This window comes from Sphingomonas sp. GW821-FHT10F09 (assembly GCF_058809195.1).
In genome coordinates this window covers 166,755-281,400 of the sequence record NZ_JBXASI010000002.1, presented here as the reverse complement: position 1 = coordinate 281,400, position 114,646 = coordinate 166,755, and the positions used below count along the sequence as shown (strand labels likewise).

At 70.1% G+C, this 114,646-nt stretch carries 103 protein-coding genes (2 of these 103 only partly in view); 40 read left to right on the top strand and 63 right to left on the bottom strand.

The annotated features are described in order from the left end of the window. The 6 genes from AC1RTO_RS09375 to AC1RTO_RS09350 form a co-directional block, all read right to left on the bottom strand. Positions 1–210: the 5' end (the start) of an alginate export family protein gene (locus tag AC1RTO_RS09375; RefSeq protein WP_493160833.1), read on the bottom strand. Its footprint begins 1,278 nt before the window's first position; the window shows 210 of its 1,488 coding nt (coding positions 1–210); it begins with the start codon at positions 208–210; the stop codon falls past the left edge of the window. A gap of 94 nt (positions 211–304) precedes the next feature. Then, complete coding sequence (locus tag AC1RTO_RS09370; protein WP_493160604.1) at positions 305–1,642, bottom strand: dicarboxylate/amino acid:cation symporter; 1,338 nt, start codon at positions 1,640–1,642, stop codon at positions 305–307. 206 nt (positions 1,643–1,848) lie between these two features. Further along, the gene (locus AC1RTO_RS09365) at positions 1,849–2,349 is read right to left on the bottom strand and encodes a methylated-DNA--[protein]-cysteine S-methyltransferase (protein ID WP_493160603.1); all 501 of its coding nucleotides are present in this window, start codon (positions 2,347–2,349) and stop codon (positions 1,849–1,851) included. 16 nt (positions 2,350–2,365) lie between these two features. After that, positions 2,366–3,334: an alpha/beta hydrolase gene (locus AC1RTO_RS09360; protein WP_493160602.1), complete on the bottom strand. Its 969-nt coding sequence runs from the start codon at positions 3,332–3,334 to the stop codon at positions 2,366–2,368. Positions 3,335–3,393: 59 nt separating this feature from the next. Further along, the gene (locus AC1RTO_RS09355) at positions 3,394–5,742 is read right to left on the bottom strand and encodes a putative bifunctional diguanylate cyclase/phosphodiesterase (protein WP_493160601.1); all 2,349 of its coding nucleotides are present in this window, start codon (positions 5,740–5,742) and stop codon (positions 3,394–3,396) included. Next, the gene (locus AC1RTO_RS09350) at positions 5,742–6,338 is read right to left on the bottom strand and encodes a methylamine utilization protein (RefSeq protein WP_493160600.1); all 597 of its coding nucleotides are present in this window, start codon (positions 6,336–6,338) and stop codon (positions 5,742–5,744) included. Before AC1RTO_RS09350 ends, AC1RTO_RS09355 begins: the two co-directional genes overlap by 1 nt. A 116-nt stretch (positions 6,339–6,454) precedes the next feature. Between AC1RTO_RS09350 and AC1RTO_RS09345 the strand changes: the two genes are divergently transcribed. After that, the gene (locus AC1RTO_RS09345; protein WP_493160599.1) at positions 6,455–7,309 is read left to right on the top strand and encodes a DUF3034 family protein; all 855 of its coding nucleotides are present in this window, start codon (positions 6,455–6,457) and stop codon (positions 7,307–7,309) included. A gap of 46 nt (positions 7,310–7,355) precedes the next feature. Continuing rightward, positions 7,356–7,844, top strand: coding sequence for a group I truncated hemoglobin (locus tag AC1RTO_RS09340; protein ID WP_493160598.1), 489 nt, complete (start codon positions 7,356–7,358; stop codon positions 7,842–7,844). Between the two features lie 13 nt (positions 7,845–7,857). On the opposite strand, the gene AC1RTO_RS09335 is transcribed toward AC1RTO_RS09340, so the two are convergent. The 9 genes from AC1RTO_RS09335 to AC1RTO_RS09295 form a co-directional block, all read right to left on the bottom strand. Then, positions 7,858–9,579 (bottom strand): carboxypeptidase regulatory-like domain-containing protein, encoded by a 1,722-nt coding sequence (locus AC1RTO_RS09335; protein WP_493160597.1) that lies wholly within the window; start codon positions 9,577–9,579, stop codon positions 7,858–7,860. Further along, entirely contained in the window at positions 9,576–11,675 is a 2,100-nt protein-coding gene (locus AC1RTO_RS09330) for a DUF4175 domain-containing protein (RefSeq protein ID WP_493160596.1), read from the bottom strand. Before AC1RTO_RS09330 ends, AC1RTO_RS09335 begins: the two co-directional genes overlap by 4 nt. Continuing rightward, positions 11,672–12,763 carry a BatA domain-containing protein gene (locus AC1RTO_RS09325; RefSeq protein ID WP_493160595.1) on the bottom strand — a complete coding sequence of 364 codons (1,092 nt, stop codon included), beginning with the start codon at positions 12,761–12,763 and terminating at the stop codon, positions 11,672–11,674. Before AC1RTO_RS09325 ends, AC1RTO_RS09330 begins: the two co-directional genes overlap by 4 nt. Before the next feature lie 2 nt (positions 12,764–12,765). Continuing rightward, complete coding sequence (locus AC1RTO_RS09320) at positions 12,766–13,641, bottom strand: DUF58 domain-containing protein (RefSeq protein WP_493160594.1); 876 nt, start codon at positions 13,639–13,641, stop codon at positions 12,766–12,768. Beyond that, the gene (locus AC1RTO_RS09315; protein ID WP_493160593.1) at positions 13,634–14,620 is read right to left on the bottom strand and encodes an AAA family ATPase; all 987 of its coding nucleotides are present in this window, start codon (positions 14,618–14,620) and stop codon (positions 13,634–13,636) included. Before AC1RTO_RS09315 ends, AC1RTO_RS09320 begins: the two co-directional genes overlap by 8 nt. 7 nt (positions 14,621–14,627) lie before the next feature. Next, complete coding sequence (locus AC1RTO_RS09310) at positions 14,628–15,323, bottom strand: DUF4159 domain-containing protein (RefSeq protein WP_493160592.1); 696 nt, start codon at positions 15,321–15,323, stop codon at positions 14,628–14,630. Positions 15,324–15,423: 100 nt separating this feature from the next. After that, a complete protein-coding gene (locus tag AC1RTO_RS09305) occupies positions 15,424–16,758 on the bottom strand; it encodes a TldD/PmbA family protein (RefSeq protein ID WP_493160591.1) in 1,335 nt (444 codons plus the stop codon). Positions 16,759–16,772: 14 nt separating this feature from the next. After that, a complete protein-coding gene (locus tag AC1RTO_RS09300) occupies positions 16,773–18,407 on the bottom strand; it encodes a TldD/PmbA family protein (RefSeq protein ID WP_493160590.1) in 1,635 nt (544 codons plus the stop codon). A gap of 190 nt (positions 18,408–18,597) precedes the next feature. Next, complete coding sequence (locus AC1RTO_RS09295; RefSeq protein ID WP_493160589.1) at positions 18,598–19,008, bottom strand: DUF3597 family protein; 411 nt, start codon at positions 19,006–19,008, stop codon at positions 18,598–18,600. A gap of 123 nt (positions 19,009–19,131) precedes the next feature. Between AC1RTO_RS09295 and AC1RTO_RS09290 the strand changes: the two genes are divergently transcribed. Next, positions 19,132–19,728 (top strand): DUF4142 domain-containing protein, encoded by a 597-nt coding sequence (locus tag AC1RTO_RS09290; protein ID WP_493160588.1) that lies wholly within the window; start codon positions 19,132–19,134, stop codon positions 19,726–19,728. A gap of 77 nt (positions 19,729–19,805) precedes the next feature. On the opposite strand, the gene AC1RTO_RS09285 is transcribed toward AC1RTO_RS09290, so the two are convergent. The 3 genes from AC1RTO_RS09285 to AC1RTO_RS09275 form a co-directional block, all read right to left on the bottom strand. After that, a complete protein-coding gene (locus tag AC1RTO_RS09285) occupies positions 19,806–20,096 on the bottom strand; it encodes a CsbD family protein (RefSeq protein WP_493160587.1) in 291 nt (96 codons plus the stop codon). A 73-nt stretch (positions 20,097–20,169) separates the two neighbouring features. After that, positions 20,170–20,553 (bottom strand): reverse transcriptase-like protein, encoded by a 384-nt coding sequence (locus AC1RTO_RS09280; protein ID WP_493160586.1) that lies wholly within the window; start codon positions 20,551–20,553, stop codon positions 20,170–20,172. Then, positions 20,550–21,455 (bottom strand): type 1 glutamine amidotransferase, encoded by a 906-nt coding sequence (locus AC1RTO_RS09275; protein WP_493160585.1) that lies wholly within the window; start codon positions 21,453–21,455, stop codon positions 20,550–20,552. Before AC1RTO_RS09275 ends, AC1RTO_RS09280 begins: the two co-directional genes overlap by 4 nt. 46 nt (positions 21,456–21,501) lie before the next feature. On the opposite strand from AC1RTO_RS09275, the gene AC1RTO_RS09270 reads away from it, so the two are divergent. Further along, entirely contained in the window at positions 21,502–21,819 is a 318-nt protein-coding gene (locus AC1RTO_RS09270) for a hypothetical protein (RefSeq protein ID WP_493160584.1), read from the top strand. After that, the gene (locus AC1RTO_RS09265) at positions 21,816–22,880 is read left to right on the top strand and encodes a spore photoproduct lyase family protein (RefSeq protein WP_493160583.1); all 1,065 of its coding nucleotides are present in this window, start codon (positions 21,816–21,818) and stop codon (positions 22,878–22,880) included. The genes AC1RTO_RS09270 and AC1RTO_RS09265 overlap by 4 nt, the downstream gene beginning before the upstream one ends. Positions 22,881–22,890: 10 nt before the next feature. Here the strand turns inward: AC1RTO_RS09265 and AC1RTO_RS09260 are convergent, their stop codons facing one another. Together AC1RTO_RS09260 and AC1RTO_RS09255 are read right to left on the bottom strand one after the other, a co-directional pair. Further along, entirely contained in the window at positions 22,891–25,389 is a 2,499-nt protein-coding gene (locus tag AC1RTO_RS09260; protein ID WP_493160582.1) for an ABC transporter permease, read from the bottom strand. Continuing rightward, on the bottom strand, positions 25,386–26,048 hold the full coding sequence (locus AC1RTO_RS09255; protein WP_493160581.1) for an ABC transporter ATP-binding protein: 663 nt from the start codon (positions 26,046–26,048) through the stop codon (positions 25,386–25,388). The genes AC1RTO_RS09260 and AC1RTO_RS09255 overlap by 4 nt, the downstream gene beginning before the upstream one ends. Between AC1RTO_RS09255 and AC1RTO_RS09250 the strand changes: the two genes are divergently transcribed. Then, positions 26,047–26,769, top strand: a complete 723-nt coding sequence (locus AC1RTO_RS09250) for an arylesterase (protein WP_493160580.1) — start codon at positions 26,047–26,049, stop codon at positions 26,767–26,769. The two genes, AC1RTO_RS09255 and AC1RTO_RS09250, sit on opposite strands and share 2 nt — an antisense overlap. A 57-nt stretch (positions 26,770–26,826) precedes the next feature. Further along, positions 26,827–27,081, top strand: a complete 255-nt coding sequence (locus tag AC1RTO_RS09245) for a glutaredoxin domain-containing protein (RefSeq protein ID WP_493160579.1) — start codon at positions 26,827–26,829, stop codon at positions 27,079–27,081. A 21-nt stretch (positions 27,082–27,102) separates the two neighbouring features. Here AC1RTO_RS09245 and AC1RTO_RS09240 read toward each other — a convergent pair whose 3' ends face one another. Both AC1RTO_RS09240 and AC1RTO_RS09235 read right to left on the bottom strand, forming a co-directional pair. Further along, positions 27,103–29,811, bottom strand: a complete 2,709-nt coding sequence (locus AC1RTO_RS09240) for an exo-rhamnogalacturonan lyase family protein (protein ID WP_493160578.1) — start codon at positions 29,809–29,811, stop codon at positions 27,103–27,105. An 11-nt stretch (positions 29,812–29,822) separates the two neighbouring features. After that, a complete protein-coding gene (locus AC1RTO_RS09235; protein WP_493160577.1) occupies positions 29,823–30,473 on the bottom strand; it encodes a DUF6250 domain-containing protein in 651 nt (216 codons plus the stop codon). 173 nt (positions 30,474–30,646) lie between these two features. On the opposite strand from AC1RTO_RS09235, the gene AC1RTO_RS09230 reads away from it, so the two are divergent. The 9 genes from AC1RTO_RS09230 (at position 30,647) to treY (ending at position 42,939) form a co-directional block, all read left to right on the top strand. Beyond that, the gene (locus AC1RTO_RS09230) at positions 30,647–31,432 is read left to right on the top strand and encodes a rhamnogalacturonan acetylesterase (RefSeq protein ID WP_493160576.1); all 786 of its coding nucleotides are present in this window, start codon (positions 30,647–30,649) and stop codon (positions 31,430–31,432) included. Then, positions 31,432–32,676: a rhamnogalacturonan acetylesterase gene (locus tag AC1RTO_RS09225; RefSeq protein WP_493160575.1), complete on the top strand. Its 1,245-nt coding sequence runs from the start codon at positions 31,432–31,434 to the stop codon at positions 32,674–32,676. Before AC1RTO_RS09230 ends, AC1RTO_RS09225 begins: the two co-directional genes overlap by 1 nt. 1 nt (position 32,677) lies before the next feature. Beyond that, the gene (locus AC1RTO_RS09220; RefSeq protein WP_493160574.1) at positions 32,678–33,631 is read left to right on the top strand and encodes an alpha/beta hydrolase; all 954 of its coding nucleotides are present in this window, start codon (positions 32,678–32,680) and stop codon (positions 33,629–33,631) included. Between the two features lie 39 nt (positions 33,632–33,670). Beyond that, the gene (locus AC1RTO_RS09215) at positions 33,671–34,219 is read left to right on the top strand and encodes a DNA-3-methyladenine glycosylase (protein WP_493160573.1); all 549 of its coding nucleotides are present in this window, start codon (positions 33,671–33,673) and stop codon (positions 34,217–34,219) included. Between the two features lie 147 nt (positions 34,220–34,366). Next, the gene (locus tag AC1RTO_RS09210; RefSeq protein WP_493160572.1) at positions 34,367–34,585 is read left to right on the top strand and encodes a hypothetical protein; all 219 of its coding nucleotides are present in this window, start codon (positions 34,367–34,369) and stop codon (positions 34,583–34,585) included. Between the two features lie 126 nt (positions 34,586–34,711). Next, a complete protein-coding gene (gene glgX, locus AC1RTO_RS09205; protein ID WP_493160571.1) occupies positions 34,712–36,823 on the top strand; it encodes a glycogen debranching protein GlgX in 2,112 nt (703 codons plus the stop codon). Beyond that, entirely contained in the window at positions 36,820–38,514 is a 1,695-nt protein-coding gene (treZ, locus tag AC1RTO_RS09200) for a malto-oligosyltrehalose trehalohydrolase (RefSeq protein WP_493160570.1), read from the top strand. The genes glgX and treZ overlap by 4 nt, the downstream gene beginning before the upstream one ends. 223 nt (positions 38,515–38,737) lie before the next feature. Further along, the gene (gene malQ, locus AC1RTO_RS09195) at positions 38,738–40,633 is read left to right on the top strand and encodes a 4-alpha-glucanotransferase (RefSeq protein ID WP_493160569.1); all 1,896 of its coding nucleotides are present in this window, start codon (positions 38,738–38,740) and stop codon (positions 40,631–40,633) included. Beyond that, positions 40,630–42,939: a malto-oligosyltrehalose synthase gene (treY, locus tag AC1RTO_RS09190; RefSeq protein ID WP_493160568.1), complete on the top strand. Its 2,310-nt coding sequence runs from the start codon at positions 40,630–40,632 to the stop codon at positions 42,937–42,939. The genes malQ and treY overlap by 4 nt, the downstream gene beginning before the upstream one ends. A gap of 4 nt (positions 42,940–42,943) precedes the next feature. On the opposite strand, the gene AC1RTO_RS09185 is transcribed toward treY, so the two are convergent. Both AC1RTO_RS09185 and AC1RTO_RS09180 read right to left on the bottom strand, forming a co-directional pair. Next, on the bottom strand, positions 42,944–44,017 hold the full coding sequence (locus AC1RTO_RS09185; protein ID WP_493160567.1) for a copper resistance protein B: 1,074 nt from the start codon (positions 44,015–44,017) through the stop codon (positions 42,944–42,946). After that, entirely contained in the window at positions 44,014–45,846 is a 1,833-nt protein-coding gene (locus tag AC1RTO_RS09180) for a copper resistance system multicopper oxidase (RefSeq protein WP_493160566.1), read from the bottom strand. Before AC1RTO_RS09180 ends, AC1RTO_RS09185 begins: the two co-directional genes overlap by 4 nt. Positions 45,847–46,078: 232 nt before the next feature. Between AC1RTO_RS09180 and AC1RTO_RS09175 the strand changes: the two genes are divergently transcribed. After that, positions 46,079–46,480, top strand: coding sequence for a hypothetical protein (locus AC1RTO_RS09175; protein WP_493160565.1), 402 nt, complete (start codon positions 46,079–46,081; stop codon positions 46,478–46,480). Here AC1RTO_RS09175 and AC1RTO_RS09170 read toward each other — a convergent pair. Next, the gene (locus AC1RTO_RS09170) at positions 46,437–46,634 is read right to left on the bottom strand and encodes a hypothetical protein (RefSeq protein ID WP_493160564.1); all 198 of its coding nucleotides are present in this window, start codon (positions 46,632–46,634) and stop codon (positions 46,437–46,439) included. The two genes, AC1RTO_RS09175 and AC1RTO_RS09170, sit on opposite strands and share 44 nt — an antisense overlap. 102 nt (positions 46,635–46,736) lie before the next feature. Further along, positions 46,737–47,003, bottom strand: a complete 267-nt coding sequence (locus AC1RTO_RS09165) for a hypothetical protein (protein ID WP_493160563.1) — start codon at positions 47,001–47,003, stop codon at positions 46,737–46,739. A 164-nt stretch (positions 47,004–47,167) separates the two neighbouring features. Between AC1RTO_RS09165 and AC1RTO_RS09160 the strand changes: the two genes are divergently transcribed. The 5 genes from AC1RTO_RS09160 to AC1RTO_RS09140 all read left to right on the top strand — a co-directional run bounded on the left by AC1RTO_RS09160 (position 47,168) and on the right by AC1RTO_RS09140 (position 61,568). Next, entirely contained in the window at positions 47,168–56,338 is a 9,171-nt protein-coding gene (locus AC1RTO_RS09160; protein ID WP_493160562.1) for a BapA/Bap/LapF family large adhesin, read from the top strand. A 190-nt stretch (positions 56,339–56,528) separates the two neighbouring features. Further along, positions 56,529–57,764: a TolC family protein gene (locus AC1RTO_RS09155; RefSeq protein WP_493160561.1), complete on the top strand. Its 1,236-nt coding sequence runs from the start codon at positions 56,529–56,531 to the stop codon at positions 57,762–57,764. After that, the gene (locus AC1RTO_RS09150; RefSeq protein WP_493160560.1) at positions 57,761–59,905 is read left to right on the top strand and encodes a type I secretion system permease/ATPase; all 2,145 of its coding nucleotides are present in this window, start codon (positions 57,761–57,763) and stop codon (positions 59,903–59,905) included. Before AC1RTO_RS09155 ends, AC1RTO_RS09150 begins: the two co-directional genes overlap by 4 nt. Beyond that, a complete protein-coding gene (locus AC1RTO_RS09145) occupies positions 59,902–61,089 on the top strand; it encodes an HlyD family type I secretion periplasmic adaptor subunit (RefSeq protein WP_493160559.1) in 1,188 nt (395 codons plus the stop codon). Before AC1RTO_RS09150 ends, AC1RTO_RS09145 begins: the two co-directional genes overlap by 4 nt. After that, positions 61,086–61,568 carry a MarR family winged helix-turn-helix transcriptional regulator gene (locus tag AC1RTO_RS09140; RefSeq protein ID WP_493160558.1) on the top strand — a complete coding sequence of 161 codons (483 nt, stop codon included), beginning with the start codon at positions 61,086–61,088 and terminating at the stop codon, positions 61,566–61,568. The genes AC1RTO_RS09145 and AC1RTO_RS09140 overlap by 4 nt, the downstream gene beginning before the upstream one ends. A gap of 1 nt (position 61,569) precedes the next feature. On the opposite strand, the gene AC1RTO_RS09135 is transcribed toward AC1RTO_RS09140, so the two are convergent. From AC1RTO_RS09135 to AC1RTO_RS09055, 17 genes are all read right to left on the bottom strand, one after another. Beyond that, positions 61,570–62,667, bottom strand: coding sequence for a glycosyltransferase family 2 protein (locus tag AC1RTO_RS09135; RefSeq protein ID WP_493160557.1), 1,098 nt, complete (start codon positions 62,665–62,667; stop codon positions 61,570–61,572). Next, complete coding sequence (gene leuB / locus AC1RTO_RS09130) at positions 62,664–63,707, bottom strand: 3-isopropylmalate dehydrogenase (protein WP_493160556.1); 1,044 nt, start codon at positions 63,705–63,707, stop codon at positions 62,664–62,666. Before leuB ends, AC1RTO_RS09135 begins: the two co-directional genes overlap by 4 nt. 45 nt (positions 63,708–63,752) lie before the next feature. Continuing rightward, positions 63,753–64,481: a DNA repair protein RecO gene (gene recO / locus AC1RTO_RS09125; protein ID WP_493160555.1), complete on the bottom strand. Its 729-nt coding sequence runs from the start codon at positions 64,479–64,481 to the stop codon at positions 63,753–63,755. A gap of 75 nt (positions 64,482–64,556) precedes the next feature. Next, the gene (locus AC1RTO_RS09120) at positions 64,557–65,438 is read right to left on the bottom strand and encodes a GNAT family N-acetyltransferase (RefSeq protein ID WP_493160554.1); all 882 of its coding nucleotides are present in this window, start codon (positions 65,436–65,438) and stop codon (positions 64,557–64,559) included. Beyond that, complete coding sequence (locus AC1RTO_RS09115) at positions 65,435–66,385, bottom strand: polysaccharide deacetylase family protein (RefSeq protein WP_493160553.1); 951 nt, start codon at positions 66,383–66,385, stop codon at positions 65,435–65,437. The genes AC1RTO_RS09120 and AC1RTO_RS09115 overlap by 4 nt, the downstream gene beginning before the upstream one ends. Before the next feature lie 70 nt (positions 66,386–66,455). Further along, complete coding sequence (locus tag AC1RTO_RS09110; protein WP_493160552.1) at positions 66,456–69,254, bottom strand: DUF3857 domain-containing protein; 2,799 nt, start codon at positions 69,252–69,254, stop codon at positions 66,456–66,458. Positions 69,255–69,337: 83 nt separating this feature from the next. Further along, complete coding sequence (uvrC, locus tag AC1RTO_RS09105; RefSeq protein WP_493160551.1) at positions 69,338–71,260, bottom strand: excinuclease ABC subunit UvrC; 1,923 nt, start codon at positions 71,258–71,260, stop codon at positions 69,338–69,340. 67 nt (positions 71,261–71,327) lie between these two features. Beyond that, complete coding sequence (locus AC1RTO_RS09100) at positions 71,328–71,816, bottom strand: hypothetical protein (RefSeq protein ID WP_493160550.1); 489 nt, start codon at positions 71,814–71,816, stop codon at positions 71,328–71,330. 74 nt (positions 71,817–71,890) lie between these two features. Then, positions 71,891–72,211, bottom strand: a complete 321-nt coding sequence (locus tag AC1RTO_RS09095; RefSeq protein WP_493160549.1) for a DMT family transporter — start codon at positions 72,209–72,211, stop codon at positions 71,891–71,893. Between the two features lie 212 nt (positions 72,212–72,423). Next, positions 72,424–73,056, bottom strand: coding sequence for a F0F1 ATP synthase subunit B family protein (locus AC1RTO_RS09090; protein WP_493160548.1), 633 nt, complete (start codon positions 73,054–73,056; stop codon positions 72,424–72,426). Continuing rightward, the gene (locus AC1RTO_RS09085) at positions 73,049–73,543 is read right to left on the bottom strand and encodes a F0F1 ATP synthase subunit B family protein (RefSeq protein WP_293874673.1); all 495 of its coding nucleotides are present in this window, start codon (positions 73,541–73,543) and stop codon (positions 73,049–73,051) included. Before AC1RTO_RS09085 ends, AC1RTO_RS09090 begins: the two co-directional genes overlap by 8 nt. Positions 73,544–73,618: 75 nt before the next feature. Continuing rightward, the gene (locus AC1RTO_RS09080; protein WP_038662560.1) at positions 73,619–73,846 is read right to left on the bottom strand and encodes a F0F1 ATP synthase subunit C; all 228 of its coding nucleotides are present in this window, start codon (positions 73,844–73,846) and stop codon (positions 73,619–73,621) included. Positions 73,847–73,892: 46 nt separating this feature from the next. Continuing rightward, positions 73,893–74,684: a F0F1 ATP synthase subunit A gene (locus AC1RTO_RS09075; protein ID WP_262827498.1), complete on the bottom strand. Its 792-nt coding sequence runs from the start codon at positions 74,682–74,684 to the stop codon at positions 73,893–73,895. A gap of 35 nt (positions 74,685–74,719) precedes the next feature. Further along, entirely contained in the window at positions 74,720–75,040 is a 321-nt protein-coding gene (locus AC1RTO_RS09070) for an AtpZ/AtpI family protein (RefSeq protein ID WP_293874676.1), read from the bottom strand. Positions 75,041–75,180: 140 nt separating this feature from the next. Beyond that, positions 75,181–75,552: a YdbL family probable chaperone protein gene (locus tag AC1RTO_RS09065; RefSeq protein WP_493160547.1), complete on the bottom strand. Its 372-nt coding sequence runs from the start codon at positions 75,550–75,552 to the stop codon at positions 75,181–75,183. Position 75,553: 1 nt separating this feature from the next. Further along, positions 75,554–75,727 (bottom strand): YnbE family lipoprotein, encoded by a 174-nt coding sequence (locus AC1RTO_RS09060; protein ID WP_493160832.1) that lies wholly within the window; start codon positions 75,725–75,727, stop codon positions 75,554–75,556. Between the two features lie 47 nt (positions 75,728–75,774). Beyond that, on the bottom strand, positions 75,775–78,918 hold the full coding sequence (locus tag AC1RTO_RS09055) for an intermembrane phospholipid transport YdbH family protein (protein WP_493160546.1): 3,144 nt from the start codon (positions 78,916–78,918) through the stop codon (positions 75,775–75,777). A 74-nt stretch (positions 78,919–78,992) separates the two neighbouring features. Here AC1RTO_RS09055 and radC point away from each other — a divergent pair, with 74 nt between their 5' ends. After that, positions 78,993–79,709, top strand: a complete 717-nt coding sequence (gene radC, locus AC1RTO_RS09050) for a RadC family protein (protein WP_493160545.1) — start codon at positions 78,993–78,995, stop codon at positions 79,707–79,709. A gap of 72 nt (positions 79,710–79,781) precedes the next feature. On the opposite strand, the gene AC1RTO_RS09045 is transcribed toward radC, so the two are convergent. Then, positions 79,782–80,261, bottom strand: a complete 480-nt coding sequence (locus AC1RTO_RS09045; RefSeq protein WP_493160544.1) for an EF-hand domain-containing protein — start codon at positions 80,259–80,261, stop codon at positions 79,782–79,784. A gap of 214 nt (positions 80,262–80,475) precedes the next feature. Here AC1RTO_RS09045 and purB point away from each other — a divergent pair, with 214 nt between their 5' ends. Beyond that, positions 80,476–81,789: an adenylosuccinate lyase gene (gene purB / locus AC1RTO_RS09040; RefSeq protein ID WP_493160543.1), complete on the top strand. Its 1,314-nt coding sequence runs from the start codon at positions 80,476–80,478 to the stop codon at positions 81,787–81,789. A 78-nt stretch (positions 81,790–81,867) separates the two neighbouring features. Here the strand turns inward: purB and AC1RTO_RS09035 are convergent, their stop codons facing one another. From AC1RTO_RS09035 to dnaK, 4 genes are all read right to left on the bottom strand, one after another. Then, positions 81,868–82,386, bottom strand: a complete 519-nt coding sequence (locus AC1RTO_RS09035) for a thioredoxin family protein (protein WP_493160542.1) — start codon at positions 82,384–82,386, stop codon at positions 81,868–81,870. Between the two features lie 461 nt (positions 82,387–82,847). Next, entirely contained in the window at positions 82,848–83,285 is a 438-nt protein-coding gene (locus tag AC1RTO_RS09030) for a TM2 domain-containing protein (RefSeq protein ID WP_493160541.1), read from the bottom strand. Positions 83,286–83,430: 145 nt separating this feature from the next. Further along, positions 83,431–84,555: a molecular chaperone DnaJ gene (gene dnaJ / locus AC1RTO_RS09025; RefSeq protein WP_293874689.1), complete on the bottom strand. Its 1,125-nt coding sequence runs from the start codon at positions 84,553–84,555 to the stop codon at positions 83,431–83,433. A 133-nt stretch (positions 84,556–84,688) separates the two neighbouring features. After that, positions 84,689–86,590 carry a molecular chaperone DnaK gene (dnaK, locus tag AC1RTO_RS09020; RefSeq protein ID WP_493160540.1) on the bottom strand — a complete coding sequence of 634 codons (1,902 nt, stop codon included), beginning with the start codon at positions 86,588–86,590 and terminating at the stop codon, positions 84,689–84,691. Between the two features lie 188 nt (positions 86,591–86,778). Here dnaK and AC1RTO_RS09015 point away from each other — a divergent pair, with 188 nt between their 5' ends. From AC1RTO_RS09015 to AC1RTO_RS09005, 3 genes are all read left to right on the top strand, one after another. Beyond that, on the top strand, positions 86,779–87,231 hold the full coding sequence (locus AC1RTO_RS09015) for a copper chaperone PCu(A)C (RefSeq protein ID WP_493160539.1): 453 nt from the start codon (positions 86,779–86,781) through the stop codon (positions 87,229–87,231). Positions 87,232–87,250: 19 nt separating this feature from the next. Further along, positions 87,251–87,709 (top strand): vgr related protein, encoded by a 459-nt coding sequence (locus AC1RTO_RS09010; protein WP_493160538.1) that lies wholly within the window; start codon positions 87,251–87,253, stop codon positions 87,707–87,709. Positions 87,710–87,859: 150 nt separating this feature from the next. Continuing rightward, a complete protein-coding gene (locus AC1RTO_RS09005) occupies positions 87,860–88,564 on the top strand; it encodes a methyl-accepting chemotaxis protein (RefSeq protein WP_493160537.1) in 705 nt (234 codons plus the stop codon). Between the two features lie 79 nt (positions 88,565–88,643). Here AC1RTO_RS09005 and AC1RTO_RS09000 read toward each other — a convergent pair whose 3' ends face one another. Next, positions 88,644–89,870 carry a threonine synthase gene (locus AC1RTO_RS09000; RefSeq protein ID WP_493160536.1) on the bottom strand — a complete coding sequence of 409 codons (1,227 nt, stop codon included), beginning with the start codon at positions 89,868–89,870 and terminating at the stop codon, positions 88,644–88,646. 129 nt (positions 89,871–89,999) lie between these two features. Here AC1RTO_RS09000 and AC1RTO_RS08995 point away from each other — a divergent pair, with 129 nt between their 5' ends. After that, entirely contained in the window at positions 90,000–90,227 is a 228-nt protein-coding gene (locus AC1RTO_RS08995; RefSeq protein WP_493160535.1) for a BrnA antitoxin family protein, read from the top strand. Between the two features lie 132 nt (positions 90,228–90,359). Here the strand turns inward: AC1RTO_RS08995 and grpE are convergent, their stop codons facing one another. Genes grpE through AC1RTO_RS08980 form a run of 3 tightly spaced genes read right to left on the bottom strand, consistent with a single transcriptional unit; the run spans position 90,360 to position 92,492 of the window. Beyond that, positions 90,360–90,902: a nucleotide exchange factor GrpE gene (gene grpE / locus AC1RTO_RS08990; protein ID WP_493160534.1), complete on the bottom strand. Its 543-nt coding sequence runs from the start codon at positions 90,900–90,902 to the stop codon at positions 90,360–90,362. Positions 90,903–90,917: 15 nt separating this feature from the next. Beyond that, positions 90,918–91,958, bottom strand: coding sequence for a heat-inducible transcriptional repressor HrcA (gene hrcA, locus AC1RTO_RS08985; RefSeq protein WP_493160533.1), 1,041 nt, complete (start codon positions 91,956–91,958; stop codon positions 90,918–90,920). Positions 91,959–91,964: 6 nt separating this feature from the next. Next, on the bottom strand, positions 91,965–92,492 hold the full coding sequence (locus AC1RTO_RS08980; RefSeq protein WP_493160532.1) for a DUF6438 domain-containing protein: 528 nt from the start codon (positions 92,490–92,492) through the stop codon (positions 91,965–91,967). 81 nt (positions 92,493–92,573) lie between these two features. Between AC1RTO_RS08980 and rph the strand changes: the two genes are divergently transcribed. Both rph and rdgB read left to right on the top strand, forming a co-directional pair. Continuing rightward, the gene (gene rph / locus AC1RTO_RS08975; RefSeq protein WP_493160531.1) at positions 92,574–93,287 is read left to right on the top strand and encodes a ribonuclease PH; all 714 of its coding nucleotides are present in this window, start codon (positions 92,574–92,576) and stop codon (positions 93,285–93,287) included. After that, a complete protein-coding gene (gene rdgB / locus AC1RTO_RS08970; protein ID WP_493160530.1) occupies positions 93,284–93,910 on the top strand; it encodes an RdgB/HAM1 family non-canonical purine NTP pyrophosphatase in 627 nt (208 codons plus the stop codon). Before rph ends, rdgB begins: the two co-directional genes overlap by 4 nt. Here rdgB and AC1RTO_RS08965 read toward each other — a convergent pair. Together AC1RTO_RS08965 and AC1RTO_RS08960 are read right to left on the bottom strand one after the other, a co-directional pair. Further along, positions 93,861–94,445, bottom strand: coding sequence for a hypothetical protein (locus tag AC1RTO_RS08965; RefSeq protein WP_493160529.1), 585 nt, complete (start codon positions 94,443–94,445; stop codon positions 93,861–93,863). The genes rdgB and AC1RTO_RS08965 overlap by 50 nt on opposite strands. A gap of 100 nt (positions 94,446–94,545) precedes the next feature. Beyond that, complete coding sequence (locus tag AC1RTO_RS08960) at positions 94,546–95,109, bottom strand: CAP domain-containing protein (protein WP_493160528.1); 564 nt, start codon at positions 95,107–95,109, stop codon at positions 94,546–94,548. Positions 95,110–95,133: 24 nt separating this feature from the next. Between AC1RTO_RS08960 and hemW the strand changes: the two genes are divergently transcribed. Beyond that, positions 95,134–96,306 (top strand): radical SAM family heme chaperone HemW, encoded by a 1,173-nt coding sequence (gene hemW / locus AC1RTO_RS08955; RefSeq protein WP_493160527.1) that lies wholly within the window; start codon positions 95,134–95,136, stop codon positions 96,304–96,306. Positions 96,307–96,491: 185 nt separating this feature from the next. Here the strand turns inward: hemW and AC1RTO_RS08950 are convergent, their stop codons facing one another. Next, positions 96,492–97,691: a penicillin-binding protein activator gene (locus tag AC1RTO_RS08950; RefSeq protein ID WP_493160526.1), complete on the bottom strand. Its 1,200-nt coding sequence runs from the start codon at positions 97,689–97,691 to the stop codon at positions 96,492–96,494. On the opposite strand from AC1RTO_RS08950, the gene rsmI reads away from it, so the two are divergent. Then, positions 97,690–98,550: a 16S rRNA (cytidine(1402)-2'-O)-methyltransferase gene (gene rsmI, locus AC1RTO_RS08945; protein WP_493160525.1), complete on the top strand. Its 861-nt coding sequence runs from the start codon at positions 97,690–97,692 to the stop codon at positions 98,548–98,550. The genes AC1RTO_RS08950 and rsmI overlap by 2 nt on opposite strands. Here rsmI and AC1RTO_RS08940 read toward each other — a convergent pair. Next, the gene (locus AC1RTO_RS08940) at positions 98,547–99,176 is read right to left on the bottom strand and encodes a LysE family translocator (protein ID WP_493160831.1); all 630 of its coding nucleotides are present in this window, start codon (positions 99,174–99,176) and stop codon (positions 98,547–98,549) included. The genes rsmI and AC1RTO_RS08940 overlap by 4 nt on opposite strands. 56 nt (positions 99,177–99,232) lie before the next feature. Next, positions 99,233–99,556, bottom strand: coding sequence for a hypothetical protein (locus AC1RTO_RS08935; RefSeq protein WP_493160524.1), 324 nt, complete (start codon positions 99,554–99,556; stop codon positions 99,233–99,235). Between the two features lie 212 nt (positions 99,557–99,768). On the opposite strand from AC1RTO_RS08935, the gene AC1RTO_RS08930 reads away from it, so the two are divergent. The 3 genes from AC1RTO_RS08930 (at position 99,769) to AC1RTO_RS08920 (ending at position 102,091) form a co-directional block, all read left to right on the top strand. Further along, positions 99,769–100,152 carry a YraN family protein gene (locus AC1RTO_RS08930; RefSeq protein WP_493160523.1) on the top strand — a complete coding sequence of 128 codons (384 nt, stop codon included), beginning with the start codon at positions 99,769–99,771 and terminating at the stop codon, positions 100,150–100,152. A gap of 328 nt (positions 100,153–100,480) precedes the next feature. Next, positions 100,481–101,443 (top strand): glutathione synthase, encoded by a 963-nt coding sequence (gshB, locus tag AC1RTO_RS08925; RefSeq protein WP_493160522.1) that lies wholly within the window; start codon positions 100,481–100,483, stop codon positions 101,441–101,443. Between the two features lie 39 nt (positions 101,444–101,482). Continuing rightward, a complete protein-coding gene (locus AC1RTO_RS08920) occupies positions 101,483–102,091 on the top strand; it encodes a DedA family protein (RefSeq protein ID WP_493160521.1) in 609 nt (202 codons plus the stop codon). Between the two features lie 150 nt (positions 102,092–102,241). Here the strand turns inward: AC1RTO_RS08920 and AC1RTO_RS08915 are convergent, their stop codons facing one another. Then, a complete protein-coding gene (locus AC1RTO_RS08915) occupies positions 102,242–103,123 on the bottom strand; it encodes a tyrosine recombinase XerC (protein ID WP_493160830.1) in 882 nt (293 codons plus the stop codon). Positions 103,124–103,223: 100 nt separating this feature from the next. Between AC1RTO_RS08915 and AC1RTO_RS08910 the strand changes: the two genes are divergently transcribed. The 3 genes from AC1RTO_RS08910 to AC1RTO_RS08900 are packed head-to-tail and all read left to right on the top strand — an operon-like array spanning position 103,224 to position 107,935. Next, positions 103,224–104,681, top strand: coding sequence for a diguanylate cyclase domain-containing protein (locus tag AC1RTO_RS08910; protein WP_493160520.1), 1,458 nt, complete (start codon positions 103,224–103,226; stop codon positions 104,679–104,681). A 51-nt stretch (positions 104,682–104,732) separates the two neighbouring features. Beyond that, on the top strand, positions 104,733–106,904 hold the full coding sequence (locus AC1RTO_RS08905; RefSeq protein WP_493160519.1) for a primosomal protein N': 2,172 nt from the start codon (positions 104,733–104,735) through the stop codon (positions 106,902–106,904). A gap of 32 nt (positions 106,905–106,936) precedes the next feature. Next, a complete protein-coding gene (locus AC1RTO_RS08900; RefSeq protein WP_493160518.1) occupies positions 106,937–107,935 on the top strand; it encodes a glycosylasparaginase in 999 nt (332 codons plus the stop codon). A gap of 208 nt (positions 107,936–108,143) precedes the next feature. Here the strand turns inward: AC1RTO_RS08900 and AC1RTO_RS08895 are convergent, their stop codons facing one another. From AC1RTO_RS08895 to AC1RTO_RS08875, 5 genes are all read right to left on the bottom strand, one after another. Next, positions 108,144–108,395: an ATP synthase F1 subunit epsilon gene (locus tag AC1RTO_RS08895; protein ID WP_493160517.1), complete on the bottom strand. Its 252-nt coding sequence runs from the start codon at positions 108,393–108,395 to the stop codon at positions 108,144–108,146. 129 nt (positions 108,396–108,524) lie between these two features. Beyond that, complete coding sequence (gene atpD, locus AC1RTO_RS08890; protein ID WP_294138551.1) at positions 108,525–110,006, bottom strand: F0F1 ATP synthase subunit beta; 1,482 nt, start codon at positions 110,004–110,006, stop codon at positions 108,525–108,527. Positions 110,007–110,031: 25 nt separating this feature from the next. After that, complete coding sequence (locus AC1RTO_RS08885; RefSeq protein ID WP_294138552.1) at positions 110,032–110,913, bottom strand: F0F1 ATP synthase subunit gamma; 882 nt, start codon at positions 110,911–110,913, stop codon at positions 110,032–110,034. Positions 110,914–110,967: 54 nt separating this feature from the next. Then, positions 110,968–112,497 (bottom strand): F0F1 ATP synthase subunit alpha, encoded by a 1,530-nt coding sequence (gene atpA / locus AC1RTO_RS08880; RefSeq protein WP_493160516.1) that lies wholly within the window; start codon positions 112,495–112,497, stop codon positions 110,968–110,970. A 6-nt stretch (positions 112,498–112,503) separates the two neighbouring features. After that, positions 112,504–113,058, bottom strand: a complete 555-nt coding sequence (locus AC1RTO_RS08875; RefSeq protein WP_493160515.1) for a F0F1 ATP synthase subunit delta — start codon at positions 113,056–113,058, stop codon at positions 112,504–112,506. 196 nt (positions 113,059–113,254) lie between these two features. Here AC1RTO_RS08875 and AC1RTO_RS08870 point away from each other — a divergent pair, with 196 nt between their 5' ends. After that, a complete protein-coding gene (locus AC1RTO_RS08870) occupies positions 113,255–114,190 on the top strand; it encodes a hypothetical protein (RefSeq protein WP_493160514.1) in 936 nt (311 codons plus the stop codon). 49 nt (positions 114,191–114,239) lie between these two features. Continuing rightward, positions 114,240–114,646 carry the beginning of a methylated-DNA--[protein]-cysteine S-methyltransferase gene (locus tag AC1RTO_RS08865; RefSeq protein ID WP_493160513.1) on the top strand. It continues 619 nt past the right edge of the window, so only the first 407 of its 1,026 coding nucleotides appear in the window; it begins with the start codon at positions 114,240–114,242; its stop codon lies beyond the right edge, outside the window.

Here is a 114,646-nt window from a genome sequence, read left to right as displayed (position 1 = left end):
CATCACCCGCCAATCCTCCGCCCAGCGCGACAGGTTGAACCCGTTGGTCGTCGCGCCGTCGCCCGCCGCGGCGGAGGGGTAGGAGGTGACGGTCGGCATCGCGGGATTGCGGGTCTGGCCGCTTTCGGTCGGGGCGACGCTGGTCTGCGCCTGGACGGCGGTGGCGAGCAGCATGGTGGCCCCGAGCGGAGCACAGCAACGGTAGAACATCATCTGGTCCTCATGTCGCCGACGCCCGGGCGGTCGCTGTGCGACCTCGCCCCCCGCCCGGCGGGAGAGGGGCGACGGGCGGGGCTGGGCGCGGTTATTCGGCGGGAACGGCGTCGGCGGGCAATTGGTCGACGCGCAGGGCCTGACCACGCAGGGCCGCGTTCAGCTGCCCGGTATCCAGCGCGCCTTCCCAGCGGGAGACGACGATGGTCGCGACCGCATTGCCGATGAAATTCGTCAGGCTGCGGCATTCGCTCATGAAGCGGTCGACGCCGAGGATCAGCGCCATGCCCGCGACCGGCACGCTCGGGACGATCGACAGCGTCGCGGCGAGCGTGATGAAGCCCGCGCCGGTGACGCCCGCCGCGCCCTTGGACGAGAGCATCGCCACCGACAGCAGCAGCAATTGCTGGCCCAGCGTCAGATCGACGTTGCACGCCTGCGCGATGAACAGCGCCGCCAGCGTCATGTAGATGTTGGTGCCGTCGAGGTTGAACGAATAGCCGGTCGGCACGACGAGGCCGACGATCGACTTGGGGCAGCCGGCGCGTTCCATCTTTTCGATCAGCGCGGGCAGCGCGCTTTCCGACGACGAGGTACCGAGGACGAGCAGCAGCTCAGCCTTCAGGTAGGCGATCAGCCGCAGGATCGAGAAGCCGCACAGCCAGCTGACGGTGCCGAGCACCACCAGCACGAACAGCAGCGAGGTGAAGTAGAAGGTGCCGACCAGCATCGCGAGATTGGCGAGCGTGCCGACGCCATATTTGCCGATGGTGAAGGCCATCGCGCCGAACGCGCCGATCGGCGCCGCCTTCATGACGATGCTGACCACCTTGAAGAAGGCGAGCGACACGTCCTCCAGCACGCTCAGCACCTTGGTGCCGCGATCGCCGATCAGCGCCAGCGCGATGCCGAACAGGATCGAGACGAACAGCACCTGCAGGATGTTGCCTTGCGTCAGCGACGACAGGAACGTGTCGGGGATGATCCCGGTCAGGAAGCCGGTGATCGTGCTATCATGCGCCTTTTCGGCGAATTCGGCGACCTTGCTGGTGTCGAGCGTGGCGGGATCGATGTTCAGCCCCGCCCCCGGCCGCACCACGTTGGCGACGATCAGGCCGACGATCAGCGCCAGCGTCGAGAAGAACAGGAAATAGACGAACGCCTTGCCGGCGACGCGCCCGACCGCGCCGAGATCGCGCATGCCGGCGATGCCGGTGACGATGGTGAGGAAGATGACCGGTGCGATCACCATCTTGACCAGCTTGATGAAGGCATCGCCGAGCGGCTTCAGCGCCTCGCCGGTGGCGGGCGCGAAATGGCCGAGCAGCACGCCCGCGACGATCGCGATCAGCACCTGAAAATAGAGCTGCGCATACCACGGCTTGGCAGCCGGCGGTGTAACGGGCGCTTGCGCGATGCTGATGGTCATGGGCAGCCTTTCATCCTCTATGGCGACGCGGGCGGGCTCTTGTCGGCCGTGAGCGTCACCGGACCATGCCGCGCGGACCCGAGCCCCGGCAACGGCCCGGGGAAGTTTTAATTATCCCTGTATTTCAATGGCCTACCGTGATGCCCCGGAACCGGCCAACCCGGCTCATGGTCGCACTCGTCGCGAAGTGTGCCGAAAATTGCACACTATTCGAACGGCAATTCGCCCGCGCGCCGCTCCAGCGCCAGCAACAGGGCCTTGGCCTCCAGCCCCCCGGCAAAGCCCGTCAGGTCGCCGCTCGTTCCCACCACGCGATGGCAGGGCGCGACGATCGACAAGGGGTTGCGCCCGTTCGCCGCGCCGACCGCACGGCTGGCGGTCGGCCGTCCGATCGCCCGCGCGATCGCGCCATAGCTGCGCGTCTCGCCATAAGGGATGGCGAGCAGCGCCGCCCACACGCTCTTCTGGAAATCGGTGCCGCGCATGTCGAGCGGCAGCTCGAACGCGGTCAGCCGCCCGGCGAAATAGGCGCGAAGCTGCCGCGTCGCCTCGACCAGCACCGGATGCGCAGCATCCTCGACCAGCGGCCCGAGCCGCACCCGTAGCGGATCGTCCCCCTCCCACAGCACAGCGACGAGCCCGACCGCGCTCGCCACCAGCGTCAGCGTGCCGACCGGCGAGTCGAGCGTGGTGGTGGCGAGCGTCATGGGAAGGGCCCTGGCGCTAGGCGCTCGGGAACACGCCCTTGCGCGCGGCATAAGCGGCGAACAGCGTCGGCCATGCCGCCGCCGGCACCGCCCTGGCGAGCCGCACGCCGAAACCGTGGCCGCCCTCGTCGAAGACGTGCAGTTCGGCCGGTCGCTTCGCCGCCAGCATCGCGGCGTACATGGCGAGGCTGTTGGCGACCGGGACCGTGCCGTCGTCGCTGGCGTGGACGAGAAACACCGGCGGCGTGTCCGCCGCGACCCGGCGCTCGACCGAGGTCGCCGCCAGCGCCGCCGCATCGGGCGTCGGCCCCAGCAGATTGTCGCGCGAGCCCTTGTGCGTGATCGTCGCATCCATGCCGATCACCGGGTAGATCAGCCCCGCCAGATCGGGCCGCGCCGACTGCCGGTCGGCGGCGTCGACCGGGGCATAGGTCGCCTCGCCATGGCGGGTCGCCAGCGATCCGGCGAGATGCCCGCCGGCCGAAAAGCCGAGCACGGCGATGCGGCGCGGATCGACGCCATAGGTCGCCGCACCGGCGCGGATCACCCGCATCGCGCGCTGCGCATCCTGCAACGGCACCAGATGCCGGTTGCCCCAGCCTTCGCCGGGCAGACGGTAGAGCAGGATGAAGCAGGTGACGCCCAGCGCGTTGAGCCAGCGCGCCTGTTCGATCCCCTCATTGTCGTAGGACAGGAAACCGTAGCCGCCGCCCGGCACCAGCAGCACCGCGGCGCCGTTCGGCGTCGCCGGCCGCTTCACCACCAGCGCGGGCGCGTCGATGCCGGTGATCCAGCGATCGTTGGACGCGGCGCTCTTCGCGCGTTCGTTGACCTTGCGCACGATCCGGGTTCCCTGATTGCCCGGGATCGCCTTCGGCCACAGCGGCACGACCTCGTCCGCCGTCCCGGCCTGCGCGAGGGCGCGTCCCGCCAAAGCCACCGCGGCAACGCCGCCGATCACGCCGCGTCGGGTCAGGTCGTCCATGCATCCCTCCTCAAGGTCGAGCGCGATGTCGCAAGCCCGCGGGGGCCGGTCAATGCCCGTCAGGCGGCTTTCGCGAGGCGGGCGGGCAGCAGGCGGGCGATCGCGTCATATTCGACCGGGCGGCTGAGCAGGAAGCCCTGGATGCTGTCGCAGCCCTGCCCGCGCAGGCAACCGAGCTGGTCGGCATCCTCGACCCCCTCCGCGGTAATCTCCATGTCCAGCGCCGCGGCGAGGTCGACGATCGCGCGCACGATCGCCGCGCTGCTCGCATCGGCGGCGACATGGGTGACGAACGATCGGTCGATCTTGATCTTGTCGAACGGGAAGCTGCGCAGATAGCTGAGCGAGGAATAGCCGGTGCCGAAATCGTCGAGCGCGACGCGGACGCCGATCGCGCGCAGCTGGTGCAGCAGCCCCAGCACATGGTCCTCGCCGTCGAGGAAGACCGATTCGGTGATCTCGATCTCCAGCCGGCGCGGCGGCAGGCCGGTGCGGGCCAGTGCCTGCATGACGATCGCGGCGAAACCCTGGCTGCGGAACTGGAGCGGCGAGACGTTGATCGCGACGCGGACGTGATCGGGCCAGTCGACCGCGTGGCGGCATGCCTCGTGCAGCACCCATTCGCCGATGCCGACGATCAGGCCGGTATCCTCGGCGACCGGGATGAACTCGACCGGCGACACCTCGCCGCGGGTCGGATGCTTCCAGCGCAGCAACGATTCGAAGCCGCCGATCCGGTCGGCCTTGAGGTCGTAGATCGGCTGGAAGTTGAGGCGGAACTGGCCGGTCATCAGCGCCTCGCGCAGGTCCAGCTCCATCTGGCGCCGCTTGCGCGCGGCGATGTCGAGCGCCTCTTCGAAGAAGCGGAAGACGCCATGGCCGTCCTTCTTGGCGCGGTAGAGCGCGAGGTCGGCGTTCTTGAGCAGCTGGTCGGGATCGGTGCCGTCGGCGGGCGACAATGCGATGCCGATGCTGAAGCCGGTGGCGATCTGGTGGCCCGCGGTCTCGACCGGGCGGGCGACCGCGTCGAGGATCGCCTGCGCCAGCCCGCGCGGGCGATCCGCCTCATGACGGCCCGCCAGGATGATCGCGAATTCGTCGCCGCCCAATCGGGAGACAAGGCCGTCGGGCGCCAGCCGGGTGAGCAGCGCGCCGAGCGCGCCGAGCAGCGCATCGCCGACCGGATGGCCGAGCGTGTCGTTGACGCCCTTGAACCCGTCGAGGTCGAGGCACAACACCGCGACCTGCTCGCCTGCCTGCCCCGAGCGGGCGGCGCGGGCGAGCGCCTGGTCGAGCGCCTGACGGAACGAGGTGCGGTTGGGCAGGCCGGTGAGCGTGTCGTGGAAGGCGAGATGCGAGATGCGGTTCTCGCGATCGACGATGCCCTGCGACATGCGGTTGAAGCTCTGCGCCAGCCGGCCGATCTCGTCCTCGCCGGTCACCGTCACCTCGGTCCGCGCGCCCTCCTCCAGCGTGCGGGCGGCGGCGTCGAGTTCGAACAGCGGCCGGGTGATCCGGCGCGCGAGCCGCAGGCTGCCGAGCACGACCAGCGCGATGCCGATCAGCCCGGCGAGCGCGAGGCCCGCCTGCAACGGCAGATAGGGCGCGAGCGCCGCCTGCAACGGATAGCGGATCAGCAGCGCGGCATCGGCGCGGCCGTTCGGGCCGGCGAGCGGCTTGGCGATGGCGAAGGCGCGGCCGCCCGGCAGGGCGAGCGTCACCAGCCGGCGCGCGGACTGCGAGGCCGCGACCAGCGCATCGACCGCGGGATCGGGCCCGATCGAGCCGTCCGTCGACTGCCAGCCCCCGGCGGCGTCGCGATACAGCATGGTCGCGGTCAGCGGGATCGCGGACAATCGCTCCAGCCCGCGCATCTCCGCAGCGTCGAGCGGCAGCGCGAGCACGACCGAGCCGATCTGCATCGGCGCCAGCACCGGTGAGACGATGACCCGATAGATACGGCCCTGCGACACCAGCACCGCGTCGTGGCGGCCGTCCCCCATCCGGTCGGGCAGGCCGGCGATGGCGGCGGCGAGCGGCCCCGCCGCGCCGACGACGCTGCCGTCCTGTTCGACCACCATCGCGCGCTGCACCCCGGCGCGGGCGCGCAGCGTCGCCAGTGCCGATTCGATCGTCGGCCGGTCGCCGGTCGCCACAGCGGTGCGGAAACCGAAATCGTGCGCGAGCACGTCGGCGGTGCCGGCGAGCGTCTTCGCCCGCAGCGCCCACAGGCCGTCGTAGACGCTGCCGCTCGCCGCCAGCTCCGCCGAGACGGAAGAGCGCGCATGCGTCCAGATCATCACCTGCGCGGTGACGCCGAGCACGGCGAGCGCGAGCGCGAACATGCCGGTGTACAGCACCGCGAGCCGTCCCCGGAGCGTCCGGAACCGCGGGCGAGGCAGGCGCATCAGCGGCGGATCGTCAGCGTCGTGGCATAGCCGGCGGCGGGCACCATCGCCGCCTGCGCCAGCACGTTACCCGATGCGCGGATCGACGGCGACCACAGCCGCAGCGTCACCGCACCGGCGGGAACGCCCGGAATGGTCACCCGGCCCTGCGCATCGGTGCGCGCGTAGAAGGGCGTCGCGGTAACGATGACGAAGCCGCTCATCGTATCGTGGATGTTGCAGCCGAGCGCGACGACGCCGGGCGTGCCGAAGACGATGCTGCGCTGGTCCTCGCGGCCGTACAGCTTGAGGTCGAACCGCTTCGCCTTCGAAAAGGAATAGACGTGGTGCCGCACCGAATCGCGGTTGGGAAAGGCGACCTGCGCGCCGACCGGGACGATCAGCACGTGCGGCTGAAAGGCGATCTGCTTCTGCTCCATCACATAGGGTCCGTGCGGCACCGGGCGCGGCGCGGCGGCACTGTCGACCAGCACGACGCCGTCGGTCAGCGGCGTGCCGTCGGCCTGACGGATGGTGATCGTCACCGTCGCGGAATGTGCGGCGGCCGGCGCGATCGCAGCGACGACGGCAAAGGCGGAAAGGAAACGGATACGCATCATCCGCCCGTATCGGGTCCGGCGTTGCGAATTGCTGAAGGCCACCCTCACAGAACATTTACCATATCGGTTGCAATGATTTCACCATGTTGAGTGTAACCGTATCGCGTATCGCCATGACCGCGACCCTGATCGTCGCATCGGCGCAGCCCGCGCTTGCCAACCAGCGTCGCGGCGGCGGCAAGCTGCTGCTGACCAACGGCGTCTCTTCGATCGAGGGCGCGGCGGGCGGCGGGCTGGCGACATGGGCGGTGATCGCGGGCAACGAGACCGAGGACGGGATCGGCGGCACCGCGCATGCGACCTATGTCGCGCTGCCCGATTTCGACCTGACCAGCGCGGGCGCCGCGATCGGCGTGTCGGACCGGATCGAACTCTCCTATGCCTATCAGCGGTTCGACACCCGTGCCGCCGGCGCGGCGCTGGGGCTGGGGCGCGGGTTCACCTTCGGCCAGCATATCGTCGGGGCCAAGGTGAAGCTGGTCGGCGATGCCGTCTGGGCGCAGGACACGCCGCTGCCGCAGATCGCGGCGGGCGTGCAGTACAGGATCGCCGAACGCGGCGCGGTGGTGAAGGCGGTGGGCGCGGCCGGGACGCGGAACGCGGACCTCTATGTCGCGGCGACCAAGCTGTGGCTGGCGCAGGGCATCGTCGTGGATGCGACCGTCCGCTTCACCAAGGCGAACCAGCTGGGACTGCTCGGCTTCGGCGGCCCCAAGGGCAACGACCGGACCGCGCAATTCGAGGGATCGCTCGCCAAGATGCTGAGCCGCAAGCTGGTGGTCGGCGCGGAATATCGCACCCGGCCGGACAATCTCGGCTTTGCGGAGGAGGACGACGGCTACGACCTGTTCGCCGCCTGGGCGGTGCACCGCAACGTGTCGCTGACCGCCGCCTATGTCGACCTGGGCGACATCGCGACGGTGCGCCGGCAGCGCGGGCTGTTCCTGTCCGTCCAGGGCGGATTCTGACCGGCGCCGTCATGCGCCGACCTTCACCTTCGATAGGGACTATCCGATGATCGCCATGCTCCTGTTCCTCGGCCTGCAGGCCGCGCCGCCCGCCGGCGAGCAGCCGGTCGCGCCCTATGTCCAGTCCGACGCCAATGCCGGGGCGACGCCGTTCGCGGGCGAGCGGATGTGGCGTGCGTTCCACGGCCAGGCGGGGGTCGACCGGATCGTCGAGGATATGGTGGCGCGCAACATCGCCGATCCGCGGATCAGCGACATCTTCAAGGGGCAGGACCTCGTCCGCCTGCGCCGCACGCTGAAGGAGCAATTCTGCTACATCCTCGGCGGCGGCTGCCGTTACAGCGGGCGGACGATGCGCGCGGCACATACCGACATGGGCGTGCAGCATGCCGACATGGCAGCGCTGGTCGAGAATCTGCAGGCGGCGATGCGCACCGAGCATGTCGGCTTCGCCGCGCAGAACCGCTTCCTCGCCAAGCTGGCGCCGATGCATCGCGACGTCGTCAAGATCCGCGGCACGCGTCCGGCGGAGTGACCGGGCACCGTCGCTAGCGGCGGCGCCGCTCCAGCCACCACAACAGGCCCGCGGCGGCGAGGAACGGCAGGAACCAGCGCCACGACGGTCCGTGCTCCACGGGAGATGCCGGGCCCGCCCGCACGGCGCGCGCGCCGACGAGGGCGAGCGTCGCGTCGCGGCGCGCGGCGGCGCGGACCTGCGGCAGGGCATCGGCGGGATGAACGTAGAGCGGGCGGCCGGCGACGCGGTGCCAGCCGGGCGCGAGCGGCCAATAGCCGGCACAGCCGCTCGGCGCGGGGTCGGCGATCAGGGCGGTCGTCGTGCCATCGGGCGCGATCGCGCGCGCATCGGCGCCGAGGCCGCAGATTGTCGTGCGCTCCCCCGCCCAGGCGAGCGGAGCGACATCGGGCATTGATGGCGTGCCGCGACCCACGGTGGTGGCGAGCATGCTCCACAAATCGGCATGCGCATCGCCGTTGCCGCTGGTGACCAGCGCGAAACTGTCCAGCAGCGTGAGCATTGCGACGCGGCCACGACCGACGTTGCGCCACGCGGCATAGGGCGTGCCGCGCGCGTCGCGGAGCAGCGGAATGCCGGCGATCGTCGTGGCGATGCGGCTCAACTCCGGCACCTCGCCGAGCGGCGCGGCGCTGTCGGCGGGAGCGTCGCGGCTGCCGGGGCCACGGCGGGCGGCGAGCGCAGCCTGGCTGGGCGCGGCGGGGGCGAGGCGCAGCGGCACCGTCGCCGCGCCGCCGCCCGCGGCAAGGCCGAACACCTGCCAGCCGCGCGGCACGGGCCCGGTCAGCCGCACGACCAGCCCCATGCCGCCACGCACCGCCTGCGCCAGCGCGGCACGCCCCCCACCGCCGAGTGCCGCCCAGCTGCGATCGTCGAGAATGGCAAGGTCGTAGCCGGCATAGCTTGCGGGTGGGTCGCCCAGCGTCAGCCCGCCGCCCGCCGCCAGCTGCGCCTGCGGCGTCAGGCCGGCATCGGCGGCCCAGCGGCGCAGGAACTTGACCTCCGGCCCCGGCGCGCCGGCGAGGATCAGCGCCTTGGCCGGCGTCGTGGCAATGGCGACGAGCGGCACGCGCGCGGTGTTGCCGCCGGCGAGCTGCAGCGTGAACAGCGCCTCACCCGGCACGCGCGCGGTGCCGTGCAGGACGAGCGTGCCGTCCGCAGCCGGGCGGGCGGTATCGACAATGCGGCCGGCAGGATCGCGTAACGTGGCGGCGGCGCCACCCTCGACCCGCGCGACCACGGCGAAGCGCGCGCCGGGCGCGACCGGCGCCGGGGGCGTGAGCGCGACGAGGCCCCGCGGGACCGGCGGCGGCGCATAACGGACCGCGACCTGCATCGCTGCCGGCCGGTCGCGCGCGACGAGCCCGCTGCCGACGACGCGGATCGCAACCGCGCCGGGATGATGGCGCAGCGCCGTGCCGAGGTCGGGTTCGCGCCGTGCCCCCGCGATCGCGCCTGCCTCCGGCAGCGCGATCAGGGTTTCGTCGGGCGCGGCGGCGATCAGTCGTGGCGCGCCGGCGGTGGCGATCACCAGCCGGTCGGCGGCGACGGACCGCGATGGCGCGAACAGGGTCATGTAGACGAGGCCGGCGACGATGGCCTGCAACGCCGCGAGCGTCGCGATCCGCCAGCGCGGGCTGCGGACGGTGGCGCGCCGCTGCCAGCGCCACAGCCGCAGCCATGCCGCGGCGACCGCGAGGCAGAGCAGCGCGGCGGCGATCCGCTCGGGCGTCATGGCAACGCATCCAGATAACGGCGCCCGACCGCATCGCCGGCCTCGCGGCGGGCGAAGCCGGGTGCGGGCCGCGGCAGTGCCTGCCACAGCTGGCCACGCAGCGCCTCGCGACAACGCGCGCAGTCCGGCTGCCGGCGCAGCGTATCGACCGCACCGGCCAGCGCCAGTGGATCGGGCACACGCGCGCCGCCGCGCAGCCAGCGCGACAGCGCATCGAGCGCCGCCTCCGGCCGCGGTCCGTCGAGCGCGCGCCAGATCGCCGCGGGGGTCGCATCGACCGGATCGGCGGCGGCGGGCGGCAGGGACCGCGCGCCCATCGCACCGCGCTCGCCGGTCAGCCGCCGCGCCATGTCGACCGCGGGCAGGTCTGTGCCGGTGCGCGCGAGGAAGATGCGCGTCGCCTGCTGCACCTGCTTGATGAAGCGCAGCGCTTTATAGGCGAAGGGCAGAGCCTTGCGCGGCTCGCCCTGCCGCAGCGCGACCTCGGATTGCCACATATTGTCGAGCGCCTGGCGCAGCGTCGCGCGAGTGCCGGGATCAAGCAGCGTCGCCGCCTCCGCCTCGTCATGGGTGTGGCCATAATCGGCGGTGACGTCCGTCCCCGTGCCGAAGGCCGGCGGGGAGTGACCGGGCGCGTCGTGATCGTGCGTATCGGCGTCGGGCTTCGCACCGTCCTCCTCATCATTGGTCGGCATCGCATTGGTGGCACCGCCGCCGACCTCCTCGCCCATGAACTGGCCGTAGCGCATGCGGAGCAGCCGCTGATCGGCGCCGATCGCATCGGAGCGGGACAGGAAGCGATCGGCGGGGGGGCGCGGCCGTTCGCCTAGCAGCGCCTCGGCATCGATGATGATCTGGCGCTGGCTGCGGAAATAGGCGGGCATGACCTGGCGGGTCATCGCCTCCAGCCCGCCGCCCTGCGCCGCGGCGGCCGGCGGGCGGCGAAGGATGACGCTGGGGCCGCGCACCGTCTGCGGCGCCGGGGCGCGGGTGTCGGCGACGATGATTTGCGCGACGATATCCCCCGCTTCGGTGAAGCCCAGTGCCGCGAAATCGAGGTGCGCGGCGAAGCGGCGCGCGCGCGGGTTGCCACTGCCGGCGAGGGTGAGCAGCCGTTCGGAGAAGCGGACGTTCTCCCCCTCCCCTTGCGCGACGACGATGCGCAGGCGGGCGGCGGCGCCGACGCCGTAATCGTCGGTGGCGACGAAGGCAATGGCGGCGCTGCGCTGGCCCGGTGGCAGCATGGTCAGCGGCGTGCGCGGCGTATCCAGCCGCACCTGCGGCGGGCGATCGGGGATCGTATCGATCCGGTGAAGCGGCGGCACGCCGGCCTGCTCGGCGCCCACCGGCGTGACGCGGTACAGCAGGGGCGCGTCGGCGCGGTGATCGACGCGCCAGTCGCTGCCGTCGCGGCGGAGCGGGATCGCCGTGCGTCCCACTGTCGCCAGCGTGGCGCCGCGCGGGTCGGGCGCGAAGCGGAGCGTCCACCGCAGCACGGACCCCGCCGGCACGCGCGCGTCGAGCGTCGCCGACGTCCGTGGCGGCAGGCCGGTATAGGCGGGCGGCACCACCGCCAGCGCCTGCGCGACGAGGCGCGGCACGCCGGGGGCCGCCGGCAGCCCTTCCTGCGCGGGGGCGAGCGTCGCCGCGGGGCGCTGCGGCCATGCCAGCACCAGCGCGGCGGCGATCAGCGCGACGGCGGCGATCGCGACGACCGCCCGCGGATCGCGCACGGGGACGGGCGGCGGCATCGCCTCGGCGCGGGCGGCGATGCGGGTGCGTTGAAGGCGCTGCAACGGCGACAGCGCGCCGGGGTCGGTGAACAGGAGGTCGCTGCTATCCTCCAGATCGCGGCGCGCGGCGTCGAGCGCTGCGATCAGCCAGCGGCGATCGAACCGGCGGCTTCGCCGCTGCGCGATGCCGGCGGCGATGGCGAGGGTCAGGGCGAGGAGCGCCAGCGCCACGACGATGCCGCCGGTGCGCCACCCGATCGCCGCGACCAATAGCGCGAGCGGCACGCCGATCGCTGCGGTGTCGCGCCACGCATGTCGCCGCGCCGGGCGCGTCCAGTGTGCGGTCAGCGCCTCGCCGCTCATGGCGCGGCCGCCCGTGTCGGACGGGTGGCGAGCCAGCGCTCGACGCCGAACAACGCCGCGACCGCGACGGCGAGCCACGGCCAGAGCGGATGGACGGGCGGCAGCGGTACGGGCGCACCGGTCTGCGGCGTATAGGCGTCGGCAGGCACGCGCGCCGGATCGGGCGTGGGAGCGAACAGCGCGGCGAGGCGGCGGGGGAAATCGGGTTCCAGCAGCGGCGGCATCGCTGCGGGGGTCAGTGCGCGGGTGAAGCGGAGGAGACGGCCGCGACCGAGCGGCTGCGCCTCGACCAGCGGGGCACCGGCGGCGTCGCGCCAGACGATCGTCGTGGCGGCGGCCGGAACGATGGTGTCGCGCCCGACGAGGACGGTGTGACCGGCCGAAACATGGTCGCTGGCCATCCGCGGCAGGGCGCCCGACCCCAGCCAGATCAGCGACCGGCCCCCGGCTACATCCGTCATCCCGCCGATATCGGTGCTGCCGAGCGCGCGGACGGCGGCGGCGATGTAGCGCGATCCGGGAACGGCGGGATCGTAGCGGAGCGCGATCTGCACCGCGGGCGTCGCGCGCGGCGGTGCCCTGCCCTCGCCGGCGATCCGCCACGTCACCGCGCGCGACAGCCGCGGCCGTTCCGCATCGGCGCCGTCGAGGAGGCGCGGGACGACGATCGTCAGCGGCGCGCTCGCCGGCAGGTCCGCGTCGAGTTGGCGGATCAGGCTCGCGATCGGCTGGCGGCCCATCGGCGCGGGCGTGTCGATCGCGGGGAAGCCGGGCGCGAGCCAGATGCGGCGGGCCGTGCCGGCCGCCGGCACCGCCGCGCCGGGCGCGACCGCGATCACCGCCTCCGCCTCCTCGTGGCCGGTCAGCACCGGTTGCGCGAGCACCGTTGCGATTCCCCCGAGCAGCAGCAGGCGCACCGCGAGCAGCAGCCATTCGTCGAAGCGCGGCCGATGCCGTGGCCGCGGCTTCTGGCGCAACCAGCGCAGCGCGGCGAAGTCGGTCGGCGTCTGTTCGGTCCGCCGCGCCAAATGCAGGACGAGCGGCAACAACAGGCTCGCCAGCGCGGCAAGACCGAGGGGAAAAAGCATACTCACCGCGACACGCGTCCGAACAGCGCGTGCAACGGCGTGTCGAGCGGCTGGTCGAGGACGAGTGTCGCGTGGCGGATGCCGGCGGCGGACAGCGCGGCGGCGAGATCGGCCTGCGCCGCGCCGAAGCGGGCGAGATAGTCGGCGCGCAGCGCGACGGCGTCGCCGAGTAGCTCCTCGCCCGTCTCGGGATCGCGGAAACGATAGCCGCCGTCGAGGTCGAAATCGCGTTCGGTGACGGTCAGGATCTGGATCGCGAGCACCTCGCGCCCCGCCGCCGCGAGCTTGCGCGCGAGCGCGAGGCAGGCGGGGTCGAACCAGTCGGACAGGATCGCAACCAGGTCGCGGCCGCCGATCCGGTCCCACAAGGGGGCGAGCGCGGCGTCGGCGGGAAAACCGCCGCCTGCCTCGAGCCCGTGAAGCGCCAGATGGAGGCGGTCGCGCTGGCGCGCACCGTTGGCGGTGGGGACGAGGGCGAGCCCGGTGTCGCGCAGCGTCGCCAGCGCGAACCGGTCGCCCTGCGCCAGCGCCAGTTCGGCGAGCGCGGCGGCAAGGCTCCTGGCGGCATCGAACCGGCAATACGGCGTCGCATCCGACTGGTTCATCGAGGCACTGGCGTCGAGCAATATCCAGAGCGCCACCGGGCTTTCCCGTTCGGCCTCGCGCACGAAGAACTTGTCCGAGCGGCCGTAGAGCTTCCAGTCGATCTGGCGCGGTTCGTCGCCCGGCTCGTAGGGGCGATACTGCGCGAACTCCAGCCCGCTGCCGCGCGACCGGCTGGCGTGGAGGCCGAGGCCACGATCGCCGACCGCACGGCGGGCAACGATCGCCAGCCCCTTCAGCCGATGGCGGACGTCGGCCGGTATCAGCTCAGGCACCGGGTCCTCGAACCGCGGCGAGCAGGCGGTCAATTACGGCATCGGGGCTGACCCCCTCCGCTTCGGCGGCGAAGGCGAGGATCAGTCGGTGGCGCAGCACCGGCGCGGCGAGCGCGGCGACATCCTCGCGCGTCGCCGCGAGCCGGCCGTGCAGCAGCGCGCGCGCTTTCGCGGCAAGGACCAGCGACTGGCCGGCACGCGGGCCGGCGCCCCAACGAACGTAGCTGCGCAGCGCATCGGGCATCGCCGCGCCGGGGCGGGTCGCGCGGACCAGCCGCGTGATCCAGTCGAGCAGGTCGGGGCCGAGATGGACGTCGCGGACCAGCGCCTGGATCGCGAGTACATCCTCGCCCGCCATCACCCGCGGCACCTGCGCAAGACCGCTGCCGGTGGTCGCGGCGAGGATATCACGCTCCTCCGCCTCCGTCGGATAATCGAGGCGGACGTGGAGCAGGAAGCGGTCGAGCTGCGCCTCGGGCAAGGGATAGGTGCCGGCTTGTTCGATCGGATTCTGCGTCGCGAGCACGAAGAACGGGCGGGGCAATGTATAGGTGGTGCCGCCGTAGCTGACGGTGCGCTCCTGCATCGCCTCCAGCAGCGCCGCCTGCGTCTTGGGCGGCGTACGGTTGAGTTCGTCCGCGAGCAGCAGATTGGTGAAGACCGGGCCCTGCTGGAAGCGGAAATGGCGTTTGCCGGTGCCGTGATCCTCCTCCAGCAATTCGGTGCCGAGGATGTCGCTCGGCATCAGGTCGGGCGTGAACTGGACGCGGCGGAAATCGAGGTGGAGCGCCTCGCCGAGCGAGCGGACCAGCAGGGTCTTGCCGAGGCCGGGCACGCCCTCCAGCAGGCAATGGCCACCGGCGATCAGGCCGATCAGCAATTGCTCGACCACCGCCGCCTGCCCGACGATCGCCTGCCCGATCGCGGCGCGCAGATCCGTGAGCGTCGACAAACGGGCTTCGATATCGGCTTCGGTCATGCGGCCCTCACGCGTTCAGCGCGTACATCACGATGTTGACGGCGAATTTCGTGTTGTCCTGCGCGAGGAAGCGTTTGTTGCGCCAGTCGTAGTCCCATTCGCACCCGTAATCCTTGTTGCTGTAGAGCAGGCCGAGCCGGCCATCGATGGTGATGCCCTTCAGATAATCGTGGACGAGGTCGTCGCCCCAGCCGTTCAGTTCGAACCCGGTGTTGGGCGGCCCGTCGAACTTGAAGAAGCTGGTATAGATCGGGTGTTTGCGCGGCAATTTCGCGAGCGCCTTCGGCCCGAAGAGGCTGCGCATCTGGCGTTCGAAGCTCTGCGCGAAGAGGCCGTCGATATCGTGGTTGCAGTCGTCGACCAGCACGAAGCCGCCGCTACGGACATAGCGTTCGAAGTTGCGGCGTTCGGCGGCGTTGAATTCCACCAGGCGGTGGCCGGCCATGTAGCAGAAGGGCGCGGTCAGCATCTTGGGATCGGCGAGCGCGACGACGCGCTCCTTCGGATCGATCCGCAGGTTGGTATAGTCGACCAGTGATGTCAGCAGGTTGCTCGGCATGCGCTGGTCGACGTCCCAGTCGCCGCTGTCGTAGCGCAGCCGGGTGAACCAGAAGTCGTAGGCGCCCGCCGCCGTGGCCGCGCGGGGGACCAGAGCAGAGGCGAGCGCGGCGATGCTGGCGCGCAGGAACTGCTGGCGGGTCACCCTCACCCTTCCCGCTGCCTTACGGCAGCAGGCCCCTTCCCTTTCCTGGTGGGCAAGGGAGGGAGCGGCGCAGCCGCGGAAGGGTGAGGGTGAGCGACATTCACACCGCGTCCGACAGCGAGGTGAAGGTGAAGTCGCGCAGCCGCATCGGCGGCAGCATCATGATCGTGTCGCCCTCGTCGCCCTTCACCCGCACCGGCTTGCCGAGTTCGTCGATGTTGTTGAGCATGATGACCGGGCTTTCGTTGAAGCGGAAGTTCTTCAACGGATATTTGATCTCGCCATTCTCGATATAGAAGGTGCCGTCGCGGGTCAGGCCGGTGAGCAACACGGTCTGCGGATCGACCATGCGGATGTACCACGTCCGGGTGACGAGGATGCCCTTCTGCGTACCGCGGACCAGATCGGCGGTCGATTTGGTGCCGCCCTCCATGATGATGTTGCCGGGCGAGGGCGTCGCCGGCTTGCCCTGCTTCTGCGCCCAGTAGCGCGAGTAGTCGAGGTTCGCGATCTTGCCGTTCTGGACGATCTGGAGCCGCGCACGCGGCAGGCCTTCGCTGTCCCAAGGCAGCGCCGGCACGTCGGGATGGCCCGGATCGGCGTAGATGTTGACGCGCGGATCGAACACCTGCTCGCCGAGTTTGTTGCCGCCGCCCTTCTTCGACAGGAAGCTGCGGCCCTCGTCGGCTTCGCGCGCGCCGAAGAAGTTGAACATGAACCCGATCAGCCCCGCCGCGGCGGCGGGTTCGAGGATGACGGTGTACTTGCCCGGCTCCAGCGCGCGGGCATCGACCGATCCCGCCGCCTTGCGCGCGGCGGTACGGATGTCGGTCGAGGGAACGAAGGTGCCGACGTCCTGCACGTTGCGGCCGACCCAGCCGGAACCGCGGCCGTCCTCGCTGCGGACGGTGCAGGTGTAATCGACGCCGCTCGCGCGCTGATAGCCGAAATTCCCCTTGGAATTGGCGAAGGCGACGAAGCTCTGGCCGTCCTGCAGGAAGCCCGCGGCGATCAGCTTCTGCGCCTTGCACGCCGCGATCGAATCGCCTGCCACCTTGGCGCGATATTCCGGCGTGATGTCGGCAGTGGTCTGGCTGAACGTCGGCGTCGCCTTGTACGCCTGCTTGTCGACCGCGGGCACGAATTCGGGGTTCTGGGGCGCGAGGCGGGCGAGTTCCTCGGCACGGCGCACGACGCGTTCCAGCGAGGCGTCGTCAAAGGCGTTGATCGTCGCGGTGCCGACGCGCTTGCCGAACGCGACCTGCACCGCGAGGTCGGCGTTCGACACGATGCCGCTGGTCGAGATGTTATTCAGGGCGAAGCGGATGTTGCCGTCGACCGAGCCGGTCAGCTCGGCCGTGCATTCGTCCGCCTTCGACAGCGCAACGCACTTGGTCAGGATGGCGCGCGCCTGTGCTTCGGTGAAGATTGCCATGATCCTATGTCTCCTCAGCCGAGCGAACGGGCGGTGTTGATGACGTTGATGCCGTTGAAGCGCGCGGTCGAGGACCCGTGGCTCACCGTCGACACCTGCGACGGCTGCCCCTTGCCGTCGAAGAAGCTTCCTCCCATCCGGTAGTCGCTGGCATCGCAGACGCCGACGCAGGCGTTCCAGAATTCCGGCGTGCGGATCTGATAGGCGACATCCTCGATCTGCTGCGTGATCTTGCCGTTCTTGATCTCGTAGAACAGCTGGCCGCCGAATTGCGCATTGTAGCGCTGCTGATCGATCGAGAAGCTGCCGTCGCCGACGATATAGATGCCGTTCTCGACCCCGCCGATCATGTCTGCGACGCTCTGTTTCTTCTTGCCGGGTTCGAGGCTGACGTTGGGCATGCGCTGGAACTGGACGCTCGACCAGCTGTCTGCATAGCAGCAGCCGTCCGACGCACTCTTGGCGAGCAGCTTCGCCTGATCGCGGATCGCTTCCAGATCGACGAGCTTGCCGTCGCGGATCAGGTCCCACTTCTTCGTCTTCACACCCTCGTCGTCGTAACCGACCGCACCGAGGCTGCCGGTTTGCAGCTTGTCGGCGACGATGTTGACGCTGGGGCTGCCGTACTGGAAGCGCTCCCTGACCTTGTCGAGCGTGACGAAGCTGGTGCCGGCGTAATTCGCCTCGTACCCAAGCACACGGTCGAGCTCGAGCGGATGGCCGACGCTCTCGTGGATCGTCAGCCAAGTGTGCGACGGGTCGAGGACGAGGTCGTACTTGCCCGGCTTGACCGACGGGGCCTTGAGCTTGGCGACCGCCTGTTTCGCCGCGGCGATCGCATCCTCCTTCATGTCGTAGGACAGCCCGTAGTTGACGACGCCGTTGGGCGAGGTGAACTTATCCTTCGCATTGCCATCGAGATATTCGAAGCCCATGCCCATCGGCGCCGACAGGCCCTCGCGGGTGCGGAACTTGCCGCTGGTCTTGTCGATCGCGGTCGCGGTCATCGGCGCCCAGATGCGATGCACGTCCTGATCGATATACGACCCGTCAGTGCTGGCGAAATACTTCTGTTCGTTGACCAGGAACAGCATCGAATTGACGAAGTTGGCGCCCGCGCCCTGTGCGGCGGCGTTGACACCGAGCAGCAGGTCGACCTTGTCCTTGATCGGCACCGTCATCGCGTTCTTGACGATCGGCGTCTTCCAGCTGACCTCGCCGACGCCCGGCGTGGGCGCGAGCTGGACCGGTGCGGTCTGCGTCTTCGCATTCGCCTTGGCGATGGCGACGGCGAGCTGCGCCGCCTTGGCGACCGCCTCCGGCGTCATCTCGTTGGTGGCGGAAAAGCCCCAGGCGCCATCGGCGATGACGCGAACCCCGGTGCCGAGCGATTCGGTGTTGACGACGTTCTGGACGTTCGCCTCACGCGTGATGACGAACTGGCGCATGTAGCGGCCGACGCGGACGTCGCAATAGGTCGCGCCGGCCGATTTGGCGGCGTTGAGCGCGGCATCGGCGAGCCGCTTCTTGACCGCGACGTCGATGGTCGATTGCAGCTCCTCCGCCGCGATCGCGCGGCCGAGGAAGGACGGCAGGACGCCGCCTCCGAGCGCCAGGCCGGTTGCGGCCAGGAAATCGCGTCTGTGCAAGGCTGTCGTCCCCCGGATCGGCGCGCTATCGGCAAATCCGCCCTGCGCGCATGATGTTGCGAGGCGGGCGACTTGCCCGCCTCATACACCGATCATTGCGTGGACCGCGGGGCGGGTCAATCGGGGGCGGTCGATTTTTGTCCCTCGTTACCGATGCCGGTCCCAGGTGACGAGGGACCGGCTCACCGGCTCAGTTGCGCAGGCTGTCCGGCACGATGCCGCCATTCTCGGCGAGCTTCGCCATCACCGCCTTGTGCAGCGCGATATTCTGTTCGGCGCTGCCGTCGTCGCCGGCATGGACGCCGAGTTCCTGACCCAGCTCCTTGCGCGCGGCGAGGCTGGAATCGAGGTCGAGCAACTTGAGCAGGTCGACGATCGAGCTTTGGTAATTGCCGCCGCCGTCCTTCATCGTCGCCATCTCGGACAGGACCGCGCCGACATCGACGGGCTCTGCCGGCGCGGCCGCGGCGGGTGCCGACGTCGGGGCGGCGGGTGCGGCCTGCGTGGTCTGCGGCGCCTGCTGCGGCGCGGCGGGGGTCGCTGCCGGGGCTGCCGGTTTATGGCCGAAGATCTTGCCCATGATGTTGCCGAAAATGCTCAACGTCGTTCTCCTGGATGACTCGGATGCAGCGCCAACGTCGGGCGAGGCGGAACGCTCCCGTTCCGGCGGCGGAACGGGTGGCCGTGCCGGCACGTTGAGGGCGCCGCAGCTAGGGAGACGGAAATGTTGAAGAAAACCATGATGATCCTGTCCGCATCGGCATTGGCGCTCGCCGCCTGCGGTCAGAAGACGGACACCGCCAATACCGCCGACGCAAGCATGGCGACCAACGACACCACGGCCTTCGACGCCGGCAATGCGGGCGTCGCCGACACCAACATGACCGCACCGGCAACCGGCGGGCAGGCCTTCGCCAACACCGCCGCCGCGAGCGACGCGTTCGAGATCGCGACGTCGAAGCTGGCGCTCGACAACAGCAGTTCGGCCGCGGTGAAGAAATACGCCAACCAGATGATCGCCGCGCATACCACGTCGACGGACAAGCTGAAGGCGACGACCGCCGCCCTGTCGCCGGCGATCACCCCGGACCCGACGCTGACCGCCGCGCAGCAGGCGACGGTCGATTCGCTCAAGACGCTGAAGGGCGCGGCATTCGACGCGGCCTATATCAGCGCACAGCAGTCCGGCCACCAGCAGACGCTCGACGCGCTGAAGGCTTATGGCGCGACCGGCGACGTGCCGGCGCTCAAGACCTTCGCGACCGGCCTCACCCCGACGGTGGCAGCGCATCTCAACATGGCGAAGGCGCTGAAGGCCTGATCGCCATCGCCCGATAGACAAAAAAGGGGGCGTCGGTCGAAACCGGCGCCCCCTTTCCGTTAAACGGGCCGCAAGGCTTACGCCTTCTTGCCCCGCAGCGTGTTGAGGATCGCGAGCCCGACGACACCCACGAGGGCCGCGGCGGTCCAGGGGCGATCGTTGGCGAACTTGCGTGCCTTGTCGGCAAGCGGCGCGGCGGCGGCGGCAACGGTTTCCTTGGTATCGCCGATCGTCTTCTGCACCTTGCCGCTCAACTGGTCGGCGACGCCCGCGTTCTGCGTCTGCGTGTCGCCGGTCACATTACCGAACGATTCCTTGACCTTGCCCGTGAGGTCGGTGGCCGTGCCCTCGATCTGATCCTGGTTCATGCCGTTTCTCCTGTGAAATGATTGCGCGCGTCAACGCGCGGGGAGGCCACGGTTTCCGCAGGTGCGAAATGAGCTAGCGCGGATAGCGTCGCGCCAGCGCCTGGCCGGCGAGATTCTTCGATCGGCCGACGTGTTTGACGTGGACGCGGGCGATCCCCGCCACCGTCTCGCGATAGGCGGCAAGGTGGGGCTGGAGATGCGGGCTGCGGCATTTCCAGTGGCCGAGCGCCTGTTCGACGATCGTACGGGCATCGCCGACGAACAGGACGTCCTGCGCGCCCGCATCGCGCGCAATCTCTGCGGCGAGGCGCAGTGCCAGCCATTCCGCGGTGCAATTGTCACCCTGCCCGACGTCGTCGCGGATGTGGCTCTGCCCGCCGGTGACGACGGCGATCTCCATCCGGCCCGGGTTGGGCCGCGCCCCGCCATCGAAATACAGCGTCATCCGGCCAGTCATGCCGCGCGCCGGTGCGGGGCGACCAGCGTCGCGATGAAATTGCCAATCTCGATACGGCGATGCGCTTCGTCGGCGAACTGGCGGTCGAGGCCCAGTTCCCACAGCAAGGCGCGGTCGTCGGGCGCGTCGTGGAGCGCGTCGAGCAGGGCGGCGCGACGCTCGACGCCGGCCGCGTCGTGCGCGAGGCCCGCCGCGATCAGTTCGTCCGCCTGCCGGCGCAGCGCCACCGCGATTTCGCCGGGACTGAGTTCGGGATGATATTGCACGCCCCAGAAGATGCCGCCGTCGTGGCGGATCTCGGCCGCCTGGATACGGGTGACGGCGTTGCCGGCGAGCAGGATGGCCCCTGCGGGCAATTCCTCCACCTCGTCGCCGTGGATCGCGGGGGCGTCCCATGCCGGCGCGCGGCCGGCGAGCAAGGGATGATCGCGGCCCGCGTCGGTGGCGGTGATGCGGCGGGCGACACCGGCCTCGATCCGTTCGGGCATCTTGCGCACCCGCCCGCCCGCCGCGGCAACCGCGAGTTGCAGGCCGGCGCAGGAGCCGAAGGCGGGCGTGCCGCTGGCGTAGACCGCGCGCATGAAGGCGAGCTGGCGCCGCACCTCCGGCGTGTCGTCATAGACGTGGAGCGGCGAACCGGTGACGAAGACCGCATCGTAGCGGGCGATTGCGTGCGGCGGCAGCACCTCCGCCTCGGCATCGGCGGGCGCGACGCGGGTGATCGCAACGCCGGGGTTCATCTGTTCGAGGGTGGCGGCATAGCTTTCGCCGGCGCTGCGACCCGCATGATGGCGGCGGGCGGCGCGTTCGTCGGGGGTTTCGCTCTCGGCGACGAGGAAATGGTACAAGACGGATCTTTCATTGGGGCGCAGGCTGAACGCGCCGGCGGCGATCGGGTGCATCCGGACATGGTTTGACGCGAAACCGGCAGTGGCGCGTTGGGCGGGGATGAGCGAGGCACCGACGACTCCCGATGGCCGTTACCTGATGGTGCGCGGCCGCCTGTGGCGCAAGGCGAACCCCGCCTTGCCGGAGGAGCGGCGCGCGGCGCTCGTTCACGACCTGATGGCGGCGCGGCGGGCGGTTGGCACAGCCCTGCGCGACGGGAACGCGGCCGCGGAGCGGGCGGCACGGGCGCAGGTCGATGCGGCGAAACACGCGCTGGGCGAGCGCGGCCCGGTGTGGTGGGACGACGGCGCACCCGACTTCAATCGGCATATGGCGGCGAACACGCCCTATGCGGCCTGGGCGGAGGCGCAGGCATGAGCGCGCGCGGGCCATGGCTGCCGCAACGCGTGCTGGTGACGCGATCGGCGATGACGCATGCGCATGGCCGTGCCATCGCCGAACGTGCGGCGGCGCTGGGCATCGCGGTGGAGACGCTCGCATCCGACCGGCTGGCGCTCGCCCTGCCCGACGATCCGCGCCGCGCCTACGCGGCGGCGAAGCGGACACTGGCAGTGACGGTGGCACCACCGTCGAAGTTGCGGCTGCAACCGATCGCCCCGTCCGCCGACTGGCGCGTCGATCTGGCCGAAGGGTGCCCGGCACATTGCAGCTATTGCTATCTGGCGGGGTCGCTGAAGGGGCCGCCGATCACCCGCGTCTATGCCAATCTGCCCGAGATCGTCGCGACGCTGCCCCGCTATCTGGGCGAGGGCACGATCACTTCGCGATCGGCGGCGCGCGCGGGCGAAGGCACGACGTACGAGGCGAGCTGCTACACCGACCCGCTCGCGATCGAGCATCTGACGGGGTCGCTCTCGACGCTGATCGCGGCGTTCGGGCAATGGCAGGCCCCGGTGCAGTTGCGCTTCACCACCAAATTCGACGCGGTCGCGCCTCTGCTCGGGCTCGACCATCAGGGGCGGACGCGGATGCGCGCCTCGATCAATCCGGCAGCCTTCGCGCGGTTCGAGGGCGGGACGAGTCCGGTCGCGGCACGGCTGGCGGCGCTCGCGGAGATGGCGCGGGCAGGCTATCCGGTCGGGCTGACGATCGCGCCGATCATCGCCGCCGAGGGATGGCAGGCGGCCTATGGCGACCTGATCGCGGAGGCGGGTGCGATGCTGGGCGCGGTGCCGGGGGTGGATTGCACGATCGAGCTCATCACCCACCGCTACACGCCGGGGTCGAAAACGGTGCTGGACGACTGGTATCCGGGATCGGGGCTCGACATGGGCGCGGCGCAGCGGACCGAGAAGCGGACCAAGTTCGGCTCGGTCAAATATGTCTACGACGCGCCGACGATGACGGCATTGCGCCACTTTTTCACCGCCGCGATCGCGCGCGACCTGCCGTTCGCGCGCGTACTGTACTGGACGTAACGGCGCGGCCTCACACCTGTCGCAGCGCGCGCGCCGGACGGATGCTGAGGATCGGCCACGCGCCCGCCAGTCCGATCGCCAGCGTGATCCCCAGCCCGGCGAGCAGCGTCACGCCGACCGCGACCGGATCGGGCGCCCAGGCGAAATCGAACATCCGCACCACCACATACCACGCGCCGCCGAGGCCAAGCGCGAGCGCGACCAGCGTCACCACTGCACCGAGCAGCAGATATTCCAGCGCCTGCACCGCCAGCAGCTGCCCGCGCGTCGCGCCCAGCGTACGCAGGATGACCGCGTCATAGGTGCGCGCCTCGCGCGCGGCGGCGATCGCGCCGACCAGCACCGCGATGCCGGCGGCGACCGCGACGCCCGCCGCGGCGGCGATCGCGGCGGCGACCTGCCCGACCAGATCGCGCACCTGCGCGAGCACCCCGCGCACCTCGATCACCGACACCGAGGGGAAGGGTGCGAGCAGCGCGCGCGTCACCCTGCCCTCCGCCCCCGGCGGCAGGTCGATCGTCGCGGCGAGGTTATGCGGCGCATCGGCGAGCGTGTTCGGCGAGAAGACCAGCACGAAGTTGAAGCCCAGCGTGTCCCACTGGATCGTCCGGAACGACGCGACGCGCGCGGTCCGCTCGACGCCGAGCAGGCTGACGGTCAGCGGATCGCCGAGCTTGAGGCCGAGCGCCTTCGCCAGCCGCTCGTCGACCGATACGAGCGGCGGCCCGGCATAGTCGCGCGGCCACCAGCGGCCCGCGGCGAGCGTGCTCCCCTCCGGCAACGTCTCGGCATAGGTAAGGCCGCGTTCGCCCCGCAGCGCCCAGGCGCCCTCGGGCAACGTCTTGAGATCGGCGACGCGGATGTCGCGATAGGCGGTGATCGTGCCGCGCAGGATCGGCACCGTCTTCACCACCGCGGCGGGTGCGGCGGCGGTGACGATTCGGCCGAACTCGCCGGCCCGCGGGCGCGGCACGTCGAGTGCGAACAGCGACGGCGCACGGGCGGGAACGGTGGTGGCGATATTGGCGTCGATGCTGGTGCGGATCGCCGCGAGCAATACGAACAGCGTCAGCCCGAGGCCGAGCGCGACGACCAGCGCCTCCGTCCGCGCGCCCGGGCGATGCAGCGCGGCGATGGCGAGGCGGAGCAGCGGCCGGCGCGGTGCCGGCAGGCGGCGGGCGGCGCTGCGCACCAGCCGCCCCAATCCGGCGAGCAGCAGCAGCGCCGCCGCCACCGCGGCGAGGAAGGTCGCCGCCATCGCCGGCTGCGCCGAGCTCGCGACGGCGAGCGCCACCGCCGCGCCGCCCGCGACGACAGCGACGATCCGCCCGGCCCAGGAGCTGGCCCGCATCGGCGCGAGCGCGCCGCGCAGCAGCCCGGCGGCCGGGGTCGCGCCGGCTGCGGCGAGCGGCGGCGCGGCAAAGGCGGCGGCGATCAGCAGGCCATAGGCCGCGGCGCGGAGCAGCGGCCCCGGTTCGGGCGTCAGGTCGGGAACGACGGGCAGCGCGCCCGCCAGTGCCTGGCCGAGCAGCGGCACCGCGGCGATACCGATCGCGAGTCCACCGGCGACCCCGGCGAGCGCCGCCGCACCGATCTCCAGCGCATAGACGCGCGCGACGTCCGCGGTGGTCGCGCCGAGCACCTTCAGCGTCGCGATGCCACCGCGGCGTGCGGCGAGGAACGAGGCGACGCCATTGCCGACGCCGATCCCGGCGATGGCGAGCGCGGCGAGGCCGACGAGGGTCAGGAATTCGCCCATCCGGTCGACGAAGCGTGACGCGCCCGGCGATGCCCGCTCACGCGTCTTCGCTTCCCAGCCGCCCGCCGGAAAGGCGTCGCGAAACCGTTCGGACACCGCCGCGGGGCTACGCCCGGCGGGCAGACGGAGGCGGTAGCGCGTGTCGTACAGGCTGCCGGGCTGGATCAATTGCGTCGCCGGCAGCGTCTGCATCGCGACGATCGCGACCGGGCCGAGCGTAAAGCCCTCGCCCAGGCGGTCGGGTTCGTCGGCGATGACGCCGGCGACGGTCAGCGTCGCCGCGCCGACCCGGAATCGCGCGCCACGCTTCAGACCGAGGCGTTCGGCCAGCGCCGGCACGATCCACGCCTGTCCCGGCGGCGGCCCCGCGACCCGACGGCCATCGGCCAGCGCGATCCGGCCATAGAGCGGATAGGCGCCGTCCACTGCCTTCAACTGGATCGGCGCGGCGGCGCCGCCGGCGACCGCATTGGCCTGCATCCGGATCGTCTCGGACACCGTGCCCGCCGCGGCCATCGCCGCGCGCTCGGCCGGCACCGCGCGACGCTGCGACACCGCGAACTCCACATCGCCGCCGAGGATCACGCCGCCGCGCGACGCCAGCTCGCGCCCGACCGCATCGGCGAGCCCGCCGATCGCCGCCAGCGCGCCGACGCCGAGCAACAGGCAGACGACGAGCAGCCGCAGGCCGCGGAAGCGCCAGTCGAGCTCGCGCCGCGCCAGCGTCCCGGCAAAGCCCCAGCGGCTCACACGATCCGCCCGTCGGCGAGCGTCACCACCCGGTCGCAGCGGGCGGCGAGGCCGCGGTCGTGGGTGATGACCACCAGCGTCGCACCGATCGCGGCGCGACGCGCGAACAGCAGGTCCATGATCCCCGCACCGGTGGCGGTGTCGAGGTTGCCGGTCGGTTCGTCCGCGAACACCAGCGGCGGCCGCGGCCCGAGCGCGCGGGCGATGGCGACGCGCTGCTGCTCGCCGCCCGACAGCTGGGACGGATAATGGTCGAGGCGATGGCCGAGGCCGACCGCGGCCAGTTCCTCCGCGGCGCGCGTCCAGGCGTCCGCGGCGCCGGCCAGCTCCATCGGCACCGCGACATTCTCGCGCGCGGTCATCGTGGGGAGCAGGTGGAAGGCCTGCAGCACGATGCCGATCCGGCCGCGGCGGGCGCGGGCCAGCGCATCCTCGTCGAGCGCACCGAAATCGAGCCCGTCGACGCGGACGCTGCCGCCGCTCGCCCGCTCCAGTCCGGCGAGCACCGCCATCAGCGACGATTTGCCCGATCCCGAAGCGCCGAGCAGCGCGACGCTCTCACCCGGCGCGACCGACAGGTCGATGCCGCGCAGGATGGCGGTGTCGCCCAGCGTCAGCGTGACATCGCGCGCGGCGATCACCATAGCGGATTGGGTCATGACGGAAGGAACAGCCTTGCAGGGAATGAAGCGCTATGCGGCAGCCGCCGCGCTTGTCCAAGCCCTCATGCTGGCGGGATGCCACCAGCCGGCCCCCGCCCCGTCGCCGACACCGACGTCCAGCGCGGCGGCGGCGGTCGCGCGCCCGGCCGGGCCGGAGCGACTGGTGCTGGCGTTCGGCGACAGCCTGTACGCGGGCTACGGCCTCGACCGCGGGCAGAGCCTGCCCGATGCGATCCAGGCGCGGCTGCGCACCCGCGGGATCAACGCGACGATCGTCAACGCCGGGGTTTCTGGCGACACCAGCGCGGCGGGGCGGCAGCGGCTGGGGTTCGTGCTCGACAATCTGCCGCGCAAGCCCGACCTCGTGCTGCTCGGGCTCGGCGGCAACGACGTACTGCGCCAGATCCCGGCGGGGGAGACGCGCGCCAACATGACCGCGATGCTCGACACGTTGCGCGAACGGGGCGTGCCGGTGGTGCTGACCGGCATGAAGGCGCCGCCCAACCTCGGTGCGGACTATGTGACCGCGTTCGACGGCATCTGGCCCGATCTCGCGCGGCGCGACCGGGCGGGGCTGTACCCGTTCGTCCTCGACGGCGTGATCGGCGACCCGGCATTAATGCAGGCGGATCGCGTGCACCCCAATGCCGCCGGCGTCGCCCGGATCGCCGACCGGGTGACGCCGCTGGTCGCGCAACGGCTGGCGCCGGCGGGTTGACGGAACGTCGCGGGTTCCGCTGCGCTATAGGCGCGACCCCTCGCTAAGGAATTGCCCATGGCCGATCGCCGCAAAGCCACCCTGCACCGCATGGTGCTGCCCGACCACATCTGCCCGTTCGGCGTGCGCGCCAAGCAGATCCTGCAGGCGGAGGGGTTCGAGGTCGACGACCAGATCCTCCGCTCGCGCGAGGAGGTCGACGCGTTCAAGGCCGAGCAGGGCGTGACGACCACCCCGCTGGTGTTCATCAACGGCGAAAAAATCGGCGGTAGCGACGATCTGGAACGCTATCTCGCAAGCGAAGGCGTCTGACGTCGCGGGATGACGGCCGCCTCAGTCGCGGCCGTTGTCCCTCGCCCGTTTCCGCCCCGGCGCGTCCGGCGCGACGATCGGCACGCGGTCCAGCGCCTCGGGCACCAGTGCCAGCGTCTGGATCGCGGCCAGCCCCCATTGTGACGCCGCATTGGTCGACACGCCGGGCCATTCGAGCACGCCGCCGGCGTCGCGGCGCGGATCGGCCGGCCAAGTCCCCAGCCCCGCATCGCCCGACAGGAACTCCTGCGCCGCCCGCGTCGCGAGCGCCGCATCCTTCTCTTCGAACGCCGCATAAGCGGTCAGCCGGGCATGCCCCTCGCGCAGGTTGCGCGGACCGAACGGCGCACCGAACTTGGCGAGATAGTCGGCCTGCGGCGCGTTGTACCAGCGGCAATATTCCAGCCACGCCGCCCGATAGCGCGGCACGTCGAACAGGCGGATCAGCTCGCTGTTGACTTCGACCGCACCGAACACCGCATTGAGATGCGACAGGCCGATCCTGCGGTTCTGGTCGACGAAACGGCCCGTCGCCATGTCGAACGGCGCGCTGCCGGTCATCCAGCCGTGCGGCAGGCGGCCGATCGTCTCCAGCCCGGCGAGGATGCGGTCGCGCCAGCGGGTATCGCCGGTTCGCTCCCATTCGGTCAGCCATGCCGCCGCGAGCGGGCACCAGGTGGTGCCGAACGTCATCTCGATCGTCCCCGCCGGCAGCACCGGGCGCTTCGCCCCCGGCACCTTGCGACCGATCTCGACCCGCGTCAGCGCCTGGTCGGAAGTGACGAGGTCGCGGAGCAGGTCGCCGGTGCGGTCGTCGGTGGTGAGATAGTAGAAGATGCGTCTATAGCTCGCGTTGCTGACCCGCGGCTGTTTCGAACTGTCGCTCCAGTGCTGGACGCCGTGCCGCGTCCCCAGTCCGCGGAAGCGGCCGGTGTGGTAGACGTCGACCTCCCCCGTGTGCCGGGTCATCGCCTCGGCGAGGCGGTACGCCTGCGCGTCACCGGTGCGCAGCACCTGCGTCCACAGCCACAGGTCGGGCGACAATTCGCTGTTCGCCCAGGCGAAGCCGCCGATGTCGTAGCGCCACTGGTGCCGGTCCGCGTCATAGGTGTGCATGACGTCGCCGTGGTTCCAGAATCCGTACCACGACCGCCGGTCGACCTCGCCCGCGTAGAAATCGATCAGGTCGACCAGCTGGTTCTCGATCGCGGTGCGATTGGGGGTCGATCGATCGGGCAGGTTCCAGTCGCCGAACACCTGCGCGGCGTGGAGGTGCGCCGGCGCGGTCATCAGCTGCGGCGGCTGCGCCTGCATCGCCGCCATCGCGGTCAGCGTGTCGGTCGGCGGCGTCGCGGGCAGCGCCCAGAGCATCAGCTCCGACGTGCGCGCGATCCCGGCGGCATCGTCCCAGCCGGGCTCGTAATCCTCGTAGGTGACCGACAGCCCCTCGTTCTGCGCGTCATAGTTCTCCATCCCCATAGCGCCATGATAGGGCCGCAGGTCCATCGCCGGGGCCTCCGGCGACCACAGCCATGCGGTCAGCCGCGCGGTATCGCCCGCCGCACCGTCGATGTGCAGCGCGGTCGGATGCCGCTGCCAGAAATAGCGGACGCCGATCGCCGCACCGCCCGCAGGCCCGCCGACGTAAGCGAGGCCGGGCGCACGCCGCCCCTCGGTGCTGTCGACCCAGCCCTGCCCCGGCCCGGTCCGCTTGGTGATGGCGAAGCCGTTGGCGTTGGGCTGTTCGAGGCGGAAGTCAGCCCAGGCGGGGATACGCTCCAGCACGTCGCGCACTGCGGGGGCCATCCGGTCGAGCGGCGGGACGGCGCGGCCGGTGACCTGCGCCTCGCGGAACGCCTTGCCGGGATCGCGGCGCAGGCCGGTGAGCGGGCGGACGCCCTCGGCGAGCATCTGGCGATCGGTGGCGATGCGGACGTGGCGGTCGTGCAGCGCGCCGGTCATCGGCACCGCCGCCTGCACGCCGAGCGCGGACAAGAAGTCCTTCGCCACGTCGCCGTCGAACACCACGCTGTGGACGATGCGCAGCGCCGCCGATCCGGCATAGGCATAGAGGCGGACGGTGAACGGCATCCAGCGGCGCCCGCCCGCGGCATGATGCCCCTCGACCTTGACGACGGCGCGCACCGGGCCGCGCTGTTCGACGGTGACGCGGTCGATGCTGCCACCGAACGGAACCGGCTCGCCATGCTCCGGATCGCTGCGCACCGCGCCGACGAGCGTGACCGGGCCGAGCACCGGCCGGCCGCTCTGGCTGGCGGAGCGGATCAGCGCCTCACCCGACCGCGCCACCTCCCAGCGCAGATCGCCGACCTGGATGATGATCGCATCGGCGGATTCGGTGACGCGCACCGGCTGTTGCGGCGCCGTCTCCCGCCCGCGCGTCACGGTCAGGTCGGCGGGCATGACATCGGCGGGAATCGCGTGCGCGCTCCATTTGATCGATCCGTCGGGCCAGGTCGCGGTCGTCCAGCTCTGCGCCGGCACCGCCTTGCCCGCCGCCTGCACCGCGAGGCGCGTGCCACGCTTCAGCACGCCGCGCGGCCAGGCCACGCCGAACGTCTGCCCTGCGTGCATCGCCGGCGCCGTGCCGTCGATCCAGCGCACCGGCGCCGGCGCGAACGTGGGGGCCGCACCGGCCCCCGTGGGCAGCCACAGCGCCGCGCCGCCGAGCAGCCCCGCCTTGATCGTATCGCGTCGGTTGAGGTGCATCATGCTCTCCATCACGACCGCGTCACCGCCACGCGGCGGATCCGCAAGTGACTCCAGGTGGTGCGCAGCCCCCAATGGCCGCGCGCATAGGGTTGCGGATCGGACAAGGTGAACACGCGCCGTCCGTCGCGCTCGACCGCGACGGTGCGGCCGTCGGCGATCAGACTGATGCGCGTCCAGACGTTGGGGCGCAGCATCTCCGCCGGCGCGCCGAGATCGTGTTCGGGCAGCAGCGGGCGGTTGCCGGGCTGGCCTATGTAGCGGCGGAAACGGGTGGTCGTGTTGCGGTTGCCGCCGATGCCGACATAATAGGTCCTGAGGTCGTCATAGGCGGCGAAGGCGCCGCTGCGCGGATGCGCCAGCACCGATCCGCCATCCGCATCGCTGGCCATCCAGAAGGCGTTGAGATCGCTGACCGCGTCGTTGACGCCCCCGGCCGCGACCGCCATCGCCTCGAAACGGATCGTGACCGGTGCGGCAATCGGGCGTCGCCACCACAGCGTCAGCCCCTTCGGCGTGTCGATGTCGATGACGCCATCGCGTGCGCTGACGCGGGCATCGGGCGATTCCGCCTCGATCCGCCAATCCGCCAGCGGTTGCGGCCGGGGCGCCGCCGCGGTCAGCGCCAGCATCATCACCGGGATCGCCATCCGTCTCCGCATCCAGTCCGCCTTCCGTCGTTGCGCTCTGTCGACGCCTGCGCCTGCTTAGGTCGGCCGGAACAGGCTGCCAAGCCTTTCCCGAATAATCACTTCGTATCTCACATATTGGCAGTTGCGCTCGACGACACGCCGCCGCATGATGCGGGACAACAAGATATCATGTGGAGAGTGGCATGAAGACCAGCATCCTGGCCGCGGCGATGATCGTCCTGCTGACCGGCGCGGCGGCGCCGACCCCGCCACGAATCTTCATCGCCAGCGATTCCACCGCGCAGGATTACAAGGCGGATCGCTATCCCCAGTCTGGCTGGGGCACGATGCTGCGCTGCGCGGTGCCGGGCGTGACGGTGGAGAATCGCGCGATCGGCGGACGCAGTACCAACAGCTTCATCCGCGAAGGGCGGCTCGACCGGATCGCCGCCGACCTGCGCAAGGGCGATACGCTGTTGATCCAGTTCGGCCACAACGACGCCAGCATCGACAAGCCCGAACGCTACACTACGATCGACCAGTATAAGGTCAATTTGCGCCGCATGCTTGACGTCGCCAAGGCGGCGGGGGCGAAGGCGGTGATCCTGACCCCGGTGGCGCGGCGCGATTTCAAGGATGGCGTCGAACAGCCGAGCTTCCCGACCTATGCCGATGCGGCACGCGAGGTCGCGAAGGCGACGCGGACGCCGCTGATCGACCTCGGCAAGGCGTCGCAGGCGATGGTCCAGGCGGCGGGGCCGGAGGCGGCCAAGGCCTATTATCTGCATTACGATGGCGTGGCGGGCGCGCCCGGCTATCCCAAGGGCGTCGCCGACGACACGCATTTCAGTGAGTTGGGCGCGCGCCGGGTCGCCGATCTGGTCGCGGTCGGGCTGAAGGCGACGCGCCTGCCGATCGCGAGGCAGGTGACACCGCATGTCCCGGCGCTGACCCGGACGACCCCCGCAGGCGGCCCGTCGTGCGACTGATGCTGACGGCTGCGCTGCTGCTCGCTTCCCCGGCAACGGCAGGCGCACAGGCGGGGGGAGGCGCACAGGCGGGGGCGACCCTGGCCAAGGCACAACGCTTCACCCTCGCCGGTACGGCAGCGAAGGGCAGCACCACCGTCCCCGCCGATCGTCGTTATGCGGACGGCTACGGTTACGAACTCGGCAGCCGCGCCCTGTTCTCGGTCGCGGCGGCGCCGGGCAATTACCGCGTCACCGTGACGCTCGGCCGCCGCGATGCCGCGACGACGAGCACGATCAAGGCCGAATCGCGCCGACTGATGCTCGACGCCGTCACCGTTCCGGCGGGCCGCAGCGTCACGCGCAGCTTCATCGTCAACGTCCGCGACGCCGCACTCGCGCCGCCGCCCGCCAACGCCCCCGGCGGCGACCACGTACTGCTCAAGCCGCGCGAGCGCGGCTCGCTCAACTGGGACGACCGGCTGACGCTGGAGCTGCTCGGCGATGCGCCTACGGCCATCGCGATCGAGCCGGTTTCGGTGCCGACGCTGTTCCTGCTCGGCGATTCGACCGTCACCGACCAGCCCGCCGAACCCGCGGCGAGTTGGGGGCAGATGCTGCCCGTCTTTCTCAAACCCGACATCGCCGTCGCCAATCACGCCGAATCGGGCGAGACGCTGAAATCCTTCATCGCCGAACTGCGCTTCGCCAAGGTGCTCGAATCGGTGAAGCCGGGCGATGTCGCGCTGATCCAGTTCGGCCACAACGACCAGAAGACCCAATGGCCGCAGACCTATGCCGACGCGGCGACCACCTATCGCGACTATCTGCGCACCTGGATCGCCGAATTCCGCCGCCGTGGGGTGACGCCGATCCTGGTCACCTCGCCCGAACGACGGACGTGGGAAGGCGACCGGATCAAGCCGACGCTCGCCGACTATGCCGCGGCGGTGAAGGCGGTCGGTGCATCCGAGACGGTGCCGGTGATCGACCTGAACGCCGCGAGCATCGCCTTCTACGAAGCGCTGGGGCCGGCACGCGCGCCGCTGGCGTTCAACGACGGCGGCAAGGACGCGACGCACCACGACAATTACGGCGCCTGGGTGCTGGCGCGCAGCATCGCGCAGGGCCTCGCCGCGCTGCCGGCCGGTGCGCATCTGCGGCCCGGCCTCTCGCCGTTCGACGCGCGGCGCCCGCCCGATCCGGCGACGTTCCGCCTCGCCCCCAGCGTCACCCGCGACGCGACCCGACCCGACGGGAATTGAGATGGCCGATCGCCGTACCCTGATCGCCGGCGGGCTCGCCGCGCTGCTGCCGCTCCCTGCCCATGCGCAGACCCCGGCCGTGCGCTTTCCGCTATGGCCGGGCGCGGCGCCGGGCGGCGAGGGACGTGCGATCGCCGACCAATGGGTGAAGCGGTCGCCCACCGGCGGCGCGGACGACATCGCCTGGCCGCATGTCGCGACGCCGATGCTCACCGTCGTGCGCCCCGCGAAGCCCAATGGCGCCGCGGTGCTGATCTGCCCGGGCGGCGGCTATGCCCGCGTCGCGGTCGGGCGGACCGGCGGCGGCATCGCCCGCGACTTCGCCGCGCGCGGGGTGACCGCGTTCGAGATGCTCTATCGCCTGCCGCACGACGGCTGGGCTGCGGGGCCCGACGTCGCCCTGCAGGATGCGCAGCGCGCGATGCGTGTGATCCGCGCCGGCGCGGGCAACAGATGGCCGATCGACCCGGCCCGTGTCGCCGTCGCCGGCTTTTCCGCCGGCGGTCATGTCGCCGCCCGCCTCGCCGCGCGGGCAGCGACCCGCGTCTACGATCCGGTCGACGCCGTCGACCGGCTGTCGGCGCGACCCGATGTCGCCGGCCTGTTCTTTCCGGTGGTGACGATGGGCGACGATGGCGTCCATGCGCAGTCGCGGCGCGAACTGCTCGGCGCGCATGCCGCCGATCCCGAATGGCAGCGGCGCTATTCGGCCGAGGTCGACCTGCCCCCCGCCATGCCGCCGACCTTCGTCGCGACCAATGCCGACGATCCGGTCGTGCCGCCGCGCAACGCGATCCTGATGTGGCAGGCGTTGCAGGCGGCAAAGGTGCCGAGCGAATTGATGATCTTCGAACGTGGCGGCCATGGCCCGCCCGCGGCGCATCGCGACGGTCGCCCGGTGCCGTGGATCGACCTGTTCGCCGCCTGGGCCGGCGATCACGGCTGGAACGGCTGAACCGCGGGAACCATCGCGGCGCGCGCCGGTAGACCTGTCATGCTGCCCGCCCGCTACTTCGATCGCGACGTCGTCGCCGTCGCCCGCGACTTGATCGGTGCGACGCTGCTGGTCGACGGCATCGGCGGCATCGTCGTCGAAACCGAGGCCTATGCGCCCGACGACCCCGCCTCGCACAGCGTTCGCGGTCCGACGCCGCGCAACGCCGCGATGTTCGGGCCGGCGGGCCACGCCTATGTCTATCGCAGCTACGGCATCCACTGGTGCTTCAACATCGTCTGCCGCCCGGGCAACGCGGTGCTGATCCGTGCGATCGAACCCACCCACGGGCTCGCCACGATGATCGCCAGACGCGGCCTCGCCGATCCGCGCCTGCTCTGCGCGGGACCAGGCCGGCTCTGCCAGGCGCTGGCCATCGACCGCACGCTCGACCACGCGCCGCTCGACCGCGCCCCGTTCGCGATTCATCCTGCGCCTGCCGCACCCCCGATCCACGCCGGCCCCCGCATCGGCATCACCCGTGCGATCGACACCCCCTGGCGATTCTGCGCGATGGGTTCGCGCTTCCCGAGCAAACCGGCGCGCTGATAATCGGCGGATCGCGCCAGATCATGGCGAAACCCCGACCCGATTCATGCTTCGATCAACGGGCTCACCCGGAAGAAGGTGTCTGGCATGCATAATGCAGTGATACACGTGCAACCGATTGAGGCTGCTCTGTCCGGGAGACACGTCATGCTCATCACCATTATTGCCGCCGCCGTCCTTGCCTCCGGTGTCCCTGCCGCTACTGAAACGGCGACGCCGCAACCCGCCCCCAAGGCAGCCGATGCGACCAGCAATCCCCGCGTATGCCTTGTCGATAACGTCACCGGCAGCCGCATCCCGGTTCGGACCTGCAAGCGGTTGGCGGAATGGCGCGCCGCTGGCCTCGACCCCTTTGCCAAGCGCTGACGATCGCACCGCCGGAGGTCAGGCCTCCGGCGCGTTGCGGTTCTTTGATACCGTCCGTTCCGCATCGGGACCTTCCATGCTGCACCTGCGTTCATGCGCGGCAAAACCAACTTGGGGGTCCCTGACGTGCACGCATTGCCCGACCGGCTCGAGCCGGGCTCGCCCTATCCGCTCGGCGCCACGTTCGACGGGATGGGCGTCAATTTCGCGGTCTTCTCGGCCAATGCCGACGCGATCGACCTGTGCCTGTTCGATCCATCCGGCAAGCGCGAGACGCAGCGCATCCGCCTGCCCGAATGCACCGACGAGGTGTGGCACGGCTACCTGCCCGACGCCGCCCCCGGCCTGCTCTACGGCTATCGTGCGCACGGCCGCTACGAGCCGGAGAACGGCCACCGCTTCAACCCCAACAAGTTGCTGCTCGACCCCTATGCCCGCAAGCTGCACGGCCAGATCAAATGGACCGACGCGCTGCACGGCTACAAGGTCGGCCATGCGCGCGAGGATCTGTCGTTCGACAAGCGCGATAGCGCGCCCGCCATGCCCAAGGCGGTCGTTGTGGACGACCATTGGGACTGGTCGCGCGACACGCGGCCCAACACCCGCTGGTCCGAAACGGTCGTCTACGAGGCGCACGTCAAGGGCCTGACCAAGCTGATGGAGCTGGTGCCGCCGCGCGAGCGCGGTACCTATGCCGGGCTCGGCCACCCGGCGGTGATCGCGCATCTGAAGCGGATCGGCGTCACCGCCCTCGAACTGCTGCCGATCCACAGCTTCACGCAGGACCGGTTCCTGCAGGAAAAGGGGCTGAAGAACTATTGGGGCTATAACACGCTCGGCTTCTTCGCACCCGAACAGGCCTATATGTCCACCGACAGCCAGGACGAACTGCGTCGCGCCGTCCACCGCCTGCACAAGGCGGGGATCGAGGTAATCCTCGACGTCGTCTACAACCACACCTGCGAAGGGTCGGAAAAGGGCCCGACGCTGTCATGGCGCGGGCTCGACAATGCGAGCTACTATCGCCTCGTCAAGGACCAGCCCCGCTATTCGATCAACGACACCGGCACCGGCAACACGCTCAACCTCAGCAACGCCCGCGTCGTCCAGATGGTCGCCGATTCGCTGCGCTACTGGGCGACGAGCTTCGGCATCGACGGCTTCCGCTTCGACCTCGGCCTGACACTCGGGCGCGAGGACGATGGCTTCGATCCCGGCGCGGCCTTCTTCGACGTGGTGCGGCAGGATCCGGTCCTCGGCCGGCTCAAGCTGATGGCGGAACCGTGGGACGTCGGGCCGGGCGGCTATCAGCTCGGCAATTTCCCGCCCGGTTTCGCCGAGTGGAACGACAAATATCGCGACACCGTCCGCCAGTTCTGGCGCGGTGAGCCGGGGCAGCGTGGCGATCTCGCGGCACGCCTGTCGGGCTCGGGCGACCTGTTCGATCGCCGCGCGCGGCGGCCGTGGGCGAGCGTCAACCTGATCTCCGCGCATGACGGCTTCACGCTTGCCGATACGGTGATGTACGAGGAGCGCCACAACGAGGCGAACGGCGAGGACAATCGCGACGGTCACGACAACAACCATTCGCGCAACTGGGGGGTCGAGGGACCGACCGACGATCCCGCGATCAACGACGCGCGCGGCCGCGTGCAACGTTCGATGCTGACCACCCTGCTCGCCTCGCTCGGCACGCCGATGCTGGTCGCGGGCGACGAATTCGGCCGGACGCAGCAGGGCAACAACAACGCCTATTGCCAGGACAATGAGATCAGCTGGCTCGACTGGACGGCGGCGGCGACGCCGGAGGGGCAGACCCAGATCGACTATGTCGCCCGCCTCGCCGACCTGCGGCGCCGCTATCCGGTGCTGCGCGCCGCCACCTTCCTCTACGGGCAGGATTCGCCTGGCCACGGCATCAACGACATCGAATGGTGGGACGAACGCGGCGAGCAATTGTCGCCGGAGGACTGGCAGAACCCCGAAGGCCGCGCGCTGATGATGCGGCGCGCGACGCGCACCGACGCGGGCGAGATCGAGGCGGTGTCGCTGCTCGTCAACGGGTCGGAGGATCCGGTCACCTTTTACCTGCCGCCGCCGCACAGCCAGCGGACGGTGCTGATCGACAGCGCCCGACCCGATCAGGGCGAGATCGCGATCGAGGACAGCTACGAGGTGTCGCCGCAGGGTGCGGTGCTGCTGACCTGGACCGCCGGCGTCGAGGAGCCGGCGGCGTGAGCCGGCGCTGGGGAGCCGAACCGCTCGACGACGGCCGCACCCGCTTTGCACTCTGGGCTCCCGATCGCGATGCGGTGACGCTGGAGGTCGACGGCGGCGACGCGGTCGCGATGGATATGGAGGCGGACGGCTGGTTCGTCGCCACCACCGCCGCCCTCGCCGGCACGCGCTATCGCTTCCGCTGCGGCGACCTCGCCGTGCCCGATCCGGCAAGCCGCGCGCAATCGGGCGGCGTCCATGGCTGGAGCCTCGTGATCGATCCTGCTTACCCCTGGACCACCGCCGACTGGCGCGGCCGGCCGTGGGAGGAAACGGTGCTGATCGAGCTGCACCCCGGCGTGCTCGGGGGGTTCCGCGGCGTGATGGACCAGATCCCGACGCTCGCCGCGCTGGGCTTCACCGCGATCGAACTGATGCCGGTCGGCGCGTTCGGGGGAACGCGCAACTGGGGCTATGACGGCGTCCTGCCCTATGCCCCGGCCGAAGCCTATGGCGCCCCCGCCGACCTTAGGGCGCTGGTCGACGAGGCGCATGCGTTCGGCGTGTCGGTGTTCCTCGACGTGGTCTACAATCATTTCGGTCCCGACGGAAATTACCTCGGCGCCTATGCGTCCGACTTCTTTGATGCGGGGGTCGATACGCCATGGGGCGGCGCAGTCGCGGTGGAACGCGAGGCGGTCCATCGCTTCTTCGTCGACAATGCGCTGATGTGGCTCGGCGACTATCGCATCGACGGGCTGCGCTTCGACGCGGTCCACGCGATCGCCAACCCCGGTTTCCTCGACGCGATGGCCACCGAGATCCGGGCGGCCTTTCCCGATCGCCACATCCACCTCGTCCTCGAGAACGAGGAGAATGACGCGGATCGTCTGCGGACGGGCGGCTATGACGCGCAGTGGAACGACGATTTCCACAACGTCCTCCATGTCCTGCTGACCGGCGAGACGAACGCTTATTATGCCGACTTCGCCGACCGGCCCGCGGATCGCCTCGCCCGCTGCCTGTCGGAGGGGTTCATCTATCAGGGCGAGGGCTCGCCCAACCATGACGGCAAACCGCGGGGACGTCCCAGCGCGCACCTGTCGCCGACGCGCTTCGTGTCGTTCCTCCAGAACCACGATCAGGTCGGCAACCGCGCCCTGGGCGAGCGGCTGACCCTGCTCACCGACACCGCCCGCCTGCGCGCGGCGACCGCGCTGCTGCTACTCGGCCCGCAGATCCCGCTGCTGTTCATGGGCGACGAACAGGGCAGCGAGACGCCGTTCCTGTTCTTCACCGATTTCCACGACGAACTGGCAGATGCGGTGCGCGAAGGCCGCCGCAAGGAATTCGCCAAGTTCGACACCTTCGCCGATCCGGCGGCCCGCGAACGCATCCCCGATCCCAATGCGGTGGAGACGTTCGATCGCTCCCGTCCGGAGCCGGGCCCGGATGCGACCGGCTGGCGCGACCTGATCCGCGATCTCATCGCGCTGCGCCAGTCCGCGATCGTCCCGCACCTGTCAGGCGCAACGTCGCTCGGTGCAGACGCCACTGGCGACGCCGCCGTCACCGCCCGCTGGCGGCTCGGCGACGGCAGCATCCTGACGATCGCGCTGGACCTGTCCTATGATCCCGCGCCCCTGCCGCAGGGTGAGGGCGAATTGCTCCACGCCGAAGGCGAACGCTTCGCGGCGTGGATCGCACGATGAGGCGCGACGGCGCTGCGACGGGGGCTGGCGGCAGCCCTTCCAGAAGGTTGATTCACGCGGAGACGCAGAGACGCGGAGGGGATACGCGGCCATCGAAGCCCTCCTCTTCTCTCCGCGTCTCCGCGTCTCCGCGTGAACAGACCTTCTTCGCTGCGCGGCGGACACGCACGGCACACGCCGCCGCCCGCGCCTCTGCGAAACCGCATAGCCAGGCGCAACGCCGATGACCGACCTCGCCAGCGACGCCGCCGCCGCCGGTCTCCAGATCGAGTGGGAGGACGCCGACGGCAACCGGCACACGGTCGCCGACGACACCCTCCGCGCGATCCTCGACACGCTCGACACGCGCACCGACGGTATCTCCTTCGTCACTGCCGATACCGGCAAACCGGTCGCCACCGCCGCGACGCCCGGCCATGCGACGCTGATCCTCGAAGACGGCATGCGCACCGCCGTCACCATTGCCGCAGACGGCACGATCCCCGCGATCGCCATCCCCGGCTACCACCGCCTCGAAACCGGCGACGCCGCGATCACCCTCGCCGTCGCGCCACCCCGGTGCGTCGCGCCGCCGCCCGGCCACAGCTGGGGACCTGCGGTGCAGATTCCCGCCCTTCGCGGCGGCACCGCCACCCCCTATGGCGACCTCGGCACGCTCGCCGAAGCCGCCCGCGCCTTTGCGCAGGCCGGCGCGGACGCGCTCGCGATCAGCCCGACCCACGCGCTGTTCCCGACCGACGCCGACCGCTTCAGCCCCTATGCCCCGTCGAGCCGCCTCTTCCACCACGCCCTGCTCACCGCCCCCTCCCTCGCCGGCGCGCCGCCCCCGGCACAGGACGGCGACGCCCTGATCGACTGGCAGCACGCCCTTCCGGCGCGGCTCGCGCATCTCCGCCACGCGTTCGACACCGCCCCCGCCGGCCTGCTCACCCGCTTTACCGCAGAGCGCGCCCGGCGGCAGGACTGGAACGAACACGCCCGCTACGATGCGCTCCACGCGCATTTCGGCACGCACGGCTGGCAGGACTGGCCGGATGCGTTCCACGACCCCGCCGGCCCGCAGGTCGACCGCTTCGTCGCCGACCATACGCGGGACGTCGATTTCTACGCTTTCCTCCAATGGCTTGCCGAGACCAGCCTCGCCCGTGCGCAGGCCGCCGCGCGCGACGCAGGCATGCGGATCGGCCTGATCGCCGACCTCGCCGTCGGCATGGACGCGGGCGGCAGCCATGCGTGGAGCCGTCGCGGCGACCTGCTCACCGGCCTGTCGATCGGCGCGCCGCCCGATCCGCTCGGGCCGCAGGGGCAGAATTGGGGGATCACCGCGCTGTCGCCGTTCGCGCTGCGCCGCACCGGGTTCGACGCGTTCATCCGCACTGTCCGCGCCGCGCTCTGCCATGCCGGGGGCTTGCGGATCGATCACGCGCTCGGCCTCAAGCGGCTGTGGGTAATCCCCGACGGCGGCAGGGCCAGCGACGGCGCCTATCTGGCGATGCCGTTCGACGACCTGCTCCGCATCCTCGCGCTCGAATCGCACCGGGCGAATGCGATCGTGATCGGCGAGGACCTCGGCACCGTGCCACCCGGCTTCCGCGACACGATGGCGGCAAAGGGCATGCTCGGCATGCGCGTCCTCCCCTTCGAGCGCGATGCCAGCGGCTTCACGCCGTCGTCCGGCTGGGACGCGCAGGCCGTCGCGATGACCGGCACGCACGACACCGCGACGCTGGCAGGCTGGTGGACCGGGCGCGACATCACCTGGAACCACAAACTGAAGCGGTCGGGGAACGACGAACCCGCCGACCGCCTGCGCCGCATCGGCGAGAAGAAGGCGCTGTGGACCGCGTGCGCGGCGGCCGGCGTCGCCACCGGTCCCGTCCCGCACGATACCGCCCCCGCGGTGGATGCGGCCATCGCCTTCACCGCGCAGGCACCCTGCCCGATCACCATCGTGCCGCTCGAGGATCTGGTCGGGATCGAGGAACAGCCCAACCTGCCCGGCACCACCGACGAACACCCCAACTGGCGCCGCCGCATGCCTGATACCACCGCCGGCCTGCTCGCCCGGCCCGAGGTCGCACGCCGCACCGCCCTTCTTTCAGCAAAGACCCCCGCATGACGATCCAGACCATCCCGCGCGCGACCTATCGTATGCAATTCCACAAGGGCTTCACCTTCGCCGATGCGGAGGCGCAGGTGCCGTATCTCGACCGGCTCGGCATCAGCCACCTCTACGCCTCGCCGATCACCGTCGCCGCGGCGGGATCGACGCACGGCTATGACGTGATCGACCCGACGCGGATCAACCCCGAACTCGGTGGCGAAGAGGGGTTTCGCAGCCTCGTCGCCGCGCTCCACGCCCGCGGCATGGGCGTCGTCATCGACATCGTCCCCAACCATATGGGCGTCGCCGGCGGCGGCAACGCCTGGTGGAACGACGTGCTGGCGAAGGGGCAGGACAGCGCCTACGCCTGCTTCTTCGACATCGACTGGTCGCGCCGCCTCGTCCTGCCGGTGCTCGGCGACACCCTTCCCGCCGCGCTCGCCAACGGCGACCTCGCGATCGAGGGCGACGAGGTCGTCGCCTATGGCGAGCATCGCTTCCCGCTCCGTGCCGACGGTCGCGACGGCGACCTCGCCACCGTGCTCGACCGGCAGCATTACCGCCTCGCCAGCTGGCGCGTCGCCAACGACGAACTCAACTGGCGCCGCTTCTTCACCGTCAACGACCTCGCCGGCATCCGCATCGAGGATCCGGCGGTGTTCGAGGCGACGCACGCGCTGTATGTCCGGCTGTACGAGGAAGGGCTGATCCAGGGCGTCCGCGTCGACCATGTCGACGGCCTGACCGACCCGATCGGCTATTGCCGCACCCTGCGCGAACGCCTCGGCCCCGATGCGTGGATCGTGATCGAGAAGATCCTCGGCGCGGGCGAAGGCCAGCCGGTCGGCTGGGGCGTCGACGGCACCAGCGGCTATGACTTCATGGAGCAGGCGGCGCTGCTGATCCACGACCCGCTCGGCGCGCTGCCGCTCGAGGAATTGTGGCAGGACGTCAGCGGCCGCTACCAAGGCTTCGAGGCGGAAGAGTTCGAGGCAAGGCAGGACCTGCTGGCGTGGCAGTTCGCCGGCCAGCTCGACGCCTGCGTCGCCGCGTTCGTCGCGCTCAACACCGACGAGGCCGTCACCGCGGCGATGCTCCGCCGCGCGATCGAACGGCTGCTGTGGGTCTTCCCGGTCTATCGCACCTATGGCACCGGCGACGCCGACGCGGCGCAGGATGCGCAGATTCGCGGGCTGGTGCGCGAGCGCGTGTCGTGGCTGATCCCGCCCGGCGAGGCGCATGTCGTCGATCGCATCCTCGGCTGGCTGGCGGGCGAGGGGCCGGACGGAACGCCGGGCGATGCCGCCGACGCCGTCCGCCGCTTCCAGCAGCTGTCCGCACCGATCGCCGCCAAGTCGGTCGAGGACACCGCTTTCTACCGCTCCGGCCGGCTGCTCTCGCGCAACGACGTCGGCTTCGACGCCAACGTTCTCGGTATCGGCATCGACGAATTCCATGCGCTGATGGCCGATCGTGTGCGCGACGTGCCGCGCGCGATGCTGACCACCGCCACCCACGACCACAAGCGCGGGGAGGACGTCCGCGCCCGGCTCGCGGTCCTCAGCACGATCCCCGACGCATGGCGCAACCGCGTCGAGGCGTGGGAGGCGATGTCCTTCGCGTGGAACCACGACGTCGACGGCGGCGACCGCTACATGCTGCTCCAGACCATCGTCGGCGCCTGGCCCGACGCCGGCCCGTCCGACGATTTCGCCGACCGCCTCAAGGCATGGCAGCAAAAGGCGTTGCGCGAAGGCAAGTTGCGCTCGTCATGGGAAGCGCCGGACGAAGCCTATGAAGCCGCCGCCGCGGCGCTGGTCGACAGCTATCTGTCCGACCCGCGGTTCGTCGCGGAGGTCACCGCCTTCGTCGCCGAGATTGCGCCTGCGGCGGAAGCGAACACATTGGTCCAGACGCTGCTCCGCTACACTGCCCCCGGCGTGCCCGACTTGTATCAGGGCACCGAACTCGCCGACCTCAGCCTCGTCGATCCCGACAACCGCCGTGCCGTCGATTACCCCGCACGCGCAGCCCTGTTCGACGACGACGACGCGCCCGCCAAGTTCCGCCTGATTGCCGACCTGCTCGCGCTGCGCCGGGCGCATCCTGCCGTGTTCGCGGACGGCGATTACCAGCCGGTCGCGGTCGACGGCAGCGACCGCATTCTCGCCTTCACCCGCAGCACCGGCGGCACGGTGCTGACGGTCGCGGCCCTCGTCCGCGGCACGGCAGTGCCGGAGGCGACGATCCGCTTCGCCGACGGCAGCATCGCCGCCGCCGACCTCTTCGCCAACCGCGCAATCTGGTATCGGATCGGTTGACCGGTCAGAACCAGGTCCGGATCCCCAGCACCAGCGCCGCCCCGCCCGGATCGCGGCCGCTCGCGCGGGCGATCCGGGCGGTGCCGCCGAGCGCACGTTCCCAGCTCAGCCCCACGTAGGGCGCGAACTCGCGCCGCACCTCGTAGCGCAGCCGCATGCCCAGATCGGCCGACGTGACGCCGCTGCCCAGCCCGATCCGCCGCGTATCGCCCGCCGACAGGTTGAATTCGGCACGCGGTTGCAGGATCAGCCGCTGCGTCAGCCGCTGGTCGTAATAGGCCTCGACCCGGCCCAGCAGCTCGCCCCGGGTCGAGACGAACGCCGCGGCCTCCACCTCGAACCAATAGGGCGCGAGGCCGGCGACCCCGATCGTCGCGAAGGTCCGCGCGGGCGTCGGCCGGATGTCCTGCCGCACACCGGCCTGCAGATTGAAATACGGCCCGATCGCATGGCTGTAGAGCGCGCGGACCTCCGCCGCCTCCAGCCCGCCGCCGACATCGCCCTCCCCTTCGCTCTTCAGCACGAGCCGGTCGATGTCGCCGCCGATCCACGCCTCGCCATCCCAACGATAGCCGTCGCGGCCGTTGCGGATGCCATATTCGGCGATGTTGACCATCACCTGCGCGAACCGCTGCCCGCCGCCGTCCGGCCCCATCATGATCGCCCGGCCCCGCGCCATCGCCGCCGGGTCCCAGATCCGGTCGGCATAATGCGGCAAGGGCGGTGGCGGTGCGGCTGCATCACCGGGCGGCAGGTCCGTCCCCAGCTTTTCCGCGGGCCCGGCCATCGCGCCGTGATCCATCGTCGCATGATCCATGGTCGAATGGTCCATTTGTGAATGGTCCATGGTCGAATGGTCCATCGCCGGCTCCGCCTGCGGCTGTGGCGGAGCGGCGCGCGCGGCCGGTTTCGCGGGTCGGCGCGCCGCTGGTCGGGGCGCGGGTTTCGGCACCGGTTTCGCCCTGGCGCGGACGGCGGGTTTCGCCGCCGGCATCGGCATCGTCATGCCCGGCATGCTGTGCATGCTGTGATCCTGCGCCCCGCCGGCGAGGAGCAGCGCACCCAGCAGCGCGCTCATGCCGCCTCTCCGCGCGGACGCACGCTCACCACACGCATCATCCCCGCCAGCATGTGGTAGAGCATGTGGCAGTGGAACGCCCAGTCGCCCACCGCATCCGCGGTCAGGTCGAAACTGACGATGCCGCCCGGCTGGACGATCACGGTATGCTTGCGCGGCGCATAGGCGCCATGGCCGGTGACCAGCTCGAAATAATGGCCGTGCAGGTGGATCGGGTGCGCCATCATCGTATCGTTGACGAGGCGCACCCGCACCCGCTCGCCCTCGGTGAAGGCGAAGGGGACGTGCGTGTCCGACATCTTGACCCCGTCGAACGACCACATGAACCGTTCCATGTTGCCGGTCAGATGCACGTCGAACTGCCGCCCCGGCGCCCGCACGTCTGGGTTGCGGCTCAGCGCGATCAGGTCGCGATAGGTCAGCACGCGATGGCCGACGTCTTCCAGCCCCTGCCCCGGATAACCGGTCCGGTCGACCGGCATGGGAGAGATGGTCTGCACCCCCGCTCCCTTTTTGACCTGCGGCGCCACCGCGAAATCACGCATCGCCATCGATCCGTGATCCATCGCGCTATGATCCGTAGCGCCATGATCCATGCCGGGCATCGCGCCATGGTCCAAGCTGGCCATCCCGCCATGGTCCATCCCAGCCATCCCGCCGTGATCCATGCCGGGCATCCCGGCCATTCCCCCGGCCATTCCCCCACCCATTCCCATGTCGGCCATCGTCGCCAGCGGCCGCGGACGCAGCGGCGGCACCGCGGCGGCCATGCCGCCTTGCGGCGCCAGCGTCGCACGCGCCATGCCGGACCGGTCGACGCTTTCGCCGACCAGCGTATAGGCGCGCGCTTCGGCAGGCGCGACGATCACGTCATAGGTTTCGGCCACGCCGATCTGGAATTCGTCGACCGCGACCGGCCGCACCGCCAGTCCGTCGGCGGCGACGACGGTCATCGCGAGCCCGGGGATCCGCACGTTGAACGTCGTCATCGCCGCGGCGTTGACGATGCGCAGCCGCACCCGCTCGCCGGGCCGGAACAGCGCCGTCCAATTGTCCGCCGGCCCGCGGCCGTTGACCAGATAGGTGTAGGTCGCACCGGTGCCGTCGGCGATGTCCGCCGGGTCCATCCGCATCCGGCCCCAGTCCAGCCGCTCGCCGGCGCGCTGGTCCTTGCCCGCGATCAGCCCGCCCAGCGTCTGCCGCTGGTAATTGTAATAGCCCGGTTGCAGCTTCATCCGGCGAAAGATCGCCGCCGGGCTCGCCGGGCTGTGATCGGACAGCATCACGATATGCTCGCGGTCGAACGGCACCGGGTCCGCCGCCGCGGGGTCGATCACGATCGGCCCGTACAGCCCCTCCTGCTCCTGTCCGCCCGAATGGCTGTGATACCAATAGGTGCCGCTCTGCCGCACCGTGAAGCGATAGGTGAACGCCTCGCCGGCACGGATGCCGGGGAAGGACACGCCCGGCACCCCGTCATACTGGAACGGCACGAGCAGGCCGTGCCAGTGCAGCGACGTGTCGGAATCGAGCGCGTTGACGACGCGGATCGCGACATCCTGACCCTCGCGCAGGCGGATCAGCGGCCCCGGCGCGCTGCCGTTGATGCCGATCGCGCGCGACGGCTTCCCGTCGATCCGCATCGTCTCGCGCGCGATCCGCAGCGTGATCGCCTCGCCCGACACCACCGGCAGCGCATCGGCGAGGCCCTGCGACGTCCCCTGCGACACGCCCTGCGCCCATGCGGGGGCGGGCAGCCCCATCGCCATGCCGCCCCCGGCCAGCGCCCCATCGCGCAGCAGGCCGCGCCGGTCGATCATCCTCGTCATCTCTATCCCATCATCGCCGCGCGCCATCGCGCCGGCACCAGCTGCACGCTGCCCTTTCGCAGATTTCGCCCGTCCGGACCATGAACGGGATCGCCGTATCGGCTTTCGGAACCGCGCGTCGCACCGCCATTGCGGCAGGGACAAGACCAACAAAATGAATTAGCTGAACATTTTTTGTTAAACCAAATTACCCAGACTGCGTTTGCAGGGCAGATCGGGTCGAGGAACAGCCGTGTCGGACGAGCGCTTGGTCGAATTCTGGGCGAAAACGATCGCGATGCGATCCCCCGTCATGCTGCAACAGCTGCACGGCGCCGCACTCGGCCTGATCGCTGCGCGCCGGGCGATGCAAAGGGCGATGCCGCCCGAATTCGTCCATTGCCCGTCGCTCGACATGCTGCTGGCGCTCTTCGTCGCCGATGGCCATGCGCTGTCGCTCGCCGACCTCGTCCAGGCGACGCCCGCCGCGCCCGCGGTCGCGCGACGCTGGACCGACGTCTTCGTTCAGCGCGATCTCGTGGCGGTGCGCGACGGGACGGCGACGCTGACCGAGACCGGTTTCCGCATGATGGCGGACACCTGCCGCGCCGTCATTGAATCGCAGATGGCCGCCCGGGTACCGAGCCTGAACTGAGGCGGGCCGCCTGCGCGGCACGATCGTGGATCGTGTGGAGCGCCTGCTCCAGTTCCGCCGCGGCGAGCGTCTCGTCCGCCGCCACGACCAGCCGGATCGCCCGCTCTACCAGGTCGCGCGCCTCGGCGAGGCGTGCCGCATTATCAGTCGCCATGTTCGAACTTTCGCTCCGCTTCGCGCGAACCCGAACGCTCCCTGCCATCGCGGCGACCATGACGTCAAACGGCAATCATCCGCCGGAAATCCGAAATCGGGATCAGGCCGGATCGACCCTGTCGGCCGAATGCGCGCCTGCGTCGTGCCGCGCCGCCTGCCCGCCGCTCCAGACGGTCCGGAGCAGCGCGACGAATGCCGCCCAGCGCGATGGGCGGCCGGGCGCATGCGGGTCGATCGCCGCCCTCCGGCTGGCATAGACGCTGGCGAGGTGGCGATGGACGCCCTTCGCCCGCGGGCAGCGCGCGCGGCGGGCCATGCGCAGTTCCCGCAATTCGCGCCGTCGCAGATATTCGGCCTCTTGATCCATGGGTGTCAGGCTAGGGGCGGACGCCGTCGCGGCAACGGGAATTGGTTCCGGAACCGGAATCCAGGCAGCCAGGCGGGGGCGGGGCGGTTCATGGTCGTGACGGACCCGCACCCTTCCCGAGTCGCGTAACGACACGGGTGCCGGTCCCCCAAAGGGAGACGGTGATGAACGTGGAAGTGATCTCGAAGGCGACCGGTGCGATCACCGAAGTGGCCGGCGCCGCGATCGATCTCGATGCCCCCAGCATCGTCCGCCTCGACATCACCCGTGCGCAGGTGGCGGGCTTCGAACAGCAGGGCGACGATCTCATCATCCGGCTGGTCGATGGCGAGACCATCCGCATCGTCGATTTCTATCCGCCCAATGCCACCATCCCCAACGATCTCGTCCTGCGCGAGAATGACGGCAGCCTGTGGCTGGCGAAGCCGGGCGCCGGCACGCCGCGCTTCTCGCTGATCCAGGACCTCGACGACCTGCTCGCGGCGCACGGCGGCAGCGGCGGATCGTCGCTCGCCATTCCCGCGCTGCTCGGCGGTCTCGCTGCCGCCGCCGGCATCGCCGCGATCGCGAGCGGCAGCGGCGGGGACGATGACGCCCGGCCGAGCGGCGGGCAGGAACCCGATCCCGGCACCCCCGCACCGGATCGCGATCCGCCCGCCGCGCCGACCGGCGCCGTCCGTGGCGACGGCGCCGCGGTCGTCGGCCGCGGCGAAGCGGGCGCGACCGTGTCGATCCGCAACGCCGCCGGCGCCGTGATCGGCACCGCGGTGGTCGCGGCAGACGGTAGCTATACGGCCACCGTCGCGCCGCCGCAGGTCAATGGCGAGCGGCTGACGATCACGCAGGCCGATCCCGCCGGCAACGTCTCGCCGGCAACGCCGGTCCAGGCGCCCGACATCACCGCCCCCGCCGCGCCCACCGCCGCGATCGATGCGACCGGCACGACGGTCACCGGCCGCGGCGAGGCAGGTGCGACCGTCACGATCCGCGACGTGTCCGGCGCCGTGATCGGCACCGGCCTCGTCGGCGCGGACGGCACCTATACGGTGACGCTGTCGACGCCGCAGGCCAATGGCGGCACCCTGTCGGTCGCCCAGACCGATGCTGCGGGCAACGTGTCTCCCGCCACCAGCACGGCGGCGCCCGACATCACCGCCCCCGCCGCGCCGGTCGCGACGATCAGCGGCGACGGCACGGTCGTCACCGGCACCGGCGAGCCCGGCAGCCGTGTTACCGTCACCGGCCCCGCCGGCACCCCGATCGGCACCGCCACCGTGCGGCCGGACGGCAGCTATACCGTCACCCTCTCACCCGCGCAGGCGAATGGCGGCGCCGTCTCCGTCACCCAGACCGACGCGGCCGGCAACGCCTCGCCCGCGACCAGTCTCACCGCCCCCGACATCACCGCCCCCGCCGCGCCACTGGCAACGATCAACGGCGACGGCACCGTCGTCACCGGCACCGGCGAGCCCGGCAGCCGTGTCACCGTCATCGGCCCCGCCGGCACTCCGATCGGCACCACCGTGGTCGCCGCCGACGGCAGCTACACCATCACGCTTTCGCCCGCGCAGGCGAATGGCGGCACCGTCTCCGTCACGCAGACAGACGCAGCTGGCAACGCCTCGCCCGCCACCAGCGTCACCGCGCCCGACATCACCGCCCCCGCTGCGCCCGTCGCAACGATCAACGGCGACGGCACGGTCGTTACCGGCACCGGCGAGCCCGGCGGCCGTGTCACCGTCACCGGCCCCGCCGGCACCCCGATCGGCACTGCCGTTGTCGCAGCCGACGGCAGCTACACCGTCGCGCTTTCGCCCGCACAGGCGAATGGCGGCACCGTCTCGATTGTCCAGACGGACGCGGCTGGCAACGCCTCGCCCGCAACGAGCCTCAACGCCCCCGACATCACTGCCCCCGCCGCGCCACTGGCGACGATCAACGGCGACGGCACCGTCGTCACCGGCACCGGCGAGCCCGGCAGCCGTGTCACCGTCACCGGAACCGCCGGCCCCCCGATCGGCACCGCCGTCGTCGCCTCCGACGGCAGCTACACTGTCGCGCTTTCGCCCGCGCAGGCGAATGGCGGCACCGTCTCCGTCACCCAGACCGACACGGCCGGCAATGCCTCGCCCGCGACGAGCCTCACCGCCCCCGACATCACCGCCCCCGCTGCGCCCGTCGCGACGATCAATGGCGACGGCACGGTCGTTACCGGCACCGGCGAGCCCGGCAGCCGTGTCACCGTCACCGTCACCGGCCCTGCGGGCACCCCGATCGGCACCGCCGTCGTCGCCGTCGACGGCAGCTATACCGTCACCCTCTCGCCGCCGCAGGCCGATGGCGAAGCGCTGACCGTGACGCAGGTCGATGCGGCGGGGAACGTCTCGCCGCCGACCGCCATCGCCGCGCCCGACATCACCGGCCCGGCCGCGCCAACGATCGCGATCGACGCGACCGGCACGCAGGTGAGCGGCAGCGGCCAGCCCGGCGCGCGCGTGACGATCACCGATCCCGCCGGCGCGACGATCGGCACCGCCGTCGTCGCCGCCAACGGCAGCTACAGCGCGACGCTGACCACGCCGCAGGTCAATGGCGAGCGGGTCGACGCGCGCCAGACCGATGGCGACGGCAACGCCTCCGGCATCGCGAGCACGATCGCGCCGGACCTCACCGCCCCCGCGCAGCCGACCGCGGCGATCAACGCGGACGGCACGGTCGTCGCCGGCGCGGGCGAACCCGGCGCGCGCATCACCGTCACCGACGCCGCCGGCACCGTGCTCGGCAGCGCGACCGTCGCCGCCGACGGCACCTTTAGCGCGCCGCTCACCCCCGCGCAGGCCGATGGCGAAGCGTTGCGCGTGATCCAGGTCGACGCCGCCGGCAATGCCGCGCCGCCGCTGCCGCTGACCGCGCCCGACATCACCGCGCCACCGGCGCCGCTCGCGACGCTCGATGCGACCGGGACGGTGGTCAGCGGCACCGGCGAGCCCGGCGCACGTGTCGCGGTGCGCGATGCCACCGGCGTCGAGATCGGCAGCGCGACGGTCAATGCGCAGGGCGGCTATGCCGTCGTCCTCGCGACCCCGCAGGTGAACAACCAGATCCTGACGGTGACGCAGAGCGATGCCGCCGGCAATGCCTCGCCCGGCGTGCCGCTGACCGCGCCGGACCTCACCGCACCGGTCGCACCGACCGCAACCGTGGCCGCGGATGGCTCCAGCATCGCCGGCATCGGCGAACCCGGCGCCACCGTCACCGTGCGCAGCCCGTTGGGGGCCGTCATCGCGACCGCCAACGTCGCCGCGGACGGCAGCTACAGCGCGACCCTCACGCCCGCACAGACCGATGGCGAGGTGCTGGCCGTGCGTCAGGCCGACGCCGCCGGCAACGTCTCACCCCCGGCGACCGCCACCGCGCCCGACCTCGTCGTCGACAGCGATCCGCCCGCCCCCACCGCCAGCGTTGCGGCCGATGGCGCCGCGGTGACCGGCGTCGCGATCGGCGGCGCGACGATCACGCTGTACGACGCCAACGGCAATGCGATCGGCACCGGCGCCGCCAATCCCGACGGCAGCTACAGCGTCGCGCTCACCCCGCCGCGGATCGACGGCGAGACGGTGCGGGTCACCCAGACCGAGGCGGATGGCGACGTGTCGCCGCCCGCGACCGCCATCGCCCCCGATCTCACGCCGCCCGCGGCCCCCGCCGCGACGCTCGACGGTACCGGCGGCATCGTCACCGGCACCGGCGAGGCGGGCGCGGTGGTGACCGTGCGCGCGGCCGACGGCACGATCCTCGGCACCGCCACCGTCGCTGCCGGCGGCGCCTATGCGGTGGTCCTCGCCACGGCGCAGGCCAATGGCGGCACCCTGTCCGTCACCCAGGCGGATGCGGCGGGCAACGTTTCGCCCGCGACCAGCCTCGCTGCGCCCGATATCACCGCCCCGGCCGCCCCCGCCGCCACGGTCGCCGCGGACGGCACCGCCGTCACCGGCACCGGCGAAGCCGGCACGATCGCGACCGTCCGCGACGCGACCGGCACCGTCATCGGCAGCGCCACCGTCGCCGCGGACGGCCGCTATACCGTCCCGCTCGCCCCCGTGCAGGCCAATGGCGAGACGGTATCGGTGACACTGGCCGATGCGGCCGGCAACGTCTCGTCCCCGACCAGCGCGGTCGCGCCCGACATCACCGCGCCCGCCGCACCGACGCTCAGCGTTGGCGACGACGGTACCTCGGTCGCAGGCACCGGCGAACCCGGCGCGACAGTCACCATCACCAGCCCCGCCGGCGCGACGATCGGCACCGCCGTCGTCGCCGCGGACGGCCGCTACACCGCCACGATCAGCCCGGCGCAGATCAACGGCGAGCGGCTCGGCGCGACGCAGGCGGATCCCGCCGGCAACGTCTCGGGCAGCACCGACGCGCTCGCCCCCGACCGCGTCGCCCCCGCCGCGCCGACCGCGACGATCAACGGCGACGGGACGATCGTGTCGGGCACCGGCGAACCCGGCGCGACCGTCACGATCACCGGCCCGGCCGGCGCCGCGATCGGCAGCGCCGCGGTGGCCGCCGACGGCAGCTATGCCGTTACCCTTACCCCCGCACAGGCAAACGGCGAAACCTTGTCGGTGACGCAGCGCGACCCCGCCGGCAACGCCTCCCCCGGTGTCGGCGTCACCGCGCCGGACATCACCGCACCCGCTGTACCGACCGCGATCATCAGCGGCGACGGCGCGACCGTCTCCGGTACCGGCGAGGCCGGTGCCACGATCACCGTGCGCAACGCCGCCGGCGCGGCGATTGGCAACGCGACCGTCGCCGCGAACGGCAGCTACACCGCGACGCTCACCCCGGCACAGGCGAATGGCGAGGCGCTCACCGTCGGTCAGGCCGATGCCGCGGGCAATCTCTCCCCCAATCTGCCGCTGACCGCGCCCGACATCACCGCGCCACCGGCACCCCCGGCCGCGCTCGATCCCACCGGCACTATCGTGTCCGGCACGGGCGAGGCGGGCGCGACCGTCACCGTGCGTGCGGCGGACGGTACGTCGCTGGGCACCGCCCTCGTCACCGCGCAGGGCACGTACAGCGTCGCCCTCGCCACGCCGCAGGTGGACCGCCAGGCGCTCCGCGTCACGCAGGCGGACGCCGCCGGCAACGTCTCGCCCGCCACCCCGCTGACCGCGCCGGACCTGACCGCCCCCGCGGCGCCCACCGCCAGCGTCGCGGCGGATGGCCTGACGCTCACCGGCACCGGAGAGGCCGGCGCGACCGTCACGGTGCGCAACCCGCTCGGCGTTGCGATCGGCACCGCTACGGTCGCCGCCGACGGCAGCTACACCGTCACCCTCGCGACGGCACAGACCGACGGCGAGACGCTGTCGGTGCGGCAGGCCGACGCGGCGGGCAACGTCTCGCCGGCCGTCAGCGCGACCGCACCCGATCTGGTCGTCGATACCGACCCCGCCGCACCCACGGCGACGGTCGGCACGGACGGCGCCACCGTCGCCGGCGCGGCCCTCGGCGGTGCGACGATCACCGTCTATAATGCGACCGGTACGGTGATCGCCACCGGCACCGCCAACCCCGACGGCAGCTACAGCGTCGCGCTGTCGCCCCCGCAGGTCAACGGCGAGACTGTCCGCGTCACCCAGACGGAGGCGGACGGTGACGTCTCGCCCCCCGCGACCGCCATCGCACCCGACCTGACCGCTCCGATGGCCCCCACCGCGACGCTGGACGCGACCGGCGGCGTGGTGACCGGCACCGGCGAGGCAGGCGCGACGGTCGTGATCCGCGGCCCCGGCGGTGCGACGCTCGGCACCGCCACCGTCGCCGCCAACGGCGCCTATGCCGCGACGCTGACCCCGGCGCAGACCAATGGCGAGACACTGACCGTCACCCAGGCGGATGCCGCCGGCAACGTCTCGCCCCCGGCCACCGCCCTCGCCCCGGATCTGGTCGCGCCGCTCGCGCCCACCGCGGCCGTGTCCACCGACGGCACGACGGTGACCGGCCGCGGCGAGGCCGGCGCCCGCATCGTGGTCCTCGATCCCGCCGGCACGCCGATCGGCGTCGCCACCGTCGCTGCGGACGGCAGCTATAGCGCGACGCTGTCGACGCCGCAGGTGGATGGCGAGCGGCTGACCGCCACGCAGACCGACGGCGGCGGCAACGCCTCGGCCCCGGTCGTCGCGGTCGCGCCCGACCTCACCGCCCCCGCTATCCCCACCCTCGCCATCGCCAGCGACGGTACGAGCGCCAGTGGCGTCGGCGAACCCGGTGCGACGGTCACGCTGACCGGTCCGGGTGGGACGATCGTCGGCACCGCCCCGGTCGCCGCGGACGGCAGCTACACGATCGCGCTCGCGCCGCCGCGGGTGAATGGCGAAGCCTTCACCGCGACCCAGGCGGACGCCGCCGGCAACGCCTCGCCCGCCGCCAATGCGGTCGCACCGGACCTGACGGCTCCCGCCGCACCGATTGCCGGGGTCGACGCGACCGGCACGACCGTCACCGGCACCGGAGAGGCGGGCGCCACCGTCCGCGTCACCGGTCCGGGCGGCGCGCTCGGCAGCGCGCTCGTCGCCGCCGATGGCAGCTATACGATCACGCTGACCACGCCGCAGGCAAACGGACAGGCGCTGCTGGTGACGCAGACCGATCCGGCCGGCAACGTCTCCCCCGCCACCGGCCTCGCCGCGCCCGACATCACCGCCCCCGCCGCACCGACCGCCACGGTCTCGACCGATGGCGCGAGCGTCACCGGCACGGGTGAGGCGGGTGCAACCGTGACCATCACCGCCCCCGGCGGGACGGTGATCGGCACCGGGCTCGTCGCCGCCAACGGCAGCTACACCGCGCTGCTGACCGTTCCGCAGACCAACGGCGAACTGCTCGGCGCCAGCCAGCGCGACCCCGCCGGCAATCCGTCGCCGGTCGCCCCGGCATTCGCCCCCGACAGCACCGCACCCGCCACCCCCACGGCCACGGTCGGCGGCCAGGGCGATGTGGTAACCGGCCTCGGCGAACCCGGGGCGACGGTGACGATCACCGGTCCGGGCAACACGATCCTCGGCACCGCCGTGGTCGGCGGCTCCGGCAGCTATCTGGTGACGCTCGCCACGCCGCAGCGCAACGGCGAGGTGCTGGTCGCAACGCAGCGCGATGCGGCGGGCAACGCCTCCACGCCCGTCAACGCGCCCGCGCCCGATCTCACCGCACCACCGCCCCCCGCCGGCCTGACGGTCAGCGGCGACGGTACCGCGCTGACCGGCACCGGCGAACCCGGCGCCCGGGTCGAGGTGCGCGCCGGCGGCGTGCTGCTCGGCACCGCGACGGTCGCCACCGACGGCAGCTTCTCCGTGCCGCTCTCGCCGGTTCAGGTCACCGGCGCCACCGTATCGGCGACCCAGGCCGATGTCGCCGGCAACGTGTCCGGCGCCGCCACCGCGGTCGCCCCGTTCGATATCCAGGCGTTCGGCAATACCGACACCGCCTCGATCGACATCGTGCCGGTGACGACGAACGTGAACGCCGGCTCGGCCAATTACGTGGCGCTGGTCGCACTCGGGCTGGTCAACCTGCAGGCGCAGGTGCTGGCCATCCCCAACGTCCAGTTCACCGTCGCCGCGGGCCACAGCCTCGATGCGACCTTCACTTATGACGGCCTGCTCACGCTCGGCCTGGGCGGCGGCTATTCGGTCGTCGTGCAGCGCTTCGACGGCACCAACTGGGTCGCGGTCAACGGCACGGCGGGCGGCACCTTGCTCGAACTCGGCCTGCTCAGCGACAATCTGGTCGCGACGGAGACGCTGGGGCCGGGCAGCTACCGTGCCTTCGTCACCTTCGACGGCGGCCTTGCCGGCATCGGAGTGCTCGGCGACCTGATCGTCAACGGCCGCGATTCGGACTTCACCGACATCCAGTCGGTCGTCCCCCAGGCGGGCAGCGGCAACGTCATCACCGATCCCGGCCCCGGCGGCGAGGTCGACGTGGTCAGCGCCGCGACGCGGGTCGACAGCGTCACCCACAACGGCATCGTCACCGCGGTCACCGCCAATGGCACGATCGTCGACGGCGACTGGGGAACGTTGGTCATCAACACCGACGGCAGCTACACCTACACGCCCGACGCCAATGCCGCGGCGATCGGCCGGACCGACGTCTTCACCTACACGCTGATCGATCCGAGCGACAACGAGCGCGAAAGCGCCAGCCTGTCGATCACGATCGGCAGCGGCGACATCGCCGGCGCGCCGCTGGCGGTGAACGATGCAGCGATCGCCGATGTCACCTATCGCAACGTGGAGGTCGTCGCCCCGCCGGTCACCGCGTTCAGCTACAACACCGGCGTGCTGGGCGGCAGCGGCAACAGCGGCTTCACGGTGCAGGCCAACACGACCGCTGACGTGACGATCGTCGCCCGCACCGACAATCTCGCGTTGCTGCCGACCTACAACCTGGTCGTGCGGGATGCCGGCAACGCCGTCATCCGCAACGTGTCGGTGCTGTCGGTGGTCACCCTCGGCAATGCCGTCCCCACGGCCACTTTCGTGCTCGATGACCTGCCCGCCGGCAGCTACAGCTATTCGGTCAGTAGCGGCACCGCCGTGCTCGGCTTCGGCAGCACCGTCTCGCTGGGCACGACGACCACGTTGCTCGACCGGTTCGAACTGGCGACGCGCGAGACGGTGCAGGGCGATCTGTTCGCCAACGATACGGCGAACACGCCGTTCGCGGCGCTGCACGTCGACCGCGGCACCGGCTTTGCCGAGGTCGGCGACACGCCGGTCGTCCTCACCGGACGGTACGGCACGCTCACCGTCAACGAAACCGGCGGCTACAGCTATCAGCCGAGCGCGACGCTGGCCTATTCCGCGGTCGATCTGGTCGACAGCTTCACCTATCATCTGGTGCAGCCGAACGGCGCGACGTCAGTCGCGACGCTGACCGTCACGATCGACGTGCCGGGGGACGGGCCCGCGACGGCCGCGCTCGCCGGTATCACGGCCTTCGGCAGCGTGGAATCGGACGTCATCGCCCTCGACGGCGTCATCGCCCCCGGAGCGGCGACGACGCATGCTCCCGAAGGCACGGCCATCAGCCTTGCCGCTTACGATCTGTTCGAGGGGCAGGGCGATCTCGAGAACGTGCTCACCCATTATCTCGCGACGCAGACCGACGATCAGCATGGCGCAATGCCGGCGACCGAACATCCGGTCTCGGTCATGAACGGCGCGATGCCCGCTATCGCCGATCCGCTCGATTACCTAGTCGTTTCCCCCGAAGATCACGACCGTTATGGAATTACAACCAATCATGTTGTTTGAACAAACCAGAACGCGTCTAAAGTATTGTTGCTGATATCCACAAAGGTCAGCATCCCTACACTGTTTATTAAAGGTCCCGGTCCTTTTCTGAATAACAGAAGAGGATCGGACCATCATGGACTATTGCCATAGTCATTTTGCGATACGGGCGACAATTGTTGCGCTGGCAATCGGGATCTGCGGCAGCGGCATGGCCGCCGATGCCGGAGCCCCGGTAACGCTGGAAAATGCCGCGCGCGAGGCAGTCGCCTGGCACCCGTCGATCATCGAGGCGGCGGGCGCGCTCAACGCCCGCGGCGAAGAGGTCGCCGCCGCCCGCGCCGGCTATCTGCCGACGGTCAGCGCCGGGGTCGGCAGTGGCTACGACAGCCGCGTTACCGGTACGTGGCGCCCCCGCCCGCAGGTCGGCGCGTCGCAGATGCTGTACGATTTCGGCAAGGTGTCGAGCGACGTCGCCGCGGCGCGCGCCGGCACCCGCGTCGGCCGGGCGGAGATGCTGCTGGCGGTCGACACGCTGATCCGCGACACGGCCTATGCGCTGATCGAACTGCAGCGTGCGACCGCGCTGCACGCGATCGCCGCAGATCAGGCGGACAGCATCGGCCAGATCGGCGAACTGGTCGGCAAGCGCACCACGATGGGCGCCGCGACCCGCTCGGACGCGTTGCAGGCGCAGGCGCGGGTCGAGGCGACGACCGCCAGCCTCGCCACGATCGAGGCGGAGCGCCGTCGCTGGGCGAGCAACCTCGCCTTCCTGCTCGGCCGTGCGGCACCGCCCGCGACCGTGTCGGCGAACGTCCCCGACTGGCTGATGCGCAGCTGCGCGCAGCCCGCGTCCGACTGGGACAGCGTGCCGGCGGTGATGGCCGCCGATGCGCAGACCGAGCGCGCATCGGCCTATCTGCGCCGCAGCCGCGCGGATCGCTATCCGACGCTGGCGCTGGGCGGCGACGCCTCGACCGACTTCGCCTCGCCGTTCGGCCAGCGCAGCATCTACAACGTCGGCCTGCGCGTCACGAGCAACATCTTCGCCGGCGGAATCACCAGGGCACGGGTCCGCGGCGCCTCCTACGAACTCGACGCGGCGGAGGCGCGCGCGAAGCGCGTCCGCAACGAAACCGGGCAGCGCCTCGCCGAGGCGCAGCAACAGATCGACAGCCTGTCGCGGCTGGGTGCGACGCTGACGGCGCGCGAGGACAACATGCGCGAGACCGGCCGGCTCTACCGCATCCAGTATCTCGAAATGGGGACGCGGACGCTCGTCGACCTGCTCAACGCCGAACAGGAATTGCAGCAGGTCCGCTACGAAGCGGTCAACACCGCGCACGACCTGCGCCGTTTGCAGGTGGATTGCCTGTTCCTCTCCGGCCGGATGCGCGACGCCTTCGGCCTCGCCGGCACCGCCGTCCGCGGGGTAACGCTGTGAGCGCCCTGCTGGCGGTCCCGCCTGCCACCGGCATCGACAGCTGGCTCGAGCTGCTCGGGCGCGTCGCCCGCCATTACCGCCTGCCCGTCTCCGAACAGCGCGCACGGCTGGCGGCGCAATGGGACCTCGGCGGCGACGACGACGCCCGCATCCGCACGCTCGCCCGCGCCACTGGCCTGACCGTCCGCTTCACCGCGCCGCGCGACGTCCGGCTGACCGGCTGGCGGCTGCCGGTGATCGCGCGCCTGTCCGACGGCGAGATCGCGCTGATCGAGGGGGTCGATGGCGATGGCTATGCCTGCCTGACCTTGCCCGGCGACCGCGGCGGCCAGACCCGCCTCCCCCTCGCCGACCTCGTCGCCGCGGCGACCGGCTTCGTCACCCCGCGCCCGTCGCGGTCCGCCCCGGACCAGCGCGTCGACACCTATATCCGCCCGTTCGAGGATCACTGGCTGCGCCAGATCCTGATGCGCGACGCCCCCTCCTACGGCCATGTCATGGTCGCCTCGGTCGTGACCAACGTGCTGGGGCTCGCCGGCGTGTTGTTCTCGATGCAGGTCTACGACCGGGTGGTGCCGGCGGGATCGATCCCGACGTTGACCATCCTGTTCGTCGGCGTGCTGATCGCGATCGGCTTCGACTTCGTGCTGCGCCGCCTGCGCACCAACATCGTCGACGTCCTCGGCAAGCGCGCCGACCTGCGCATCTCCGACCGCGTCTTCGGCCACGCGCTGCGTGTCCGCAACCGGGCGCGGCCCGCCTCGACCGGCACTTTCATCTCGCAGTTGCGCGACCTCGACCAGGTCCGCGACATGCTCACCTCCACCACCGTCGCGACGGTCGCGGACATGCCCTTCTTCCTGCTATTCCTCGCCGTACTCTGGTATATCGGCGGCGCGCTCGCGCTGGTGCCGCTCGGCGCGCTGGTGCTCCTGTTGCTGCCCGGCCTGCTCGCCCAGCGCAAGCTGCGCATCCTCGCCACCGAATCGATGCGCGAATCCTCGCTGCGCAATGCGATGCTGGTCGAGGCGATCCAGGGCATCGAGGACATCAAGGTCCTCCAGGCCGAGGATCGCTTCCACCATCAGTGGAACCACTACAATGCCGTCGCGGGCGAGGCGCAACTGCGCCTGCGCGGCCTCACCAACAGCCTGTCGGTCTGGACGCAGAGCGTGCAGAACGGCGTCTATGCCGCGATCATCTTCGTCGGCGCGCCGCTAGTCATCGCCGGCGACATCACCACCGGCGTGCTCGTCGCCACCTCGATCCTCGGATCGCGGATGATGGCGCCGATGGCGCAGGTGACGCAGCTGCTCGGCCGCTTCCAGCATGCGAAGGTGGCGATGGGCAGCCTCAACCAGATCATGGCGTTGCCCGTCGACAGCGCCGATGCCGATCACCGCATCCCGCTGCCCGCGGTCACCGGCGATTTCGCGCTCCGCGCGGCCGTGTTCACCTATGCCGATCCCAATGCCCCGCCCGCCCTCTCCGTCCCGCAGCTCGACATCGCGGCGGGCGAGCGGATCGCGCTCCTGGGCCGCAACGGCGCCGGCAAGTCGACGCTGCTGCAGGGATTGTCCGGCATGCTCCAGCCGGTGTCCGGCGAGGTGCTGCTCGACGGCCTCGCGCTGCATCAGGTCGATCCCGCCGACGTGCGCCGCGACGTCGGCCTGCTCACCCAGCACAGCCGGCTGTTCCACGGCACGTTGCGCGAGAATCTGACGCTCGGCGCACCGGCCGCTGCGGATGGCGAGATCATGGCGGTGCTGGCGACGGTAGGCGCGGAGGGCATGGTCCGCCGCCTGCGCGACGGCCTCGGCCATGTCGTGCAGGAGGGCGGGCTCGGGCTGTCCGGTGGGCAGGTGCAGGCGCTGCTGCTCGCCCGCCTGCTGCTCCGCCAGCCGATGGTCGCGCTGCTCGACGAACCGACCGCGGCGATGGACGAGGCGACCGAACGCCATTTCATCCAGCAGCTCGGGCTCTGGAGCCGCACCCGCACGCTTGTCGTCGCGACCCACCGCACGCGCATGCTCGACATCGTCGACCGCATCGTCGTCATCGACAATGGCGGCATCGTCCTCGACGGACCCAAGGACCATATCCTCGCGACGATGCGCGGAACCCGGAGTGCCGCGGCATGACCACGCTGGCCATCGAAGACGACCATCTGTTCGGCGGCGACGGCGAAACCCGCCTCGTCACCGCGCGGCGGCTGGTCTGGCTGCTCGCCGCCCTGTTCGCCGCGGCGCTCGGCTGGGCCTGGTTCGCCAGCCTCGACGAGGTCGCGACCGGCGAGGCGCGGGTGGTGCCGACCAGCCGCGAACAGGTGCTGCAATCGCTGGAGGGCGGCATCCTCGCGAAGTTGCTCGTGCGGCAGGACGATATCGTCACGCCGGGCCAGTTGCTCGCGCAGCTCGACCCGACGCAGGCGGGGTCGACCGTCGACGAAAGCGCCGCCAAATACCGCGCCGCGCTGGCCAGTGCCGCCCGCCTCCGCGCCGAGGCGAACGGCACGCCGCTGTCCTTCCCCGCCGAGCTCGATCGCTATCCCGACCTCAAGGCCGCCGAGACGCGCCTGTACGAGACGCGCCGCCGCAGCCTGCAATCCTCGCTCGGCCTGATCGACCAGGGTCTGACGCTGATCGGGCGCGAGGTGACGATCGGCCAGTCGCTGATCGCAGTCGGCGCGGCGAGCAACGTCGAGGTGCTGCGCCTGCAGCGCCAGCGCGCCGACATGGCGCTGAAAAAGGCGGACCTCCGCTCGCAATATATGGTCGAGGCGCGGCAGGACCTCGCCAAGGTCACCGAAGAGGTCGACAGCCTCGCGCCCGTCGTGCGCGGCCGCTCCGACACGCTGTCGCGCCTTACGTTGCGCTCGCCGGTGCGCGGCGTGGTCAAGAATATCGAGGTGTCGACGATCGGCGGCGTCGTGCCGCCCAACGGCCGCATCATGGAGATCGTGCCGCTCGACGAACGGCTGCTGATCGAGGCGCGCATCCAGCCACGCGACATCGCCTTCATCCGCCCGGGACAGGCGGCGAAGGTGAAGGTCACCGCCTATGACTATTCGGTCTATGGCGGACTTGACGGCACCGTCGCCAGCATCTCGCCCGACACGATCCGCGACGAGGTGAAGCCGGAGACGCTTTATTACCGCGTGTTCGTCCGCACCAACGCGGACTCGCTGGCCAACAAGGCGGGCAAGCGCTTCCCGATCACCCCCGGCATGGTCGCGACGGTGGATATCCACACCGGCAGCAAGACCGTCCTCCAATATCTGCTGAAGCCGCTGAATCGCGCGCAGGAAGCGTTGCGCGAACGATGACCCCGCCCCGTGGTGACGAAAGCTGCGGTGCCGCCGCCCGCTATGGCGACGCTCCGTCGCGCCGGCCGATGTCGGCGGCGCTGCTCGCCCGCGCCCGTCATGCCCGCCAGCTGCGCGCGACGATGAGCACCTTCCTGCCGCGCGATCTGCTGGTCGATCCCGCCTGGGACATGATGATCGACCTGTTCGTCGCCGCCGGCACCGGCGAACGCCTGTGCGTCAAGGATCTGCGGCTGATGTCGGGCGAGAGCGCGGCGGGGGCGATGCGGCGGATCGACCGCCTGCAGGAAAGCGGCCTGATCGCCCGCCATCCCGATCCCAACGACCATCGCCGCGTCCATGTCGGGCTGACCGAGCAGGGCCAGATGGCGATGGCCGCGATGCTGGAGCACCTGTTCGAAACCCCCGACGGCACCGGGCAGGATGCCGCCGCAACGCCCCGGTCGTTCCACCCCGGACCAGTCCGCGGCCAGGGGTGACTCAGTAGCGGCCCCAGACGAACTTGGACGACAGCGCGTAATTCCACACCGCGCCGACGAGGATGCCGATCAACGCCGAGGCGGCGGCGCCGCCGTCGCGGAAATCGTGGACGAACGCCGCGATCCCGACATTGGCGACCAGCCCGACCGAACAGACGACGCAGAACGACACCCAGCCGTCGAGCAGCTGGCGCAACCCCTTCAGGCGGCGGTCGCGATAGGTCAGCGCATTGTTGAGCAGGAAGTTGAACGTCATCGCCGCGACCGCGCCCATGATCTGCGCCGGCAGGAACGCCGCCCCCAGCAGCATGGCGAGTCCGAGCACCCCCATGTGCACGCCGACGCCGAGCACGCCGATGCCGGAGAACATCGCGAACCGCACCGGCACGAACCGCCCGAACATCCGGTCGTACAGCGCGATCAGATATTCCATCGCGACGACGTGATCGAGCTTCGACTCCCCCTCGGTCCGCACGCGGAACGTATAGGGCAGCTCGGCGAAGCGCAGCGCGACGGGGCTCGCGGTCATCAGGTCGAGCAGGATCTTGAAGCCGATCGCCGACAGTTCGGGCGCCAGCCGTCGCGCATGGTCGGTCCGGATCGCGAAGAAGCCGCTCATCGGATCGCTCAGGTCGCCTTTCAGCACCTTGCGCGACAGTCTGGTGGCAAAGGCCGATTTGGCGACGCGGTCGCGGTCCCAGTCGCCGGTGCCGCCGCCGACGACGAAGCGCGATCCGACGACGAGATCGAGTTCGGCGTCGCGCTGGAGCAGGTCGAGCATCGCGGGCAGCAGCGTCTCGTCATGCTGCAGGTCGCCGTCGATCACCGCGACGACGGGCGCGGCAGTCGCGCACATCCCCTCGATACACGCCGAGGACAGGCCGCGGCGACCGATGCGATGGATCACCCGCACCCGCGGATCGAGCCGCCCCAGTTCGCGCGCGGCGTCGGCGGTGCCGTCGGGGCTGTCGTCGTCGACGAAGATCGCTTCCCAGCGGCGCCCCGCCAGCGCCTGATCGAGCCTCGCGATCAGCGTCGGCACGTTCGCCTTCTCGTTGAAGGTCGGGATGACGACCGCGATCTCGAGCAACGCGCTCACAGAACGGCGAGCACCGCGTCCCCCATCCGGGCGGTCGTCATCGTGCCACCCAGATCGGCGGTGCGCGCGCCGTCGCTAATCGCGCGCGCCACCGCGGCCTCGATCCGGTCCGCCGCCGTGGGCTCCCCCAGCGAATGGCGCAGCATCATCGCCGCCGACAGGATCGCGGCGCACGGATTGGCCTTGCCCTGCCCGGCGATATCGGGGGCGGAACCGTGGATCGGCTCGTACAGCCCCTTGCCCGCGTCATCGAGGCTCGCCGACGGCAGCATGCCGATCGACCCGGCGCACATCGACGCCTGATCCGACAGGATGTCGCCGAACAGATTGCCGGTGACGATCACGTCGAACTGGCCCGGATTGCGCACCAGCTGCATCGCGGCATTGTCGACGTACATGTGGGTCAGCGTCACGTCGGGATAGTCCGCCGACACCTCGATCACCACGTCGCGCCACAATTGCGAGGTGTCGAGCACGTTCGCCTTGTCGACCGAGCACAGATTGCCCTTGCGGCGGCGCGCCGTCTCGAAGCCGACGCGCGCGATGCGGCGCACTTCGGATTCGTCATAGCTCATGATGTCATAGCCTTCGCGCAGGCCGTCGGCGGTGGTGCGACGACCCTTCTCACCGAAATAGACGTCGCCGTTCAGTTCGCGGACGATGACGAGATCGATCTGGCGTGCGATCTCCGGCTTCAGCGCCGAGGCATCCTCCAGCCCCGCGAACAGCGTCGCGGGCCGCAGGTTGGAAAACAGGCCGAGGTGCTTGCGCAGCCCGAGGATCGCCTGCTCCGGCCGCAGCGCGCGTTCCAGATTGTCGCAGGTCGGATCGCCGACCGCACCGAACAGCAACGCATCCGCGCGCCGCGCGACGTCCAGCGTCGTCTCCGGCAGCGGATGGCCGAGCGTGTGATAGGCGACGCCGCCGACCGGCGCCTCCTCGTAGCGCAGGTCGAGATCGAGCGCGTCGAGCACGCGTCGTGCCTGCTGGATAACCTCGGGGCCGATGCCGTCGCCCGGCAGAAGTGCGATCAATGCCATGGCGCCTGCCTTGCCGCGCCCCCGCGCGTCACGCAACCGCCCTTTTCACCCCGCCCGCTTGAGCATCGCCACCAGCCGCTCGCGCGCGACCAGCGGCTCCGCCCGGCGATCGGTCAGCAGGTCGCGGGCGAGGAAATGCCCGGTGATCGCCAGCCCCGCAAGGATATCGGGCCAGTCCGCCGCCCCGCCCCCGGCCAGAAACGCGGGCAGCGCGAACAGCCGCTCCTCATAGCCATGCGCCGCCCCCCGGCACACCGCCCCGCCGCTGCGCGGGCTGACGAAGGCGAGGTCCTCCCCGCCACCGGTGACCACGCAGGTGCCGAGGTCGAGGCCGAAGCCCAGTTCGGCGAGCAGCAGCAGTTCGTACCGGGCGAGCGCACTCGCCCAGCCCCGCGCCGTCGGCGCCGCCTCGATCGCGTCGAGCACCCCGCCCAGCGCGTCGTAAATGCGGGGATAGGGCTGCGCCTCGGGCAACGCCGCGGCGGTCAGCGCGGTCACCCAGGCTAGCGCGGCGGCGGGCAGGGGTTCGCCATGCAGCGCGGCGCGGCTGTGCAGCGGCTCGATCGTCAGCGCCGCCAGCTGCTCGCCGGTTCGCGACCGCCACTCACCTGCGATCGCATTGGCGGGCTGCAACACCGGCCGCATCTGCCGCGACCGGCCGCCGCGCACGTAACCGGGCTGCACGCCGTCGCCGCGGGTCAGCGCCCGCACCACCGCACCATGCTCCCCATGCGCGCGAACGGCGAGGACGATGGCTTCTGCGCTCAGGTGCATGCACCCGATATAGCGCCCGAACCGCCCCCCGCCATCTCCGGATCAGGACCGGATCAGCGCAAAATCAGCGCCGGATCAGCGCCTGACCCGCTTTGCCAGCGCCGCCAGCGCCGGATGCCGGGTCGCGCGCTTCGCCCGCGCCATCGCCCCGTCGAACGCGCTCAGCGCCGCCAGCGTCGCGCGATTCGCCAGCGTCGGCCGCAGCAGCAGCAGCTCGACGCAATCGACCCCGCCGGTCGAGAACAACCGCTTGTGCTGCCCCTCGCCCTCGGTGGAATCGAACCGCGCGAAGCGGTCGCCGAACAGGTCCCGCATCGCTGCCGCCTGCAACACCGTCCCCGGCGACAGGTCGTTCAACGCCGGATCATGCCCGACATGATCGTAGCGCAACGCCGTCCCCTGCGCAGTGCAGCACAGATACGCCGCCGGCGCGCCGCCGATCGACAACAGCCACGCCCGCACCCCGTCCGCCGCTGCGAGCGTATGGAGATGCGCGACCGACGCCGCATCTTCGGGCAAACCCGCGTCGAGCAACCGCTCCTGATAGGTTTTTGCCGACACCGCCCGTGCCAGCGGATAGAAGTCCGCGAGCTCGTCGGGCGTGCGATAGGCCCGTATCGCCATCCCCGCCGCCGCCGCCTTCTTCGTCTTGCGCTTCAGCGTCGATCGCGCCGATCCAGACAGCCCGGCGAGCCAGGCGTCATATCCGATCCCGAGGTCGGTGTAGAATCGCGTGTAGCGCTGCCGCACCACCGCCGCATGCCCCCGTCCGTCGATCCGGTCCACCAGCGCCGCCGGCAGCGAGGTGACGAGATAGCCGTCCCCCTCCCCCGGCGGCAGCGTCGGCACCGTTCCGGCGAGCACGTCGTCGAGCGACAGTGCGACCCGGACCAGCCGCCGCCGGACCGATGCCAGCGTCCGCGCGCCGATCTGGAAGCGCAGCGCCACCGCGGTCATGCCGCGCGCTCCGCCACCCAGTTCGACCAGAGCTGCTCCGCCTGCCGCAACCGCCGCCGCAGCGCGTTGGCCGCGAGCGGCCGGTCGTCGCGATCCAGCGGCAATGCCGGCCGGTCGGCGAAATGCATCGTCGGCAGTTCGTCGCGCCGCGCGCCGAGCAACCGGCACAGGGTGTCGAAGCGCCGGACATGCACGCCGTTCGCCCGCGTTCCCAGACGGTTGGCGAGTTCGAAGCCATGGCTGACGATCGTCACCGCCGCATGCCCCTCCGCGGCGGCATGGTCGAGCGCCGCGGCCGCCTCAGCGCTCGACAGCGCGCACAGTTGAAACGTTCGCCAGATCCCCGGCGCATCCTCGATTACCGACACCGGCACCTCGATCAGGTGATGCAGGACCGGCGCGATCTGTTCGGGTGCGAGGCCGGTCCGGCTCTCCGCTCGCTCGCCGCCATTGTGGCTGCTGTCATAGACGAAGCCGAGCGCCGCCAGCGCGCGCAGCGTGTCCGCATTGGCGGCATAGCCCCCCGCGCGAAACGCGATCGGCTGCGGCGCGCCCGCGGCGACCAGCAGTTCGGTCGCGCCGACCAACAGCCCGACCTGCTCGTCCAGTGCATATTCGTGCATCTGGAACCGACCGAAGCTGGCGCCCCTATCGCCGGCTGTGGCGCCGGCCCAATTGGGGTGCAGATGCAATTGCACCTCCTGGCCCGCCGCGAGGATCGTATCGACCATGCGCTTTACCGGTGCCAGCCCGAACACCAGCGCCGGCATCGGATCGACGAAGAAACACGCCTTCAGCCCGTGCGCCGCTAGCACATCGAGCTGATGGCTCAGCCCCACCCCGGCCGGCTCCAGCGAGCGCGCATAGATCGTCTCGACATCCAGACCGGCGGCGTGATGCCGCCAGGCGAATTCGGTATCGACGGTCAGGAAGACAGGGGTCGCCATCGCCCCGCTCTACAGCGGGTCGGTGAACAAATAGCTAGGCCCTAGGGCCCTCGGCCGATCCCGGCGGCGGTCACGGCACGATGCCGTAGCGCTTGTAGTCGTCGTCGATCCGCGGGCGCATCGCGCGGGCGGCGATCAGGTCGCGCGCCCCCTCCGGCTTGCCCTGCTTGCCGAGGATGATCCCGCGCATGTACAGGCTCGCCGCCTGATCGGGATCGATGTCCAGCGCCGCCCCCAGATCGGCGAGCGCATCGTCCATCCGGTTGAGCCGGTAGAACACCATCGCCCGGCTATCGAGCGCGGCGACCGTCGAATCGCTCAGCTCGATCGACCGCGTGCAATCCTTCAGCGCGGTGTCGAGCGCGACGTTCAGCGTCCCCTTGATCCAGCACCGGTTGTTGAGCATCTGCGGATTGCCGGGGCTCGCCGCCACCGCCTGGTCGCTCGCGAGGATCGCGGCATCCCGGTCGCCGGTTTGCGCCAGCACCTCCGCCTTCAGCGCGATCATCGCCGCCTTGCTCTTGCCGCCGGCGTCGATCCGCGACTGGACGAGGTCGAGCGCCGCATCCTTCTCGCCGCGCTCGGCGCGTAGCAACGCCAGCTGGCGCACGATGACGTCGGACGACGGATCGAGGGCCTGCGCCGCGATCAGGTCGGCCAGCGCCTTGTCCCGGTCGCCGCCCTCCTGATACAATCGTGCGCGCCAGGCGTAACTGCCGACGTCCGGCGTGATCGCGATCGCGCGGCCGATGTCGGCGATCGCCCTGGGCCGGTCGTAGATCTCCTCCCAGAACCATGCGCGGTTGGTATAGGCGGTCGCCTCCCCCGGCGCGTCGGCGACGCCACGATCGTACAGCGCCGTCATCGCGGCGAAACCGCCCGCGCGCTTCACCGCGTCGATCCGCGCGGACTGGCCGGGCAGATCGGCCGGCGCGACGATGGTCAGCAGGCGATTCTTCGCCGCCGCGATCGCGGCGCGGTTGGCCGCGATCTCCGCCGCGGGCAGTTCGATGCCGGTCGAAATGCTGCTGTCGTCCAGCGTCACCACGCCGCCCTCCTGGCGCACGCTGCGGATCAGCGTGACGCCGGCCATCGGCCTGGCGAAGCTCCGGTCGCCCTCCAGCGTATAGCCCTTGCCGCCATCGGGCAGGCGGATGCGCGTCACCGCGCGATAATGCGCGTTGTCGCCGGTCGATACCGGCAGCGCGGCCCAGGCGGTGCGGGTCCGATCGGGCTCGAAGGTCATCTGGCCGATCACCTTGTCGATCACGCTGCGGAACCGCTGGTCGGTGCGCGTCCAGTCTGGATAGGCGACGCCGGTGATCCTGACCGTCGCCGTGCCGGTGACCGGGTCGAAGCCGAGCTTGCGGTCGACGACGGTGGCGTTGCCGACCAGCCCCTCGCTCATCTTGACCGCCATCGCCTTGAGCTCGTCCGTGCTCGCCTGCGCCTGCGCCGCCTGGATCACCTGCGCCAGCCGCCCGCGCAGCGTCACCGTCGCGGTCACCGGCGCGGGCAGGCCGACCCCCGCGGTCTCGTCCAGATCGATCGCCGCCTCGACGTCGGGCCGCGCATGCGGGCGCTTCGGCATCGCGACCAGCGCCGCGCCATCCGCCCGCACCGGCAGCACCCAGCCGAAATTCGGCACGTCGCGCAGATCGGCCAGCCGCGCGCCCGAATCGGTGCCGTCGAGCCACAGCGTCTCGCTCGCGACGGTCGCCTTCACCAGAATATGGTCGAACGCGCCCGGCGTCGGCAACCGCTCCGGCACCAGATCGCCCAGCGTGCTGTTCGCCAGCACCGGTTCGGCCGCGATGTCCAGCGCGCGCAGCAGCGCGAGCAGCATCAGCGTCTTCGCCTTGCAATCGCCATAGCGCAACGCCCAGGTCTGCGCCGGGCTCTGCGGCTGGTAATTGCCCTGATCCATGCCGTTGAACAGATAGCGTACCTGTTCCTGCACCAGCCGCAGCGCCGCCGCGGTCCGCACCATCGGGTCGGCGTCCGCCGCCTTGATCTTCGCCAGCTCCGCCGCCAGCGGGCTGTCCGGCGCGATCACGCCGTCGGTGGCATAGAGCGGCGCCATCACCTTCGACACGCCGGCCCAGTCGGCGAAGCTGGTCGCCTCCAGCACGGTGAGCTTGCGGAATCGCGCCGGAACATCGTTCGGCAGGTCGGGCTGTTTCGCGAGCGGCAGCGGGATCGTGATCTCGCGATAGCCGCCGACGGTCGTCTCCACCGGCCTCGCCGCATCGGCGTAGAAGCGCCAGCGCACCGGGTCGGCGGCCGGCCACAACAGCCGCGTGCGGGCATAACCGATCTTCAGCGGCGCGGCGGGCAGGCCCTGAAAGCCCTGCACCTGCCCCTTCAGCACCGCATCCTTGCGCGTGATCGACGAGGTGACGCGCAGCACGTCGCCGACGCGCAGTCCCTCCACCGCCATCGTCGCGGTCAGCATGCCGTCGAGCTGGCGCTGTTCCAGCTGCCGTTCGCGGCGCAGGACGTCGAACGCCTTGCCCGATTTGAGCAGGTCGATGTGCTCGGCGCCGCGCACGATCTCGGCGCGATGGACGATCAGGTCGCCCGCCGCCGGCTGCCATTGCAGCGTCACCGTGCCCGCCTGCCCCAGCATTTCCGTCGTCGCGATCCGCGAGGCGATGTCGGAATATTGCCAGACCTCGCCGCCCTCCAGCCGCTGCTGGTTGTCGAGCAGCAGCAGGACCGGCGAATCGGGCGTGATCGCCGCGGTATCGATCGCCGGCGCCGGCTTCACCCAGGCGGGTGCGGGCTGATAGACGACCTTGTCCGCGGCATGCGCCGCCCAGCTGGTGGAACCGAACAGCGCCAAAAGCGCGAGCCGCCGCGTCGTCATTTCTACACTGTCCCCCTGTACTGCGACCAGTCTAGCGACCAGCAGTGCAGCGACAATGGAGAAACGGCGGAGATCTGCGGGATTTAGCGCGCGTGATAGAAGTCGTAGACCTGCTGCGCGACCCCCGCCGACACGCCCGGCGCCTTCTTCAGGTCTTCCAGACTGGCGTTGCGCACCGCGCGGCCGGTGCCGAAATGCATCAGCAGCGCCTTCTTGCGGGCCGGACCGATGCCGGGAACTTCGTCCAAGGGACTGGCACCAATGGCTTTCGACCTTTTGTCACGGTGCGCGCCGATCGCGAAGCGGTGCACCTCGTCGCGCAGCCGCTGGAGGTAGAAGAGCACCGGCGCGTTGACCGGCAGCTGGAACTCACGCCCGTCGAGCATGTGGAACACCTCGCGCCCGTCGCGGCCGTGATGCGGCCCCTTGGCGACGCCGACCATGCAGACGTCCTCAATGCCCAGATCCTCCAGCACCGCCTTCGCAGCGTTCAGCTGCGGCTTGCCGCCGTCGATCAGCACCAGGTCGGGCCACGTACCGTCATCGCGATCGGGTGCCTCGTCCAGCTGGCGGGCGAAGCGGCGGCGGAACACCTCGCGCATCATGCCGACGTCGCTATCGGTCGCCGCCTCGTTCCCCTTGATGTTGAACTTGCGATACTGGCCCTTGCGGAACCCCTCCGGCCCGGCGACGACCATCGCGCCGAGCGCATTGGTCCCCTGGATATGGCTGTTGTCATAGACCTCGATCCGGTCAGGCGGCTCGGGCAGGTCGAACAGGTCGGCGACCTCGCGCAGCAGCCGCGCCTGCGTCGTGCTCTCCGCCAGCCGCCGTTCCAGCGCCTCGATCGCGTTGCGCTTCGCCTGCTCCATCAGCCGGCGGCGGTCGCCGCGCTGCGGCACCGACAGCGCCACCTTGTAGCCGGCGCGCTCGCCCAGCGCCTCGCCGAGCAGCGCGCCTTCGTTGAGGTCGCGGTCGAGCAGGATCGTCTTGGGCGGCGGCACCTCCTCGTAGAATTGGGTGAGGAAGCTCGCCAGCACCTCGTCCTCCGGCACCTCGTTGGTATGCTGCGGGAAGAAGCTGCGATGCCCCCAGTTCTGGCCACCGCGGATGAAGAACGCCTGGATGCCCATTGTCCCGTCCTTGCACGCCAGCGCGAAGACGTCGGCATCGCCGACCCCCTCCGCGTTGATCGCCTGCGACCCCTGAACGAAGGTGAGCGCCTTCAGCCGGTCGCGCAGCAGCGCGGCCAGTTCGAAATCCATATTCTCCGCCGCGGCCTGCATCTGCGCGCCGAGCTTCGCCTGCACCTTGGTCGACTTGCCGCCCAAAAAGTCGCGGCAATCGTCGACCAGCTCCTTATACTCGTCCTTGCTCACCCGGCCGACGCAGGGCGCCGAACAGCGCTTGATCTGGTAGAGCAGGCACGGCCGGTCGCGCGTCTTGAAGAAACCGTCGGTGCACGACCGCAGCAGGAACAGCTTCTGCAAGGCATTCAGCGTGTTGTTGACGCTGCCCGCGCTGGCGAACGGGCCGTAGTAATTCCCGGCCGCGCGCCGCGCACCGCGGTGTTTCTGCACCCGCGGGAAATCATGGTCGCCGCGCAACAGGATGAACGGGAACGACTTGTCGTCGCGCAGCAGCACATTGTACGCGGGCCGGTAGCGCTTGATGAGCTGCGCCTCGAGCAGCAGCGCCTCTGCCTCGTTGTTGGTGGTGACGATCGTCATCGACCGGGTCTGCGCGATCATCCGCTGCAGCCGTTTGGTCAGCCCCTTGACCTGCGTGTAATTGGCGACGCGCTGCTTCAGCGACCGCGCCTTGCCCACGTACAGCACGTCGCCCTTGGCATCGTGCATCCGGTAGACGCCGGAGCGCGTCGGCAGCGTTTGCAGCACGTTACGGATCGCGGCGATCCCCGCCTCCAGATCCGGCGTATCGGACCCGCGGACGGTGTAGGTGGCGCGTTCTTCGTTGAATCGATCGGGCGGACCGTAGGACGACATCCCCGCCATGTAGGAGTCGCGGCAGGTGCAGGCTAGGGGCCAGCGTCGCTAACGCTTTGTCGCCGGCTCAGCGCCCGCTCGGCAGCGCCCGCCGCACCTCGACCTTCTTCGGGGGTGGCGGCGCGCTCCCGTCGATCGCCGCCAGATCGGTCGCGACCTTCTCCAGCAGCGCCGCGGACATCTGCCCGCCGCTCAGCGGCGCCAGCTTGCGCAGCGACAGCGCCTTGAACTTCGGCAGATTCTCGTCCTCGCTCAATCCCGGCACGTCACGGTCGAGGATCGCCTTCGCGCGCGGATCGGCGATCAGCGCCGCGATCGGCGTGTCGAGCGAAAAACCGCCGGCCGCGGCGGGCGGAACGATCACCGGCTCGGCCGGCACGGGCGAGGGCGAGATCGAGGGTGGGGGTGAGATCGAGGGCGTGGGCACCGGCTCGGCCGGCACGGCGACGCTGTCGTCCACCGGCAGGTCGAGCGCGAACCGGTCGGCGGCGGTCGCCGCGGCGGAGGGCGATTGCGCCTGACCGCCGATCAGCAACACGGAAAGCAGGATCGACATCGCAATCACCTCGCCCAGCGTCCGCGGGGCGGCGGACGGCCGCCTGTGTAGCACGCCGGTCGCCGCGGGAAAGCTCAGGCTTGCGCGAACATCTTGGTGCCGACGATGCCGATCACGGTCAGCGCCATGAAGCCCGCCTGCACCACGCTCACCCGGTCGCCGAACAGCAGCATGCCGCCGATGATGACGCCGACCGCGCCGCAGCCGGTCCACACCGCATAGGCGGTCCCGGTCGGCAGGCCGCGCATCGCCAGCGCCAGCAGGCCCATGTTCACGAACGACAGGATGATCGGCACGCTCGACGCCTGCCACGTCGCCAGCGTCGCCGCCCATTTCAGGCTCAACGCCCAGCAGATTTCGGTGAACACGGCGACGGCGAGGATGACCCACGACATGGAGCTGACTCCAGAGCGGGCTCGGATGACACTACAGCGCCGGAAACCCGGGAAGAGACGCTGTCAGAAAGACGATCCTCCCCGGCCCGGGGAAGGCGCAGCGCACCGGCGCCGACGAAGGGGAGTTGCGGCAAACGATGCCGCGTGTGGAGAGTTCCCTCCACGCCGGCCCGGCCGGCGACCGTCCTCCCCGTAGCAGGGAGGAACGGGGTTCAGTTCAGCCGGTTCAGGCCCGAGATCGAACGGTCGATCATCGCCTTGTCGGCGCTGGCATCGTGATGCTCGGCGATCAGCACCGCCGCCGCCTTCGCCGCGGTGTCGGCGGCGATCGCGCGGACCTCGGCGATCGCGTTGCGCTCGGCCGCGGCGATCTTGTCCTCGGCGCGTTTGGCGCGGCGGGCCATCAGCTCTTCCGCGTCGTGCTTCGCCTTGGCGATGATCTGGTGGGCTTCCTGCTGCGCATGCTGGCGCATCGTCGCGGCATCGGCCTCGGCGGCCTTCGCCTTCGCCTCATATTCGGCGCGCAGCGCCTCGGCCTGCGCCCGCAGCGCCTTGGCCTCGTCGAGCTGCGCCCGCACGCCGGCGATCTGCTTGTCGAGCGTCGCGGCGATCTTCGCCGGCACCTTGACGATCAGCATGCCGACCAGCACGACCAGCGCGGCGATGCCGACCCAGCCGGTGGTGTTGAAGCCCAGCGCGGTCGCCTCGGCGACATGCTCGGCACCCGGTTCGGACACGTTGGCGGTCAGTTGGCTGCCGTCGCGCACGTCGCGCGGCTGCAGGCTTTCCGACGACGCGGCATCCGCCAGGTTCGCCGCGACGATGTTGCTCGCTGGATTAGCCATGAGCGTTGGTCCTCCGCACCGCGTCCGCGGCGGCATCGATGCCGACGGTCAGGCCCGACACCTTGGTCACCAGCTCCTGCGCCACTTCCGCGGCGACGGTCTGGAGGTTGAGCATCGCATGGGCCTTGGCATTGCCGACCGCGAGGTCGTGGTGCGCCAGCCGCTCGGCGAGTTCCGCATCCGCGGACTTCACCTGGCTCTCGGACGCCTTGGCGGCCTGCACCTTGGCGGCGCTGGTTTCGGCGAGCGCGGCGGCGCGCGCCTCGTCCATCTTCAGGCGCCACGCCGCTTCCACCGTATCGGCGGAGAGGCGGGCCTGTTCGGCCGCGGCGAGGTCGGCCGCGATCTGGCCTTCACGCGCGTCCACGGTCGCGATGACCCGTGGCACCATCATCTTGCCGATCCCGAAATACAGGATGCCGAAGGTGATGAGCAGCCAGAAGATCTGCGAGGCGTAGGTGGCGGCGATCTGCGAAATCTGAGGCATCGAGACCCTTTGGGAAGACCTTGGCGCGATGTTCACGACCATGTGCCGGGCGCGAACGCCCGGCGCAGGCCGATGTCAGGCGACGAACAGCAGGATGATCATCGTCACGAAGGCGAGCAGACCGAGCAGCTCGGCACCGGCGAAACCGATGAACAGGCGGCCCTGCTGGCTGTCCGCGGCGCCCGGATTGCGCAGCGCGCCCTCGAGGAACTTGGCGAACACGTTGCCCACGCCGAGCGAGGCGAGGCCCATGCCGATCGCGGCCAGACCGGCACCGATCATCTTGGCGGCTTCTGCGTCCATTTCAAAACTCCCGTATCAAATTCAGTTGGTTGGAACGTAGGAAAACTCAGTGCAGGTTGACGGCGTCGTTCAGATAGACGCTCGTCAGCAGCGCAAAGACATAGGCCTGGATCGCGGCGACCAGCAGCTCGAGCAGCGTGATGCCGATCATCAGCAGGAAGCTGGGCAGCGACACGAGCAGGCCGTAACCGATGCCGAGGTTCAGGCCGCTGATGACGAATGCCGCCAGCACCTTGAGCAGGATATGCCCCGCGGTCATCGCGACGAACAGTCGCAGGCCGAGGCTAAAGGGGCGCACCAGGAAGCTCATCAGCTCGACGACGAAGATCAGCGGGATCATCAGCGCCGGGGTGCCGTGCGGCACGAACAGGCTGAAGAAGTGGAAGCCGTGCTTGCCGAAGCCGACGATCAGGACGATCGAGAAGCTGATGATCGCCAGCACGCCGGTGACGGTCAGGTGGCTGGTGATCGTGAACGGATGCCAGCCCGGAACGACGCCGACCGGGGTCAGGCCCCAGATGTTGGCGAACAGGATGAACATGAACAGCGAGAAGACATAGGGGACGAAGCGCTTGCCCTGCGGCCCGATGTTCGACGTCAGCATGTTGGAGACGAAGCCGGTAAACCCCTCCACCGCAGCCTGCCAGCGGCCGGGAACCAGCTCGCGCTTCATCCCACCCAGCATGAACAGCCACAAGCTGACAAGCGTGATGACCATCCACAACGCGGAGTTGGTGAACGAGATGTCGTAACCCGCGACGACCCAATGCCGACCGAACAAAGGTTCGATCAGGAACTGGTGCATCGGATCGATCTTGCTGCCCGATTCTGCCGCCACTTGGGCCTTCGCTCCCTGATACGACAAACGCCCGGTTATTCCGGGCGCTCGCCTGCAATCCGAATGATCTGCCTGAACGCGACGGCGATTCCGAGGAACAGCATCACGATCAGTGCCCAGGGCGTCGTGCCGAACCAGCGGTCTATGCACCAGCCGATCAGAGCACTGCCGACGAGGCTTCCGATCAGGGCGGCGAGCACGCGATTGCCGAGCGAGTATCCCGCATCAGCCGTCGGCGCCCCCTGCCCCGTCCGCAACGCTTCCTGATGCCGGGCTTCCTTCAGCCGCTCGTCGAGCGCGGAAAGCCGCGGATCGTCCGCGCTGGTGAAGTCTCGTCCGGTATCCTCGTCCGCCACGCGCCATCCTCGCCTGTATCGTTCAGCCGGGGGAGAAAACGCGTAGGGCGAGCGATCCCGCCAAGGCGAGGTCCGTTTAGGTGGGGGGTGCCGGGGTGTCAACCACCCCGTTCCCGCGCCGCGCGGGGCGGATCAGGGCGTTACTTGCAGCGCCCGTCGAGCTCCGGCGTGCCGCTGTTCTCCTTCCACTGGCCCGACGGCGTCTTGTACATCTCGCCCTGCCCGACCTTGGCCACGAGGTTGCAGCCGCTGGTGAAGGCGAATTGCTCCACCGTCGATCCGCTCGCCTGCGCGCTGGCGGTATAGGCCGCCTTGCGCTTGATGTTGATGTCGCGGACCATCGCCTGCACCGCCGCCCCGCCGCTCACCACGCCCAGATAGCCGTCGGGCTGCTCGCCGACCTGCTTCGCCTCACGCGCGGCGGCATAGGCCGGATCGCGCTGCGCCATCGCCGCGGCGGACAGGCCGGTGAGGGCCACCGCGCCGGCGAACATCATCATGACCGTCTTCATCTTAGAAAATCCCCGGATTCTGCTGGATCAGCGACTTCGCTTCCCCGTCGAGACGATAGACCACTTCCTGCGTGACGCTGATGTTGAGGTTGATCTCGATCGGCTTGTCCGGCGCCGACACGTTGATGCAACCGCCCAACGTCGTCGCCAGCCCGATTCCGGCCATGCCCATCATCCATCCCAAGGTCGTGATTCGTCCCGACATGTTCAATCCTGTTTCGTTCATGGCACCTGTCCGCTTGCGGGGGGCTGAATGAGGGGCGTCGCCTTCTGCCGCTCCAGCAGCGTCGGCAGGTTGCGTTTGATGAGCCGGCTGGGGTCGTAGAAGGACTGCGCCGAATCGAGCAGGCCGCGGAACGGCGCCTTGATGCGGATATTGAACACGAACGGCAGCTTCTGCAGCCGGCGGACGATGAAATTGCTCGTCGCGCCCTCGCCCTGCGACACGCCGGCGAAGCGCACTTCGGTGACCATCTCGCCCGCCAGCGGTCCGTTCATGCCGATCGTCAGGTTGCGATAGCGCAGCGACTTCAGCGCCTGGAAGGCGATATTGCCCCACATCCCCAGGTCCTTCTGCGTCAGGTCGCCGACATAGGCGATCGCCCCGCCGCCCTGCCGCACCGCCAGCCGCCCGTTCTCGATCCGTCCGCCCTCGACATCGAAGATCATCGGCAGCTCGCCGTCGAACACGCCCGTCGCGTCGAGGTTCTTGAAGTCGAACTGGCCAAGGAACTGGCGCGCCTGCACCCCGTCGAGCCGGAACGTCATCCGTCGCGCGCCGGATTCGGCGAAATCGAGCGTCGTCGGCAGCAGCGTCATCGTCCCGCCCGCGAACGGCCAGCGCCCGTTGTCGATCTGCACCCGCTGGTCGGCGAGCAACTGATAGGTGATCGTCCCGTCGGTCACCGCGATGCCGGGGTTGATCGTGCCGATCGTCGCAACCTGCGCCGGCGCGCTTTCCAGCGCCAGCAGGTCGGTGAAGCGCACGCTCGTGGTGATCCCGCTCACCGGCCCGACCGCGGCGGCGAGCGCGGTATCCTTGGTCGCGAACTGCCCGGTCGAGGTGACGCCCTGCGCGGTCCAGCCGATATGCCCCGCGCCGGTCACGCTGCCGCGCACCTCGGCGATGACGCCGACGGTCAGGCGGGTCAGCAGCTCTGGCTGGAACTGTTCGGTGAAGGCGATCCCCGGCACCGCGATATCGGCCGTGCCGCTGCCCGAGGCGAGCGCATGGCCGATGCGGACGTCGGCGACCTTCACGTTCCGCGTCGGTTCGTACAGCGTCCCCGCCGCGGCGATCGCGCCATCGGCAAGGCGGAAGGTGACGTCGCGCACCGCCAGCGCGCGGAAACGCGGGTCGGGCGCGGCATCGTCGACCGTCATCGCCGCGGTCAGCGCGACCACGCCGCCGCGCAGCGACCAGTCGCCCGCCGCTGCGCCGAGCAGCAGCGGCACGTTGGCGATCTGCCCCGATCCGCCCGCGAACGTCCCCGCCACCGCGCCGCCCGCAATCCGTCCGGTCAGCGTGCCGAGGTCGATCCGCGTCACCCGCTCCGGACTGCCGAGCCGCGCCGCGACGCCCTCCAGCACGAAGCCCCGGTCGCCCAGCCGCAGCTGCGCGCCGCTCGCCGCGAGCGTCAGCGGCGTCTGCCCGAGCCGTCCCGTCAGACGGGTCGCCGGCAGGCGCACGCCGCCGCCCAGCCGCCCGTTCGCAAGGGTCACCATCGCCCCCGCCGACGGGCACAGCGTCGTCCGCAACGGATCGAGCGTCAGCCCGGCCACCGCCAGCCGCCCGATCGCCAGCGGTGTGCAGGCCGGATTGGCGATCAGCGTGCCGCGGCCGTTCCAGCGCAGGTCGAGCGGCACCACCAGATCGTCGACGCGCCCGTCGCCCAGCGGTCCCGACAGCCGCGCCTGCGTGACGATCCGCGTCGCGCCGCCCGGCGTCGCCGAGAACGACAGGTCCGCCAGCGCCAGTCGCGCCGATCCGGCGGCATATGGCGCCATCACCCCCTGCCCCCGCACCGGCGCGCCGACCCGCGCCTGCGCCAGCGCCAGCGTCACCGCCGGCAGCCCGCCGCCCGACAGCGCCAGCCGCGTGTCGATGCGGACGCGCGCATCGGGCCAGGCCAGCGCCAGCCCGCTGCCCCCGGCGATGCGCAGCCGAGCGCCGCTCGCCGCGGACAGATCGACCCGCGTCACCCGCACCTGCCCCGCGTCGCCCGCCAGTCGCGCGGTCAGCGCCGCGCTGCCGTCGAACCGCTGCGCTGCCAGTCGCGCCGCCCGCGTCGCCGTCGCAATAAGGGGCCCTACCGGCGTACCCTCGCCGACGCCGCGCTGCTCGAGCGCGGTCAGCAGCGCCGGCGCGACGCTGCCGCCGCCGACGCTCAGGGTGCCGGCGAACAGCTGCTCGGTCCCGATCCGGTAGCGGCCCTGAACGCCCAGCCGCTCGACCCGATTGCCGGATGCGGCACCGCCGGTCGCGCTCAGGTCGATCGCGCCCTCGGTCGTTCTTGCATTGCCCTCGAACCCGATCGTCCCGCGCGCGGTGGCGATCCCCGCCCCGCCCCCGCGCACCGCGCCGGTCGCGACGCGGGCCGACCCGCGCCAGCCGGTCAGCGCGGGGGTCAGCCACGCGTCGAGATCGATCCCGGGCCGCGCGACCCGCACGCCGCCGCAGCCTCCCTGCGCGGCGCGCACCGGCCCGGCGCCATGCGGCGCGGCATCGGCGATCGTCACCCGCACCGCCGCCTGCACCCCGGTGGCGACGCAAGTGCCGCTCGCCAGCCGGTCGCTGACCGCGGCGACCGTGCCGGCGAAGCCGTCGTCGAGCCGCCCCGTCCCGGCCAGCTTGAGCCCGATCACCCCCGCCGGTGTCTCCAGCCGCATCCGTGCATCCGCGACATCGACATGCAGCGCCGGCAGCGCGAACGGCTTGCCCGATGGCGGCGGCATCAATTTGTCGAGTTCGCCGAGCGACAACTGCCCGCCGACCAGCCGCCCACGCAGCCGGACATGCCCGGCGCGCACCCCGACGACGCTGGCGCCGTCCAGCCCGACCCGCGTCTCCGCCTCCAGCCAGTCCGCCACCAGATCGGGCGCCGCAGGATTGCCGATCACCACATTGGTGAGCCGCTGCCGGCCGATCCCCAGATCGGCGACGTCATAGCGGGCGACGACGCCGCGCTTGCGCAATTCGCCGTCGATGACCCGCGTCGCGATCGGCTTGCGCGCGCCCCACACGCCGATCAGCGCGATCAGCACCACCAGCGCGATGGCGAGCGGAACGCGGACGCGACCCAGCCGCGGCCCGCGACGCGGGCGTGCGGGGGGCGTATCGCTCGACTGGTCAACGCCCTCGGCCATTCGCGCTACCATAGCCGGACGCGGCGCCCCGGCGCAATTGCGCCCGCTCTGGACCGGCCCTAGACTTGGGTCCGATGTCGACCTTGCCGCTTTTGCCGGACGCGATCGTGCCGATGCTGCCGGAGGATACCGCCGGGCATCGCGAGCGGCTGCGCGGCCGGCTGCTCGACGGCGGCGGCGATGCGCTGCTCGACCATGAACTGATCGAATATCTGCTGATGCTGGCGATCCCGCGGATCGACACGAAACCGATCGCCAAGGCGCTGCTGCGCGAATTCGGCGGGATCGGCGGTTTGCTGACCGCGGACGCCGCCGCGCTCACCCGCGTGAAGGGGATCAGCGACAAATCCGCCGCCGCGATCAAGATCGCCCATGCCATCGCGATCCGGCTGCTGAAGGCGGAGGTGGCGGAGCGGCCGGTGCTGGCCAACTGGCAGGCGCTGCTCGACTATCTGCGCGCCGACATGGCGCATCACGCGATCGAGCGGTTCCGCGTGCTCCATCTCAACACCCGCAACATGCTGATCCGCGACGAGGTGATGAGCGAAGGGTCGATCGACCAGGCCGCCGTCCACGTCCGCGAGGTGATCCGCCGCGCGATCGACCTCGGCTCGGCGGCGATCATCCTCGTCCACAACCATCCCTCGGGCGATCCCTCCCCCAGCCGCGCCGACATCGCCATCACCCGCACCATCGCCACCGCCGGCGCGGCGATGGGGATCGTGGTGCACGACCATATCATCATGGGCCTCAACGGCCATGTCAGCCTGAAGGCGCAGGGGCTGATCTGATCCGCCCGGGCGGACATGCGACAGGGGCCGCCGGATCGCTCCGACAGCCCCTGTCTCATCTCTTCGCCGGGATCAGGACTGACCCTGGCTCAGGAAGCCGACCAGCTCGGGCTGGGTCACCGACTTGTCCTTGTCCTTGTCCGCCTGCGCAAAGGCCGCGTTGACCCAGGACTTGGTTTCGGCGCTCGTCGCGCTTGCCTTGGGATCGCTCGCCTGCTTCAGCTTGACCATCCAGCTGGCGAACTCGGTCTTTTCGAGCTTGCCGTCCTTGTTGGCGTCATAGGTCGGGAATTCGGTCTGGACGACCGTCGCGACCTGATCGCCGCCCGCGGCGGGCTCCGTCGCGGCGCTCTGCGTCGGGGTGCCGTCGGTCGTCGTCACCGGCGCCGAATCCATCGGCGTCGCCGGCGAGACCTGCGGGTCGACAACCGGCGAACCATCCGGCACCTGCGCCGGAGCAGTCGTCGTCTGCGGTGCAGTATTGGTTTGGGTCTGCGCCAGAGCCGGTGCAGCGATCGTCATCACTCCGGCGAGAAGAGCATATTTCAGCATTGCTTGTCTCCCATCGTTCTTCATGAACCTTGCGACGAACGATTACGCCATCCGCCGCGCTTACTTGAGATGGGGAATGATCTGTTGGTTGCAATGGTTCCGCACCGCCGGGTTTGTGACCGGCCCGCCACGCTGCTACGTCGCCCGCAGAAATCCGCGAGTCGTGCCGAAACGGCCACGACGAGCCGTGCGCCCATCAGGACGAAGGAACATCATGGTCCCCCGCTATTCCCGCCCCGAGATGTCCGCGATCTGGACGCCGGAGAACCGCTTCCGCATCTGGTTCGAGATCGAGGCGCATGCCACCGACGCGCTCGCCGACCTGGGTGTCGTGCCGAAGGAGGCCGCGCAGGCGCTGTGGGCGTGGTGGAACACCGGTCCCGCGATCGACGTCGCCGCGATCGACGCGATCGAGGCGGTCACCAAGCATGACGTCATCGCCTTCCTGACTTGGGTCGCGGACAATGTCGGCGACCAGGCGCGCTTCATGCACCAGGGCATGACCTCGTCCGACGTGCTCGACACCGCGCTCGCGGTGCAGCTCGCCCAGGCATCCGACATCCTGCTCGCCGACCTCGACCGCCTGCTCGCGGTGTTGAAGCGCCGCGCGATCGAGCACAAGATGACGCCGACGATCGGCCGCAGCCACGGCATCCACGCCGAACCCGTCACCTTCGGCCTCAAGCTGGCGCAGGCCTATGCCGAATTCGACCGCTGCAAGACGCGGCTGATCGCCGCGCGTGCCGATATCGCCACCTGCGCGATCTCGGGCGCGGTCGGCACCTTCGCCAACATCGATCCCTCGGTCGAGGAACATGTCGCCGCCAGGCTCGGCCTGTCGGTCGAGCCCGTCTCGACGCAGGTCATCCCGCGCGATCGCCATGCGATGTTCTTCGCGACGCTCGGCGTCATCGCCAGCTCGATCGAGCGGCTCGCGACCGAGGTCCGCCACCTCCAGCGCACCGAAGTGCTTGAGGCCGAGGAGTATTTCTCGCCCGGGCAGAAGGGGTCGTCGGCGATGCCGCACAAGCGCAATCCCGTCCTGACCGAAAACCTCACCGGCCTCGCCCGCATGGTCCGCGGCTATGTGACGCCGGCGCTCGAGAATGTCGCACTGTGGCACGAGCGCGACATCTCGCATTCCTCGGTCGAGCGCTACATCGGCCCCGACGCGACGATCACGCTCGACTTCGCGCTTGCCCGCCTCACCGGCGTGATCGACAAATTGCTCGTCTATCCGGAGCGGATGGACAAGAATCTCAACAAGATGGGCGGCCTCGTCCATTCGCAGCGCGTGCTGCTCGCGCTCACCCAGGCCGGCGTCAGCCGCGAGGATTCCTATCGCCTCGTCCAGCGCAACGCGATGAAGGTGTGGGAATCGGACGGCCAGCTGTCCTTGCTCGACCTGCTCAAGGCCGATCCGGAGGTCACCGCCGCGCTCTCCCCGGACCAGCTCGAGGAGAAGTTCGACCTCGGCTATCACCTCAAGCACGTCGACACGATCTTCGCCCGCGTGTTCGGCGCCTGATCGCGGAAACATTCCCGTGCAGGCGCGGAAACGGTCACGACCGTCTACGCGCCTGCACGTAAAATCAGACGTCGCGCATCACACCCATTGCGCCAGCCAGTCCGCCAGCCCCTGCGGCGACAGCGAGCGGGCGTCCGCCAGCGCCGTCTCGCGCCCGGCATTGACCACGCGGTCGGTCTTCGGATCGACGATCAGCAGCGCCGGCACGCCTGCCAGCCGCCCCTTGATCCCGTAACGCGCGGGGATCGCCAGATTCTTGTCGAACCGGCCGATATCCACCGTCACCACCTCATAATGGCGCCCGATGAAGCGGTGCATCGCCGGCAGGTGCATCACGCCGGCGAGCAGCCGGCAATCGAGGCACCAATTGCCGCCGAGATCGATCAGCAGCTTCCTGTGCCCCTTCAGCGCCCGCGCCTTCGCCGCCGCGACGGCGGCCTCGGCATTGGCGGCGGCATCATAGGGCAGCGGCAAGGGCTGCGGCAGCTGGTCGAAGGTCGCGACCGACACCCGCGGCGCCGCGACCGGTGCGGCGGCGAGCGGGAGCGACGGCAGCGCGATGGCAAGCGCGGCGACGAACGGCATCAGACGGGGCATCACGATCTCCGATTACGATGGTAGGAGTAAAGAGGCGTCCGGCGCGTCTGACAAGCCTCGCCATGCTACGTGATACGGAAGCCCGGCTTGTCCCGCTGCCAGCTTCGTCACGGGCTCGGCTCGCGCCGGTATACACTATGGGACAAGCGAAGACGTCCCGCCGGCTGAACCCCGGCAATGGCGACCTCCTAATGTTACAGTTGCGTGAAACGCATCCACGCATGCAAGCAACAATATTGCGTAAGAACGCAACAATCACCAAATCGCGCTTACCGGATATTCCTCCGGTATCGGAGACCCTCCATGCGCATGTTCGAAACCGCAGCCAGCAGCATGCTGGCGATCGCGGCTCAGGCGCTGGTGGTCGGGGTGATTATCTCCACCTTCTGACCCATCGGCCCGCCCGCCCTTTGCGCCCATCCGGGCAAGGGGCGCGGCTTGGCCGGGTCATCGCCCGACGTTCATGCCTTGCGCGGATAGCGCGCGGCGAATTCGCGTTCGGACATCATGAGATAGCGGATCATGTCGACGAACGCCCATGGCCCGGTCACCAGCAGGCCGACGACGGTGATGGTCATCACCAGCATGGCGATGCCCGATCCCGTCCGCCCCAGATAGAAACGGTGGACGCCGAGCGTGCCGAGCACGAAGGCGAGCGCCGCCGCGACGAACTTGTTGCGATCGTTGACCGGTTCATAGGCCGGGGCCGGCGCCGCGACCTGCCGCGTCCCCGCGATCTCCGGCATCGGAAAGACGCTCAGTGCGCGGTCGCCCTCCGCCTCGAAATCCACCTTGATCCCGATCGCCGGCTCGCCGCGCTGCGCCCAATCCTCGGGCGTGAAGCGATAACGCTGGCCGTCATCGCCCGCGACCAGCCCCTCGCCGGTCCGCGTATCCACACCCAACACCTGTCCGCGCATGCAAGTCCCCCGGTCGTTCGACAGGCCATTGTGACAATCCCGGCCGCCAACGCAAGGTGCCCTAGGGCCGATCGACCGACACGCAGAATCGGCACGATCGGCCGACCGCCGCTGGGGGCCGGGGTCACTCCGCCGCGAACACGCCCTTCAGCTTGGCGAAGAAGCCCTGGCTCGCGGGGCATTCGTCGCCCGTCTCGGTCTCGCGGAACAGTTCGAGCAGTTCGCGCTGGCGCACCGACAGCTTGGTCGGCGTCTCGACGTCGATCTGGATGACCAGATCGCCCTGCCCGCGCCCCTGCAGTACCGGCATGCCCGCGCCGCGCTGGCGCAACTGCTTGCCCGACTGGATGCCTGCCGGAATCTTGATCTCGTGCGTCCGCCCGTCGAGCCCGGGGATCGACAGCGCGCCGCCCAGCGACGCGGTGGTGAAGCTGATCGGCGCGCGCGCGAACAACGTCGTGCCCTCGCGTTCGAACAGCGCATGCCGCGAGACGTGCAGGAAGATATACAGGTCGCCCGCGGGCGCGCCGCGCGGCCCCGCCTCGCCCTCGCCGGACAGGCGGATGCGCGTGCCCTCGTCGACGCCCGGCGGCACCGTCACGCTCAGCGTCTTGGTCTTGTCGATCCGCCCTTCGCCGCGGCAGTCGGTGCAGGGATCGGCGATGATCTCGCCCGCGCCCTGACACACCGGGCAGGCGCGCTCGACCACGAAGAAGCCCTGCTGCGCGCGCACCTTGCCATGGCCGTTGCACTGGCGGCAGGTGGAGGCATGCGTGCCGGGCTTGGCGCCCGATCCGTGGCAGGTGTCGCATTGCGTCGAGACGTCGACGGTGATCTCGGTCTGCTTGCCGTGGAACGCCTCTTCGAGCGTGACCTCCATGTCGTAGCGCAGATCGGCGCCGCGGCGCTGCTGGCCCCGGCCGCCACCGCGACCGCCGCCCATGAATTCGCCGAACACGGATTCGAAAATGTCGGAAAAGCCGCTGAAATCCTGCGCACCGCCGCCGCCACCGCCGCCGTTCTGGAACGCGGCATGGCCGTAGCGATCATAGGCCGCCCGCTTCTGCGGGTCCTTCAGGACGTCATAGGCTTCGCTGATCGCCTTGAAGCGCGACTCGCTGTCCTTGCACCCGGCGTTCTTGTCCGGATGATACTTCATCGCGAGCTTGCGATACGACGACTTCAGCGTCGCGCCGTCCGCGGTGCGCTCGCATTCGAGCAGTTCGTAATAATCGACTGTGGTGCTCATTGCAGACCCTTAAGCCCTCTCCCCTCCGGCGGAGGGTTGGGAAAGGGGCCGTGCCGCACCGAGAACGCCGTCTCTGCGCGGCACAGCCACTCAACCCCGGCCCTCTCCCCAAGAGGGGGAGAGGGAGTTCAGGTTACTTCTGGTCGTCGACTTCCGAGAATTCGGCATCGACCACGTCGTCCTTGGGCGCTTCGCCGCCCGCCTCGCCCGACGGCGACGCCTCGGATTGCGCCTGCTTCTCGTAGATCGCCTGGCCGAGCTTCATCGCCACCTGCGCGAGCGCCTGCGACTTCTCGGTCATCTGGTCGGCATCGCCGGTCTCGACCGCCGCCTTCGCCGCGTCGATCGCCGACTGGATCTCGCCCTTCAGCGATTCGTCGACCTTGTCGCCATTGTCCGCCAGCTGACGCTCGGTGGTGTGGATCAGCGATTCGGCGTTGTTCTTCGCCTCGGCGCCGGCACGACGCTTCTTGTCGTCCTCGGCGAACTTCTCCGCGTCGCGCACCATCTGCTCGATGTCGTTGTCCGAGAGGCCACCCGATGCCTGGATGCGGATCTGCTGCTCCTTGCCGGTGCCCTTGTCCTTGGCCGACACGTTGACGATGCCGTTGGCGTCGATGTCGAACGTGACCTCGATCTGCGGCACGCCGCGCGGCGCCGGCGGAATGCCGACCAGATCGAACTGGCCGAGCATCTTGTTGTCCGCCGCCATCTCGCGCTCGCCCTGGAACACGCGGATCGTCACCGCGCCCTGGTTGTCGTCCGCGGTCGAATAGGTCTGGCTCTTCTTGGTCGGGATCGTCGTGTTGCGATCGATCATCCGGGTGAACACGCCACCCAGCGTCTCGATGCCCAGCGACAGCGGCGTCACGTCGAGCAGCAGCACGTCCTTGACGTCGCCCTGCAGCACGCCCGCCTGGATCGCGGCACCCATCGCGACGACCTCGTCCGGGTTGACGCCGGTGTGCGGCTCCTTGCCGAAGAACGCCTTCACCGCCTCGCGCACCTTGGGCATGCGGGTCATGCCGCCGACCAGCACGACTTCGCTGATCTCGTCGGTCTTGACGCCGGCATCCGCCAGCGCCTTCTTCATCGGCTCGATCGTGCGCTTGATGAGGTCGTCGACCAGCTTTTCCAGATCGGTGCGGGTGATCGTCTTGACGAGGTGCTTCGGACCGTTCTGGTCGGCCGTGATGAACGGCAGGTTGACCTCGGTCGATGCCGCCGACGACAGCTCGATCTTCGCCTTCTCGGCGGCTTCCTTCAGGCGCTGGAGCGCGAGCTTGTCCTTGGCGAGGTCGATGCCCTCGTCCTTCTTGAAGCCCTCGGCGAGATATTCGACCAGCTTGTTGTCGAAATCCTCACCGCCCAGGAAGGTGTCGCCGTTGGTCGCCTTCACCTCGAACACGCCGTCGCCGATCTCGAGGATCGAGACGTCGAACGTGCCGCCGCCCAGATCGTAGACCGCGATCGTCTTGCCGTCCTGCTTTTCGAGGCCATAGGCCAGCGCCGCCGCGGTCGGCTCGTTGATGATGCGCAGCACCTCGAGGCCGGCGATCTGGCCGGCGTCCTTGGTCGCCTGACGCTGTGCGTCGTTGAAGTACGCCGGCACGGTGATGACCGCCTGCGTCACCGTCTCGCCGAGGTACGATTCGGCGGTCTCCTTCATCTTCTGCAGCGTGAAGGCGCTGATCTGCGACGGCGAATAATCCTTGCCGCCCGCCGACACCCAGGCGTCGCCGTTCGCGCCGCGCGCGATCTTGTACGGGACCAGCTCGGTGTCCTTCTTGGTGATCGGATCGTCGAACCGACGGCCGATCAGGCGCTTCACCGCGAAAATGGTGTTGTCGCCATTGGTCACCGCCTGGCGCTTCGCCGGCTGGCCGACCAGTCGCTCGCCGTCCTTGGCGAAGGCGACGATCGACGGCGTGGTGCGCGCGCCTTCCGCATTCTCGATAACCTTGGGCTTGCCGCCCTCCATCACAGCAACGCAGCTGTTGGTGGTGCCGAGGTCGATACCGATAACTTTAGCCATGTGTGCTTGCTTAGCCCCTCACATACGAAATCAATGGCGAAACCGCCAAAACCCATGGAACCTTTGCCCCGTTACGGCAGCGAAGTGTCCGGTGTATGGCCGCGATATAGGTGGGGTTCCGCTTGCCGCAAGACGGTGCGCACCATAGTGGCGTGACTCAAAATGACCCGGTTCGGGAAGGGCGATGCATGATGCGCTGGTGGGTGCGGATGACGGCGGCGGCGCTGCCGATGGGACTGGCGGCCTGTAGCGGCCCCGAGCGGGTCGCGGTCGACGACGCCTGGATTCGGCTGCCCGCGGTCCCCGGCCGCCCGGGCGCCGCCTATTTCACGCTCGAAGGCGGCCCGTCGAACGCGACGCTCATCAACGTCAGCGCCGATATCGCGATCCGGGCGGAGATGCACGAGAGCATGACCGGCGCCGGCGGCATGGCGGGCATGAAGCCGCTCGCCAGCGTCGCGGTGCCGGCGAAGACCGACACCGTCTTCGCCCCCGGGGGCCGCCACGTCATGCTGTTCGACATCAATCCGAAGGCGAAGGTCGGGCGCATCTACAATCTGACGCTCAACTTCGCCAACGGCGCCCGCATCTACGCGCCGGCGATGGCGGTCGGCGCCGCGGACCCGGCGCCGGATTTCTGAGCGTGGCGGCCTGACGATCATGCCCCGGCACGCCCGCCCGCTGACCGACGGCGAACGCGCGCTTGCAGCCACCATGTTCCACGCCGCGATCGACTACGACGCGGTCCGGCTGTCGCTGAGCAAATGGGCGTTCTTCCAGCCGCGCGACACGGTGATGGCGCCGCGCGGCTGCATCCATTTCCACCCGAAGGGAACGGCATGGCGCGACGATTTCGCCGCCGCCGCGCTCACCGACCAAGGGCTCTTCATCCACGAGATGGTGCATATCTGGCAGCACCAGCGCGGCATCTTCCTGCCGCTCGCCCGCCATCCCTGGTGCCGCTACGATTATGCGCTGAAGCCGGGCCAGCCGCTGCATCGCTACGGTATCGAACAGCAGGGCGAGATCGTCCGCCACGCCTTCCTGCTGCGCCACGGTGCCCGCATCCCGGGCGCGCCGCCGCTCGCGCAATATGCCGGACTCCTGCCGTTCGATTAACCATGACCCGGATGCCGCGGGGTTGCCCCGCCGGTCTGACGTTACGGAAACCCCGCCGAAACGGTTTGAACTGCGCGACAGTTACGTTTCGGTCCTATTAACGGATTGCGGTCTAGGGGAGACATCATCTCCTCTCGACCAGGGTCACCGATGCACACCGATTCTCCTGTCCGCCTGGCCCATGTGCTGGACGAGCCCGACCTCGTCGCCGCGCTTTACGATATCTGGTCGCTACTGGAACCGGTCATCGTCGCCGACACCCGCGCCTTCTGCTGCCATCCGCTGGCGCGGATGCTTTATGCCGGCACCGGCCTCACCGCGGCCGAGGTCGTCGCGCAGGAGCTCGATTACACCCGCCGCAAGTTCCTCGGCCCGTTCGATTCGTCTCTCGACGCGCAGATGGTCGGCCGCGGCGCGCGCTTCGTCGCCAACGCCGGCAACGAAGAAGACTATCTCAACGGCCTCACCGACAACTACCACCACCGTAACACACTGTTACGCAACGCCTTGACGGCCGATCCGGTGCGTTATGCGGCGCTGACCAACGCGCTCTACCGCCTCGCGGCGGTCGACATTCGCGCCTTCGCCACCGGGGCTGCCGTGCATCGTCAGGCGCGCGAGGCGCAGGTGCGCCAGAGCCTCGCCGATGCGATGAGCGAGGTGACGCGGATCGTCGCCTCGATCAACGCGATCAGCAGCCAGACCAACCTCGTCGCCCTCAACGCCACGATCGAGGCGGCCCGCGCCAACGAACACGGCCGCGGCTTCGCCGTCGTCGCGCAGGAGGTCAAACGCCTCGCCCAGGCGACCCGCGCCGCGACCGAACAGGCCGCCGCATTGCTCGCCGCCGCCTAGGCGGGCATAGCGGCACGGCGCCTCGACCTCTCCGCGACGGGAGGGATCGTCCGTCCGCGCAGGTCGCCTGTCACCAGCCCTATAGACTGTCGAAATCGATGGGGGCGTGCCGGTCGAGCGTCCGGGGCGCAGCCGGCATCGGGTATTTCAGCCCCGTGGCGCAGTTGAACAGCACGACGCGCTCGTCCTCGTCGACCTCGCCCGTCCTCACCGCCTCGCGATAGGCGGCGAGCGTCGCGCCGCCCTCCGGACACAGCAGCAGCCCGTCCTTGCGCGCGGCATCGTCCACCGCCTGCAGGATCGCGGGATCGCCGACGCCCAGCGCCTTGCCGCCGCTCGCCCGCACCGCGCGCAGGATCAGGAAGTCGCCCACCGCCTTGGGCACGCGGATGCCCGCGGCGACGGTATGCGCATCCTCCCAGCGCTCCGCATGCTCCAGCCCTTCCTCGAACGCGCGCACGATCGGCGCGCAGCCGGACGCCTGCACCGCATACATCCGCGGCCGCTTCGCCCCGATCCAGCCGAGTGCCTCCAGTTCGTCGAACGCCTTCCACATGCCGATCAACCCGGTGCCACCGCCGGTCGGGTAGAAGATCGCATCGGGCAACTCCCAGCCGAACTGCGCGGCCAGCTCCAGCCCCATCGTCTTCTTGCCCTCGATCCGGTACGGCTCCTTGAGCGTCGAGAAATCGAACCAGCGCCCCTCCGCCGCGCCCTTGCCGACGATCGCGCCGCAATCGTCGATCAGGCCGTTGACCCGCCACACCCGCGCACCCTGCATCGCGATCTCGCGGACGTTCACCTCGGGCGTATCCTCCGGGCAGAAGACGATCGTCTCGATCCCCACCCGCGTCGCATAGGCGGCGAGCGCCGCACCGGCATTGCCGTTGGTCGGCATCGCGATCCGGGTGACCCCCAGTTCCTTCGCCATCGCCACCGCCATGACGAGGCCGCGCGCCTTGAAGCTGCCGGTCGGCAACCGCCCCTCGTCCTTGACCAGCACGTTGGGGCTGCCCGCGGCCCGGGGGATCGGGATCAGCGGCGTCTCGATCTCGCCGAGGCTGACGATATTGCCGGTCTGCCGCACCGGCAGCAGTTCGCGCCACCGCCACATGTCCGTCTCGCGCGCGCCGAGCGCATCGCGCGACAGCGCCGCCTTCACCGCCTCCAGATCGTAGCGTACCAGCAACGGCCGCCCCGCGCGCGACAGGCCGTGCAGCCGGTCCGCCTCGTACCGCTCGCCGGTCAGCGAACACTCCAGATGCGTGACGAAGGTCGGGCGATCGGTGGTGAGATTACGGTTCATGCCGCCATCTGTAGCGTTTTCAGCCACATGGCGTCCACTCGCTATCATGGCAGATCGTAGCTACAATCCGCCATCCTCGCACACAGGCGACCGACGGTGCGTTCATGTCAGTGGGAAGGAGCAACGCCGGTGCGCGACGGATCCATGATAGCAAACACGGCCGATCCGAACGGTCCCGGCGTCACGATCGGGGCCTTGGAACCAGCACGTCCGCAACGCCGGCGGGGTGTGCAGCGCGCGCCGACCAAGAAACGGGTGACGCTCCGCCTCGACCCCGAGGTGGTCGACAAATTCCGCGCCACGGGCCGGGGCTGGCAGGCGCGGATCAACGACGCGCTGAGAGCCGCCAAGGTCTAGCGCCGATCGACATGCAGCCCCGACGGCCTGCAAACGGCGGTCTCGCCACATCGTCATCGGAATGTCGACCGGCCCCGGGTTCGACCACGCGCCTCACAAAAAAGGGGAGCCGGCGGGCTCCCCTTCTGCCGGTCAGTCCGGCTTGCGCGCCACGCCGACCAGTGCCGGCCGGAGCAGCCGGTCCTTGATCATATAGCCCGCCTGCATCTCCTGCACGATCGTCCCGGGTGCGGCATCGCTCGGCACCTCCATCATCGCCTGATGCTTGTTGGGATCGAGCGTCGCGCCCATCGCCTCGACCTTGGTGATGCCGTTGCGCGCGAACACGCTGTCCAGCTCGCGGCCCGTCGCCTCCAGCCCGGTGACCAGGCCCTTCAGTCGCTCGTCGGCGCGCAGGTCGGCGGGGATCGCCGACAGGCCGCGCGACAGATTGTCCGCCACCGACAGGATGTCGCGCGCGAACGACGTCGTCGCATAGGCGCGGGCATCCGCCACTTCCTTTTCGGCGCGACGACGGACGTTCTGGATTTCGGCCTGCGCATACAGGGTCTGCTGCTTCGCATCGGCCAGCTGGTCCTCCAGCGCCGCGATCCGGTCGTGCTCCGCGACTTCGGGAGCGGCCTCGGCGGTCTCCTGACGCAGCGCCTCCGCGTCCAATTTCGTCTCTTCGGTCATTCGATTCCCTGTAGTTCAGCCCATCAAACGGGCGAGCGTTGCCGCCGTGAAATCCACCATGGGCACGACGCGGGCATAGTTCAACCGCGTCGGGCCGATCACCCCCACCACCCCGACCACCCGTCCGCCGGCCCCGCGAAACGGCCGCGCGATGACGGAAGAGCCTGACAATGCGAACAATTTGTTCTCCGCACCGATGAAGATGCGGGTCGCGTCGCCGGCGCTTGCACTGTCGAGCAGGTTGGCGATTTCCTGCTTGCCCTCCAGATCGTCGAGCAGGTCGCGCACCCGGTCGAGGTCGGCGGCGGCCGCCGCGTCGATCAGCCGGCTCTGCCCGCGCACGATGAACACCGGACGCCGCGCACCGTCCTCGCTCCACACCGCAAGGCCCCGCTCGACCAGCGTCCGCGCCGCGACGTCCAGCTCGGCGCGCTCCTCGACCAGTTGCCGCTCGATCCGCGCCCGCGCCTCGGCCAGCGTCAGCCCGCCCAGCGTCGCGGTCATATAATTGCCCGCCTCGATCAGCGCGGACGGCGTCATTCCCGCGGGCAGCTGGATCACGCGATTCTCGACGCTGCCGTCCTCGCTGACCAGCACCGCCATCGCCTGCGTCGCCGACAGCCCGACGAAGCCGATTGAGCGCAACGCCAGCTCGCGCTTGGGCACCATCACCAGCCCCGCGCAGGCGGACAGGCCGGACAGCGCGGCGGTGGTCGCCGCCAACGCCTCCTCGACCGGGCCGTGATAGCCGACCCGCGATTCGATCGCCGCACGCTCCTCCGCGGACGGTTCGAGCGCCTGCATCATCCCGTCGACGAACAGCCGCAGGCCGCGTTCGGTCGGGATGCGCCCGGCGCTGGTGTGCGGGCTGGCGAGAAGTCCCAGCTCCTCCAGCTCCTGCATCACGCCGCGGATCGACGCCGGGGACAGGTTCAGCCCCGACGCGACCGCGATCGTCTTCGACCCCACCGGCACGCCCGTCGCGACATAGCCGTCCACCACCGCGCGGAAGATATCCCGCGCCCGGTCGCTCAATTCGGTGACGGGCGGTCCCATGCGCGCCTACCTAGGGCGCCGCGGATCGCCGATAAAGGCCGCGATCGGCAGCGCCTCGGGCGCGGAGCGGAGGCCGGCACGCATCTCCTGCGATCCGCAGCCGTAATAGACGTTGAGATGCTGGCGGCTGCCGCTCGCCTCGCTCCAGACGATGTCGACGCTCGGCATGTCGGTCGGCGCATTCTCGCATCCGGGCTGGCCGGGCTGCAGCAGCGTTTCGGGCTGGCTCGGGCGGTACGGCGCCAGCTTCGCCGCGAAGCTGTGATAGGCCGCGGGCGTCGCCTGGAACGGCTTGATCCCCGTCACCGCGGTGAAGCGCTTTCCCTCGAACGTCCCCTTGCCGTTCGGCGCGATCGTCACCGCATAGACCGGGCAGGTGCCGAAGCAGGGCGCGGTTTCGTAGCGGATCGTCTCGCTCTCGAGTGCGACCGGACGGCCATTATTGCCGGAACTGGACGCATCCACCACCACGCACCCCGACATCGCGGCACCCGCCAGCACGACACCCAGTCCCGCGATCATACCCTTACGCATGGCACTCCCCTTTGCTCACCACTGGCGCAGCCACCCGGCGCCGTCTAGGGCGTTGCGCGATTGGACCTTTAGGAGAGTTGAATGCGCCCCAGCGGCCGCGCCCCCGATCAGATGCGTGCCATCGCGATCGAGCCGAACTTCACCCGCCACGCCGAGGGATCGGTGCTGGTCGGCTTCGGCGACACCAAGGTGCTCGTCACCGCCAGCATCGAGGAGCGCGTGCCGCCGTTCCTGCGCGGCAAGGGTGAAGGCTGGGTGACGGCGGAATATGGCATGCTGCCCCGCGCCACCCACACCCGCGGCAACCGCGAGGCGGCCAAGGGCAAGCAATCGGGCCGTACGCAGGAAATCCAGCGCCTGATCGGCCGTTCGCTGCGTTCGGTGGTGGACATGAAGCTGCTCGGCGAGCGCCAGATCGTCCTCGACTGCGACGTGATCCAGGCCGATGGCGGCACCCGCACCGCCTCGATCTCGGGCGCCTGGGTCGCGCTGCGCCTCGCGGTCGACAAACTGATGGCGGACGGCAAGCTGGCGGTCGATCCGATCCAGCAAAAGGTCGCCGCGGTCAGCTGCGGCATCTATCAGGGCACGCCGGTGCTCGACCTCGACTATATCGAGGATTCGGGTGCGGATGCGGACGGCAATTTCGTCCTGCTCGAAAACGGCAACATCGCCGAGGCGCAGGCGACCGCCGAGCACGCCACCTATGACGAAGAGGCGCTGCTCCGCCTGCTCCGCCTCGCGCGGATCGGCTGCGCCGACATCTTCGCGGCACAGGAGCGCGCGGTCCGATGAGCGGCGAGGGCAACACCCCGCAGGCGATCCGCAAGCTCGCCCCCGGCAAACTCGTCATCGCCAGCCACAATCCCGGCAAGGTACGCGAGATCGCCGAGCTGCTCGGCCCCTATGGGATCGAGCCGGTTTCGGCGGGCGAACTCGACCTGCCGGAGCCGGAGGAAACCGGCACCACCTTCGTCGCCAATGCCGAACTGAAGGCGTTGCAGGCGGCCGACCTCTCCGGCCTGCCCGCGCTCGCCGACGACAGCGGCCTGTGCGTCGACGCGCTCGGCGGCGATCCGGGCATCTTCTCGGCGCGCTGGGCGGGCGAATCGAAGGACTTCGGTCACGCGATGCGCCTCGTCGAGGATCGCCTGAACGAGGAACCCGACCTCCCCCGCGACGCGCATTTCGTCTGTGCGCTGGCGCTCGCCTGGCCGGACGGCCACGTCGAATGGTTCGAGGGCCGCGTCGACGGCACCCTCGTCTGGCCGCCGCGCGGCAAGGCCGGATTCGGCTATGACGCGATGTTCCTGCCCGTCGATGCGACCGAAACCTTCGGGGAGATGGACCCGGCGGCGAAGCACGCGGTCAGCCACCGCGCGGATGCGTTCCGGCAATTGGTCGCGGCAGTCCTCTGACATGGCGGCGGGTGGTATCGACCCGCGCCTCGTCCATGCCTGGCTCGCCGGCCGTTCGCTGGCCCGCGGCCTGCCCGCGCCGGTCGCCGACAGCGGCGGCTGGCGCGTCGACACCGATGGCGAGGCGGAATTGCGCCGCTACGTCTTCCCCGCGGTCGGCCCCGGCCTGATCGCCCTGCTCGATACGATCGCGCAGCCGCGCATCTTCGTGAAGCTCTGCGCCGACGCCGACACGCTCCGCGCGCTGCTGCCACCGGGCTGGTCGATCACCGACGCCAATCGCATGATGGTGACGGACACGACGCCCGCCCCCTGCCCGGTGCCGCCCGGCTACGCGCTGCGCAGCACGACCGATGACGGCGTGACGCATGCCACGATCGTCACGCCGGACGGGGAAGAGGCCGCGTCCGGCCATGCCGCCGAGCACGGCGGCGCCTTCGTCTACGACCGGATCGTCACCCATGAGGCGCACCGCCGCCGCGGCCTCGGCCGCGCGCTGATGCTGCACTCGGCGCCGCCCGCCGCGAACCCTCATCGCAACAGGTCCTCACCGCCACCGACATGGGAGCCGCGCTCTACACCGCGCTCGGCTGGCGCCATTATTGCGCCTATACCACCGCGGCACGGAGCCCCACTCAGTAGGCGACCCGCCCGAACACGTTGCCCGGCGGGCTGTAGCGACACACCAGATAGTCATCCGTCGCATTGCTCGCGATCGCACAGCCGACCTGCGTCGTGCCGCGCCAGACGATCTGCGTATAATGGCCGACGTCCTGCCAGCGCCCGGTGCGGCTCGACTGCGGCACCGCGACGTTGACGAAATCGCGCTTCTCCGCGACCCAATGGCCGATCATCTCGTCGAACCGATAGGCGCCGCGCGTGCCGGTCCACAGGTTCTCGCCCTGGCGATCCATACCCATCGACTGCGGCGCATGTTCGAACCGCCCGGTCCGCGCCAGCGTGTCGGCATAGGCGCGCGCGGACGACGCCAGCGGTTCGCTCCACGTCAGCGGCGCCACGCCCACATCGCCGCGCGCACGATTGTGCCGTTCCAGCATCACGCGCTGCAACAGCACCGATCCGCGCGGCGCGTTCGGCCCGGCGGGACGCGGCTCGACGACGCGATCGGGACGCTCTGGCGCCTGCGCGCAACCGGCGAGAAAGAGCAGTGGGGCGATCCACGAGTGGCGTTTCAGCATTATCGCCGCCATATCGGCGCCACCATGACCCCCGACAAGACGCCGCTCGCGCTTTACGTCCACTGGCCGTTCTGCGTCTCCAAATGCCCCTATTGCGACTTCAACAGCCATGTCCGCGACGTCGTCGACCAGCAGGCGTGGCGCGATTCGCTGCTCGCCGACCTCGCCTACGAGGCGCAGGCGCTGCCCGGCCGCACGCTGGGGTCGATCTTCTTCGGCGGCGGCACGCCCTCGCTGATGCCCCCCGCCACCGTCGCGGCGATCATCGCGGCGGCGCAGACGATCTGGACGCCGGCGCCCGATATCGAGATCACGCTGGAGGCGAACCCCTCCTCGGTCGAGGCCGCGCGCTTCGCCGACCTCGCCGCCGCCGGCGTCAACCGCGTCTCGCTCGGGCTGCAATCGCTCGACAATATGGCGCTCAAGTTTCTCGATCGCGCGCATGACGTCACCGAAGGACTCGGTGCGCTCGACACCGCGCAGCGCCACTTCGCCCGCGTCAGCTTCGACCTGATCTATGCGCTGCCCGACCAGAGTCTCGCCGCCTGGCAGGCCGAACTCGCCCGCGCGCTGGCGTTCGGCACCGAGCATCTCTCGCTCTATCAATTGACGATCGAGCCCGGCACCCGTTTCGCCACCGAGGCCGCCCGGGGGCGCCTCACCATCCCCGACGGCGACAGGGCCGCCGACCTGTTCGAGGCGACGCGCGCGATGACCGCCGCCGCCGGCCTGCCCGCCTACGAAACCTCGAACCACGCCCGGCCGGGTGCGGAGAGCCGGCACAACCTGACCTATTGGCGCTACGGCGATTATGCCGGCGTCGGCCCCGGCGCGCACGGTCGCCGCGACGGCCTCGCCACGCAGCGCCGCCGCAAGCCCGAGAACTGGCTCGCCGCCGTCGCGCGCAACGGCCACGGCATCGAGGTGGAGGAACCCCTCGCCCCCCACGACCGCGCCAGCGAGGCGCTCGTCATGGGCCTGCGCCTGCGCGAGGGGATCGACCTGCCGCGCATCGCCGCGCTGGCGGGTGGCACCGCACCGATCGACTGGCCGGCGGTCGCCCGGCTGGAAGCGCAGGGCCTGATCGCTCATGAGGGCGACCGGCTGCGCGTCACCGACGCCGGGGCGCTGTTGCTCGACGCGATCCTGCCGCTGATCGTTGCCGATGCGCCGGCGAGTCAGGCTACGCGAATGTAGAAGGGGGTTCGCGCGGAGACGCGGAGACGCAAAGGTGTGGGGCTTGCGGCGATGCCGCTCCTTCTCTCCGGCGATGCGTCTTGCTGGACGGTTGAGAAATGACATGCCTGCGGCGGCAGGCGCCACACCTTTGCGTCTTTGCGTCTCCGCGCGAACCCCTCTCTACTTTGCGGAAAAAGCCGACCTTACCGCCCGAAGCCGGCCGGTGCGGGCGACACGGTCACCGTGGTCCCGCCCTGGATCTCCTGCACCTCGAGCGCGCGCTCCGCCACGCCGTCGCGGCCGAAGCGGAACGCCCCGTCGATCCCGGCGAAACCGTCCGCATCGCGCAACCGCGCCTCCGGGAACGGCCGCCCGACCGGCCAGTCGCGCGAGATCCGCACCGTCAACAGCACCGCATCATAGCCGAGGCTCGACAGGCGATAGGGCGCCGCATTGTAGCGCGACCGGTATTTGGTGACATATTGCCGGTACAGTCCGTCCGCCACGCTCGCGAACCACGCACCGTTCAGTCCCGGCTTCGACGCGAGGCTCGTCTCGGAATTCCACAGCTCCGTGCCCAGGATCCGCGTCGACGCGCCGCTGCCGCGCTTGACCAGAGGGGCCGCCACCGCCGCGCTCGCGCCGCCATCGGCGACCAGCACCGCGCCATAAGGCGCCTTGGCATTGAGCCGCGTCACCGCGCCCGCGATGCCGCCGGCGACCCGGCCATAGGTCTGCAACGACGCCACTTCGCCGCCGGCGCCCTCGACCGAGCGCAGGAACGCGGTCGACGCCCGCTCGCCGTACAGGCCGTTGGGGATCAGCCCGGCAAAGCTCGTCACGCCGCGGCTGCGCGCATATTGCACCACCCGGTCGATCGACTGCGATGGGGCATAGCCCATCAGATACGTACCATCGCCCGCCACCGACACGTCGTTGGAAAAGCTCAGCACCGGCACCCGCGCCGCCCTGGCGATCGGCGCCACCGCACGCACGTCGTCGGACAGCAACGGCCCGAGGATCAGCTGCGCGCCATCGGCGATCGCGCGTTGCGCCGCCGCCGCCGCACCGGTCGCGGTGTCGTAATTGGTGATCCGCACCTTGTCCGTGCCGGTGTCGAGCACTGCCAGCATCGTCGCATTGGCGATCGAGCGGCCGACCCCGGCATTGCCGCCCGACAGCGGCACCAGCAGCGCCACCCGGTTGCGCTGCGTATCGCGCGGCAGCCCCGCCTCGACCGGCTCGGGCCGCTCCGCCTGCGGCCGCGTCGGGCGGTCCGGCGCCGTCACCGGTCCGCGCGGCACCACGGTCGAACAGGCCGCGAGCAGCCCCGCGCCGAGGATCGCCACCCACCGCGCCAGACCGCGCGCACGCGGCTGTCCAAATGTTGCTGCCTCTGCCATGACGTCCCCTGTGGCCATATCCGAAAATCCTCTCGATCCCGGGCTCTACATCGTCGCGACGCCCATCGGCAATCTCGCTGACCTCAGTCCGCGCGCCGCCGACATCCTGTCCCGCGCCGACGTGATCGCGGTCGAGGACAGCCGCGTCACCGCCGGCCTGCTCCGCCACATCGGCACGAAGCGGCCGATGCTCCCCTATCACGACCATAATGCCGAGGGGATGCGCCCCGGCCTGATCGCGCGCATGACGACCGAGGCGATCGCACTCGTGTCCGACGCCGGCACGCCGCTGATCTCCGACCCCGGTTACAAGCTGGTCCGTGACGCCCGCGCCGCCGGGCGCAATGTGGTGACCATCCCCGGCCCCTGCGCCGCGATCGCCGCGCTGACGCTGGCCGGCCTGCCCACCGACCGCTTCCTGTTCTGCGGCTTCCTCCCCGCCAAGGCGAAGGCGCGCGCCGACGCCATCGCCGAGGTCGCCGCGATCCGCGCCACGTTGATCCTCTACGAATCCGGCCCGCGCCTGTCGGCCTGCCTGTCCGCCCTCGCCGACGGACTGGGCGACCGCGACGCCGCCGTCACCCGCGAGATCACCAAGCGTTACGAGGAGGCCGTCACCGGCACGCTGACGCACCTCGCCGCGCGCTACGCCGATGCGCCGCCCAGGGGCGAGATCGTCATCGTCGTCGCGCCCCCCGGCGAGGCCCCGCCCCCCGACGCCGCCGACGCCGACGCCGCGCTTGCCGAAGCGCTCACCCGCCTGCCGGTCGCGAAGGCCGCGGGCGAAGTGGCCAAGGCGTTCGGCCTCGACCGCAAGGAGCTCTACACACGCGCGCTGGCGATGAAGCAGGCCGGCTAGGTCGCCCGGGTCGTCAGCAGCGCCAGCCCGAAACCGACGAAGATGCCGCCGGTCACGCGATTGAACGCCCGCCGGATCGCCGGACGCCGCATAGAGCGCGACAACGAACGACCGGTGAGGGCGTAGACGGCGTACCAGCCCATCTCGACGACGGCGAAGGTCACGACGAGGATGGCGAACTGCGGCGCCTGCGGCTGATCGGCGCGGACGAACTGCGGCAGAAAGGCCGCCGCGAACAGGATCAGCTTGGGGTTGCTGATCCCGATCGCGAACCCGCCGCGGAACACCGCCGCGGCGGACAGGCCGGGACGCAGTGCGCCATCGCCGACGTCAAGCGGCGCGACCGTCGTCCGCCACGCCTTCACGCCGAGAAAGATCAGATAGCCGACGCCGGCATAGCGCAGCACCTCGAACGCCCCGGGAGCGGCGCGCAACAGCGTGGTCAGCCCGGCCGCCGACGCCGTCAGGACGAGCACCAGCGCGAACAGGCACCCCGCCATGGCCATGGCGCTGCGCCGCAACCCCAGCTCGACGCTGCGCGACATGATGTGCAGCATGTTGGGACCCGGCGTACCGCACAGCAGGAATACGGCGGCCAGAAACAGCATCCAGGTGTGGAACGTCATACCGGTATCGTCCTGTTCGCCATCGTCTCGTGTCATGGCGCCCCGAACCGCGCCGCTCAGTTCAGCGCATAGCATTCCGATGTGGCGACATTCTGGTCGGTCGCGGGATTGGCACCCTGCAGGATGCACACGACGTTGCGCTTGCGCCACGTCAGCGTCACGACCGGGCCGGTCGCGCCGAGATGCGAATCGACGATCCTGCCACCGCCGTTCAGCATGTCGGTGAGCGACTGCGACACCGGATCGAGCTTCGTCGGCACGCTCAGCGCCTTCGACGGCGATTTGACCGCTTCGCCGAGCGGCCAGACCGTCTGCTGGGCCAGCACGGGCGCGGGCGCGACGGCGGCGCTCGTGACGGCGAGCAGGAGCAGGAATTTCATGCGAAGGTCTCCGAAGGACGGGAAAAGGCCCGTGCGCCGTAGCGTCCCGTATCGCCCTGGCAATCGCGTTTACGGGTCATATTCCGGTGTGGCGGCCTATCCCTTTCTCACCACGACGATTTTTTACAGCGGCGATGATCGCCCCACCTTCGGCCCCACGCGCCGGGCGCGATCCGCTTGCGTCGCCCGCCCCCGTGCGGCAGCCTCGCGGCATGCCGCGTCCATCCCGCCGATCCAGCACGACCGCTGCGCGTCAGGCGGCCGAGGCCGCGGGCCGGCGCGGCGAACGCCTCGCGGGCTGGTGGCTGCGGCTGAAAGGCTGGACGATCCTCGATCGCCGCGTCCGTACCCCCGCCGGCGAGGTGGACCTCGTCGCCCGCCGCGGCGCCCTGATCGCCTTCGTCGAGGTCAAGACCCGGCGCACCGCCGCCGAACTCGATTTCGCGATCGACGAACGGCGGCTGGCACGGGTCGCCGCCGCGGCGGAAGTGCTGATGCCGCGCTACGCCGGGCCGGGCGACGATATCCGCGTCGACGTCATCCTGCTCGCCCCCGGCACCCGGCCGCGGCATATCGAGAATGCCTGGATCGGGTGATCCACGCGAAGGCGCGAAGGGGTTTGCTTCTCGCGGAGACGCGGAGAAGATGGGTTGCGCGCGGAGGCGCGGAGGCGCGGAGGTTTGATCGAGGCCGCCCATGCGACGGCCCGTTCCCTTCCCCCCTCGATGATCGGGAGCTTGTCACGCCGGGAACGATCCCTCTGCGTCCTCCGCGCCTCTGCGCGAACTGCCCCTTTCTTCGCGTCTCCACACGGACACCCCGACGCGAACCAAAGCTTCGGGCCGCAAAACCCCGGCGCAGGTGACATCCGTTCCCCGCGACCCTAAGTCCGCACCCGAGACCAACAACCCTGCGAGTGCGTCCATGTCCCTCACCGTCGCCGTCCAGATGGACCCGCTCGACAGCATCAACATCGCCGGCGATTCCACCTTCGCGCTGATGATCGCTGCGCAGGCGCGCGGCCACAGCCTGTTCCATTATACCGCCGAGGACCTCAACTACGCCGACGGCCGCGTCTGGGCGAAGGCGCATCCGGTCACCGTCCAGCGCGTCGCGGGCGACCATTTCCGCTTCGAGGCGCCGGTCACGCTCGATCTCGGCGAACAGGCGGATGTCGTGCTGATGCGGCAGGACCCGCCCTTCGACCTCGGCTATATCACCGCGACGCACCTGCTCGAACGGATCGCCGACCGCACGTTGGTGGTGAACAACCCGCGCAGCGTCCGCAACGCGCCCGAAAAGGTGTTCGTGCTCGATTACGCGCAGTTCATGCCGCCGACGCTCATCACCCGCAGCCTCGACGAAGCGCGCGCCTTCCTCGCCCGGCATGGCGAGATCGTCGTCAAGCCGCTCCACGGCAACGGCGGCAAGGCGATCTTCCGCGTCGGCAGCGACGGCGCCAACCTGTCGGCGCTGATCGAGGTGTTCAACCAGACCTGGCGCGAGCCGCATATGGTGCAGGCGTTCCTGCCCGCCGTCGCCAAGGGCGACAAGCGCATCGTGCTGGTCGACGGCGAGGTCGTCGGCGCGATCAATCGCCTGCCGGGAGAGGGAGAGATCCGCTCCAACCTCGCGGTCGGCGGATCGGCGGTGAAGACCGAACTGACCGACCGGGAACGCCAGATCTGCGCCGTTCTCGGCCCGGAACTCAAGCGTCGCGGCCTGCTGTTCGTCGGCATCGACGTGATCGGCGGCGAATGGCTGACCGAAATCAACGTCACCTCCCCCACCGGCATCGTCGCGATCGAGCGGTTCGACGGCACCGATGTCGCCGGCCTGATCTGGGATGCGATCGAACGCAAGCTGCCGCTGCCCGCGCAGGTCTGACGGAACGGGGCCGACGCCCCCGCCGTTACCCGTCCCGACATGACCGAATTCATCCTCAACGGGATCGCCTGGGGCGGCTATTTCGGTATCTTCCTGCTGATGGCGCTGGAAAATATCGTGCCGCCGATCCCGTCGGAGGTCATCATGGGCCTCGGCGGCATGGCGGTCGCGCGCGGCGACATGGCGATGGTGCCGCTGGTGCTCTGGGGCACCGCCGGCACCACGGCGGGCAATTACTTCTGGTATTACGTCGGCCGCCATATCGGCTACGCCCGCTTCCGCCCCTTCGTCGACCGGCACGGCCGCTGGCTGACGCTCGAATGGGACGACGTCGAACGGCTCCACCGGTTCTTCGTCCGCCGCGGCGGCTGGGTCGTCTTCGTCTTCCGCTTCATGCCGACGTTCCGCACGATCATTTCGCTGCCCGCGGGCATCACCTGCATGCCGCTGTGGCGCTTCCTCGTCTGGACCTTTGCCGGCAGTCTGATCTGGAACAGCATCCTGGCCGCCGCGGGCCTCTATCTCGGCTCGCGGTTCGAGCAGCTCGACCGCTACGTCGGCCCGCTCGCCATCGCGCTGACCGTGCTGATGATCGGCGGCTACCTGTGGCGCGTCGCGACATGGAAGCCGCGCGAACGCCAGGGCTGATCGACATTCAGCCCTGACGGCCTGCAAACGGCGGTTTCGCGCGCTTCCGGTGCTCACGTACCGGTAATACGCTGCGCTCCGGGTCACGCAAAACCACCGTTTTCGGCACGTCATCATCTGAATGTCGATCGGCCCTACGGCCGGCCTCGATCACGCTCGCGGGTGGGCGTTGAGATAGACGTCGAGCAGGTGCGCCGCATCGACCGCAGTATAGACCTGCGTCGAACTCAGGCTGGCATGGCCGAGCAGCTCCTGCAACGCGCGCAGGTCGGCGCCCCGCCCCAGCAGATGCGTCGCGAAGCTGTGCCGCAGCGCATGCGGCGTCGTCCGCTCGCCCAGCCCCAGCCGCCCGCGCGCGCGCTGCACCGCCTTGCGGATCATGCCCGGCGACAGCGGCCCGCCCTTCGCGCCGCGAAACAGCGGCGCGTCCGCGTCGAGCGCCCACGGCACCTGCGCCACATAGCCCTCGATAGCGGCACGCACCTGCGGCAGCAGCGGCACGACCCGCGTCTTGTCGCGCTTGCCCGTCACCATCAGCGTCTCGCCGAGCGGCAGCACCCGCGCGGGCAGCGCGATCGCCTCGCCGATGCGCAGCCCCGCGCCGTACAGCAGCAGCAGCACCGCCCAGTCGCGCACGCCGATCCACGGCTCGGCGGCCTCGTCCGCCACCTCCCCGGCCAGCGCCAGCACCTCGTCGGGTGAGATCGGGCGCGGCACGCCCTTCTTCACCCGCGGCCCGTGCACCCGCGGCGGCGGCGCGTCTGGCGCAGCGAAGGCGAGGAAGCCGCGCACCGCGGACAGCTCGCGCGCGGCCGAGGCATTGCCCAATCCCCCGCCCGATTCCCCGCCGCGCCGCGCCGCCAGGAACGCGCGCAGGTCGGCCGGGGTGACGCGCGCCAGCGCCGCTGCATCCACCCGCTCGCCCCAATGCGTCTGGAGGAAGGCGACCAGCCGCTCCGCCGTCGCCTGATAGGCGCGCACGGTGTGCGCCGATCGCCGGCGGTCGCGCGCCAGATGCGCCGCCCATTGCATCGACACCGGCGGGGTGGGATCGTTCGTCACGCCCCCTTATGCGCGCCCCCCGGAAACCCGGGAAGGGACATATTAACCCTTATCCTCCATCAGGTTAGCGATGACGCATCCGGTAACGTCTCTCACCGATACGCTGTACGACGAGGCGAGTCGGCTGGCTGCGCTGCATGCGCTGGCGCTGCTCGACAGCGAACCCGAGAAGGAATTCGACGCGCTCGTCGCGCTGGCGGCCGAATTGCTCGGCTGCCCCACCGCGATGATCACGCTGATCGACCGCAACCGGCTGTGGATCAAGGCGACCACCACCCCGGGCATCACCGAACTCGATCGCGACATCGCCTTTTGCGACCGCACGATCCGCCAGGACGTGCCGCTGATCGTCGACGACCTCAGCGACGACGACCGCTTCCGGGACAATCCGCTGGTGGTGGATGCCGGCAAGCGCTTCTATGCCGGCACCGCGATCCACGTCGCCGACGGCCATGGCGTCCGCCAGCCGGTCGGCACGCTCTGCGTTCTCGACGACAGTCCACGCTCGCTCAATGCCGCGGGCCACGCCGCGCTCCGCCACCTCGCCAGCCTCGCCGAGGCGCTAATCGCCGCCCGCCGCACCGCGCTGGAGGCGATGCGCATCGCCACCGCGGGCGAAGCGCTGGTCGGCAGGCTCGCCAGCAAGGATCGTATCTTCCGCCAGGCGGAACGGATCGCGATGATCGGATCGTGGCGGCTGTCGGTCGCCGACCAGGTGCTGGAATGGTCCGACAACGTCTATCGCATCCACGGCCTCGCGGTCGGCGACATGCCGGCGCTGTCGCACGCGCTCGATTTCTACCCGCCGCAGGCGCGCGCCGACGTGACGGCCCGGATCCGCAACACGATCGCGACGGGCGAGCCGTTCGAGTTCGAGGGCGACCTCATCACCGCCGACGGCCGCCTGCGCCGCGTCCGCGCCGCCTGCGAGACGGAAAGCCGCGACGGCGTCGTCCTCGCGCTGGTCGGCGTGTTCCAGGACATCACCGACCGGCACGGCCTCGAGACGCAATTGCGGCGCTCCGCCGATACCGACGCGCTCACCGGCATCGCCAATCGCGCCGCCTTCGACCGCGAACTCGACAGCGCGATGCGCACCGCGCGGCGCGACGGATCGCCGCTGATGCTGGCCTTGATCGACCTCGACGGCTTCAAGACCATCAACGATTCCCTCGGCCACGATGCCGGCGACGACGTGCTGCGGCTGACCGGCATGGCATTGTCGCAGCCATGGCTGCGCAACTGTTTCGCCGCGCGCATCGGCGGCGACGAATTCGCGATCATCATCGACGATCCGCAGATCGTCGCGCAGGCCGACCAGTTCGGGATCGACGTCGAGGCGGCGTTGCGCGTCTCGGTAGAGGCGAACGGCATCACCATGACCAGCGCCGGATCGATCGGCATCGCGACCTTCGACGACGAATGCCATTCGCTGCGCGATTTCGCCCGTCGCGCCGACACGCGGCTCTACGCCGCCAAGCGCGCCCGCGTCGGGCGGCGGCGCTCGACCGTCGCCCGCGCCGCCTGACGCCCAAACTGCCGCTTCACCTCGACTCGGCCAGCCCCCATATGGGGCGGCATGTCCTCGCGCGCCCGCGTCCTCGTCCTCAATTCCGCGCTCGGCCCGCTCGACTATCGCGTGCCCGCGGGCATGGCGGTCGAGCCGGGATCGATCGTGATCGCGCCGCTCGGCCCGCGGCAGCTGCTCGGCGTGGTGTGGGAACCCGAACGCCTGCCCTCCGACGCCGAAGTCGGCGACAATCGCCTGCGGCCGTTGCTCGGGCTGGTCGACGTGCCGCCGCTCGCCGCGCCGCTGCGCCGGCTGATCGAATGGACCGCGGCCTATTATCTCGCGCCCCCTGCGTCGGTGGTGCGGATGGCGCTCGCCTCCACCTCGGCGCTGGAGGGCGCGCGGACCGTCACCGAATATCGCGTCACCGGCCATGTCCCCCCGCGCTTGACGCCGCAGCGCGAGCAGGCGCTGGAGCGGATCGGTGACCGCCAGGGCCTGATCCGCGAACTCGCCGCGATCGCCGACGTCAGCGACGCGGTGATCCGCGGGCTGGTGAAGGCGGGCGCGATCGAGGCGGTCGAGGTCGACATCGACAGCCCGTTCCCGCACCCCGACCCCGCCTTCGGCCCGCCGACGCTCGCCGGCGAGCAGCAGGCGGCGGCGGATATTCTGGTCGCCAACGTCGCCGACCACGCCTTCGCCCCGACGCTGCTCGACGGCGTCACCGGGTCGGGCAAGACCGAAGTCTATTTCGAGGCGGTGGCGGAGGCGATCCGTGCCGGGCGCCAGACGCTCGTCCTGCTGCCCGAGATCGCGCTGACCGAACCCTTCCTCAAGCGCTTCCACGACCGGTTCGGCTGCGAACCCGTCGCGTGGCATTCGGGCCTGCGCTCGACCCAGCGGCGCCGGGCGTGGCGCGCGATCGCCGGCGGCGAGGCGCTGGTGACGGTCGGCGCACGGTCGGCGCTGTTCCTCCCTTATCGCAACCTCGGGCTGATCGTCGTCGACGAAGCGCACGAAACCAGCTTCAAGCAGGAGGAGGGCGTACATTACCATGCCCGCGACGTCGCAGTCATGCGCAGCAAGTTCGAAGCCTGCCCGGTGATCCTCGCCAGCGCCACCCCGGCGATCGAGACGCGCCAGCAGGTCGCGCTCGGCCGCTATGCCGAGCTGAAGCTACCCGGTCGCTACGGCCCGGCCGAGATGCCGACGATCGAGCCGATCGACCTGATCCAGCATCCCCCCGAACGCGGCCGCTGGATCGCGCCCAGACTGGTGACAGCGCTGGAGGAGACGCTGACAAAGGGCGAGCAGTCGCTGCTGTTCCTCAACCGTCGCGGCTACGCGCCATTGACGCTATGCCGGACCTGCGGCCACCGCTTCCAATGCCCCAATTGCACCGCCTGGATGGTCGAGCACCGGCTGACGCGGCGGCTGGCGTGCCACCATTGCGGGCATGTCATGCCGACGCCGCGCGCCTGCCCGGAGTGCAAGGAAGAGGACAGCCTTGTCGCCTGCGGTCCCGGGGTCGAGCGCATCGCCCACGAGGTGACGGCGCTGTTCCCCGAGGCGAAGACCGCGGTCGTTACCTCGGACACGATCTGGTCGCCGGCCAAGGCGGCGGAGTTCGTCGGGCGGATGGAAGCGGGCGACATCGACATCGTCGTCGGCACGCAATTGGTCACCAAGGGCTACCATTTCCCCAACCTGACGCTGGTCGGCGTGATCGACGCCGATCTGGGGCTGGAGGGCGGCGACCTGCGCGCGGCGGAGCGGACGTTCCAGCAGATCCGTCAGGTATCGGGCCGGGCCGGCCGCGGCGCTAAGCCCGGCCATGTCTTCATCCAGACGCACAGCCCCAAGGCGCAGGTGATGCAGGCGCTCATCACCGGCGACGCCGACGCCTTTTACGAAGCGGAGACCGAGGCGCGGCGCGATGCCGGCGCGCCGCCGTTCGGCCGCTATGCCGCGATCGTCATATCGTCGGAGGACCAGGCCTGCGCCAACGAGATCGCCAAACTTGTCGCCCGCAGCGCACCGCAGGTGGACGGCATGGCGGTCTATGGCCCGGCCCCCGCGCCGCTGGCGATGCTGCGCGGGCGGCATCGCTATCGGCTGCTGGTCCATGCCCGTCGCGCGCTCGACGTGCAGGATGTCATCCGCGACTGGCTGGGCGCGTTGGACTGGCCGGCGAAAGCGCGCGTGACGGTGGACGTCGATCCGTATAACTTCCTGTAGGAACCAATACCGGTCCAATGGGGGAATGGCGGATGACGACGCGGCGTGGCTTTCTGGGCGGGGCGGCAGCGACCGCGGGCGTCGCATCGCTGGCGGGCGCGGCGCCGGCGGCAAGCGGCGCGATGATCGTATCGACCTGGGATTTCGGCGCGGCGGCGAACGATGCTGCCTTTGCCCGGCTGAAGGCCGGCGGCAGCCTGATCGACGCGGTCGAGGCCGGCGGCATGGTGCCGGAGGCGGACCCGGACAACCATTCGGTCGGCTATAGCGGCTATCCCGATCGCGACGGCCACGTCACGCTCGATGCGGTGATCATGGACGATGCCGGCGGGGTCGGCGCGGTCGCCGCGCTGGAGGATACCGTCCACGCCATCTCGGTCGCGCGGCGGGTGATGGAGAAGACGCCGCACACCTTCCTCGTCGGTGCGGGTGCGACCCGCTTCGCGCGCGATCACGGGTTCCCCAAGGTCGACCTGCTGACCCCCGAAGCGGAGAAGGCGTGGCGCGACTGGCTCAAGACCTCGCAATACAGACCGGTCGCGAACATCGAGAACGCGCTTTCGCCCCGTGGCGTTCGGGGCGGGGCGCTCGATCATGACACCATCGGCCTGCTCGCAAGGACCGCCGACGGGCGGATGGCGGGGGCGTGCACGACGTCGGGCATGGCGTTCAAGATGCGCGGCCGGGTCGGTGATTCGCCGCAGGTCGGCGCGGGGCTGTACGTCGAGGCGGGGGTCGGCGCCGCCACCTCCACCGGCCTCGGCGAGGAGGTCACCCGCGTCTCCGGCACCGCCCGCGTCGTCGCCTCGATGCGCGCCGGCCTGTCGGCACAGGCGGCGTGCGAGGAGGTCGTCCGCCATATCGCCCGGTTGCGCGGGGATGCAATCAAGGGGACGCAGGTCGGGTTTCTGGCACTGTCGCCGAAGGGCGAGGTCGGCGCCTTCTGCCTGCTGCCGGGGTTCACCTATGCGGTGACCGACGCGGCGGGCGTAACGGTGGTGAAGAAGGGCGCGTCGCTGTTCGCGGCGTAATCGATAGGGGCAACATGGACAACATGAACACCTGAACGGAAACGTTCACGGATCTTTGTTTCCATATCTGTATCGATGAGAAAAAGCCGGATGTCCCCGGCTCTTTGGTCGCTTTGCGGGCGGTAGGACATCCCCACCCGATTCCGCCCGTTCCCTCAACCGGTTGGCCGGAGGGTGATCCAGCAATCCTCCGGCGGTCAGCGCGCCGTTACGCCGCCTGTTCCGCCAGCACGGTCAGGCCGCGGACATTGACCTCGGCGAAGCCGCCCTGGATCGCGATCGTCTCGGGCTGGCCGCCTTCGGTGCGATAGACCGACAGCGCGCCGTCGCGGACGGTGGACATCAGCGGGGCATGGCCCTCGAGCACGCCGAAGTCGCCTTCGGTGCCGGGGACGACGACCATGTACACGTCCTCGGACCGGACGAGCTTTTCAGGCGTGACGAGTTCGAAGTGGAGCATGTTTTTCTATCCTAAGCCCCTCCCCTTCGGGGGAGGGGTCGGGGTGGGGGAGACACGAGCTCAAGTCTCGGTGAGACACGCCCCACCCCCCTACCCCTCCCCTGAAGGGGAGGGGCTCATTCCTCCAGATTACGCTTCCTGCGCCATCTTCTCGGCCTTGGCGACGACCTCGTCGATGCCGCCGACCATGTAGAAGGCCGCTTCGGGCAGGTGATCGTATTCGCCGTCGACGACCGCCTTGAACGAGCGGACGGTGTCCTCGATCTGCACGAACTTGCCGCTGATGCCGGTGAAGACCTCGGCGACGTGGAACGGCTGGCTGAGGAACTTCTGGATCTTGCGCGCGCGCGTCACGGTGAGCTTATCCTCTTCGGACAACTCGTCCATGCCCAGGATCGCGATGATGTCCTGCAGCGACTTGTAGCGCTGGAGCAGCGACTGGACCGCACGCGCGGTGTCGTAATGCTCCTGGCCGACGACGCGGGGTTCGAGGACGCGGCTGGTCGAATCGAGCGGGTCGACCGCCGGATAGATGCCGAGTTCCGAGATCGCGCGGTTGAGCACGGTCGTCGCGTCGAGATGGGCGAAGGAGGTCGCCGGGGCCGGATCGGTAAGATCGTCCGCGGGGACGTAAACGGCTTGCACCGAGGTGATCGAGCCCTTGTTGGTCGAGGTGATCCGCTCCTGCAGCGCGCCCATGTCGGTCGACAGCGTCGGCTGATAGCCCACCGCCGACGGGATGCGACCGAGCAGTGCCGACACTTCGGCGCCCGCCTGGGTGAAGCGGAAGATGTTGTCGACGAAGAACAGCACGTCCTGCCCTTCCTGATCGCGGAAATATTCCGCGATGGTCAGGCCCGACAGCGCGACGCGGGCACGGGCGCCCGGCGGCTCGTTCATCTGGCCGAACACCAGCGCGACCTTCGACCCTTCGCTGACCGGATTGCCGTCGGCATCCTTGGCGATGACGCCCGCGTCGAGGAACTCGTGATAGAGGTCGTTACCCTCGCGGGTACGCTCTCCGACGCCGGCGAACACCGAGGTGCCGCCATGGCCCTTGGCGATGTTGTTGATGAGTTCCTGAATCAGCACGGTCTTGCCGACACCGGCGCCGCCGAACAGGCCGATCTTGCCGCCCTTCGCATAAGGCGCGAGCAGGTCGATGACCTTGATGCCGGTCACCAGGATGGCGTTCTCGGTCGACTGGTCGACGAACAGGGGGGCGTCGGCATGGATCGGCGCGCGCAGGTCGGTCTGCACCGGGCCACGCTCGTCGATCGGCTCGCCGATGACGTTGAGGATGCGGCCGAGCGTCGCCGGGCCGACCGGCACACTGATCTGCGCGCCGGTGTCGCGGACGGTCTGGCCGCGGGTCAGTCCCTCGGTCGCGTCCATCGCGATCGTGCGGACGGTGTTCTCGCCGAGATGCTGCGCGACCTCGAGCACCAGACGATTGCCGTTGTTGTCCGTCTCGAGCGCCGAGAGGATCGCGGGCAGGTTGTCCGGGAAATGCACGTCCACGACGGCGCCGATGATCTGCGCGATCGTGCCGGTGGTGTTGCTGCTGCCCGTGTTCTGCGTCGGGCGGATGTCGTCTGCGGCGGTTGCCATGGCGGTTCTTCCTGCTTCGGATTCGTTAGAGCGCTTCGGCGCCGGAGATGATCTCGACCAGTTCGGTCGTGATCGCGGCCTGACGCGTGCGGTTATACTGGATCGACAGGCGATTGATCATGTCGCCCGCGTTGCGGGTGGCATTGTCCATCGCGTTCATGCGGCTGCCCTGTTCCGACGCGGCGTTTTCGAGCATCGCGCGGAAGATCTGGATCGCGACGTTGCGCGGCAGCAGGTCGGCGAGGATGCCTTCCTCGTCCGGCTCGTATTCGACGACCGCGCTGGCGCCGGTTGCGGGTGCCTGCGCCACCGCAGGGACCGGCACCGGGATGATCTGCTGGCCGACCGGCTCCTGCACCAGCGCCGAGACGAACTTGGCGTAGAACAGGTGCGCAACGTCGAACTCGCCCGCGGCATAGCGCGCGAGCAGGTCGTCGGCGATCTCGCGTGCCTGGGTGAAGCCTAGGGTCTTGTGCTGGCCGAGCTCGTGATCGGCGACGATGCCGTTCGGGTAGAAGCGCTTGAGCACGCGCCCCTTCTTGCCGGCGAGATAGAAGCGCACGGTCTTGCCCTGCGCGGTCAGCTCCTCCGCCTTGCGGCGGGCGGCGCGGACGATGTTGGCGTTGAACGCACCCGCGAGGCCGCGCTCCGACGTCGCGACGACGAGCAGGTGAACCTGGTCCTTGCCGGTGCCCGACAGCAGCGGCGACACGCCCGCGCCGCCGGCGAGCTGGCGCGACAGGCTGGCGACGACCGCCTCCAGACGCTCGGCATAGGGACGCCCGGCCTGCGCCGCCTCCTGCGCACGGCGCAGCTTGGCGGCGGCGACCATCTTCATCGCCTTGGTGATCTTCTGGGTCGATTTGACCGAGTTGATCCGAACCTTGAGGGCCTTCAACGACGCCATTGTTGTCCTTCTTCTCCCTCTCCCCCTCGGGGAGAGGGCGAGGGCTAATGCATGTTACGCGAAGGTCTTCGCGAACTGGTCGAGCGCGGCCTTGAGCCCCGACTTGGCCTCGTCGCCGAGATCGCGCGTCTCGCGGATCTTGGTGAGGACGCCGGCGTGGTTGGCGCGCAGATCGGCGAGCATCGCGGCTTCGTAGCGAACAACGTCGGTAACCGCGACCTTGTCGAGATAGCCGTTGGTGCCGGCGAAGATCGACGCGGTCTGCTCCTCGAACGGCATCGGCGAGAACTGCGCCTGCTTGAGCAGTTCGGTCAGGCGCGCGCCCCGGTTAAGCAGGCGCTGCGTCGAGGCGTCGAGGTCGGAGCCGAACTGCGCGAACGCCGCCATCTCGCGGTACTGCGCCAGCTCGAGCTTGATGCTGCCCGACACCTTCTTCATCGCCTTGGTCTGCGCGGCGGAGCCGACGCGGCTGACCGAGAGGCCGACGTTGATCGCCGGACGGATGCCCGCGAAGAACAGATCGGTTTCGAGGAAGATCTGGCCGTCGGTGATCGAGATCACGTTGGTCGGAATGTACGCCGACACGTCGCCCGCCTGCGTCTCGATGATCGGCAGCGCGGTCAGCGAACCGCCGCCATTGGCGTCCGACATCTTGGCGGCGCGCTCCAGCAGGCGGCTGTGCAGATAGAAGACGTCGCCCGGATAGGCTTCGCGGCCCGGCGGACGGCGCAGCAGCAGCGACATCTGGCGATAGGCGACCGCCTGCTTCGACAGATCGTCGAACACGATCAGCGCATGCATGCCGTTGTCGCGGAAATATTCGCCCATCGCGGTGCCGGTATAGGGCGCGAGGAACTGCAGCGGCGCCGGCTCCGACGCGGTCGCGGCGACGACGATGGAATAGTCCATCGCGCCATTCTCTTCGAGCGTCTTGACGAGCTGCGCGACGGTCGAGCGCTTCTGGCCGACCGCGACATAGACGCAATACAGCTTCTTGGATTCGTCCGAACCCTGATTGACCGTCTTCTGGTTGATGAAGGTGTCGATCGCGACCGCCGACTTGCCGGTCTGGCGATCGCCGATGATGAGCTCGCGCTGGCCACGACCGACCGGCACCAGCGCGTCGATCGCCTTCAGGCCCGACTGCATCGGCTCGCTGACCGACTGGCGCGGGATGATGCCCGGCGCCTTGACCTCGACGCGGCTGCGCTTCTCGGCGACGATCGGGCCCTTGCCGTCGATCGGATTGCCGAGGCCATCGACGACGCGGCCGAGCAGGCCCTTGCCGACGGGAACGTCGACGATCGTGCCGGTACGCTTGACGATGTCGCCTTCGCGGATCTGCGCGTCCGACCCAAAGATCACGACGCCGACGTTGTCGGCCTCGAGGTTGAGCGCCATGCCCTGCACGCCGTTGGCGAATTCGACCATCTCGCCCGCCTGGACGTTATCGAGGCCGTAGATGCGCGCAATGCCGTCGCCGACGCTGAGCACCTGGCCGGTCTCGGTGACCTGGGCCTCGGTGCCGAAGTTGCTGATCTGGTCCTTGATGACCTTCGAGATTTCTGCGGCGCGGATATCCATCGTGAGTTAGCCCTTCATCGCGTGCGCGAGAGTATTGAGACGGGTGCGGATCGACGAATCGATCATCTGTGAACCGATGCGGACGACGAGGCCGCCGAGCAGCTCCGGATCGACCGACAGGTCGACGGACACCTCGCGGCCCATGCGGGTCCGCAGCTGCTGCTTCAGGTCGCCGAGCTGTTCGTCGGTCAGCGGGTGTGCGCTGGTCACCTCGGCGGTCGCCTCGCCGCGATGGCGGGCGGCGAGCTGGCGGAAGGCGCGCATGATCGCGGGCAGCTGGCCGAGGCGGCGGTTCTCGGCGAGGACGCCGAGGAAATTCCGGGTGGTCGCATCGATACCGAGGCTGTCGGCGACGCCGAGCACCGCCTTCACCGCGGCGCCGCGGGCGACCAGCGGGCTCGCGGTCAGCGCGCGCAGATCGTCGCTCTGCGCCAGCGCGTCGCGGATGCCCGCCAGGCTCGATTCGACGGTGTCGATGGTCTTCGCATCGCGCGCGAGCTCGAACAGCGCGATCGCATAGCGTCCGCCTAAGCTTGCCTGAATACCGCCGGATGTCTCCACGGAGTCGAAGTCCTCGTACCGAATGTTGGCCCATGGGGAAGAGGGCGCGCGAAAGCGCACCTTTATGGGTGGCGGGCGGCTAGCATGGGGTCGGCGGAAGCGCAAGTATGGCCGATGTCGCACGATGACGGAACCGTCATGTTGCCGCCGTTCAGGATCGCCGGCGTAACGACCGACGGACAGGAGGACGGACACGATGCGCGGGCTGGCGGCGATGGTGATCGGCATGGTGTTGGCATCGTCGGCAGCTGCCGAGACGCTGCGGGTCGAGGGCATTTTTCCCGCGCAGGTGCGCGAGGCGAGCTTTTCGCCGACGATCGCGGTCGGCGCATTCACTGGGCCGGACGGCGAGGAGCTCGCCGATGCGATCGAACGGCGGCTGGCGAAGCTCGGCGCGGACGGGCTGCCGCATGTGCGGCTGATCCCGCCGAGCCTGCGCCCGGACGGCATGCTGACCGGGCACACCGACGTGTCGGTCGCGGACAGCGACTATACCGAAACGCGCGAACGCTGTGCCGAGAAGAAGGATGGCAAATGCGTCCGCAAGGAAAAGTATCGCGTCGACTGCGTGCGGCGGGCGATCGATTTCCGCGCCGACCTGCGGCTGATGCGGCGCACCGGCGGCGGCCTGCCCTATGCGGTCAGCAAGACGCGCGACGACCGCCACGACTGGTGCGAGGACAGCGGCGTCGCCAGCGACGTCAGCAGCGTCGTCCACGGCTTCGTCGAATCGGTCGCCGCGGAGGTGCGGCTCGACCTCGCACCGCACGCCGAAATCTATACGATCCGCGTGCAGGAGCGGCCCGACGGCCTGCCGGCAGCGGCCGCCGCCCGGTTCAAGGAGGCGGTGCGCCTGACCAAGCGCGACCCGGCCGCCGCCTGCGCCGCTTTCGGCGAGGTCGACCGGATGGTGCGGGATCACGGATCGACCGTCTTCAACCTCGCGCTCTGCGCCGAGGCGGCGGGTCGCTATGCCGAAGCGGGCGACCGTTATACGCGGGCGCGGCTGTTCGCTCCGAAGGCGGCAGGCGAGGTCAGCAAGGGGCTGGGCCGGGTCGGCGCGCTCGCGGCCGGCGCGCAGGACGTCGCCGCGATGCGCGCACGGCCGCCGGTGGTGGGTACGGGACTTTGATCGCAACCGCCGGGATGAGGCGCCACGCGGAAATGCCTATATCGGCGGCATGACCATGATCGATCAGGACGCGGCCTGGGCCGCCTTCGCCGCCCGCGACCGGACGCAGGACGGCGCCTTCGTCGCGGCGGTGCGCACCACCGGCATCTATTGCAAGCCGAGCTGCCCCGCCCGCCATCCGCATCGCGCCAATGTCACCTTCCTGCCCGACGGTGCCGCGGCGCGGGCGGCGGGCTATCGCGCCTGCCTACGCTGCAAGCCCGATGAGGTCGCGCGCGACAGCCGGGCGGTCGCGGCGGCGGTGGCGCTGATCGCGGCGGCGGAGGAGGGCATCGGGCTGGCGGCGCTGGCGGCGCAGGTCGGATATGCGCGGCATCATTTCCTGCGCCTGTTCCGGCGCGCGACCGGGGTGACGCCAGCGGCCTATGCCCGCGGCCTGCGCGCCGGCCGCGTGGC

Bases quoted from the DNA above. Each gene is read 5' to 3' on its own strand.
- purB (WP_493160543.1), top strand. From the start codon at position 80,476: ATGGTCCCCCGCTATTCCCGCCCCGAGATGTCCGCGATCTGGACGCCG.
- AC1RTO_RS08885 (WP_294138552.1), bottom strand. From the start codon at position 110,913: ATGGCGTCGTTGAAGGCCCTCAAGGTTCGGATCAACTCGGTCAAATCG.
- AC1RTO_RS09270 (WP_493160584.1), top strand. From the start codon at position 21,502: ATGAGCGAGGCACCGACGACTCCCGATGGCCGTTACCTGATGGTGCGC.
- AC1RTO_RS09045 (WP_493160544.1), bottom strand. From the start codon at position 80,261: ATGCTGAAATATGCTCTTCTCGCCGGAGTGATGACGATCGCTGCACCG.
- AC1RTO_RS09230 (WP_493160576.1), top strand. From the start codon at position 30,647: ATGAAGACCAGCATCCTGGCCGCGGCGATGATCGTCCTGCTGACCGGC.
- AC1RTO_RS09265 (WP_493160583.1), top strand. From the start codon at position 21,816: ATGAGCGCGCGCGGGCCATGGCTGCCGCAACGCGTGCTGGTGACGCGA.
- AC1RTO_RS09220 (WP_493160574.1), top strand. From the start codon at position 32,678: ATGGCCGATCGCCGTACCCTGATCGCCGGCGGGCTCGCCGCGCTGCTG.
- grpE (WP_493160534.1), bottom strand. From the start codon at position 90,902: ATGACCGAAGAGACGAAATTGGACGCGGAGGCGCTGCGTCAGGAGACC.
- rsmI (WP_493160525.1), top strand. From the start codon at position 97,690: ATGACGTCCCCTGTGGCCATATCCGAAAATCCTCTCGATCCCGGGCTC.
- AC1RTO_RS08935 (WP_493160524.1), bottom strand. From the start codon at position 99,556: ATGAAATTCCTGCTCCTGCTCGCCGTCACGAGCGCCGCCGTCGCGCCC.
- AC1RTO_RS09160 (WP_493160562.1), top strand. From the start codon at position 47,168: ATGAACGTGGAAGTGATCTCGAAGGCGACCGGTGCGATCACCGAAGTG.
- AC1RTO_RS09285 (WP_493160587.1), bottom strand. From the start codon at position 20,096: ATGAACCAGGATCAGATCGAGGGCACGGCCACCGACCTCACGGGCAAG.
- AC1RTO_RS09335 (WP_493160597.1), bottom strand. From the start codon at position 9,579: ATGACGCCCGAGCGGATCGCCGCCGCGCTGCTCTGCCTCGCGGTCGCC.
- AC1RTO_RS09010 (WP_493160538.1), top strand. From the start codon at position 87,251: ATGCCCCGGCACGCCCGCCCGCTGACCGACGGCGAACGCGCGCTTGCA.
- AC1RTO_RS09170 (WP_493160564.1), bottom strand. From the start codon at position 46,634: ATGGCGACTGATAATGCGGCACGCCTCGCCGAGGCGCGCGACCTGGTA.
- AC1RTO_RS09015 (WP_493160539.1), top strand. From the start codon at position 86,779: ATGATGCGCTGGTGGGTGCGGATGACGGCGGCGGCGCTGCCGATGGGA.
- AC1RTO_RS09345 (WP_493160599.1), top strand. From the start codon at position 6,455: ATGACCGCGACCCTGATCGTCGCATCGGCGCAGCCCGCGCTTGCCAAC.
- AC1RTO_RS08965 (WP_493160529.1), bottom strand. From the start codon at position 94,445: ATGAGGGTTCGCGGCGGGCGGCGCCGAGTGCAGCATCAGCGCGCGGCC.
- AC1RTO_RS09290 (WP_493160588.1), top strand. From the start codon at position 19,132: ATGTTGAAGAAAACCATGATGATCCTGTCCGCATCGGCATTGGCGCTC.
- AC1RTO_RS09355 (WP_493160601.1), bottom strand. From the start codon at position 5,742: ATGCGCCTGCCTCGCCCGCGGTTCCGGACGCTCCGGGGACGGCTCGCG.
- AC1RTO_RS09315 (WP_493160593.1), bottom strand. From the start codon at position 14,620: ATGACCGAAGCCGATATCGAAGCCCGTTTGTCGACGCTCACGGATCTG.
- AC1RTO_RS09115 (WP_493160553.1), bottom strand. From the start codon at position 66,385: ATGGCGACCCCTGTCTTCCTGACCGTCGATACCGAATTCGCCTGGCGG.
- AC1RTO_RS09065 (WP_493160547.1), bottom strand. From the start codon at position 75,552: ATGAAGACGGTCATGATGATGTTCGCCGGCGCGGTGGCCCTCACCGGC.
- AC1RTO_RS09275 (WP_493160585.1), bottom strand. From the start codon at position 21,455: ATGCACCCGATCGCCGCCGGCGCGTTCAGCCTGCGCCCCAATGAAAGA.
- AC1RTO_RS09360 (WP_493160602.1), bottom strand. From the start codon at position 3,334: ATGGACGACCTGACCCGACGCGGCGTGATCGGCGGCGTTGCCGCGGTG.
- AC1RTO_RS09060 (WP_493160832.1), bottom strand. From the start codon at position 75,727: ATGATGGGCATGGCCGGAATCGGGCTGGCGACGACGTTGGGCGGTTGC.
- AC1RTO_RS09325 (WP_493160595.1), bottom strand. From the start codon at position 12,763: ATGCTTTTTCCCCTCGGTCTTGCCGCGCTGGCGAGCCTGTTGTTGCCG.
- AC1RTO_RS08980 (WP_493160532.1), bottom strand. From the start codon at position 92,492: ATGCGTAAGGGTATGATCGCGGGACTGGGTGTCGTGCTGGCGGGTGCC.
- AC1RTO_RS09095 (WP_493160549.1), bottom strand. From the start codon at position 72,211: ATGTCGTGGGTCATCCTCGCCGTCGCCGTGTTCACCGAAATCTGCTGG.
- AC1RTO_RS09365 (WP_493160603.1), bottom strand. From the start codon at position 2,349: ATGACGCTCGCCACCACCACGCTCGACTCGCCGGTCGGCACGCTGACG.
- AC1RTO_RS09080 (WP_038662560.1), bottom strand. From the start codon at position 73,846: ATGGACGCAGAAGCCGCCAAGATGATCGGTGCCGGTCTGGCCGCGATC.
- AC1RTO_RS08900 (WP_493160518.1), top strand. From the start codon at position 106,937: ATGACGACGCGGCGTGGCTTTCTGGGCGGGGCGGCAGCGACCGCGGGC.
- atpD (WP_294138551.1), bottom strand. From the start codon at position 110,006: ATGGCAACCGCCGCAGACGACATCCGCCCGACGCAGAACACGGGCAGC.
- AC1RTO_RS09110 (WP_493160552.1), bottom strand. From the start codon at position 69,254: ATGACGACGCGGCGGCTCGCGCTTTTGGCGCTGTTCGGTTCCACCAGC.
- leuB (WP_493160556.1), bottom strand. From the start codon at position 63,707: ATGGCATTGATCGCACTTCTGCCGGGCGACGGCATCGGCCCCGAGGTT.
- AC1RTO_RS09370 (WP_493160604.1), bottom strand. From the start codon at position 1,642: ATGACCATCAGCATCGCGCAAGCGCCCGTTACACCGCCGGCTGCCAAG.
- AC1RTO_RS09215 (WP_493160573.1), top strand. From the start codon at position 33,671: ATGCTGCCCGCCCGCTACTTCGATCGCGACGTCGTCGCCGTCGCCCGC.
- recO (WP_493160555.1), bottom strand. From the start codon at position 64,481: ATGCACCTGAGCGCAGAAGCCATCGTCCTCGCCGTTCGCGCGCATGGG.
- AC1RTO_RS09090 (WP_493160548.1), bottom strand. From the start codon at position 73,056: ATGGCTAATCCAGCGAGCAACATCGTCGCGGCGAACCTGGCGGATGCC.
- treY (WP_493160568.1), top strand. From the start codon at position 40,630: ATGACGATCCAGACCATCCCGCGCGCGACCTATCGTATGCAATTCCAC.
- AC1RTO_RS09155 (WP_493160561.1), top strand. From the start codon at position 56,529: ATGGCCGCCGATGCCGGAGCCCCGGTAACGCTGGAAAATGCCGCGCGC.
- AC1RTO_RS08930 (WP_493160523.1), top strand. From the start codon at position 99,769: ATGCCGCGTCCATCCCGCCGATCCAGCACGACCGCTGCGCGTCAGGCG.
- atpA (WP_493160516.1), bottom strand. From the start codon at position 112,497: ATGGATATCCGCGCCGCAGAAATCTCGAAGGTCATCAAGGACCAGATC.
- gshB (WP_493160522.1), top strand. From the start codon at position 100,481: ATGTCCCTCACCGTCGCCGTCCAGATGGACCCGCTCGACAGCATCAAC.
- AC1RTO_RS09035 (WP_493160542.1), bottom strand. From the start codon at position 82,386: ATGCCCCGTCTGATGCCGTTCGTCGCCGCGCTTGCCATCGCGCTGCCG.
- radC (WP_493160545.1), top strand. From the start codon at position 78,993: ATGTCGACCTTGCCGCTTTTGCCGGACGCGATCGTGCCGATGCTGCCG.
- AC1RTO_RS09005 (WP_493160537.1), top strand. From the start codon at position 87,860: ATGCACACCGATTCTCCTGTCCGCCTGGCCCATGTGCTGGACGAGCCC.
- dnaJ (WP_293874689.1), bottom strand. From the start codon at position 84,555: ATGAGCACCACAGTCGATTATTACGAACTGCTCGAATGCGAGCGCACC.
- AC1RTO_RS09185 (WP_493160567.1), bottom strand. From the start codon at position 44,017: ATGAGCGCGCTGCTGGGTGCGCTGCTCCTCGCCGGCGGGGCGCAGGAT.
- hrcA (WP_493160533.1), bottom strand. From the start codon at position 91,958: ATGGGACCGCCCGTCACCGAATTGAGCGACCGGGCGCGGGATATCTTC.
- AC1RTO_RS09145 (WP_493160559.1), top strand. From the start codon at position 59,902: ATGACCACGCTGGCCATCGAAGACGACCATCTGTTCGGCGGCGACGGC.
- AC1RTO_RS09330 (WP_493160596.1), bottom strand. From the start codon at position 11,675: ATGAGCGGCGAGGCGCTGACCGCACACTGGACGCGCCCGGCGCGGCGA.
- AC1RTO_RS09280 (WP_493160586.1), bottom strand. From the start codon at position 20,553: ATGACTGGCCGGATGACGCTGTATTTCGATGGCGGGGCGCGGCCCAAC.
- AC1RTO_RS09350 (WP_493160600.1), bottom strand. From the start codon at position 6,338: ATGCGTATCCGTTTCCTTTCCGCCTTTGCCGTCGTCGCTGCGATCGCG.
- AC1RTO_RS09305 (WP_493160591.1), bottom strand. From the start codon at position 16,758: ATGGCAATCTTCACCGAAGCACAGGCGCGCGCCATCCTGACCAAGTGC.
- AC1RTO_RS09140 (WP_493160558.1), top strand. From the start codon at position 61,086: ATGACCCCGCCCCGTGGTGACGAAAGCTGCGGTGCCGCCGCCCGCTAT.
- AC1RTO_RS09100 (WP_493160550.1), bottom strand. From the start codon at position 71,816: ATGTCGATCCTGCTTTCCGTGTTGCTGATCGGCGGTCAGGCGCAATCG.
- uvrC (WP_493160551.1), bottom strand. From the start codon at position 71,260: ATGTCGTCCTACGGTCCGCCCGATCGATTCAACGAAGAACGCGCCACC.
- AC1RTO_RS08895 (WP_493160517.1), bottom strand. From the start codon at position 108,395: ATGCTCCACTTCGAACTCGTCACGCCTGAAAAGCTCGTCCGGTCCGAG.
- AC1RTO_RS08915 (WP_493160830.1), bottom strand. From the start codon at position 103,123: ATGCAATGGGCGGCGCATCTGGCGCGCGACCGCCGGCGATCGGCGCAC.
- AC1RTO_RS09210 (WP_493160572.1), top strand. From the start codon at position 34,367: ATGCTCATCACCATTATTGCCGCCGCCGTCCTTGCCTCCGGTGTCCCT.
- AC1RTO_RS08940 (WP_493160831.1), bottom strand. From the start codon at position 99,176: ATGACGTTCCACACCTGGATGCTGTTTCTGGCCGCCGTATTCCTGCTG.
- AC1RTO_RS08950 (WP_493160526.1), bottom strand. From the start codon at position 97,691: ATGGCAGAGGCAGCAACATTTGGACAGCCGCGTGCGCGCGGTCTGGCG.
- AC1RTO_RS08920 (WP_493160521.1), top strand. From the start codon at position 101,483: ATGACCGAATTCATCCTCAACGGGATCGCCTGGGGCGGCTATTTCGGT.
- AC1RTO_RS09240 (WP_493160578.1), bottom strand. From the start codon at position 29,811: ATGCACCTCAACCGACGCGATACGATCAAGGCGGGGCTGCTCGGCGGC.
- AC1RTO_RS09255 (WP_493160581.1), bottom strand. From the start codon at position 26,048: ATGACCCAATCCGCTATGGTGATCGCCGCGCGCGATGTCACGCTGACG.
- AC1RTO_RS09055 (WP_493160546.1), bottom strand. From the start codon at position 78,918: ATGGCCGAGGGCGTTGACCAGTCGAGCGATACGCCCCCCGCACGCCCG.
- AC1RTO_RS08960 (WP_493160528.1), bottom strand. From the start codon at position 95,109: ATGCTGAAACGCCACTCGTGGATCGCCCCACTGCTCTTTCTCGCCGGT.
- AC1RTO_RS09340 (WP_493160598.1), top strand. From the start codon at position 7,356: ATGATCGCCATGCTCCTGTTCCTCGGCCTGCAGGCCGCGCCGCCCGCC.
- AC1RTO_RS09235 (WP_493160577.1), bottom strand. From the start codon at position 30,473: ATGCGGAGACGGATGGCGATCCCGGTGATGATGCTGGCGCTGACCGCG.
- malQ (WP_493160569.1), top strand. From the start codon at position 38,738: ATGACCGACCTCGCCAGCGACGCCGCCGCCGCCGGTCTCCAGATCGAG.
- AC1RTO_RS09250 (WP_493160580.1), top strand. From the start codon at position 26,047: ATGACGGAAGGAACAGCCTTGCAGGGAATGAAGCGCTATGCGGCAGCC.
- AC1RTO_RS09225 (WP_493160575.1), top strand. From the start codon at position 31,432: ATGCTGACGGCTGCGCTGCTGCTCGCTTCCCCGGCAACGGCAGGCGCA.
- AC1RTO_RS09245 (WP_493160579.1), top strand. From the start codon at position 26,827: ATGGCCGATCGCCGCAAAGCCACCCTGCACCGCATGGTGCTGCCCGAC.
- AC1RTO_RS09000 (WP_493160536.1), bottom strand. From the start codon at position 89,870: ATGAACCGTAATCTCACCACCGATCGCCCGACCTTCGTCACGCATCTG.
- AC1RTO_RS09085 (WP_293874673.1), bottom strand. From the start codon at position 73,543: ATGCCTCAGATTTCGCAGATCGCCGCCACCTACGCCTCGCAGATCTTC.
- AC1RTO_RS08910 (WP_493160520.1), top strand. From the start codon at position 103,224: ATGACGCATCCGGTAACGTCTCTCACCGATACGCTGTACGACGAGGCG.
- AC1RTO_RS09165 (WP_493160563.1), bottom strand. From the start codon at position 47,003: ATGGATCAAGAGGCCGAATATCTGCGACGGCGCGAATTGCGGGAACTG.
- AC1RTO_RS08870 (WP_493160514.1), top strand. From the start codon at position 113,255: ATGCGCGGGCTGGCGGCGATGGTGATCGGCATGGTGTTGGCATCGTCG.
- AC1RTO_RS09180 (WP_493160566.1), bottom strand. From the start codon at position 45,846: ATGACGAGGATGATCGACCGGCGCGGCCTGCTGCGCGATGGGGCGCTG.
- rdgB (WP_493160530.1), top strand. From the start codon at position 93,284: ATGAGCGGCGAGGGCAACACCCCGCAGGCGATCCGCAAGCTCGCCCCC.
- rph (WP_493160531.1), top strand. From the start codon at position 92,574: ATGCGCCCCAGCGGCCGCGCCCCCGATCAGATGCGTGCCATCGCGATC.
- AC1RTO_RS08905 (WP_493160519.1), top strand. From the start codon at position 104,733: ATGTCCTCGCGCGCCCGCGTCCTCGTCCTCAATTCCGCGCTCGGCCCG.
- hemW (WP_493160527.1), top strand. From the start codon at position 95,134: ATGACCCCCGACAAGACGCCGCTCGCGCTTTACGTCCACTGGCCGTTC.
- AC1RTO_RS09120 (WP_493160554.1), bottom strand. From the start codon at position 65,438: ATGACCGCGGTGGCGCTGCGCTTCCAGATCGGCGCGCGGACGCTGGCA.
- dnaK (WP_493160540.1), bottom strand. From the start codon at position 86,590: ATGGCTAAAGTTATCGGTATCGACCTCGGCACCACCAACAGCTGCGTT.